The following is a 112,078-nucleotide window of genomic DNA, read 5'->3' as shown; positions in this document are numbered from 1 at the left end:
ATTCATATCTGCGAATGGCGGGGGGCGCTTAGACTTGCGCATAGCCACTACTTTTTCCGGAGCACCCGCCGCATGAGTCCTACCAGTACGTCCGTCGCCTCCACTCCCGGCATCATGTTGATACGCGTCGGCCAGGCCGGCAGCGCGTTGCGCTGGGACGCGACATGCAGCTGCTGGCGCTGGCCGGACCCGAAAGGCAGCCAGCTGTACGCCTGGCCGGCGCCGGCCGGCATGCCCAGCGGCGTGCGCCTGCAGGAAAGCGCCGGCGTCATGGCGTGCACGGCGTCCGGTCGGGTGCTGCTCGGCCTCGGCAAGCGCCTCGGCATGGTCGACTTGCCCTTGGCCGGACAGACCAGCCGTCCGCTGCAGGCCCAGGTGCTGGTCACCATCGACGCCGCCGAACCGCGCACGATCATCAGCGACGGTTGCGCGGACCGGCATGGCCATTTCGTCTTTGGTACCGCTAACACCGGCGCCGACCAGCGGCCGATCGGCAGCTTCTATCAATATTCGCAGCGCCACGGCCTGCGCCGGCTGGCGCTGCCAGTGGTGGTCACGGCGGGCAGCATCGCCTTCAGCACCGACGGCACGCGGATGTTCTTTGCCGACGCCGCCGGCGGCGACATCCTGCAATGCAGCTACGACGCCGAGCGCGCCAAGGTCGGCGACGTGCGCGCCTTTGCGCAGCTGGTCGAGCCGGGCGCCGGCGCGGCCGTCGTCGACAGCGAGGACATGCTGTGGAGCGTGCAGGGCGGCGCGCTGGTGCAGTACGACGGCGAGGGCCAGGTGCGCCAGCAGATCGCGCTGGCGCGCGAGGCGGCGGCCAGCGTGGCTTTCGGCGGTGCCGACCTGAAGCAACTGCTGTTGCTGGGCGCGCGCGGCGGCTTGTATGGCCTGCCGCCGGACCTGGCGGCGGGACTGGCGCCGGGCGTCGCCGATACGCTGTTCGACGACAGCCTCGCTTGAGTCGTCCTGCAAGGCCTGGAGTCGCCGATTCCCAACTTCCGCGCCACGGTGATTGACGCTGCACCAGCCCGCCCTTATGATGGGCGATCAAAAAAATCACCCCTATGACTGATTCCAGCTCCGACCGCTTCGTCCGCTCCCACCTGAAAACCCGCCATCTGGTCTTGCTGGTCGAGCTGGGCCGGCACGGATCGATCGCCCACGCGGCACAGGCGGCCAACCTGACCCAGCCCGGCGCGTCCAAACTGTTGGGCGAGCTGGAACACGCCCTCGGCGTGCAGCTGTTCGAGCGCCTGTCGCGCGGCGTGGCGCCGACCTGGTACGGCAAGGTGCTGATACGCCGCGCCGGCGCAGCGCTGGCGGAGATGGACGCGGCGCACCAGGAAGTGATGGAGCTGCTGTCCGGCCTGCGCGGACGCGTGGGCATCGGCACGGTGCTGGCGCCGGCCACCGGCCTGGTGCCGAAGGCGATCAACCTGCTGAAGTCGCGCCACTCGCGCGTGCACGTCTCGGTCAGCATGTCGACCAGCAAAGGGCTGGTCGAACGACTGCGCAGCGGCGACCTGGATCTGGTGGTCGGCCGCATCCTCGACACGGCCGCCGCCGACGAACTCAATTTCGAACCGCTGACCGACGAGCCGCACCTGCTGATCGCGCGCGCCGGCCATTCGCTGGCCAGCCGCACCGACCTGCGGCTGGAAGACTTGATGGAGCAGTGCTGGATATTGCCGCCGGCCGGCAGCATCCTGCGCGACCGCCTGACCGCGCTGTTCCTGTCGCACGGCCTGGAGCAGCCCGCCGAAACGGTCGAGACGCTCGACTTGCCTGTCGTGGCCAGCCTGCTGATGGGCAGCGACATGATCGTCGCGCTGCCGTACGACGCCGTGCAGTCGTATCTGGACGCGGGCCTGATGGCCGTGCTGCCGTTCGACCTCGGCGTCAGCATGGATTCGTTCGGCATTGTGACGCGCAAACGACACCAGCTCTCGCCTGGTGCGGATGCGATGCTGCTCGCCTTGCGCGACGCCGCGGCCAGCATGTACCCGCATTATCGGAAGCCTCTCCAGTCCTGATATACGATCTTGGTATGGCCCATGCGCAATAAGCTATTGGAATGCGCAAACTTGTTTCGTTAGCATCCAGTTATTCGTCCAAGAACAAAGAGACGAAGCCAAAACAAACACTGGAGATGCAATTGAAACATAAAAAAATGAGCTGGCTCATTGCCACGCTTTTCACGTCCCCCCTGCTCGTACAACAAGCGCTGGCCCAGGAAGCCGCGGCCGCCGGCGATATCCAGCAAGTCAACGTGACCGGCATCCGCGCCTCGGTGCGCAACGCGCTGGCCGCCAAGGAAGCCTCCAACTCGATGGTCGAAGTGGTGTCGTCGGAAGACATCGGCAAGCTGCCGGATACCACCATCGCCGAATCGCTGGCGCGCCTGCCAGGCCTGTCGTCCGGCCTGGATCGCGGCAACGCCAGCCAGATCGTCGCGCGCGGCATGGGCCCGCGCTTCATCGGCGCCACCTTGAACGGCCGCGAACTGGCGTCGTCGGAACCCAACCGCGCGGTGCGCTTCGAGCAGTTTCCGTCGGAGTCGCTGAGCGGCGCCACCGTCTACAAGACGCAGAACGCCGAGCTGGTGGAAGGCGGCGTCGCCACCACCATCGACCTGCAAACCGTCTCGCCGCTGAAGTACAACGGCCGCCAGGTGTCGCTGAAGGCGGACGCGCTGTACTACGCGCTGGCCAAGGACATCGGCGGCGCCGACAAGACCGCGCCGCGCCTGGGCGGGGTCTACATCGACCAGTTCAACAACAAGACCCTGGGTGTGGCGCTGGCCTTCAGCTACCAGGACCAGCCCTCGCTGCAAAAGAACGTGCGCCACTGGGGCTTCAACGAGGACCATTCCGCCGACCTGAATGGCGACGGCAAGGTCGACAAGACGCCGTGGGGCTTCCAGGACGAGGTCAAGCGCGGCAAGGACAAGCGTACCAGCCTGCTGGGCAAGGTCGAATGGAAACCGTCGAACGACGCGCTGATCACCGCCGATACGTACTACGCCAAGGCCGCGATCCGCGAGCCGGGCCTGCAGCACTGGACCGGCGACCTGGGTAACTGGGACGGCTACGAATCCGGCAACTTCAGCAAGCTCGATATCCGCAACGGCTACGTGGCGGGCGGCACGCTGTCGAACACCAGCCTGGTCACCAACGACTACCTGTGGATACAGGACACCAGCGTTGCCGCCAGCGGCGTGAACGGCAAGTTCAACGTCGGCGACTGGAAGGTGGAAACCGATCTGTCCAGTTCCCACGCGATGCGCAGCAGCCAGTGGGGCGACGTGCGCCAGTATTCGAACAACCCGACCACCATCACCTGGGACTTCACCGGCGACGAACACCAGAGCTACAACTTCGGCATGGACACCGGCAATCCGGCCAACTTCGGCGCGCCGACGCTGTATGTCAATACCGACGGCCATATCAAGGACCTGCTGAACGCGGCGAGCCTGAGCGCTTCGCGTCCTATCGAGGGCAGCATCATCAGCCGCCTGAAGGTGGGCTTGCGTGCCACCGACCGCGAGAAGAGCTATCGCCAGACCACCTGGCAGATCAACCCCACCGCAGCGATTCCGGCATCGGCCTACGAGACGGTCTACGTCAGCGGCTTCCCCTCGTTTATCGCACTGAAGGACTTTGGCGCTTCGACCGCTGCGGCCTTCGGCAAGGACGCCTTCAATCCTGACGGCCGCCCGCAGTCGCAGGAAGATCTGCTGGCCGGCTGGAAGGTCAAGGAGCGCAGCACTTCGGCTTTTGTGCAGGGTGACCTGGACGGCGAAGCCTTCGGCAAGACCTATCGCGGCAACGTCGGCGTGCGCTTCGTGCACACCTCGCAGACCGGCTATGGCATGCAGTCGCTGAACGGCGCCGCGGCAACGGCGGTGGAGGGCGGAACTTCCTACAACGAGATCCTGCCTAGCATGAATCTGATCTTCAACATGGACGAGGCACAGGAACGCCAGGTGCGCTTCAGCGTGGCGCGCGCCATGTCGCGGGCGCCGCTGGACGAGATGCGCGCATCGCGCAATCTGAACCTGGTGACCGATACGTCCCAGCCGGTCACCGGCAGCGCCGGTAATCCCGAGCTGAAGCCGATGATGGCCAACCAGGTGGACCTGGCGTACCAGTGGTACTTCGGCAAAGGTTCGCTGCTGTCGGCCGGCGCGTTCTACAAGAAGGTCTCGCGCTATATCGCCATCACCAGCGACAACAGTGCGATCCTGAATGGCCGTGCCGCCACCATCACCCGTTCGGTCAACGGCAACGGCGGCGATATCCGCGGCCTGGAGCTGGTGTACCAGCAGGCCTTCACGTCGCTACCGGCGCCGTTCGACGGCCTGGGCATCGCCAGCAACTACGCCTACACCACCAGCAACATCCATGAGCAGACGCCGGCGGTGAATCCGTATCCGATCGAAGGCCTGATGAAGAGCAACGGCGGCGTGACCTTGTGGTACGAGAAGGCTGGCTACGAAGCGCGCGTTTCGGCCAACTATCACAGCGCGTTTGTGCGCAACCCGACCTGGGGCGCCGGCCAGTTGATCATGAACGAAGCCGAAACCTACGTCACGCTGAACCTGGCCAAGCAACTGACGCCGCAGATTCAACTGCGCTTCGGCATCGACAACCTGACCAACCAGAAGGCTGTCTACACCAGCGCCAACATCCCTGTGCAGCAGGAAGTGACGGAGTTCGGCCGCCGCTTCAACCTGGGTCTTTCGTTCAAGCTGTAATCGAGTTTTATCGTGGTTTGGCGGAGCGGTGCGTGATGGCGCTGCTCCGTTTTTTTTACTTCGGGAGGTCGGATTGAAACCATTGATGCTGAATTGGCGGCGCCTGTGCGCCGCAGTGCTGTTGCTGGCGTGCGCTTGTGCCCAGGCGGCGCCGGGCCGCGAGCGTTTGTCGCTGGACCGCGGCTGGCTGTTCCATCTGGGCGACATCGTCGAACCCCCAATCAAGGGACACGGCGAATCCTACGGCAACGCCAAGGCCGGCAACGCCGGCGGCGCGGCCGGCAACGAATTCGACGACTCCGACTGGCGCCATCTCGACCTGCCGCACGACTGGGCCGTCGAAGGCCCGTTCGACCCCAACGCCAACGTGTCGCAGGGCTACCGCCCGCGCGGCATCGGCTGGTATCGCCGTTATCTGCAGGTCGATCCGAAAGATCGCGGCCGCCATTTTGAATTGCAGTTCGACGCCATCGCCACCCATGCCACGGTTTGGGTCAACGGCAATGTGGTGAACCGCAACTGGTCCGGCTACAACGCCAGCTACATCGACATCACGCCCTATCTCCGCTACGGCGGCGAGACCAACACCATCGCCATCCGCGCCGACGCCGAGGCGATGGAGGGCTGGTGGTACGAGGGCGCAGGCATGTACCGCCATGCCTGGCTGGTCAAGCGCAATCCGGTGCACGTGGTCACCGATGGCGTGCACGCCACCCCGCGCGCCGGCAAGAATGGGCAGTGGACCATTCCGGTCGAGGTCACGCTGGACAACAGCGGCAAGCAGGCCGCCGCCGTGACGGTGGAGGTGACGGTGTTCGACCCGGCAGGCAAGCAGGTGGCGCGCCGCAGCGTCGCCGCGCGTCTGGGTGTGCTGGCCAGCAGCACCGTGCAGGTGCCGCTGTCCATCGCCAACCCGGCCTTGTGGTCGCTGGAGAAAACCAATCTGTACCGGATCGCCACGCGCGTGCTGCAGGACGGCGAGGCGCTCGATGAGGTATCGCTGCATACAGGCTTCCGCACGATACGCTTCGACGCGGCGCAGGGTTTCTTCCTGAACGGCGTGCATATGAAGCTGCAGGGCGTGTGCATCCACCAGGACCATGCGGGCGTTGGTGTCGCCGTGCCGGACTCGGTGTGGGAATATCGCCTGCGCCGCCTGAAGGAACTGGGCGTGAACGCGATACGCTTCTCGCACAACGCGCCGGCGCCGGAGGTGCTGGACCTGATTGACCGCATGGGTTTCCTCGTCATGGACGAGAACCGCAATTTCAATCCGTCGCCGGATTACATGAAGCAGCTGGAATGGATGGTCAAGCGCGACCGCCATCATCCGGGCGTGATCCTGTGGTCGGTATTCAACGAGGAGCCGGTGCAGGCCACCGAAGTGGGCTATGAGATGGTGCGCCGCATGTCGGCCGCGGTGAAGGCGCTGGACGACACGCGGCCTGTCACGGCCGCGATGAACGGCGGCTTCCTGACGGAGCTGAACGTGTCGCACGCGGTGGACGTGGTCGGCGCCAACTACCAGGTGCCGGACTACGACCGCTATCACAAGGCGCATCCGGACAAGCCGTTCACCAGCTCGGAGGACACCTCCGCCTTCATGACTCGGGGCGAGTTCAAGACTGTGCGAGAGAAGAACCTGATCGCCAGCTACGACGACGACGCGGCCGAGTGGGGCAACACGCACCGCGACGCATGGGAAGCCATCGCCACGCGGCCTTATGTGGCGGGCGGTTTCGTCTGGACCGGCTTTGACTATCGTGGCGAGCCGACGCCTAACGAATGGCCGTCGGTCAGCTCGGTGTTCGGCATCATGGACCTGAACGGTTTTCCGAAGAACGCCTACTACATCCACCAGGTACAGTGGATCAAGGACCGGCCGCTGATCCACATTGCGCCGCACTGGAACTGGAGCGGCAGCGAAGGCAAGGACATCCGCGTGATGGTGATGGCCAACGTCGAGCGCGTGGAGTTGCTGCTCAATGGCCGTTCGCTGGGTGAGCAGAAGGTCGATCCGTACCGGATGAACTTCTTCAACGTCGCCTATGCGCCGGGCAAGCTGGAGGCGATCGGCTACCGGGGCGGCAAGGAAGTGGCGCGCACCTCGGTGGAAACCACCGGCGCCGCTGTCGCGCTGGAACTGGTGCCGGACCGCGCGCAACTGGCCGGCGACGGCCGCGATGCGATGCCGATCACCGTGCGCGCGCTCGATGCGCAAGGCCGCGCGGTGCCGCTGGCCGATGCGCAGGTGACGTTCGCGGTGAAGGGCGGCGGCCGTTCCATCGGCCATGGCAACGGCGATCCGAATTCGCATGAAGACGAGAAGGGCGCCACGCGGCGCCTGTTCAACGGCCTGGCGCAACTGATCGTGCAGACCGACTACGCCGGCAAGGACGCCATCGACGTCGTCGCCACCGCGCCGGGACTGGCGCCAGCGCACATCAGCATTCCGGTCAAGGCCGTGCCGGAGCAGCCGTACGTGGCGGCGGCCGAAGCGCCGCTGACCTTCGTGCGCAGCTGGCGCATCGCGCCGGACGGCGACCAGCGTCCGGATCCGAACCAGCAGCTGGCCGGCTTCGACATGAACACCTGGGGCTGGGGCTCGCCGCCGATGATCGCCGGCGCGGAGAAGCCGGGCCGATACCATCTGTATCGTGCCAGTTTCACGGCGCGCAAGAATCTGGCGGACGGCAGCGGCCAGATCCACTTTGCCGGCATACGCGGCAAGGCCGAGGTCTGGCTGAACGGCAAGCTGCTCGGCCAGAAGGACAGCTACGCGCTGGCGGCGCTGGACCTGCCGCTGCCGGCCGGACCGGGGAAGCGCGACATCAACGTCATCGTCGAGGCGGAACCGGGGCAGGCCAGCGGCATCGAGGGCGCTGTCAGTATTACGCCACGCTTGCTGGCAAAGTAGCAATATTCGCCACGACATTGGCAGCGAGGAAATAAATCGGCCGCTTGCCCGCCAAATATTCCGGGCAAGCGTGCGATTCTGTTGACGGCGTAACGCGCGCTCCCTATAGTGGCGGGATGATTTCAGAATTCCAAGAACTATCCGACAAAATCGACCAGCTGGCCGAGATGACCGTGGCACTGCGCCGGGAAAACGCGCAATTGCGCCAAGCCAATGCCGCCCTCGTGGTGGAGAACATGGGCTACCAGCGCAAGCTGGACGAAGCGTCCAGCCGCATCGAGGCTTTGCTGGAAAAAATCCCCGCGCTCGACGGCGACGCCGAAGAGGACGACCAGCCTGAAAACGAGGATGTACGATGATACAGTTGGATGTCACCATCATGGGGGCGTCGTATCGCCTGGTCTGCAAAGAGGACGAGGAACGCGCGTTGCGCGAGGCCGCCGCATTCCTGGACAAGAAGATGACCAGCATCCGCGACGCCGGCAAGGTCAAGGGCAACGACCGCATCGCCGTGATGGCGGCGCTGGGCATGGCGGCGGAGTTCCTGTCGGTGAAGGCGCCGCAAGGTCCGTTGTCGGACATGTCTATACTGGAAGTGCAGACCAAGATCGCGGCCATGCACAAAGTGCTCGATAGCGCGCTGACTCCACAAGAAACCCTGTTTTAATTCGCTAAACTTCTTCCTTTGCGGCGGACAAGAGAGTAAACTTCGTTTCACCCTGCGGTGTTCGCGATTGCCATATATTCCTTGAACCATTTATGTGCACCGGTTGCGGAATTTTGTTCGATGGGCGTGAGCGTCGCTAGTCCGATGAACCCGAAATTGAACTAACTGTGACCACCTTGAACCGTTTGGTTCGGGATGCCGGCAAAGACGGCACAGGCGGGGCCTTATCCATAAGAAGCGGTTGCAAGCATGTGAGTGCGCAGCCGCTTTTTTTCGTCTGGACGTTTTTGTTTGGAGATGCTCATGCAATATTGGTTGATGAAATCCGAGCCTGATGAAGTCAGCATCGACGACGTGATGGCGTCGCCGGACCAGACCACGCCGTGGTTCGGCGTGCGCAACTACCAGGCGCGCAACTTCATGCGCGACGGCATGAAGGACGGCGACGGTGTGCTGTTCTATCATTCCAGCTGCCCGGAACCGGGCATCGCCGGCCTGGCCAAGGTGGTGGGCGGACCGTATCCGGACGCCACGCAGTTCGACAAGGACAGCAAGTACTTCGATCCCAAGGCCACGCCGGAACAGCCGCGCTGGATCTCGGTCGACGTCAAGGGCACGCAGAAAACACGTTTGCTGCCGCTGGCCGAGATGCGCACGATAGCGGCGCTGGAGGACATGGTGGTGCTGCAAAAAGGCAGCCGCCTGTCGATCACGCCGGTGACGGCGGGGCAGTGGAACACCATCGTCAAGCTGCTGAAGAAGGGCGGCTGATGGATATCGGCCTGGTGCTGATATTGCTGCTGATGGGCGCCATCGGCGGCTTCGCGGCGGGCCTGCTGGGCATAGGCGGCGGCATGATACTGGTGCCGTTCATCACGATGATCTTCAGCGCCAAGGGTTTTCCCGAGGCGGCGATTATCCACATGGCGGTGGCGACGTCGCTGGGCGTGATCCTGTTCACGTCGATGTCGTCGGTGCGCGCGCATCACCAGCATGGCGCAGTGCTGTGGCGGGTGGCATTGCTGCTGGCCCCGGGGATCTTGCTCGGCGCGTGGTGCGGGCCGTGGATCGCCAAGCAAATGAGTTCGGCGGGACAGGCTGTATTGTTCTGCATCTTCCTGACCTTCTCCGCCACGCAGATGCTGTTGGCTAAGAAGCCCGCAGCTGTGGAAGGCATGGCGCAGCGCGGACTGCCGGGCAGCGGCGGCATGTTCGGCGCCGGCATCGTGATCGGCCTGGTGGCGGGACTTGTGGGGGCCGGCGGCGGCTTCCTGTCGATTCCGTTCTTGACCTGGTGTAATGTCCGCATCCACAACGCGGTGGCGACCAGCGCGGCGCTGGGCTTCCCGATCGCGCTGGCCGGCACGCTGTCGAATATTTATTACGGCTGGGGCGAGCCGGGTTTGCCGGTGTATTCGCTGGGCTTTGTCTACCTGCCCGCGCTGGTGGTGATCGCGGCGGCCAGCGTCACACTGGCCCCGCTGGGCGCACGCACCGCGCACAAGCTGCCGGTGCAGACCCTCAGGAAAATCTTCGCGATCGTGCTCTACTGCCTCGCCGCCTACATGCTGCGCAAGGCGCTATAAATCCGGGGTCAGATCTGACATTTGGACACGGGCCCTGCCGTAGCTGCGGCTACGGCAGGGCCCGTGTCCAAATGTCAGATCTGACCCCGGATTTTTACGGATTTTTAGACCGGCGCGCGGCCTTTCTGCCTGACCTTGTAAGCCCACCCCAGCATGGCCAGCGCGCCGACGATCATCGGCAGCGACAGCACCTGGCCGGAGGTGATCGGCATGCCGAGGATGGTGGTCTCCCAGTCCGGTGTGCGGAAGTATTCGGTGAAGAATCGCGCGCAGCCGTACAGTAGCGTGTACATCGCGCCGACCGCCAGGCGCGGGCGCTCCTTGCGCGAGAACAGCCATAGGATCACGAACACCAGCAGGCCGTCGATCAGCAACTGGTAGATCGGCGACGGATGGCGCAGGCCTTGCAGGAACACGGGATTCGGCGACAGCGGGTAGTTCGTGTCCGGCCACATCATCGCCCACGGCAGCGACTGGTCCGTCACCACGCGGCCCGGCAGTTCGGCGTTGATGAAGTTGCCCAGGCGGCCGGCGGCGTAACCCAGCGGCACCAGCGGGGCGATGAAGTCGTAGACGTCCAGCAGATTGCGGCCGCTCTTGCGCGCCCACAGCGCCATCGCGATCAGCACGCCGAGGAAGCCGCCGTGGAAGGACATGCCGCCATGCCAGACCTTGAAGATCTCGATCGGATTCGAGAAGAAGAAATCGGGACGGTAGAACAGCACCTCGCCCAAGCGACCGCCGATCACCACGCCCAGCATGCCGTAGAACAGCATGTCGTCCAGGTCCTCCTTCCGCCATCCCTGCGCGGCGATGTGCGGCTGCTTGATGCGCACGCGCCCCAGCGTGATGAACAGCGCGAAGGCGAGGACGTACATCAGGCCATACCAATGTATCGCCACCGGTCCAAGATGGACGGCGATCGGATCGGGCATCGGGTGTATCAGCATAAGGCGTTCTTTCCTATTTCTTTTCTTAGCAGTTCCAAAAAGCCGCGCAATACCGGCGAGGCGTTGTCGCGGCGCCAGGCCAGGCCGGTTTCGACCAGCGGCGTGGCGTCGCTCAGCGCCCGGTATTCTACCCCGGGCCGCATCAGGTTGGACACGGATTGCGGCACCAGCGCCATGCCCATCCCCGCCGACACCAGGCTGACGATGGTTTGCATCTGGATCGCCTGCTGGCCGATCTCCGGCGTGATGCCGGCGTCGCGGAACACCGACAGGATGGCGTCGTACAGCGGCGGCGAGATCGCGCGCGGGAAGACGATCAGCGGCAGCGGCGGCAATGCCGCCAACGCCAGCTTGCCCTTCTTTTTCAGCGCCGGCAGCCCGGCCGGCAAGGCCAGCACCAGCGGCTCGTTCAGCACCGGCAGGTAGTCGAGTTCCAGCTTCGCCTTGTCCGGCAGCGGGGGGATCAGCAGGCCGGCGTCGATGCGGTTCTGCAGCAGGTCGTCAAGCTGCAGGTCGGACGTGGCTTCCTGCAGCGTGATCTGCACCTGCGGATACGCGGCGCGGTAGGCGCGCAGGAAGGGCGGCAGCACGCTGTAGTCGGCCGACGAGACGAAGGCCAGCGTCAGCCGCCCGACCTCGCCGGCGGCGGCGCGCTGCACCAGCTGCGGCAGCTCCAGCGACTGCGCCAGCATGCGCCGCGCTTCCGGCAGCAGCGCCAGGCCGGCCGGCGTCAGCGCCACGCTGCGGCGGTTGCGCTCGAACAGCACGGCGCCCAGCAGCTCCTCCAGCGCCTGGATTGTCTGCGACAGCGGCGGCTGCGTCATGTGCAGGCGCAGCGCCGCCTTGCCGAAGTGGAGTTCCTCGGCGACGGTGACGAAATAGCGCAGCTGACGCAGTTCCAGATTCATATGGCTAACTATTCAAATTCAGACTTGTGATATTTTATACGACTCACAGGGTCGGAAATCATATATTTGACATGGGAGCGTGGTGGAGGCAATCTGTCATGCTAAGCCAGCAAGCTTAAGCTAGCCTTTATCACTGGAGAAACATCATGCCGCAATACCGTTCCCGCACCACCACCCACGGCCGCAACATGGCCGGCGCCCGCGCCCTGTGGCGCGCGACCGGCATGAAGGACGGCGACTTCGACAAGCCTATCGTCGCCGTGGTGAACTCCTTTACCCAATTCGTGCCCGGCCACGTGCACCTGAAGGACCTGGGCCAGCTGGTGGCGCGCGAGATCGAGAAAGCCGGCGGCGTCGCCAAGGAATTCAACACCATCGCCGTCGACGACGGCATCGCCATGGGCCACGGCGGCATGCTGTACTCGCTGCCGTCGCGCGACCTGATCGCCGATTCGGTCGAATACATGGTCAATGCCCACTGCGCCGATGCGATGGTCTGCATCTCCAACTGCGACAAGATCACGCCGGGCATGCTGATGGCCGCGATGCGCCTCAACATTCCGGTCGTGTTCATTTCCGGCGGTCCGATGGAAGCGGGCAAGGTGCTGAAGGTGGTCGACGGCAAGCAGAAGATCATCAAGCTCGATCTGGTCGACGCCATGATCAAGGCCGGCGACCAGAGCGTCAGCGACGCCGACGTGGCCGAGATCGAGCGTTCCGCCTGTCCTACCTGCGGTTCCTGCTCGGGCATGTTCACCGCGAACTCGATGAACTGCCTGACCGAGGCGCTGGGCCTGGCGCTGCCGGGCAACGGCACCATCGTCGCCACCCACTCCGACCGCGAGCAGCTGTTCCTGCGCGCCGGCCGCCTGATCGTCGAACTGGCCAAGCGCCATTACGAGCAGGACGACTACTCGGTGCTGCCGCGCTCCATCGCCACCAAGGCCGCGTTTGAAAACGCCATGGCGCTGGACGTGTCGATGGGCGGTTCCACCAACACCGTGCTGCACTTGCTGGCGGCGGCGCATGAAGCCGAAGTCGATTTCGACATGGGCGACATCGACCGCATCTCGCGCAAGGTGCCATGCCTGTGCAAGGTCGCGCCGATGACCGACAAATACCACATCGAGGACGTGCACCGCGCCGGCGGCATTGTCGCCATCCTGGGCGAGCTGGCACGCGCCGGCCTGCTCGACACCTCGCTGCCGACCATTCACGCGCCGACGCTGGGCGATGCCATCGAACGCAACGACGTCAAGCGCAGCGACGATGCGGCCGTGCACCAGCTGTTCCGCGCCGCGCCTGGCGGCGTGCCGACGCAGACCGCGTTCTCGCAGTCGGAGCGCTACGACGCGCTGGACCTGGACCGCAGCACCGGCTGCATCCGCGACAAGGCGCACGCCTATTCGCAGGATGGCGGCCTGGCGGTCCTGTACGGCAACCTGGCGGAGAACGGCTGCATCGTGAAAACGGCCGGCGTGGACGAAAGCATCCTGAAGTTCAGCGGCAAGGCGCGCGTGTTCGAGAGCCAGGACGCGGCGGTTGAAGGCATCCTGGGCGATACCGTGCATGAAGGCGACGTGGTCATCATCCGCTACGAAGGTCCGAAGGGCGGCCCCGGCATGCAGGAGATGCTGTATCCGACTTCGTACATCAAGTCCAAGGGCTTGGGCAAGGCGTGCGCGCTGCTGACCGATGGCCGCTTCTCGGGCGGGTCGTCGGGCCTGGTGATCGGCCATGCTTCGCCGGAAGCGGCCGAGGGTGGCGCCATCGGCCTGGTGGAAGAGGGCGACATGATCGACATCGACATCCCGAACCGCAAGATCAGCCTGCGCATCAGCGATGCCGACCTGGCGGCGCGCCGCGCGGCCATGGAAGCCAAGGGCGACGCCGCCTGGAAGCCGGTCAACCGCGAGCGCTATGTCTCGCAGGCGCTGCAGGCCTACGCGGCGTTGACCACATCGGCCGATCGCGGCGCCGTGCGCGACCTGTCGCAGCTGAAGCGCTAACTAGTCGCTTAGTCGGTCACTTCAAAAGCGGCCGGGTCGAGTTCGTCCAGCGTGACGATCGCATTGCGCCCCGGCTGCGACGCCTGCAGGCTTAACCTGGCGTTCAACTGCGCCAGGTAGTCGGCGCGGCAGCGACGCAGCACATAGTCGCGGAAATTATCCTGTTCCAGTTCGCGCCAGGCGCGCTCGCGGCCCTCGCCGGAGCGCAGGCGCGCCTGCGTCGTCAGCTCCGGCGTGATGACGGCGTCGCCGTCGGTCAGGCGCGTGTAGCCGTAGCGGTCCATGTAGTCGCCGGCCAGCGTTTCGATGACGTTGATCTCCGGCGTCGTCAGCTGCTGCTTGAACTTGTTGATGTTGGCGACGATGGGCGGATAGCAGTTGGACGACCACAGCGCCGACAATTGCGAGATCTGCTTCGCCTCCTGCGATCCGGCGACGTCGAGCATCTGCGGCAGGAAGTCTATGCCGAGGAAGCCGCATACCGCTTCCAGCGTCGCCTGCTGGCGCGACAGGAAGTCTTCATAACGTATCGTCAGCACCCGGTCCGGCCAGCGCTGGCGCACATGGTCGGCGGCGCGGTGCGCGGCCACCCAGGTCTGGGCGTTGAGCATGGTGTCGAAGTCGTGGATGATGGCGCGGTTCATCGACGCCACCTGCGCGCGCGGATCGCGCACCACGTTCACGAACAGCATGTCCGGATACAGCTGCATCAGTTCATCGGCGTAGTGCACGCTGTCGAGCGACTTGTCCATTACCACGCCGGCGTGCTGGCGTTCGCCCGCGCGCAGCAGCAGTTCCCACACCACGCGGTGCACGCTGCGCGGCTGGTGGCGTATGGCTTCGAATATCTCCACTGGATCGAACACCGTTCCCGGCCACTTGACCATGCTGACCGCCTGCAGTCCGACCACGTCGGTCACCATGCGGAAGTAGGCGCGGTCGTCGCGCAGGTCGCCGTAGTGCGGCACCAGCGGCATGAAGTCGACGATGTGCAGCGGGTAGGGCGAGTAAAACTGCGGCGACATGTTCAGGCGCAGGCGCAGCGCGTGGCTGCCGCAGCGGCGCAGCGGGATCATCATCACGGGGCGCGGGCGGGCGCCCTGGGTGTTCGTGGCATTGTTCATGGCGGTATTCGTGGCATTGTTCGTGATAGTCATTCCATTTCCCTTTTCAAAAAACCAGCCAACCTGCCAGCGCCGCGCAAGCGACGATCCAGGCGGCGTCCACACGAAAACGCACCAGCGCTACCAGCGCCAGCACGCAGATCAAAACGGATATCCATGCCGGCGCGGCCATCCGGGCGATGGAGACGGCCGCGGAAAACACCATGCCCGCCAGCGCCGCCCGCACGCCGGACAGCGCGGCCTGCACAGCCGGCGAATGGCGCACGCGCTGCATGGCGCCGCTGGCGGCGATGATCAGCACCGCGCTGGGGATGAACATGCCGGCGCTCGCGGCGGCGGCGCCGGCCACGCCGGCCACCTTCAGGCCGACGAAGGCGGAGCTGATCATCACGGGGCCGGGGCTGAGCTGGGTCAGCGCCAGGCCGTCGACGAACTGGCGCGCGTCGAGCCAGCCGTAGGTGTCGACCACGGTGTGCTGCAGCAGCGGAATGAAGACGTAGCCGCCGCCGAAAGTCATCAGGCTCATGCCGGCGAACACGGCGGCCAGCTTGAACAGCAGAGCCGATTGCGCGCCCTGCGACGACAGCCAGGCCAGCGGCGGCAGCAGCGCAGCCAGCGCGGCGCCGATGCCGCGCGCCGACGACGCGCCGCCATCGGCCGGGCGCACCGCAACGGACGGCGCCGGCGCAACCGCGGCCGGACGCCAGATGTAGCCTGTCGCTGCGGCAAGCGCCATCACGGCCAGTGTGGTCGGCAGACCGGGCACGATGGTCAGCGCCAGCGCAGCTCCGATGCCCAGCGCGGCCTGGCGGCCGTCGTGCACGGCGCCGCGCCACAGGCGGCAGCCGGCGGCCAGGATGACGGCGACGATGGCCGGTGTGATCCCTTGAAACAGCGGCCGCACGATGTCCATGCTGCCGAAGCGGAAATACAGGCTGCCCAGCGCGACGATGCAGGCGAAGGCCGGCAGCACCGCGCACAGCATGGCGACGCAGGCGCCGGCGACGCCGCGCAGCCGGTAGCCGGTGTAGGCCACGACGTTGATCGCCACCGGACCTGGCAGCACCGAGGCCATCGCCAGGCCGTCGAGCAGGTCGGCGGCGGGCAGCAGGCGGCGGCGCTCGACGATGACGTGCTGCGTCATCGACACCATTGCCATGAAGCCGCCGATGCTGGTGCAGCCGATGCGCAGGAACAGCAGCGCCAGCGTTGCCAGGCTCACTTGATGCTGGCCGGCGGCGCGCGGTTCGGCCGCTGTCAGCGGATGGCGTTCAGCATGCATGGCCGATGTCGCCAGCAGGTGCGGCCGAGAGGCCGAAATAATGGCGGAAGCGGTCCATGAAGCGGCCCAGTTCCCCCTGCGGCAGGCTGTTGATGCCGGCGGCGGCAACGCGGCCGCCGCCGCCTTCGAATTGCTGGCACAGGCCGCAGGCGCTGTACAGCGCCGGCGCGCCGGAGCGCACGCTGACCAGGTAGGAGCCGTCCGTCCGCTCGTTGAGCACGGCGAACGACGAGCCGTCGCGGCGCGCGGCGAGGCTGTTGGCCAGCACGCCGCTGATGCGGCGCGACCAGGGCGCCGCCGGCAGCACGTAGATGGCGCCCCCCGGCTCTTCCCAGTACGGGCGCAGTTCGCGCAGCAGGCCGCAGTCTGCGCGATAGCCGTCGAGCAGGCCGCGATAGGCGTCGCTGGCGGCGATGAAGTCGAACGGATCCTCGTAGCCGCTCAGCTCCCGGTACAGCGCGGCGGGCGCGATGTGCAGGTCTTCCACGCACTCGCCATAGGCGTTGTAGTTGATGGCCTGGCCCAGCTGGGCCAGCGCCGCGGTGGCCGCGTCGTCCAGCGCCAGGCTTTGCGCCAGCTGCCGCGCCTCCGGTTCCAGGTTGTCGCCGAAGGCCGCCGTCACCGCCCAGCGCCGATAGCGGCCGCCCAGGTGGCGGTCCACCAGGATGCTGGTGCAGACGTCGGGCGCGGCGTTGCAATGCAGGCGCAGCGCGGGATGAAGGAATGCCTGGTCGGCAGAATGGTGGTCGAAGTATTCGACGCGCGCGCCGGCGTCGAGCACGCGCCGCAGCTCGCCGGCGTTGGCGTCCAGCGAGATGTCGAGCACCAGCACGCTGGCGCCGGCGCAGGCATGGCTGGGCACCTTGCGCAGCAGCTCGATGTCGCGCTTGACGCCGGTCACCAGCGCCGTGTAGGCCGGGGCGTGCAGCCGCATCTGGTGCAGCGCGCAGATGCCGTCGGCGTCGCCGTTGAAGACGTCATAAGCCACCGCCGCAACGGTGCTGGAGTGATGCTGGTCCATGGCGTCAGAGGAAGCGGTGGGACAGATGCTGGAACAGCCGGTCGCAGGCCAGCTCCAGCGACAGTTCGCCGGTGTCGAGCGACATCGCCGGCTCCAGCGGCACCTCGTACGGCGCCGAGATGCCGGTGAACTCGGGTATCAGTCCGGCGCGGGCCTTCTTGTACAAGCCCTTGGGATCGCGTTCCTCGCACACCGCGCCCGGCGTGCTGACGTAGGTCTCGACGAAGTTGTCCTCGCCGATGATGTCGCGCGCCATGGCGCGGTCGCTGCGCAGCGGCGAGATGAAGGCGCAGATGACGATCAGGCCTGCGTCGTTCATCAGCCGCGCCACCTCGGCGCTGCGACGGATGTTTTCCTGTCGGTCGGTCGGCGAAAAACCGAGGTCGCGGTTCAGGTGGTGGCGCAGGTTGTCGCCGTCGAGCACATAGGCCATGCGGCCGTCGGCGATCAGCCGGCGTTCCAGCGCGCAGGCCAGCGTGGATTTGCCGGCGCCGCTCAAGCCGGTCAGCCATACGGTGGCCGCATGCTGGCCGACATGGTGCAGGCGGGTCTCCGCCGTGACCTGGCTGGCATGCCAGAAGATGTGCGGCGTCCCGGCCTCGCTGTCAGCGCCGATTTTGTCTAACTTACCCATGATGTTGGCTCCCGCTGCGGCTTAGAACTGTTCCCATTCGGCCGCCGCCGGTGCGGTCGCCCTGGGTCGCACGGCCGGCTTGCGTGCCGCGCTGTTGGTCAGGCGCGGTGCAGGTGCGGGCGCCCTCATTGTCACCAGCGGCCGCCGTGCGCCGGCCGTGGCCATCGCGTCGGTACGGAAGATGCCGACCACTTCGTTCAGGCTGTTGACCTGTTCCTGCATCGCCTGCGCGGCGGCAGCCGCTTCCTCGACCAACGCGGCGTTTTGCTGCACCACGTCGTCCATCTGGGTCACGGCGTCGTTGATCTGCTCGATGCCGGCCGATTGCTCCTGGCTGGCCGCCATGATCTCGGACATGATGTCGGTGACGCGCTTGACGCTGGTGACCACCTCGTGCATCGTCGATCCGGCCTGCTCGACCAGGCGGTTGCCCGCTTCGACCTTGTCGACCGAATCGCCGATCAGGTCCTTGATTTCCTTGGCCGCCGCCGCCGAGCGCTGCGCCAGGTTGCGCACCTCGGTCGCCACCACGGCGAAGCCGCGACCCTGTTCGCCGGCGCGGGCCGCTTCGACCGCCGCGTTCAGCGCCAGGATGTTGGTCTGGAAGGCGATGCCGTCGATGACGGCGATGATGTCGACGATCTTGCGCGCCGAGACATTGATGGCGGCCATCGTGTCGACCACCTGGGCCACCACGGCGCCGCCCTTGGCCGCGACGTCGGACGCCGATTCGGCCAGGCCGTTGGCTTGCCGCGCGTGGTCGGTGTTGATGCGCACGGTGCTGGTCAGTTCTTCCATCGACGACGCGGTTTCCTCCAGCGTGCTGGCCTGCTGCTCGGTGCGCGACGACAGGTCCAGGTTGCCGGAGGCGATCTGCCCGGCGGCGGTGGCGATGGTCTCGGTGCTGGTGTGGACTTGCTTGACGATCTGCGCCAGGCTTTCGCGCATCGATTCCATCGCGAACAGCAGGCTGGTCTTGTCGCCTTGGCGGATGTCGATGTGCACCGCCAGGTTGCCGGCGGCGATCTGGCCGGCGATTTCCGCCGCTTCGTGGGGTTCGCAGCCGAGCTGGCGCACCACGCCGCGGGTGATCAGCAGCGCAGCGATCACGCTGGTGATCAGGGCCAGCGAGCCGATGATCAGCATCACCGTGCGGGCCTGCTGGTACGCTTCGGCCGCGGCCTCGGTACCTTCGATGTTTTGTTTTTCCTCGACGGCGATCAGCTTGCGCAGCAGCTCCCACCAGGCTTTTTGCACAGGCCGGAACTCATAGCGCAACAGCTTGTACGCCTCGTCCTGCTTTTGCTCCAGCGCCAGCGCTGCGGCGCGCTGGATGAACGGGCCCGCCACCACGGCCTGCTTGCTGATCTGTTCCAGCAGGGTTCTTTCCTCGTCCGAGGTTTCCTTTTGCGTCCGGAACATTTGCCCCAGCTGCTCTTGCGCCGCCGCATATTTCTTTTCCTGCTCGGCGATGCGTTTGATCTCGATCTGGATTTCCTTGTCTTCCTTCAGCAGGATCAGGTTGCGCATCGCCAGCGCCCGTTCGGTCACCGTCAGGTCCATGGTCTGGGCCAGCTTGGTCTCGACTCCGTTGATTTTGGTTATTTCATCCATGCGGTCCTGGATCTGCCGCATGCTGGTCAGACCCAGCGCGATAACCACCAGCAGAAACACCGCCACCAGGCCAAAACCCATGCCCAGCCGTTTTGCAATTGTCAAACCTTTCATACATCCCCCCGACGATCCGACACCAAGATTCAAATAAGCAAATGCGAAGCCCGCATAAGCAAACCTATCTTAGTGACCGGAAGCGAGCAACAAACTCCCCAAAAATCACATAGGGCGCGGATGCAACAGCCAAATTAGGGATTGACGTTGACGTGTGGAAAGTTTAATTCGCTTTTCTTCATAGGGCGGCGGCGCGAAGATGGCCTGCCGGAGCGGCCGGCGGCTTGCATAGAGGTAGGCTGAAATAGATTTGTATGGAATTGTAAAAGCGCCCGCCGTGCGGCGACATCAGGGCTTTTTGTCGAAGTTTTGCTTCACCCGCGCCTTGCGGCGTTTTTCATCTTCGTCGTGGGCCTTGCGTTTGTCCAGGCCAAACATGGGTTCCAGGAATTCGAACCAGGCGAAGGCAAACACCATCAGCCCGATAATCCACCACCACGATAGCAGGGCGAACTTCCACACTTCAAAATAACGCAGTCCGCACAGGACCACGATCAACAGGATCATAGGCATGGTCATCTCCTTCAGTTACGTCATCTTACAAAGAAAATGCCTTTGCAGGGAGCAATATTCCGTTATCGGTCAACGGGGATATCCCGTATGGCGTTAAATGCGTAGGGGAAAAACACGGTAGAATTGTTGGCGGAATTGAGTAGGACTTACCATGGAGAAGACAATGAAACGTAATTTGATGATGGTTGGGATGGTTGTCGCGTCGGCGTTCGCGTCGCAGGCCGCAATGGCCGATGCCGGCATGGACCTGGCGAAAGCCAAGAACTGCCTGGCTTGCCACGCTGTGAGCACCAAGCTGGTCGGCCCGGCCTACAAGGATGTGGCCGCCAAATACGCCGGCCAGAAAGACGCCGAAGCCAAGCTGGTCACCAAAGTGATGAAAGGCGGTTCCGGCGCCTGGGGCGCGATCCCGATGCCGGCCAATCCGCAGGTGACCGATGCGGAGGCGAAGACGCTGGTGAAATGGGTGCTGGCGCAGAAATAATCCACGCCGCAGCCGCAAAAAAAAACGCGCCGGGGGACTGAACCCGGCGCGTTTTTCGTTGGTGCGAGGAGGCTTACTTGATGACCGACATCCGGGTCTTGCTGCCGTTGTCGTAGTTGTACAGCGTCAGCGCGCCGTCCTTGATGTCGCCCTTGTTGTCGAACTCGATCAGGCCGGTCACGCCCTGGTACTTGATCTTCTGCAGGAACGGCAGGTACTTGGCCGGCTCGGCCGAGTTGGCGGCCTGCATCGCGGCGGCCATCGTCATCACCGAGTCGTACACGTACGGCGCGTACAACTGGACGTCCATGTTGTACTTCTTCTTGTAGCGGGCGTGGAAGTCGTCCATATTCTTCTGCAGCTCGGGCGAGACGCCGCCCGCTTCGGCGCAGGTGACGACCTTGACCGCGCCTTCGCCGGCCAGCTTCGGCAGCGATTCGGTGCACAGGCCGTCGCCGCCCATGTACTTGGCCTGGATGCCCAGTGCCTTCATCTGGCGCAGCAGCGGGCCGCCTACCGAGTCCATGCCGCCGAAGAACACCAGGTCGGGGTTCTTGCCCTTGATGGTGGTCAGGATGGCGTTGAAGTCGGTGGCCTTGTCGGTGGTGAATTCCTTGCCGACGATTTGCACGCCGGGCAGCGCCTTCTTGGCGCCCTTGATGAACTCCTCCGCCACGCCCTGGCCGTAGGCGGTGCGGTCGTCGATGACGGCGATTTTCTTGATGCCCATCTTGCCGACGGCGTAGCTGCCCAGCGCGCTGCCCAGCTTGGCGTCGTTGGCGACCACGCGGAAGGCCGAGTTGAAGCCCTGCTGCGTGTACTTGGTCTGGGTGGTGGCCGGCGAGATTTCCGGAATGCCGGCGTCGAAGTAGATCTTCGAGGCGGGGATGGTGGTGCCCGAGTTCAGGTGGCCGATCACGCCGTTGACCTTGGCGTCGACCAGCTTCTGCGCGACCGCCGTGCCCTGTTTCGGATCGGCGCCGTCGTCTTCCAGCACCAGCACGAACTTGACCGGCTTGCCGCCGATCTTGATGCCTTTGGCATTCAACTCTTCAACCGCCATCTTGGCGCCGTTTTCATTGTCCTTGCCCAGGTGAGCGGAAGGACCGGAGACCGGAGCGACGTGGCCGATCTTGATCACTTCTTGCGCACCGGCGCTGCCAGCGAAAGCCAGGGCGATGGCGAGTGGAATGAACTTCGTCTTGAACAGCATATACATTCTCCAATGGTTGAATAACGGTGTCTCGTGAACGCCGCAGAATTTTTTCTGCAAGGCCAAAAGGTACAACAAATTATTCGCTACGCAAAGGGAGAATTGCAGGGAATTGAACTTTTGGCGGTTACCGGGGGTAACCGCCAAGGAGGGGGAAGCGGGGAAACTACTTTTTTTGCGCCTGCAGGTGCGTCAGTTCCTGCGACACGGCGCGGGCGACGATTTTTTCAATGGTGTCGTGCAGGCCGATGCGGATCTCGTTGGTCAGGTCGTGCAGCGCGTGGCTCAGCACCTCGGCCATGCTGTCCTTGATGCGCTGCTCCAGCACGAAGTCCACGCGCGACTGCAGCTGGTGCATGATGCGCTCGGACAGGCGGTGTTCCATCATCGCCCATTCCGCCTCGCTCCAGCCGTCGATGGCTTCGGCCTCCAGCTCGGCGGCCATTTCGGAACGCTTGGACAGCGTCGAGCGTGTACCGGAAGCGGCCTCGCCTGGCAGCAGGTCTTCGCCCAGCGGCTCGGCTTTCAGGACTTCCGTCAATACAGGGATACTGGCGTCAAACGATTGGGCTTGGCTCATGATTTTCCTGTGACAAAGTGGGTAAGTGGGTAGTCTTGCTGCTTGTATGCGACGTATCGCTTGCGGCCGGCAGCCGCATCATCCTCGTCGGAGGAAATCACTTCTATCATGCGCTCGAATTGCGCGACCCCGGAAGGTGCGCGGCGCGACAAATTTACCAATAATTCTTTGTGTGGTAATTCCGCCTCATCGTTGTCGGTGAGAATGATTGGAGTATGTGGCGCGAGCGCATCGCCGGCAAGCACGTGCGGCAGGAAGCCGGTCGCGGAAAATGTCCACATCGCCGCGTTAAGTTCCGCCAGTTGCACCTCATCTTCGGCCATCAGCACCACGCGGTTGTTGGCCGCGTATGCCTTGCGCACGAGGCGGCAGGCATAGGCGATCTTGTCCGGCACGTTGGTGTGGAAATCGATGCGTGTCATGGCTGTCTGGTCTGCTCTGTAGAGGGAAGTGCATGCGGCGTGGCGCCGCTTGATTCCAGTTTATTCGAAATTGATTGTTACCGCTGGCACCGATGTTGCTACCGTGCGCCGATTTTTAGAATTGGAAGCCCGGCGGCGCGTTGACCGGCGGCGGAGGCTTGACAGCGTCGATTTCTGTGCGTGTCGGCTGCTCCGGTGGAGGCGGCGGTGGCGGCGCCGCAGGGACCGGCGCGGGGTACTGGTAAGTCGCCGGCAGGGTCTTCTCGGTCGGATAGCCGGCCTCGCTCAGCAGCACGTCCCAGCTGCCCTGCTCGAAGCCGGTGAGCTTGCTGCGGCCCACCAGCAACAGCGGCAACTGGCCGTTGCTGCCGGCCTTCTTCAAGGCCGCCTGGTCGTCGGCCGTGGCGACGGTTTTTTCGCGGAACGGAATGCCGCGCGCCATCAGCATGGCGCGGCCGTTGCTGCAGCCGCCGCAGTCCGCCGTGGTGTACAGCGTGACCGGGCGATTGCGGACGGCGTCGGCCAGTTCCGGCGGCAGTTCCACCGACGCGCCGCCGGTGGCAAACGATTTCACTTCGACCCTGGTCCTGGCCGGCGTGCTCGGCGGCGGCGGCTGGTCGCTGTAGTGCGTCACGCCCTTGTCGTCCTTCCACTTGAAGACCTGCGCGCCGGCCGTGCCTGAGCACAGCAGCGCAAGGGCGAGCACGAGCACGGCCGGCCGCTTCATGCTCAGGCCGCCATGCCGCTGTGACGCAGCAGCGCGTCGATGCTCGGCTCGCGGCCGCGGAAGGCGGTGAACGATTCCAGCGCGGGGCGCGAACCGCCGACCGACAGGATCTCCCGCAGGTAGCGCTTGCCGGTTTCCGAGACGGCGTCCGGACCCAGCGCCTGCGCTTCCTCGAACGCCGCGTAGGCGTCGGCCGACAGCACCTCGGCCCACTTGTAGCTGTAGTAGCCGGCCGCGTAGCCGCCGGAGAAGATGTGGCCGAAGGAATTCTGGAAGCGGTTGAACGCGGGCGGAATGACCAGCGCGAATTTGGCGCGCACCTCGTCGATGACTTGCTGCACGGTCTTGCCGGTGCTGGCGTCGTAGTCGTAGTGCAGGTGCATGTCGAGCAGCGAGAACTCGACCTGGCGCAGGGTTTGCAGGCCGGACTGGAAATTCTTCGCGGCCAGCATCTTGTCGTACAGCGCGCGCGGCAGCGGCTCGCCGGTGACGGCGTGGGCCGTCATGTGTTCCAGCACTTCCCACTCCCAGCAGAAGTTTTCCATGAACTGAGACGGCAGCTCGACCGCGTCCCACTCGACGCCGGAGATGCCGGACACGCCCAGCTCGTCGACCTGGGTCAGCATGTGGTGCAGGCCGTGGCCGAACTCGTGGAACAGCGTGGTCACTTCATCGTGCGTGAACAGCGACGGCTGCACCTTGCCGTCGACCACGGCGGGCTCGGTGAAGTTGCAGGTCAGGTAGGCGACCGGCGTCTGCACCGCCTTGTCGTCGGCGCGGCGGCCGCGCGCGTCGTCCATCCAGGCGCCGCCGCTCTTGCCGGCGCGCGCGTACAGGTCCAGGTAGAACTGGCCGATCAGCTTGCCGTTGCGTTCGATGCGGAAGAAGCGCACGTCCTTGTGCCAGACCGGCGCGGTGTCCGGCTTGATCTCGACGGTGAACAGTTGCTGGATCAGGCGGAACAGGCCGTCGATCACTTTGTGCTCGGGGAAGTACTGCTTCACTTCCTGCGCCGAGAAGGCGTAGCGGCGCTCCTGCAGTTTCTCGGAAGCGTAGGGGATGTCCCAGGCTTTCAGTTCGGCTATGCCCAGTTCGTCCTGCGCGAATTTTTTCAGCTCGGCCAGGTCCTGCTCGGCGAACGGACGGGCGCGTTTGGCCAGGTCTTCCAGGAAGGCGATGACTTCGTCGGGCGACTTGGCCATCTTCGGCACCAGCGACACTTCGGCGAAGTTTTTATAGCCCAGCAGCTTGGCTTCCTCGTCGCGCAGCTTCAGCAGCGTGACGATGTTTTGCGTGTTGTCCCAGTCTTCCTTCTTGCTGAACACCTCGCCCTGCTCGGACGCCTTGGTGGCGTTGGCGCGGTAGATGGTCTCGCGCAGCTCGCGCTTGTCGGCGAATTGCAGGATGGGGAAGTAGGACGGGAAGTGCAGCGAGAACTCGTAGCCTTGCTTGCTTTCCTTTTCCGCCGCGGCGCGGGCTGCGGCCTTGACGTCGGTGGGCAGGCCGGCCAGGTCGGCCTCGTCGGTCACCAGCAGCTTGTAGTCGTTGGTGGCGTCGAGCACGTTTTCGGAGAAGCGCGTCGACACCGACGCATGCTCTTCCTGGATCTCGGCGAAGCGTTCCTTCTTATCCGCCGGCAGTTCGGCGCCGCCCATGCGGAAGTCGCGCACGGCGTTGTCGATGATGCGCTTGCGCGCCGGCGCCAGCGTGGCGAACTCGGCCGAGGCGCGCAGCGCCTTGTATTTGGCGAACAGCGCCTCGTTCTGGCCCAGCTCGGTCCAGAACTCGGTGACCTTGGGCTGGTTCTCGTTGTAGACGGCGCGCAGCTCAGGCGTATCGACCACATTGTTCAGATGGCTGACGATGCCCCAGGCGCGGCCCAGCAGTTCGGTGGCGTTTTCCAGCGGGGTGACGAAGCCGTCCCAGGTCACTTGCTCCGACGGCGCCTGCAACTGCTCGACCACGGCGCGGCTCTTGGCCAGCAGATCGTCGATGGCAGGGGTGACATGCTCGGGCTTGATCGCATCGAAACGCGGCAGTCCGGAAAAGTCCAGCAGGGGATTTTGGTCAGTCATCTTGAGTCCAATAGGTACGATACGGTTTATTTAAGTGCGCTCGGCCGCTTCGACGGTGTTCATCAGCAGCATGGTGATGGTCATCGGACCCACGCCACCCGGCACCGGCGTGATGTGCGAAGCCACTTCCTTGATGCCGGCGAAATCCACGTCGCCGCACAGCTTGCCCGCCTCGTCGCGGTTGATGCCGACGTCGATGACGATCGCGCCCGGCTTCACCATATCAGCGGTCAGCGTGTTGCGGCGGCCGGTTGCGGCCACAACGACGTCGGCCTGGCGGGTGTACAGGCCCAGGTCCGGCGTCGCACTGTGGCAGATGGTGACGGTGGCGTTGGCTTGCAAGAGCAGCAGCGCCATCGGCTTGCCGACGGTGTTGCTGCGGCCGATGACGACCGCGTGCTTGCCGCGCAGGCTGACGCCGGTGCTTTCGATCAGCTTCATGCAGCCGTACGGCGTGCACGGGCGGAAGCCGTCCAGGCCGGCCATCAGCTCGCCGGCGCTCAGCACCGAATAGCCGTCCACGTCCTTCTTGGTGGAGATGGCTTCGATGACCTTGTGCGGGTCGATATGCTTGGGCAGCGGCATTTGCACCAGGATGCCGTGGATGGCCGGATCGGCGTTCAGCGCGGCGATGCGCTCCAACAGGGCGGCCTCGGTCATGTCCGCAGGGTATTGTTCCTTCAACGAATAGAAACCGGCGTCCTCGCAGGCCTTGACCTTGTTGCGCACGTACACATGGCTGGCCGGGTCGTCGCCGACGATGATCACGGCCAGGCCGGGCTGCTTGCCTTGGGCGGTGAGGGCGGCAGCACGTGCAGCAATTTCCGTGCGCAGTTTTTGGGAGAGGGCGATTCCGTCGATCAGTTGTGCAGGCATGATTTAACCAGGTTGGAGAGGAAAGCAGGATTATAAAGCCGCAGCGCGCGCTGCGCCTCGTTTCCCACGGTTTAGTGATGTTGCGCCGCACAAGATTCTCATAGGTAAATTTCATAATACGAAATGGCGTATCGTAATTTGAAAAATAAGAAAACTGCTGTTAGAATCGCACACGGCATTGAAGTATTGGTAAATAATCAGCGTTACGTCAGCACTCAAACTCAGGAGACTTAATACATGTCAGCTCAACTTGACCAGGTTACGGCAAACACCGACCCTGATTCGCAGGAAACCAAAGAATGGTTGGACGCACTGGCTGCAGTGCTGGAACAAGAGGGCCCTGAACGTGCTCACTACCTGATGGAGCGCCTGATCGACCTGGCCCGCCAAAGCGGCTCGGATATCCCGTTCTCCGCCAATACCGCCTACGTCAACACCATTCCCGCCCACCTCGAAACCCACTGCCCCGGCAACCTGGAATACGAAGAGAAGCTGCGCTCGTGGATGCGCTGGAACGCCATGGCGATGGTCGTCAAGGCCAACCGCGTCGACGGCGACCTCGGTGGCCACCTGTCCTCGTTCGCCTCGCTGGCCAACATGCTGGGCATCGGCTTCAACCACTTCTGGAAAGCGCCTAGCGACAGCCATGGCGGCGACCTGCTGTACATCCAGGGCCACTCGTCGCCAGGCGTCTACGCCCGCGCGTTCCTGGAAGGCCGTTTGAGCGAAGAGCAGCTGACCCATTTCCGTCGCGAAGTCGGCGGCAAGGGCCTGTCCTCGTATCCGCACCCGAAACTGATGCCGAACTTCTGGCAGTTCCCGACCGTGTCGATGGGCCTGGGCCCGCTGATGGCGATCTACCAGGCCCGCTTCCTGAAGTACCTGCACGCGCGCTCGATCGCCGACACCACCGACCGCAAGGTCTGGGCATTCTGCGGCGACGGCGAGATGGACGAACCGGAATCGCTGGGCGCGATCGGCATGGCCGCGCGTGAAAAGCTGGACAACCTGGTCATCGTCGTCAACTGCAACCTGCAGCGCCTGGACGGCCCTGTGCGCGGCAACGGCAAGATCATTCAAGAGCTGGAAGCGGACTTCCGCGGCGCCGGCTGGAACGTCGTCAAGGTCATCTGGGGCCCGGGCTGGGACGCCCTGCTGAAGCAGGACAAGGACGGCATCCTGCGCAAGGTGATGATGGACACCATCGACGGCGAATACCAGAACTACAAGGCCAAGGACGGCGCCTACGTGCGCAAGCACTTCTTCGGCAAGCATCCGAAGCTGCTGGAAATGGTCGCCAACATGACCGACGACGACATCTGGCGCCTGACCCGCGGCGGCCACGATCCGCACAAGATCTACGCCGCCTTCAAGGTCGCGCAGGAACACAAAGGCCAACCGACCGTGCTGCTGGTGAAGACCATCAAGGGCTTCGGCATGGGCAAGCACGGCGAAGCACGCAACACCGCGCACAACACCAAGAAACTGACCGACGAAGCGATCCGTGAAATGCGCGACCGCTACTCGATCCCTATCCCGGACGACCAGCTGGCAGACATCCCGTTCTACAAGCCTGCCGACGACGCGCCGGAAATCAAGTACCTGCACGAGCGCCGCGCCGCGCTGGGCGGCTACCTGCCGGCCCGCCGCATGAAGGCCGACGAGAAGCTGACCGTACCACCGCTGACCGCGTTCCAGAACGTGCTGGACCCGACCGCCGAAGGCCGTGAAGTGTCGAGCACCCAGACCTACGTGCGTATCCTGACCACGCTGCTGAAAGACCCTAGCGTCGGTCCGCGTATCGTGCCGGTGCTGGTCGACGAGTCGCGCACCTTCGGTATGGAAGGCCTGTTCCGCCAGGTCGGCATCTTCAACCAGCAAGGCCAGTTGTACGAGCCGGTCGATAAAGACCAGGTGATGTACTACCGCGAAGACAAGGCCGGCCAGATCCTGCAAGAGGGTATCAACGAAGCCGGCGGCATGAGCTCGTGGATCGCAGCGGCGACTTCGTACTCGACCAACAACCGCGTGATGATCCCGTTCTACACGTACTACTCGATGTTCGGCATGCAGCGTATCGGCGACCTGGTCTGGGCCGCCGCCGACATGCGCGCCCGCGGCTTCCTGATGGGCGGCACCGCCGGCCGCACCACGCTGAACGGCGAAGGCCTGCAGCACGAAGACGGCCATAGCCACCTGTTCGCAGCGGCTGTACCGAACTGCATGCCTTACGATCCGACCTTCGGCCATGAAGTGGCAGTGATCATCCAGGACGGTATGCGCCGCATGGTGGAAGATCAGGAAGACGTGTTCTACTACATCACCATCATGAACGAGAACTACCCGCACCCAGGCATCAAGCCGGGCCAGGAAGAGGGCATCCTGAAGGGTATGTACCTGCTGCAGGAAGGCGACAAGAAAGCCAAGCAGCGCGTGCAGCTGATCGGCTCCGGCACCATCCTGCGCGAATCGATCTTCGCCGCCGAACTGCTGCAGAACGACTGGAACATCGCCGCCGACGTGTGGTCCGCTCCGTCGCTGACGCTGGTGGCGCGCGAAGGCCAGGACGCCGAGCGCTGGAACCTGGTCAATCCGACCAAGCCGCAACGCGTGCCTTACGTGGCGCAGCTGATGAAGGATACCTCCGGCCCTATCGTTGCGACGACCGACTACATGCGTGCGTTTGCTGAACAGATCCGCGCCTTCATTCCGAAAGACCGCACCTACCGCGTGCTGGGCACCGATGGTTTCGGCCGTTCGGATACCCGTGCCGCACTGCGCGAGTTCTTCGAAGTGAACCGTTACTACATCACGGTCGCCGCGCTGAAATCGCTGGCGGAAGAAGGCAAGATCGACGCCAAGGTGGTTGAACAGGCAGTCGTCAAGTACGGCCTCAATGCCGACAAACCAAATCCGGTGACCCAATAATCCGCTAAGAAAAAAGAAACGGAGCAAACGCTATGAGCATTGTGGAAGTTAAAGTCCCGGATATCGGTGATTTCAAGGAAGTTGAAATCATCGAGTTGATGATCAAGGTCGGCGACACCATCAAGGTGGACCAGTCGCTGATTACCGTTGAATCGGATAAGGCCAGCATGGAGATTCCTTCGTCCGCCGCTGGTGTGGTCAAGGAAATCAAGGTCAAGGTCGGCGACAAGGTGGCCGAAGGTTCGCTGCTGCTGTTGCTGGAGGCTGATGGCGCCGGCGCGGCCGCTGCTCCTGCCGCCGCCGCACCGGCCGCCGCGGCTCCCGCACCGGCGCCTGCCGCTGCCCCAGCGCCCGCGCCGGCTGCCGCCGCTTCGTCCGGCCCGGTCGAAGTCAAGGTGCCGGACATCGGCGACTTCAAGGAAGTGGAAGTCATCGAAGTGATGGTCAAGGTTGGCGACACGATCAAGGTCGACCAGTCGCTGCTGACCGTTGAATCGGACAAGGCCAGCATGGAAATCCCTTCGTCGCACGCTGGTGTGGTGAAGGAAGTGAAGATCAAGGTTGGCGACAAGGTTGCCATGGGCACGGTCGTGCTGGTGGTGGAAGCTACGGGCGGCGCTGCCGCATCTGCAGCTGCCCCTGCCGCAGCCGCCGCGCCAGCAGCTGCAGCCGCCCCGGCCGCAGCCGCTCCATCGCCGGCACCAGCCACTGCCGCCGCTGCGCCAAGCGCATCGCAAGGCTCGGTCCAAACCGGCAAGCTGGCGCACGCATCGCCGTCGATCCGCAAGTTCGCCCGCGAACTGGGCGTGGACCTGGGCAAAGTGCCAGGTTCCGGTCCTAAAGGCCGCATCACCCAGCTGGACGTGCAGAACTACGTCAAGGGCGTGATGGCCGGCACCACATCGGCGCCTGCCGGCGCAGCCGCGGGTTCGGGCGTTGGTGGCGGCGGCAACTTCAGCGTACTGCCATGGCCGTCGCTGGACTTCAGCAAATTCGGTCCGACCGAACTGCTGCCGCTGTCGCGCATCAAGAAAATCTCCGGTCCCAACCTGCACCGCAACTGGGTCCAGATTCCGCACGTCACGCAGTTCGACGATGCCGACATCACCGACCTGGAAGCGTTCCGCGTCGAGACCAACAACGCCAATGCCAAGAACAAGGACGCAGCCAAGCTGACCATGCTGGCCTTCGTCATCAAGGCATCGGTCGCCGCGCTGAAGAAATTCCCGTCGTTTAACGCGTCGCTGGATGAGAAGGGTGAAAACCTGATCCTCAAGCAGTACTACAACATCGGCTTCGCCGCCGACACGCCGAACGGCCTGGTTGTACCGGTGATCAAAAACGCCGACCAGAAATCGGTCTCGCAGATCGCCAAGGAAATGACCGACCTGTCGCTGCAGGCGCGCGAAGGCAAGCTGAAACCGACCGACATGCAAGGCGCCAGCTTCACCATCTCGTCGCTGGGCGGCATCGGCGGCACGCACTTCACGCCTATCGTCAACGCGCCGGAAGTGGCGATCCTGGGCCTGTCCAAGGCCTCGATCAAGCCGGTCTGGGACGGCAAGGCATTCCAGCCTCGCCTGATGATGGGTACCTCGCTGTCCTACGACCACCGCGTGGTCGACGGCGCGATGGGTGCTCGCTTCTCCGTGTACCTGAGCGAAGTGCTCGGCGACATGCGCAAAATTCTGCTGTAAGGAGCGACTATGAGCACAGAAGTGAAAGTGCCGAACATCGGCGACTTCGCAGAAGTTGAAGTGATCGAAGTGATGGTCAAGGTTGGCGACACGATCAAGGTCGATCAGTCGCTGATCACCGTGGAATCGGACAAGGCCAGCATGGAGGTTCCGTCCTCGCACGCCGGCGTGGTCAAGGAAGTCAAGGTCAAGGTCGGCGACAAGGTCAAGGAAGGTTCGCTGATGCTGGTGGTGGAAGCTTCCGCCGGCGCGGCCGCCGCTCCGGCAGCCGCAGCCCCTGCACCGGCTGCCGGCGCACCGGCTCCGGCCCCTGCGCCGGCACCGGCCGCACCGATCGCCGCGCCAGCCGGCAGCAGCTACGCCGGCAAGGTCGACATCGACTGCGACATGATGGTGCTGGGCGGCGGTCCTGGCGGTTACTCCGCCGCGTTCCGCGCCGCGGACCTGGGCCTGAACACCGTGATCGTCGAGCGTTACGAAACGCTGGGTGGCGTGTGCCTGAACGTGGGCTGCATCCCGTCGAAAGCGCTGCTGCACGTGGCATCGGTGATCGACGAAACCTCGCACATGTCCAACACCGGCGTCACCTTCGCCAAACCGACGATCGACATCGACCAGGTACGCAAGTACAAGGAAGGCGTCATCAAGAACATGACCGGCGGTCTGGCCGGCATGGCCAAGGCACGCAAGACGCAGGTCGTCACCGGCGTCGGCCAGTTCCTGAGCGCGAACCACATCGAAGTCACCGCCGGCGACGGCACGAAGAAAGTGGTGCAGTTCAAGCAGGCCATCATCGCTGCCGGTTCGGCCGTGGTGAAGCTGCCGTTCGTGCCTGAAGATCCGCGCATCGTCGACTCGACCGGCGCGCTGGAATTGCGTCAGATCCCGAAACGCATGCTGGTCATCGGCGGCGGCATCATCGGCCTGGAAATGGCCACCGTGTACTCGACCTTCGGCGCGCGCATCGACGTGGTCGAAATGATGGACGGCCTGATGCAAGGCGCCGACCGCGACGCGGTCAAGGTCTGGCAGAAGTTCAACGAGAAGCGCTTCGACAACATCATGACCAAGACCAAGACCGTCGGCGTTGAAGCGCTGCCGGAAGGGATCAAAGTCACCTTCGAAGCGGCGGAAGCCGGCGCCACCGCGCCTGCGCCGCAGGTCTACGACCTGGTGCTGGTCGCAGTGGGCCGCAGCCCGAACGGCAAGAAGATCGCCGCCGACAAGGCCGGCGTCGTGGTGACCGATCGCGGCTTCATCCCTGTGGACAGCCAGATGCGCACCAACGTGCCGAACATCTTCGCCATCGGCGACCTGGTGGGCCAGCCTATGCTGGCGCACAAGGCGGTGCACGAAGGCCACGTGGCGGCGGAAGCCGCAGCGGGCCAGAAGTCGCACTTCGACGTGAAGGTGATTCCATCGGTGGCCTACACCGATCCGGAAGTGGCATGGGCCGGCATCACCGAGGACGAAGCGAAAGCCAAGGGCATCAAGGTCGAGAAGGGCCACTTCCCTTGGGCAGCGAGCGGCCGCGCCGTGGCCAATGGCCGCGCCGAAGGCTTCACCAAGCTGCTGTTCGACGCTGAAACGCATCGCATCATCGGCGGCACCATCGTCGGCACGCACGCCGGCGACATGATCGGCGAGATCGCGCTGGCGATCGAGATGGGTTGCGACGGCACCGACATCGGCAAGACGATCCACCCGCACCCGACCTTGGGCGAGTCGATCGGCATGGCCGCCGAAGTGTACGAAGGCGTCTGCACCGACCTGCCTCCACCACGCAAGCGCTAAGCGTAGTATCATCACAAAACCGGGACTTGTTCCCGGTTTTTTTATAGCCGGGGTTTCAAGATGTCTTCCATACTGTCGTTTATCCCCTTGCTGCTGTCGATCGCGCTGTACACCAGCATCGTCAAGTTCGCCGCCTTCCTGTACAGGCGCGCGCTGCTGAGCTGGCGCGACGCCTGCATCTTCAGCTTGATCTTGTTGATGGTGCTGGGCGCCGGCACGCTGCTGAACCGTTTGTCGGGCAACGCGATACCGCTGGCCGTGTCGATCGCGGCCGGCATGGTGATCCAGGTCGGCATCGGCGCCTGGTACCTGGCGCCCCGCGCGCACACGGCCGGCGGCGAACCGCAGGGCAGCAAGGGCGCAGCCATGCTGGCGCTGATCGCCTATGGCTTGATCGCCGCACTCGGCCTGTTGGCCGGCGTGGCGATGGTGGCGCTGCGCGGCTGATGACTTAGCGCGTCAGACGGTAGAGCAGGATCGCGGTGCGGATGGTGGCGCGTTCGATGGAGGCGATTTCCAGGTCTTCATCCGGCGAGTGGGCGCCGTTGCCGGTGGCGCCCAGGCCGTCGAGGCTGTCGACCAGCGGCGCCACGAACTGCACGTCGCCGGCGCCGCGCTGGCCCGGCGGCAGGGCGGGGATCTCGCCCAGGCCGGCGTCGCTGCTGGCTTGCGAATAGGTTTTCAATACCGCCAGGTTGCCCGGCGTCGGCGACATCGGCGGATACGATTCGTGGAACACAATGCTGGCGCTGGTGCCCGGCAGGTTCTGCGCGACGATGGCTTTCATCTTGGCGTGCGCGCGGTCGCGCTGCTCGTAGCTGAGATAGCGCAGGTCTCCTTTCACAGTGGCCGTCTTGGCGATCACATTGCCCTTGCCGGAAGCCTGGCCGTTGGTGCCGGTGGCGTCGACGCTGATGTCGGTGCCGCCCATGATCAGGCCGGGGCTGAAGGTCAGGTCAGGCTCGATCACCTGCTGGCGGAAGCCGTCCAGTATCCGCGCCGCTTCGTACACCGCGCCATAGCCGGCGCCTTCGGTGAAGATGCCGCTGGAGTGGCCTTGCTTGCCCTTGACCTCCAGTTCCCACGACGACGAGGCGCGGCGGCCGATGGTGCCGGTGTCCTTGCCGTTCTTGTCGCGCACCGTGGCCTCGAAGGCGAGGGCGATGTCGCTGCGTTTGGCGGCGGCGATCATGTCGCCGCGAGAAATCTCGATCGGATGGCCGGCGCTTTCCTCGTCGCCGCTGAACATCACCGTGATATTGGTATTATCCAGCGCGCCCACGCGCTGCAAGGCGCGCAGGGCTTCGACGATGATAACGTCGCCGCCTTTCATGTCGTTGACGCCTTGGCCGCGCACGCGTGCGCCGTCGCGCTTCCACAGTTGTACCTTGCTGTCTTTTTCAAACACGGTGTCCAAGTGGCCGATCAGCAGCAGGCGCTTGCCTTGCTTGCCTTCACGCGTGGCGACCAGATGGCCGGCGCGTTGCAGCGCCGGCGGCATGTCGATCCAGCGCGTGACGAATCCCAATTGATCGAACTGCTCGCGGAACAGCTTTCCAACTTCGCGTACGCCTTCGTAGTTCATGGTGCCGCTGTTGATATTCACCGAGCGCTCCAGCAACTGCAAGCCCTGCTCGGAATGCGCCTTCACTTCGGCGACAATCTTCTGCTCAACCGGCGAAAGCTCGGCGGCATGCGCCACGCTCAACGTCATCATCAGTGCTGCGAACGCGTACGGTTTCAATACCATGTGGACTCCGGAAGTTGAATCTCAAGCTTGCGCCGACGCGGGCAGACCAAAGATGCGGTCGAAAGCGAGGCTGAAGAGAAAGGTATAAATCATAAAGAATACCACCAGCCCCACGTCCAGCACAAAGGCTTCCCACAGCGAGACATCCAGCCACCACGCGAACAGCGGCACCAGGATGATCACCAGGCCGCCCTCGAAACCCAGCGCGTGCGCGACGCGGCGCAGCCAGCTGCGGCCACGCTTGGCCTGGCGCGCTTCCCATGCTTCGAACATGCCGTTGTAGAGGAAATTCCACACCACCGCGACCAGCGACGAGGCCACGGCGGCGATGCCGGCATGTCCGGCGTCGTGCCCGGCCAGGAACACCAGCGCACTGCTGGTGAGACCGATGGCGATCAGTTCAAACAATGAGATATAGACGACCTTGCGTTTCAGTCCTTGCATAATGTTTCCTCCGTAATACGATGCAACCATGGTAATCGACTATTTCTGATCGAAAAAGTCGACAGCTATCAGTTTTTCTGACAGCATGAGGCATGGCCTTCTCCAGCGATAACATCACCATCTTTCTTGCCGTGCTAGATCACGGCTCGTTTTCCTCAGCGGCGCGGGCGCTGGGACGGGTGCCGTCCGCCGTCAGCATGGCGATTGCGAACCTGGAGGCGGAGCTGGACCTGCAGCTGTTCGAGCGCAGCTCGCGCGAAGTGAGGCCGACCGCATCGGCGCGCGCATTGGAGGCCGAGGCGCGGCAGATGGCCGGCCAGTTGCGCCGCCTGCAGGCGCATGCGCTGTCGCTGCACCAGGGGCTGGAGCGGCGGCTGACGCTGGCCATCGCGCCCGAGCTGTTGTCGGCGCCGTGGAGCGATCCGCTGGCGCGGCTGGCGCAGGAGTTCCCGTCGCTGGAGGTGGACGTGCTGTCGGCGCCGCAGAACGACGCGCTGCGCATGCTGCACGACGGCTCGGCGCAGTTGGCGCTGATCTACGAGCGTCCGCAGACCGACCAGCGCGAAAGCTTCCAGGAGCTGGGCAGCGAGGTGCTGGTGGCGGTGATCTCGCCGCGGCATCCGCAGGCGCGCGAGCGCAACGGCCAGTTCCGGCTGGAAGACCTGGTCGATATCCGTCAGATCGCCATCGTCAGCCGCGACGCGCGGATGGAGGACGAACGGGTGCTCATCTCGCGCAAGCTGTGGCGCACCGACAGCCATCTGGCCACGCTGCGGCTGGTGCAGGCGGGCGTCGGATGGGCCTACCTGCCGCGCAGGCTGGCGGCGCCGATGCTGGACTCGGGCGAACTGCTGGGCATCGGCTTCTCGCACATGAGCAACCAGGTGCAGTTGTGGGTGGACGTGGTTTGGCTCAACGACCAGCCGCTGGGCCTCGGTGCGCGGCGCCTGATCGCGCTGATGAAGGACATCGCCGGGCTGGAGGCGCGTCCGCCGCAGCAATAGCGAAGCTGGTATATTCGCAGTGCCGATTTTTGATAAAGGACATCCATGCTACGCTTGAAACTCGCAGTCGCCGCTGTCGCCTTGCTGGCCGGCGCCTCATTTGCATCGCCCACCGCGCCGCGCAACGGCGCCGAGTACACCACCTTGAAAACGCCGCAGCCGGTGCAGGCGCAGGGCAAGAAGGTCGAGGTGATCGAGTTCTTCATGTATCACTGCCCGGCGTGCTACGCGCTGGAGCCGGCGATGCTGGAGTGGGTCAAGAAGCAGGGCGACAACATCGTCTTCCGCCGCATCCACCTGCCGCTGACCGGCGAGAACGATCCGGAGGCGCACCTGTTCCTGACTCTGGAAGCGATGAAGCTGGAAGAGTCGCTGCACGCCAAGATACTGAGCACCTGGCACGTCGAGCGCCGCCGCCTGAAAAGCGACGCGGACAATCTCGATTGGGCGGTGAAGAACGGCATCGACAAGGACAAGTTCCTGGCGGTGTACAACTCGTTCTCGATCGTCACCAAGCTGAAAAACGCCGGCCGCGTGGCGGGCACGTATGAGGTCACGAGTACGCCGACCTTGATCGTCGGCGGCCGCTACTCGACCAATCCGTCGATGGTCGACGCCAGCAATCCTGGCATCCCGCGCCAGAAGCTGGACCAGGCGACCTTGCAGGTGCTGGACGCGCTGGTCGCGCTGGTCGCGCAGGCGCGCAAATAAGGTGGCGGCGAACAAGGAGTTTGTGAGCTGGATGCGCGAGCAGTTCGCGCCGCTGGGCGGCGCGGTCACGGATGCGGTGTTTTTCGGCGGACGCGCGTTCAGTTATCACGGCAAGCAGTTCGCGTGGGTGATGGGCAGCACGCTCTACCTGCGTGTCGGCGACGCCACCCGCGCCGGGTTCGAGGCCGAAGGCGCGCAGCCGTTTTCCTACGAGACGAAGAAGGGCACGGTGCAGGTCCGCAAATTCTACACGGCGCCCGAGTTCCTGCTGGACGATCCCGAGCAGATGCTGGTGTGGGCGCGCAAGGCGATCGATTCGGCGGAATAGACTTCCAGGTCGGATGCGGTTTGCGTTTATCCGCGAAGGGTGGCGTTCGTCGGCGCCTGGCTGCGTTTGTCGCAAGCCTGCCCCGGCGCTCGTTTCAGGATGCATAGTGATGCCATGACAATCCGTCATGACCACGGAGAATTGATATGAAATGCAAAATCCTGATTGTGATACTGCTGGCGTCCATCGGCATCGCGGCATCTGCGGCGACGGCAGGCAACTGGTTCTTGACCGGCGGGAAGCCAAAATCGTATGAAATCGGCGAGGACAGCAATGTGACGGTCAGCGGCAAGGGCGCGCGGTACATACGCTATGTCGACGGTGATGCCAACGCATTCGGCACGCTGATGCAGCAGATCTCCGCCAAGAATTATCAGGGCAAGCGCGTTCGTTTCCAGGCGATGATCAAGACCCGCGACGTCAGCAACTGGGCTGGTTTGTGGATGCGTATAGACAGCCCGGGCCCCCGCAACGCAGCGTTTTATAACAGCCAGGATAAGCCCATCGCCGGCAGTACCGACTGGCAGTTGCGCAGTGTGACCCTGGATGTCCCGGAAGACGCGGCGGCATTGAGTTTTGGCGTTATCGATGCCGGCAAGGGACAGGTTTGGATAGACCAGCTTTCACTGGAGGTGGTCGGTCCGGAGATTCCCGTGGACGTGTACCCCGGACATGGTTCATTGGCAGCGGAACCCGTACTGTAAGGTTGAACGCCATATGAAACCCCTGCACGTGATCGCCACTGTGCTGACCGCGACCTCCCTGTGGGTCGTGGCGGCGGAATCGGTCGGAAAGCTGCCCTCCCCATGGTTTGTGTCGGGTGACCGCATCAGCTCTTACCAGGCTGGCATAGACAATGTGGAAACGGCCAGCGGCAGGGGGGCCAAGTTCTTGCGCTATACCCAGGGCGACGGCAAGGGTTTCGCAGCGCTGACCCAGGTCATCTCGGCCCAGCGCTATGTCGGCCAACGGGTACGCTTCCGCGCGAAAATCAAGACCCGTGGTGTGAGTAACTGGGCCGGCTTGTGGATGCAGGTACAGGCAAAACAGCGTCCCAACGCCGCCTTCTATAACAGCAGCGATCAGCCCATCAAAGGCGACGCCGATTGGCAGCTGCGCAGCGTCACGCTGGATGTGCCGGAAGATGGCGTCAGCATCGCCTTCGGCGTGATCAATTCCGGCAGCGGCCAGGTGTGGATAGATGAGCTGTCCTTTGAGGTGGTGAGCAGCGCCGTGCCGGCGGATGTGATGCCTCCCACCCATCTGCCGGAGCAGCCCACGCTATGACCGGCCTGCGTGCGTGGATGGGCGCCGACCCTGGCGGCGCCGCGCAGGCGGTGCGGCAGCATGCCGGGTGCTCGCCGCGCCAGCTGGGACTGAGCGTGGTGTTGGTCGGATTGACGTCGGCCCTGGCTTTCCAGCTGCGGGCCTACACTTGGCTGGCCCTGTTCGCGGCTTTGCTTGTGCCGCTGGGAGGCACTGCCGGGCTGTTGCTGCTGATGCAAAGCAGCTGGCCGGCGACACGGACATGGGGCGCAGTTTGGGCCAGCCTGATGGTGTTTGTGCCTGTCAGTGCGGTGTCGGCCGGCTGGATCTACGCGGCTTGCCTGTCGCAGATCGGAATCGATGTCCTCAACGAACGCCAGGTGATGGCGGCGGAAGCGGCGCTGATCATGCTGCTGCTTTTGCTGCCGCTCTGGATGTCGCAACATCATGCGCGCGCGTTGCGCCTGGCCCAATTGTCGCAGGCTGCCCTGGCTTCAGACCTGAAGGCGCTGCAGGCGCAGATTGAGCCTCACTTCCTGTACAACACGCTCGCCAATACGCGCTACCTGGTACGTCATCAGCCGGAACGGGCGGTCGAGATGCTCGACCACCTGATCGCCTATCTGCGCAGTGTCTTGCCTGATCTGCGCAGTCCTATGTCCACCCTGGGCCGCGAGTGCGAACTGGCTGGGCATTACCTCGAATTGATGGCGATACGCTATGGCGAGCGCCTGAGTGTTCAAGTCCATTGCGACAATGATGTGCAAGGCTTGACGTTGCCGCCGCTGATGCTGATGCCTCTGGTGGAAAACGCCGTCCAGCACGGCGTGGAGCCGCATGCGGGGCCGGTGACGGTTGCGGTGTCCGCGCAGCGCACCCAGGACCGCGTGCAGGTTATGGTTCGGGACAACGGTGCAGGCGTCGGCAACGCCGTGCTGGGAAGCGGCGTGGGCCTGCGCAATGTCAGGCAACGCCTGGACGCGTTGTATGGGCCCGCCGCCAATCTGCGCCTGAGCATGGGGGCGGATGGTTGGACCACCGCGGAGTTGACACTGCCGTTTTCATTAACCAGTTCCAGTTAAAAACATGACTATCGTCTCCCCGCGCATCCTGATTGCTGACGACGAGCCGCTGTTGCACGCTGAATTGCGGGCCGCCCTGGCCTCCTTATGGCCAGAGGCGGTATTGGTAGGCGTAGCCACCGACGGCGCGCAGGCGTTGCGGCTGGCCCGCGAGCTGGAGCCCGATGTCGCCTTCCTGGACATTCGTATGCCGGGATTGAGCGGCCTCGAAGTGGCCCGCGCATTTGGTTCGCGCACGCATGTGGTTTTTGTGACGGCGTACCAGGAGCATGCGCTTGCCGCATTCGACGAGGGCGCGGTGGACTATGTGCTGAAGCCCATTGATCCGGTGCGCCTGACACGGGCGATCGAGCGCTTGCGTGCCCGGCTGGGAACGCCGCCGCCTGACCTGGCGCGCCTGGTTCAGCAACTGGCGCCGAAGAAGCCTCCGGCCTGGCTTCAGGCCAGCGTTGGCAACACGATCCACTTCATCGATCTGAACGATGTGATCTATTTTGAATCCGAGTTCAAATACACCCGGCTGGTCAGCGACCAGATGGAAGCTCACATCCGCACGCCGCTCAAGGAGTTGGCGGAGCAACTGGAGGAGGCGGGGTTCTGGCAGATACATCGCGGCTATCTGGTCGCGGTCAAGCGCATCGAGGCGGTGAACCGGGATGCCGACGGGGCGCTGTGGCTAAGCCTGCGCGGTCATGCATCCCGCCTGCCCGTGAGTCAGCGATTCCAGCATCGCTTCAAGGGGATGTAGGAGCGGATCCTCAAGGATGCGCGGCGAGGAAGGCCAGCATGCGCTGGTTGAAGATCGCCGTCTGTTCCATCTGCGGCAGGTGGCCGGACTGGTCGATCTCGACGTATTCGGCGGCGGGAATCGCGCGCCGGATGTGGGCCGATTGCGCCACCGGTATCGTCGGATCCTGCTTGCCCCAGATTAGCTGCACCGGCAGGCCTGCCTTGGCGATGGTGGCGTACATGGCGTCGAAATCGACCTGCGCCAGCTGCATCCGCGACCGGTACAGCGCGCGGCCGAAGCCGCGGAACGCCATCTGCGGCCGATAGCGGTCGGCCCAGCCGGGGAACTGCTCCGGGTGCAGGAAGTCGGTGGCCTGGTTGTCGGCCATGGTCGGCACGGCGGCGACCTGGAACAGATAGGGGCCGAGCAGCGGCACTTGCAGCTGCCACGGGATGGTCGGCCGCGCGTTCGATGGATCGACCAGGGTCAGCGTGCGGATCCGCTGCGGATGCGTGGACGCGTAGTGCGCCGTGACGAAGCCGCCGAACGAAAGGCCGAACAGGTCCACCTGCCCGCTCACTTGCAGCGCCTTGAGCAGGTCGTCGATCTGCTGGTCGTAGAAGGTGCCGTCGTAGGCGGCGTCGGGACGGTCGGACAGGCCGCGCCCATACAGGTCGTAGCGGATCACGCGGTAGCCCGCCTCGTTGAGCGCCTTGAAGGTCGGGTCCCAGATGTAGGAAGGCACCGAGAAGCCGTGCACCAGCAGCGCGACGCGGCCGTTGGCGGGACCGGCGGCTTCGTAGTGCGTGACGCCGCCGCTCAGCGCGACGAAGGCGCCGCGCGCGCCCGCGCTGTTGCGGGCCTGGTCGTCAAGCGTGAGTGTTTCGGGATTTTTATAGCGGTAATAACCGGCGGCGCCGCCTCCGGCAAGCACGATCACGATCAACAGCCAGCGTAGCAGTTTCATAGCAGTCCGACATCAAGTTGGCAGACCGCCATCGTCTCATATTTCAGCACTACGGATCAGCTCGTGTCCAAATGTCGGCACTGACCCCGGGGCTTAGTTGACGGTGAAGAGGGTGGGGATTTCGATGCCGCCACTGCGCGCGGCTTCGGCGTAGGCTTGCAGCTGCTGGATTACCGCGTCCAGCTGTTCCTGGCCCGGGTTGGCCTGAAAGTTCTTGATGCGCTCGTTCATCAGCGTTATCTGCTTGCTCCAGTCCAGTCGATTCGTTTTGCTCATGTGCGCTCCGTGTTCGAAAAATCCAGTATAGAGCAAATGGCAAACTTGCACAGCATCTAACGAAGCACGCCGCGCAGGAACAGGTCCAGCCCTTCCTTCGCCTGCGCCCGCAACTCTTCGCTCGACCGCGTTTGCTCGGTCGGGAACAGCAGCCGCGTGATGATGTCGCCCATGATGCAGTTGATCAGGAATATCGGCAGCGTGTCGACCGGCAGGTCGCTGCGCAACTGGGCGCGGATGTCGGGGCGGGCGAAGAAGCGGCCCAGCTCCTCGCGCGTGCGCTGCGGGCCGGCCTTGAAGAAGGTCTCGGCCAGCTCCGGCGTGGTGCGCGCCTCGGCCACCACCATGCGGTGCAGGCTGCAGAAGGCCGGCATCGAGATCAGCTCGAGGAAGCGCAGCGAGAAGTCGCTGAGGATGTCCTGCAGCGGCCGGGTGTCGGTTTCCATGTTGTCCATGCCTGCGAAGAAGTGCTCGCGGCCGTTGGTGATGACGGCGTTCAGCAAACCGGACTTGCCGCCGAACTTGACGTAGATCGTGCGCACCGCCACGTGCGCCTCGCGGGCGATCATCTCCAGACTGACCTTGCTGTAGCCCTTTTCCAGGAACAGCGTGGCGGCCGTGTGCAGCAATGCCTGCCGGCGGGCTTCCTTGTCGGCCGCGCGCGGGCGGCCGGCGGCCTTGCCGTAGCAGGGCGAGTCGGGGGAGTCGTTGGCGGCGCCTTCAGGACAGTCTTGCTCCTGCAGGGCGGCGGCGTTGGCGGCGGTGATCTTCATGGTTGCTTATGGTAATGGATGCTGACATCGTAGTCCAAAATAAAATGAAATGCAATCGTTTCATTTCTTGACTTTGCCGAAAAACCGGCCAATAATGCACTTCTTCCATTTCATTTCTCTTTTGGAGCCGCACATGTCCACCCAGCACAACCAAGAACAGAAAGTGCTCAGCGCCGTTCCCGCCGCCCAGACCGCTCCGGTGGCGCCGGCCGCCCCGGCAGCGCCGGCCAAGTCCAACCGCCGCGTGCTGGTGATCGCCGCGATCATCGCGCTGGCCGCACTGGCAGCCGGTGGCCGCATGTGGTATCGCAGCCATTATTTCGTCGAGACCGAGAACGCCTATGTGGCCGGCCACGTGCATCCGGTGTCGGCGCGCATCTCCGGCGTGGTCACCAAGGTGCTGATCGACGATAACCAGATCGTCAAGGAAGGCGATGTCATCGCCGAACTGGATCCATTCGACCAGCACGTCAAGGTGGAGCAGATCCAGGCGCAGATCGCCAGCGCCGAGCAGCAGGTGCTGCAGTCGGACGCGCAGATCGCCCAGGTGCAGGCCCAGGCCAGCGGCGCCGCCGCCCAGGTGGCGCAGTCGGAAGCGCAGCTGGTGCGCGCCAAACAGGACGCCGAACGTTACGGCCAGCTGTATAACAGCCAGATGAAAGCCGTGTCGAAAGCGGAACTGGACGCCGCCGTCGCCGGCCGCGCCAGCGCCGTGGCCGATCTGGCCGCGCGCAAGGACAGCGCCACCGCCGCCAAGGCCCAGATCAACGCCGCCCGTTCGGCGCGCGACGTGCTCAAGGCGCAGGTGAGCGTGCTGCGCGTGCAGCTGAAGGACGCCGAGCAGCAGCTGGCCTACAACAAGATCCTGGCGCCGGTCGGCGGCCGTATCGGCAAGCGCACCATCGAAGTGGGCCAGCGCGTGACGGCCGGCCAGCAACTGACCGCCATCGTGCAGGAAAACGTCTGGCTGACCGCCAACTTCAAGGAAACCCAGCTGGCCGGCCTGAAGCCGGGCCAGGAAGTCAAAGTCACCATCGACGCGATTCCGGGCCGTGAACTGATCGGCAACGTGGACAGCTTCGCCCCGGCCTCGGGCGCCCAGTTCGCGCTGCTGCCGGCCGATAACGCCACCGGCAACTTCACCAAGATCGTCCAGCGCGTGCCGGTCAAGATCACCTTCAAGCCGGAAGACGTGAAAGCGTTGAGCGGTCGCCTGGTGCCGGGCATGTCGGCGATCGCCGAAGTGGCGATCAACCAGCACTAAGGACGCGCCATGGCTAGCACCACAATCGATACGCCTGCCGCCGGGAAGCCTTTCGTGCCCGCCGTGCCGGGCGAGAAGGTCTCCGGCCGCACCTGGATGGCGGTGGCCGCCGGCATGCTGGGCGCCTTCATGGCGGTGCTCGACATCCAGATCACCAACTCGTCGCTGAAGGACATCCTCGGCACCCTGTCGGCCACGCAGGAAGAGGGCTCGTGGATCGCCACCGCCTACCTGGTGGCCGAGATCATCGTCATTCCGATGACCGGCCTGCTGTCGCGCGTGTTCGGCGTCCGTGCCTACATGATGGGCACCACCGCGCTGTTCCTCGGCTTCTCGACCCTGTGCGGTTTCGCCTGGAACCTGCCGAGCATGATCGCCTTCCGCATGCTGCAGGGCTTTACCGGCGGCGCGCTGATTCCGATGGCGATGACCTTGGTGATGACCCAGCTGCCGCCGTCCAAGCGCGCGGCCGGCATGGCCATCTTCGGCCTGACGGCGACGCTGGCGCCGTCGATGGGCCCGACCTTCGGCGGCTATCTGAGCGAGCTGTATGGCTGGCCGTCTATCTTCTACATCAACTGGGTGCCCGGCCTGCTGCTGATCGGCGGCATCGCCGTCGGCCTGGACAAGGAAAAGCGTCAGCTCAACCTGCTGCTCAACGCCGACTGGCTGGGCATCGCCTTCATGGCCGTGGGCCTGGGCAGCCTGACGGTGTTTCTCGAAGAGGGCAACAGCAAGGACTGGTTCGATTCATCGTTCATCATCACCTTCGCGGCGCTGGCCATCATCGGCCTGCTGGGCTGGGTGGTCACCAGCGCCATGCGCGCCCAGCCCTTCGTCAACCTGGGACTGTACGGCCGCCGCAACTTCTTCGCGGCCACCGCGCTGTCGATGGCGATGGGCATGGGCCTGTACGGCTCGGCTTTCCTGCTGCCGCTGTACCTGGGCCAGATCGCCGGCTACTCGCCGATGCAGATCGGTGAAGTGATCATGTGGGCCGGTCTGCCGCAGCTGTTCATCATGCCTTTCGTGGCCAAGCTGTCGTCGAAGATCGACAACCGCATCCTGTGCACCTTCGGCCTGCTGCTGTTCGGCGGCTCCTGCCTGATGAACGCCTACATGGACGCTTCCACCGGCTACGACCAGCTGCTGCTGTCGCAGGTGGTGCGCGCGCTGGGCCAGCCGTTCGTCATGCTGACCTTGTCGAACTTCGCGATGAACGGCATCGAGCCCAAGGACATGCCGTCGGCATCAAGCCTGATCAACATGACCCGCAACCTGGGCGGTTCGATCGGCATCGCGCTGCTGGCCACCGCGCTGACTTCGCGCGAGCACTTCCACTCGCAGCGCATCGGCGAATCGGTGACCGGCTTCGCGGCGGCCACGCAGGAACGCCTGGCGGCGCTGACGCAATCCTTCATGAGCAAGGGCTTCGATGCGACCAGCGCGTCCGACATGGCGCTGAAGGCGGTCGACGGCATCGTGCGGCGCGAGGCGTATGTGATGGCTTACAACGACGGCTTCTTCCTGGTCGCGGCGGTGCTGTTCGGCTGCATCGGCGTGCTGTGGTTCTCGGATAAAGTCAAAGCCCCTTCGTCGGGCGGTGGCGGCGGCGCGCACTAACCATAACTGCAAACCGTCATTCCCGCTTTCGCGGGAATGACGAGGGGTGATAACTAATTTTAAGTGAGGTAACACCATGTTGAATTCAGCTTTGAAGCGCCTGACGCTCGCTGTCTCCGTTACGCTGGCCATCAGCGGCTGCGCCACCGTCGGCAGCGATTTCTCCGCGCCGAAAAACGTCGCCGATGCGTCGTTCCGCCATCTGCCGCAAGCCGGCGCCAGCGAGGCACACTTGCCCGCCCAGTGGTGGACCGTATTCAACGACGATACGCTGAACCGTCTCGAACAGACCGCGCTGCGCGACAACCCGAACGTGAAGGCTGCGGCGCAGCGGCTGGTGCAGGCGCTGGAGCAGGCCGGCGTGTCGCGTGCCAACCAGCAGCCGTCGCTGAGCGTCAGCACCTCGGTGTCGAACTCGCGCACCTCGGCCGAAACGTCGCAGGGCCTGGCGCTGGGCGGGCGTTCGATCAAGGGTAACAACTACGCGGTCGGCGCCTCGATGTCGTACGAACTCGATCTGCTGGGCCGCGTGCGCCGCCTGGTCGAAGCGTCGGACGCTCAGGCGCTGGTGGCCGAAGCGGACCGTGACGGCGTGCTGTTGCTGCTGTCGTCGCAGCTGGCGACCACCTACTGGCAGCTGCGCGGCCTGGACGCCGAGATGGCGATCCTGAACGGCGCGCTCGACACCCGCCGCGAAACCGAGGAGCTGGTGACGGCGCGTTTCAACGCCGGCCTGTCGAATGAACTGGACGTGTCGCGCGCGCGCATCGAGCGCGCCAACGCGCAAGCTGACCTGCATGAAGTGCAGCGTCAGCGCAACCTGCTCGAGCACAGCCTGGCGACCCTGGTCGGCGCCTCGCCGTCGGCGATGCTGACTGCGGCCAAGGCCGATCCGGCCGTGCTGCCGCTGCCGCCGGCGATTCCTGTCGGCCTGCCGGCCAGCCTGCTGGCGCAACGCCCGGACCTGGCGGGCAGCGTGGCCAACCTGCGCGCGGCCAATGCGCAGATCGGCGTGGCCGAAGGCGCGTTTTACCCGTCGCTGACGCTGACCTCCAACTTCGGCTATGCGTCGGAGAGTTTGCGCGAGCTGGGCAAGGGCGGTTCGCGCCAGTTCAGCGTCGGCCCCTTGGCGCTGTCGCTGCCGATCTTCGACGGCGGCCGCAACAAGGCCAACCTGGCGATCTCGAAGGCGCGCTATGAAGAGGCGATCGCCAACCACGAGACCAAGCTGCTGACGGCGCTGCGTGAAGTGGAAGACGCGCTGTCGGACGTGCAGGAACGCCAGCTGCAGGGCGAGGCTCAGCAAGCCTCGCAAGCGGCGGCGGCGCGCGGCTACCTGGTGGCGCGTGCGCGCTACGAGCGCGGCGTGTCGACCTATCTCGACGTGACCGATGCGCAGCGCAGCGCGCTGGCGGCCGACCGCGCGGCGGTGCAGATCAACACCCAGCGCCTGCTGGCGGCGGTGTCGGTGGCGCGCGCGTTGGGCGCTGGCTGGCAGCCGAGCGCACAACTGGCGACGGTGGCGCAGAACGGCGCCATCAAGCCGCTGGCCAACTGACGTTACCCTTTACGCGGATGAGGCCAGCGGCAACCCTGCCGCTGGCCCGAAGCGTTCCACCACGAAGTCGATGAAGGTGGTCAGCTTGGGCGTGGCCCGCCGGTCGCGCGGGTAGACCAGGTTCATCGGACGCGCCGGTGGCAGGTGGCCGCACAGGATGGGCACCAGCCGTCCGGCGGCAATGTCCTGCGCCAGCAGCACTTCGGCCTGCATCACAATGCCAAAATCCTTGAGCGCAGCCATGCGCAAAGCCTGTCCGCTGTTGGTGCGGAAGCGGCTGGCCGGCAGTTCGCGTTTGCCGCGCACGTCATGCACCGACTGCAGGCGCCAGCGCACGCCCACCGCGCCGACCATGAAATCCAGGCATTCGTGTCCGGCCAGGTCGTCTGGCGTTTGCGGCGTACCATGCCGCGCCAGATACGCCGGCGAGGCGCAGATCGCCATCGCGTAGTTGAACAGCGGACGCGCGATCATGCCGGAGTCGTCCAGCGCGCCGATGCGCACGGCGGCGTCGTAGCCTTCCTCCACCATGTCGACCATGCGGTCGTTGAGACTGAGATCCACGCTCACTTCCGGGTGCAGGCGCAGGTAGTCGGTGATCGCCGGCGCCAGCCACTCGCTGCCGAAGGAGAAGGGCGCGGTGATGCGTATCCGTCCGCGCGGCACGCTGCGCATCGCCTCGGCGCCGGTTTCGGCGGCGGCGATCTGCGCCAGGATGGCGCGGCATTGTTCGACGTACTGGGCGCCGATCTCGGTCAGACTCTGGCGGCGCGTGGTGCGCGTCAGCAGGCGCGCGCCCAGCGTGGCCTCCAGGTGGGCGATGTGCTTGCCGATCATCACCGGCGACAGCTGGAAGGCGCTGGCGGCGGCTGTGAAATTGCCGGCGTCGACGACGGCGACGAAGATCTCCATGCTGCGCAGCTTGTTCATGTTATTGCTAAGTATGAGTTAGTAATGATCTTCATCTTAGCTCATTTATTCCTTTGGTGTTGAGGTGGATACTGACGTTCATCCCATCACTCACAAGGAGAACATCATGAAAGTAGTCGTTATTGGCGCAGCGGGCACGGTTGGCAAGGCGGTTGTGGAGCAACTGGGGCAGCGGCATGAGATCGTCACCGTCGGCTCCAGCAGTGGGCAGTATCAGGTCGACATCGCGGATATCGCGCAGGTACGGGCTTTGTTTGCGCAGATCGGCCGCGTCGATGCGGTGGTGGTGGCTGCGGGCGCTCTGCATTTCGCGCCATTGGCCGGCTTCACGCCGGAGCAGTTTTATGTGGGCCTGAACAGCAAGTTGATGGGTCAGGTCAATGTGGCGCTGGTGGCGCAGGAATACCTTAACGACGGCGGCTCGATCACGCTGACCAGCGGCATCGTGGCCGATGAGCCTATCCGCAACGGCGTCAGCGCCACCATGGTCAATTCTGCGATCGAAGGCTTTGCGCGCGGCGCGGCGATCGAGCTGCCGCGCGGCTTGCGCATCAATGTCGTCAGCCCGACGGTGCTGGAAGAATCGATGGGCAGCTATGGTCCGTTCTTCATCGGCTTCGAGCCGGTGCCGGCGCGCCGCGCGGCGCTGTCTTATGCGCGCAGCGTTGACGGTGCGCAGACTGGCCAGGTATATCGCGCGTGGGGAGCCGCGGCGTGAAGGTGGTCGTTGTCGGCGGGAGCGGGACCATCGGCCGGGCCGTTGTCGAGCAACTGGGGCAGCGGCATGAGGTCGTGACGGTCGGTGCGCGCGGCGGACAGTATCAGGTCGATATCGAGGACATCGCGCAGGTACGGGCGTTGTTTGAAAAGGTCGGCCGCGTCGATGCGGTGGTGGTGGCGGCGGGGGCTTTGCATGTGGGGCCGCTTGCCGGGCTGACGCCGGCGCATTTTCACGTGGGCCTGAACGGCAAGCTGATGGGGCAGGTCAACGTGGCGCTGGTCGCGCAGGAGTTTCTCAGCGATGGTGGCTCGATCACGCTGACCAGCGGTGTCGATACCGAGCATCCGATACGGGGCGCGGTGGCGGCTTCCACCGCCAATGCGGCGGTGCAGGGATTCGTGCGGGCGGCCGCGATCGAGCTGCCGCGCGGCTTGCGCATCAATGCCGTCAGCCCGACGGTGCTGCAGGAGTCGGCGCATCTGTTCGGCGACCTGTTCACCGGCTTCGAGCCGATCGAGGGCAGCCGCGCCGCCTTGTCCTACGCCCGCAGCGTCGATGGCGCTGAAACGGGTCGGATATACAGGGCCTGGTGAGGCACGCGGGGGCGGTGATCGTATAATGTGGGCCTCACTCTACCCGAGGATCCAATGAAAAAAATACTGCTCCCTCTGGCCCTGGCAGCCGCCTGCGCCTCCGCTTTCGCCGCGCCCGCGAGCGTGGCCGATCTGGACAAGATGACCAAGCGGTTCGCGCCGATCGCGCTGACCGCCGACACCAGCAAACTCTCCGCTGGCGACAAGAAGGCCATCGCCAAGCTGATCGAGGCGGCCAAGATCATCGACGTGCTGCAGCTGCGCCAGCGCTGGTCCGGCAACGAGGCCCTGTGGGCCGCGCTGCAAAAAGACCAGACCCCGCTGGGTAAGGCGCGCCTGAACTACTTCTGGCTCAACAAGGGCCCGTGGTCGATCCTGGACGACCATCGAAGCTTCCTGCCCGCCGAAGTGTCGGGCATCGCCGTGCCGGCCAAGAAGCCCGAAGCCGGCAATTTCTATCCTGAAGGCGTCAGCAAGCAGGCGCTGGAAACCTGGATGAACGCCTTGCCGGCAATTGACAAAGAGCAGGCGCAATGGTTCTTCACCACCATCCGCAAAAACGCCGACGGCCAGTTCAAGACCGTCAAATACTCCGACGAATACAAGCCGGAACTGGAGAAGGCCGCCGCGCTGTTGAAGCAGGCCGCCGCCGAAACCGACAACGCCTCGCTGAAGAAATTCCTGGAACTGCGCGCCGATGCCTTCCTGAGCAACGACTACCTGGCCTCCGACTTTGCCTGGATGGATCTGGACGCGCCGGTCGACATCACCATCGGCCCATACGAAACCTACAACGACGAGCTGTTCGGCTACAAGGCCGCGTTTGAAGCCTACGTCAACATCCGCGACCAGAAGGAAACGCAGAAGCTGGACTTCTTCGCCAAGCACATGCAGGAGCTGGAAGACAACCTGCCGCTGGATGCGCAATACCGCAATCCGAAAGTCGGCGCGCTGGCGCCGATGGTGGTGGTCAACCAGGTGTATGGCGCCGGCGACGGCAACATGGGCGTGCAGACGGCCGCCTACAACCTGCCGAACGACGAGCGCATCATCAGCCAGCGCGGCTCCAAGCGCGTGATGTTGAAGAATGTGCAGCAGGCCAAATTCAAGTCCACGCTGACGCCGATCTCCAAACTGGTGCTCAAGCCGGCCGATCAGAAAGACGTCGATTTCGATTCCTTCTTCACCCACATCCTGGCGCACGAAATCACGCACGGCCTGGGTCCGCACATCACCAAAAACTACGGCGCCGAATCGACGCCGCGCCAGGACCTGAAGGAAGCCTATTCGACCATCGAGGAAGCCAAGGCCGACATCACCGGCCTGTACGCGCTGGGCTACATGATGGACAAGGGGCAGCTGGCCGGCACGCTGGGGCAGGGCGCCGCCGCCGAGCGCAAGCTGTACACCACCTTCCTGGCATCGGCCTTCCGCACCCTGCACTTCGGCCTGACCGATTCGCACGCGCGCGGGATGGCGATCCAGATGAACTACATCCTCGACAAGGGAGGTTTCATCTCGCACGGCGACGGCACCTTCGCGGTGGATTTCAAGAAGATCAAGCAGGCCGTGATCGACCTGGACCGCGAGTTCCTGACCATCGAAGCCACCGGCGACTACGCCCGGGCCAAGGACATGATGGCCAGGTATGTGGTGATCCGTCCGGACGTGCAAAAAGCGCTGGATAAAATGAAAACAGTTCCGAACGACATCCGCCCGGAATTCAAGACCGCCAATACGCTGCTGGGCAAGTAAGCATACCGGGGGCCGCAGTGGCCCCCGTTTCAAAACTTCAACGATTCAACTTTTTCTACGTATTAATTTAGTGTTGTAGAACCTTCCATAAGGCAATTTTTATTGCCGTCAGCATGCTACAGTTTGATCACCATGATCAAGCGCACCTTATTCCTCCTGCTGCTCCTGTCATCCAGCCTCGCGTCGGCCGCCCAGCTGACCGAGATGGAAACCCGCTGGCTCAGCGCCGGTTCCGCCGTGCTGGCCTACGCCAAGCAGGAACTCAAGCTGCCGATCGATATCACCGTGCAACCGCAGGCGCGCGCCAACGACGTGCCGCTGGCGCTGGGCTTCCAGGACGGCCGCTGCAAGCTGGTGCTGTCGATGCGCGGCAATCCGAATGCGGAAGACATCCTGTCCTCGGTGCCTGCCGCGCAGCAGCCGCTGATGATCGAGGCGATGGTCGCCCACGAGATCGGCCATTGCTGGCGTTACGCGCAAGGCATCTGGCACGTGCTGCCGGCCGGTTTCGAGGAAAGCGCTCCCGCGGCGCCGGATGCGACGCAGGAGCAGTTGCAGGCGCTGCGCGTAACCCGCCGCGAGGAGGGCTTCGCCGACCTGGTCGCGCTGGCCTGGATCCAGCAGCGCCACCCGGCGCAGTACGGCGACGTCGCCGCGTGGATGGCCAAGGTGCGCCAGCCGTCGCCGGCCACCCGCTCGCACAGCACGCTGGCCTGGCTGCAGCTGGCGCCCACCGGCGCCGCGTTTGCCGGCGACCTGCCCCTGTTCGAACAAGCCGGAAAACTGTGGCGCCAGGGCCTGCTGCGCGACGAATAAACCACACCGCAGGCAATTGCCGAACAGTGTACGTTTGCGCACAGAGTATCCGCGCGGCCCGGCGTTTAATGTGTTCCTAGCCAACCACCACAAAAAGGGACACATCATGAACAAGTTACTCTTCTTCGTCATGGCCACCGCGGCCAGCGCCAGCTTCGCCGCCACCACCCCGAATAACGACACGGTGGCGTACAAGGCCGCGACCAAACAGGCTGAAATCGACTATAAATCCGCCAAGGCCGCTTGCGATGGACAATCGGGCAACGCCAAGGATATCTGCGTCGAACAGGCCAAGGTGACCCGCGCCAACGCCGAGGCGACCGCCGCGATGCAGTACAAGAACGATAAGAAATCCATCCAGAAAGCCCAGACCGAAGTGGCCGACGCCAACTACAGCCTGGCCAAGGCCAAGTGCTCGCCGCTAACCGGCGCCGACAAGGATAGCTGCCAGAGCACCGCCAAGTCGATGCACGTGGCCGCCATCAACGACGCCAAGGCCGGCAAGCAAATGGCCGACGTCGCCCAGACCGGCATCGATTGCAGCACGCTGACCGGCACCGACAAGGCTTCCTGCGAAACCAAGCAGAAAAGCGCCATGGCCAAGGACACCGTCGCCGATTCCGTGATCACCACCAAGGTCAAGACCGAACTGCTGGCCGAGCCGGCGCTGAAGTCGCTGGACGTGCATGTGGAAACCACCAACGGCACCGTGATGCTGAGCGGCTTCGTGCCGTCGCAGGCTGAAGTGGACAAGGCGGTCGATGTGGCCCGCAACGTCAAGGGCGTGAACAAGGTGCAAAGCTCGCTGCGCATCAAGTAAGCCGTCTTTCCGGGCCGCCTCCCAGCGGCCCATTATTTTCCTTGTATTCATGATGATCATAATGTAAAGTGGCGACATAGCGTGCCTTCCTGCACGCATCGCCATCGTGAGGACATCATGTTAGCCCTGAGCTTATCCAACTGGCTGCACAAGCGCGGCCTGCACTTTTCGTGGGTGATCGTCGCCATCACCTTCCTGACCGCCTTGACCTCGTCGGCCGCGCTGGGCCTGCCGGGCGCGCTGCTGCAACCGTTGTCGAAGGAATTCGGCTGGGACGTCGAGCAGATCTCGTCTGCGCTGGCCGTGCGCTTCGTGCTGTTCGGCCTGATGGGGCCGTTTGCCGCCATCCTGATGGAGCGCTTCGGCCTGCGCAACGTCGTCGTCACCGCGCTGACCCTGGTGGCGGCCGGCCTGGCGCTGGCCACGCAGATGACCCAGTTCTGGCACCTAGTGCTGTTCTGGGGCATCATGCTGGGCATCGGTTCCGGCATGACCGCGCTGGTGCTCAGCGCCGTCGTCTCCACCCGCTGGTTCGACACCCATCGCGGCCTGGTGGTCGGCGTGCTGACGGCCAGCTCGGCCACCGGCCAGCTGATCTTCCTGCCGGTCGGCGCCTGGCTGATCGAGCACTTCGGCTGGCGCATGGCGGTGATCCCGGTGTTCGCCGCCTGCGCCATCGTCGCCGTGCTGGTGTTCCTGCTGATGCGCAACCGTCCGAACGAGGTCGGCCTGACGCCGTATGGCGCCGCGCCCGGCACTCCGGTAGCCCCGATCGCGCCGCCGATGAAAGTGACTTTCGCCACGCCGTTCAAGGTGCTGGCCGGCGTCGCCAACAACCGCGTGTTCTGGATACTGTTCGGCACCTTCTTCATCTGCGGCCTCAGCACCAACGGCCTGATCCAGACCCACTTCATCTCGCTGTGCGGCGACGCCGGCCTGTCGGCCGTGCCGGCCGCCTCGGTGCTGGCGATGATGGGCGCGTTCGACCTGGTCGGCACCATCGCCTCGGGCTGGCTGTCGGACCGCTACGACAACCGCAAGCTGCTGTTCATGTACTACGGCCTGCGCGGCTTGTCGCTGTTCTGGCTGCCGTATTCGGAATTCACCTTGTACGGCCTGTCGCTGTTCGCCATGTTCTACGGACTGGACTGGATCGCCACCGTGCCGCCGACGGTGCGCCTGGCGGGCGCCACCTTCGGCAAGGAGAAGGCCGGCATGGTGTTTGGCTGGGTGTTCGCCGGCCACCAGCTGGGCGCCGCCGTGGCCGCGTACGGCGCCGGCCGCGTACGCACCCTGATGCTGACCTACAACCCGGCGCTGTTTGCCGCCGGCGCCGCCTGCCTGGTGGCCGCCGGCATCATCCTGCTGATACGCAAGCCGGCGGTCGCTGTGGCGACAAGCACCGCCGCCCCGGCCAAGGCGGCATAAAAGGAAACTGGAAGCGCTACCAAAATGTAATCAGGCTGTCACGTGTCGGTGCAACAATGCGCTCGACCTTAACAGCCTGATGGAGTTTTGTATGCGCTTAGCCTTCCCCGGCGGCCCGCTGATCGCGGCCGCCGCCATGACCTCGCTGCTGGCCGCCTGCGGCAGCGACGGCGTGCCGATCACCGAGACCAATCCCGGCAACGGCTACAACTCGACCGCCGTCGCCTTCATGAGCGACGTCCACTTCGAGAACATCTACGGCGACCTGAAGAACCCCAACTTCGCCGGCATCCCGACCAAGGACGGCAAGAACGCCACCATCCGCACCATGTATGCCGAGCTGACCTCGACCCGGCTGTTCAACGAAAACTACTTCGCCTTCCGCGCCGCGCTGGACGACGCCTTCAGCAAGAACATCCGCCTGGTCGCGCTGCCGGGCGACATTTCCGACGACGCCCAGCCGATCAACATCGACGGCATAGCCGACATCCTGCACGAATACCAGGGCAAGGGCATGCGCTTCTTCATCGCCCCCGGCAACCACGATCCGAACGAGCCGTTCGACGATGACGAAGCCGGCAAGAACGACTTCCTGACCCGGGACGGCAAGGAGCAGAAAATCTACGCCACCGGCGCCGCCGCCTGCAAGACCAAGGACCCGGCCGTGATCTGCACCAACCAGCTGATGGAGCAGGGCTACGAAAAGCTGCTGACCAAGCTGGGCGACTTCGGCTACACGCCGAACCAGAACGACATCTACTGGGAAACCCCGTTCACCAAATACGCCGACGGCAAGTACAGCTACAGCGCCGCCGTCGCCGCCGCCGACCTGGGCAAGCGCCAATTCGAGATCTGCGCCGAAGGCGAGGGCGGCAGCTACAAGGCCGCCGGCGAAGCCAAGCTGGGCAAGGCCTACACCCGCTGCGGCAACATCATCGACGCCAGCTACCTGGTCGAGCCGGTCAAGGGCATCTGGCTGCTGGCGCTGGACGCCAACGTCCACATTCCGAACGCCAAGTTCGATCCGTCCAATCCGACCTCCTTCAAGGGCTATGACGGCGCCGGTGACGCGGGCTGGAACAAGGTGCTGACGCACAAGATCCACCAGATGGAATGGATCAAGTCGGTGACCGAGCGCGCCAAGGCGCAGGGCAAGCAGCTGATGGCCTTCTCGCACTATCCGACGATGGACTTCTACGCCAACCAGACCAGCGCCATGAAGGCCGTCTTCAAGTCCGGCGCGTTCCAGATCACGCGCATGCCGGACGCTGCCACCACCGCCGCGCTGGCCGCCACCGGCCTGCCGCTGCACATGGGCGGCCACATGCACTTCAACGGCACCAACGACTACAAGGATGCCGCCGGCAACTACCTGGTCAACGTGCAGTCGCCGTCGCTGGCCGTGTTCGGCGCCGCCTACAAGATCGTCAGCTACCAGAGCAAGGACCAGATCGACGTGCAGACGGTGGCGTTGAACAGCGTCCCGCGCTACAACGAGCTGTTCCCGCTGTACCAGACCGAGTACGACTACCTGCAGGGCAGCGTGCTGGCAAGCGATGTCGCCAAGCGCTGGAACCGCGGCATCCTCGACACCAGGTCGTATGGCGAATTCACCCGCACCTACTTCGGCGAACTGTCGCGCCTGCGCTTCATGGGCGACTACTGGCCGTGCGAAATGAAGGAAGCGGCGATGTCGCTGGACGCGCGCCAGATGCTGATACTGTCGCAGCTGCAGACCAGGGTCACGCTGGCGCAGCTGAAGGACAATCCCGGCGTGCTGCCGATCACGGCCGCCTGCGCCGCCAAGGGCGCGGTCGCCGACGGCGGCGTCGCCGCCAGCCAGCTGACCGCCGACTGGGCCGCGGCCACCGCCAAGGCCGAGCAGCTGGCCGCCGCCGCCAACCTCAAGCTGGCCGACTTCGCCAAGATCAGCGCCTACGAGTTTTACGGCGACTTCCACCGCACGGTGTACGCCGGCGAGCTGGCGCTGCGCGACATGGGCGCCGAGCGCGTGGCGCAGTACAAGGTGTTGATGGCGGCGTTCCCTGCGTCGCCTGCCGCCATCGCCAGGATCGGCGATCAGCCGTCGGACCAGAACCCGGTGCACGTGCTGTTCCAGAACCAGTTCAAGCAGGTGTTCGCAATCCTGAAGGGCCTGGGTTCGGGCAAGCCGAGCGACCACTTCACGATCGACCTGAAAGCTAAGACGCTGAGCAACGCCAGCAGCAGCGGGCTCAGCTTCAACTAAGGGGAGGGGGCGTCAGCTCATCGCCATCAGCGCGATGCTGACGCCCACGCCGGCCAGCACCAGTTTGCGATCATCATACAGTCTCCCTTTTATTTTAAATATTTCGCCAGCCAGCCGTGCACTTCGCTGTAGAAGTAGCGGCTGTTGTCGCCCTTCAAAATCCAGTGGTTCTCGTCCGGGAACACCAGCAGCTTGGCCGGCACGTTCAGGCGGTGCTGGGTCGCGTAATTCATCAGCGCATTGTTGGCCGGCACGCGGTAGTCCAGCTCGCCGACCGAGATCAGGATGGGCGTGGTGAAGCCCGTGCCTTTTGCATGATTCCCCGCCTGCATCACCGGGCTTTGTTCGCGCCACACCGCCTGCTCGCCCCATACCGGGCCACCGCTGTTGACTTCGCGGCCGTGGATGCTGTCGCTGCTGCCCCATTGCATCACCAGGTCCATCTCGCCCGCGTGCGACACGATGGCCTTGTAGCGCGTGGTGGTGGCCTGCAGCCAGTTGGCCAGGTGGCCGCCGTAGCTGGCGCCGCCGGCCGCCAGCCTGCCGCCGTCGATGTAGCTGTATTTCCTGACTGCCTCGTCGACCGCCTCGTTGACCTCGTCCCCCGGCCCCTTCAGCGGATCGCCCTGGATCGCGCGCGCGAATTCCTCGCCGTAGCCGGTCGAGCCCTTGTAGTCGGTCAGCAGCACCACGTAGCCAGGCTGCGCCAGCAGGTGGTAGTTCCAGCGGATGACGAACTGGTCGCGCCACATATTGGCCGCGCCGCCGTGGATCACCGCGAACAGCGGATATTTTTTCGCCGGGTCGAAGCCGGCCGGCTTGACGATCATGTTGTGGATCATGCGGCCGTCCCTGGCCTTGAACCAGAAGTGCTCCGGCGCCTGCCAGTCGATGGCTGCCGCGCGCTCTGTGTTGAACGAGGTCAGCCGCTTGGGCGCGCCGTTGCCGAAGGCGTACACCTCCGGCGGATTGATCGACGACTCCCACACTCCGACCATGGCCTTGCCGCCGGACGCCAGCGAACCGATGCTGCCGGTCGGCGGCGAAGCCTCGTCGCGCAGGTCGCCGCCGGCGTAGTTGATCGAATGCAGCTGCTCCAGGCCGGCGTGCTCGAAGCTGAACACGACCCGGCCGGTGCCGTTCGGCAGCACGTAGCGCGAGATCGAGCGGTCCAGCGCGGCCGTCAATATCTTCGGCGCCGGGTTGGCCAGCGGCCAGGCAAAGCTGGCCAGGCGCGTGACGTCATAGACCTTGCCTTCTTCCTCCGCCTCGGTCAGGCTGAACAAGGTCTTGCCGTCGGCGCTGAAGCGCAGGCTGTGATAGCTGTGCTTGTCCCGGGTGAGCTGTTGCGGCTCGCCGCCGGCCGTGGCCACGCTGAAGATCTGCGTGTAGCCGGATGCGCGCGCCGCCTCGTCGCGGTTGGTCGAGGCCGAGAACAGCACCGACTTGCCGTCCGGCGCCCACAGCGCTTCCAGCGACTGCCCCTCGTCGCCCTGGCCGCCGCCGAAGCCCGGCATCGCCGCCAGTTGGCTGCCGGCCAGCAGGTCGCGCGGCTTGGCGCCGGCGTCCGCATCCATGACGAACAGCCGCACCTTCTTGTCGTCCAGCCACTTGTCGAAGAAGCGGGGCGGGAAGGTTTCGTAGGCGCGGGCCGTGTACTTGCGGTCCTTGCGCTCCTTGGCGGTTTTCTTGACGTCTTCCTCGCTGGTGTTGCCGGGGAAGATATCGCTGACGAACAGCAGCTGCTTGCCGTCCGGGCTGAAGCGCGGCGAACGCGCGCCCAGGGTCAGCGTGGTCAGGCGCTGGGCCTCGCCGCCGGCCGCCACGTCGATGCGGTAGATCTGGCCGGCATCGTCGCCATCGCGCTTGGCCACGAACACCAGTTGCCTGCTGTCCGGCGACCAGTTGGCGGCGCTTTCGCCGCCCTTGCTGAAGGTCAGGCGGCGCGGCGGGGTATCGTCGGTCAGCGACTTGATCCACAGGTCCGACCACTGCTCCTTGCTGTCGTAGGCCGGCTCGGTGACGGCGAACACCGCCCACTTGCCGTCCGGGCTGGGCAGCGGCGCGCCGACGCGCTTGGCCAGCCACACGTCTTCGTGGGTGATCGCATGTTTGGCTGGCGGAGCGTCGGCAGCGGCGGCGCCGAGGCTGGCCGACATCAGCAGGGCAAGTAGGGCGAGGCGTGGCATGGTCATGGCGAGTGTGCTTGAAAATCGGTGAAGCAACGATAGTGGCCAAAACCGACGTTGCTGTCAATCAAGCTTATTCAGTCGCCGTTGCCGTTCCACTTCTTCAGCAGCCGCGCCAGTTCGCCGGTTTTTTCCATCTGCTCCAGCGCCCGCTGCACGCGCGCCGCCACCGCCGGATCGACATGCGTCCCCATCGCCATGTAGACGTTGGTGGTGTACATCACATGCGGCAGTATCCTGACCTGGCCGGCCATGCCGGCCCGCGCCAGAAAGCCTTGCAGGTCGGGGCCGCGGTGCAGGAAGAAGCGGCCCCGTCCGGCGATCAGCTTCTGCAGGTTCATGGCCGGGTTGGTCGCGCTGGAATTGATGCGCAAGCCGCCGAACTGCTCCAGCATCTCGGCGGTGGAATAGCCGCGGTTGACCAGCACCACGCCCTGCGCGCCCAGCTTGCGCACATCGTCCCAGCCGTTGATCACCACCTTGTCGTTGATCCGCGCCAGCAACATGTACTGCAGGGGAAACAGCGGCAGGTCCAGGTACAGGTATTGGCGCTCGCGTTCGGCGGTGCGCTGTACCGCGCACAGCGCGTCGTGCTGGTGATTGGCCAGCTCCGAATGCGCGCGCACCAACGGCAGCCATTGCTGGTCGCCGACGAAGATCAGCCCGGGGTCGATGCGTTCTATGGTGCGGAACAAATCCACGCAGTAGCCGACGATGCGATCCTTGCCGGCGGCGATGAACTTGGGCTCGGTGCCTTCCTGCGCGGCCACGCGCAAGGTCACCTGCGTCGCGTGCGCCGGCGAGCCCAGCAGCGTACAAGCCAGCATGACCAGCCAGAACGGCCTCAGCAATTTCATTTCACCCCTTGCGTGTTGGTTGCCTATATACTTGTATTTTTATCATGGAAAGTATATCAGTGCGCAAACTACTCACCGTTATTCTATGTTGCGTGGTGGGCCTGAGCCAGGCCGCATCCAATTTCAGCTTTGATGTCGCCCCGGGGCAACACGGCGTCGGCCTGCGCGTGGTGGAGCAATATGATTATGCCCGCTCCTACCTCGGCAAATACGATGTCGTCACCGGCAAGCCGGTCAGTGGCGAGACCGCGCGCCCCATGCAGACGGTGATCTGGTATCCGGCCGCCAAGTCCGGCAAGCCGGTCAGCTACGGCGAGTACTTCCGCCTGGCCGCCAGCGAGGAACGCTTCGGCCGCGGCGACGCCGTCATCAACGCCGAACTGGCCACCAGGCTGAACGGCACGCCCGGCGGCAAGGAACACGCCGGCGAGGAAATGGCGCGCCGCATGTGGGCCGTGCGCGACGCCAAGCCGGCGTCCGGCAAGTTTCCGGTGGTGATCTATGCGCCCAGCTTCGGCGCCCATTCCTATGAGAACGCCGACCTGTGCGAATACCTGGCCAGCCACGGCTATGTCGTCATCGCCAGCCCCAGCATGGGCGCGCATGGCCGCTCCATGACCGACGACGTCGAAGGCATCGAAGCGCAGGCGGCCGACATCGCCTTCCTGATCGGCTATGCGCATACGCTGCCGCAGGCGGACACCGGCAATATCGCGGTGGCCGGCTACAGCTGGGGCGGTATCTCGAACGTGTTCGTGGCCGCGCGCGACAACCGCGTCAAGGCGCTGGTCAACCTCGACGGCTCGGTGCGCTACTGGCCCGAGCGGATCCAGGAGGCCAAGTACGTGCAGCCGTCGCGCCTGACGGTGCCGATGCTGTTCCTGGCCGCGCGCCCGCGTTCGCTGGAAGACCTGGCCAAGCGCGGCAAGCCGGTCACCAGCTTCCTCAACGAGATGAAGTATTCCGACGTGCGCATCGTCACGCTGCCGGCGATGGAGCACTTTGCTTTCTCCTCGGACGCGCTGCGCTTCATGCCGTCCAGCTCCTACAGCGAGTACAGCGCGGCCGAGGTGAGCCAGTCGCACAGCTGGATGGCGCGCTACGTGCTGCAATACCTGGACGCCTATTTGAAGCAGCAGCCATCGGCCAAGACCTTTCTCGACAACGAGCCGAAGAAGAACGGGGTGCCGGACCATTTGCTGACGGTGAGCAAAACGCTGTCGACCGGAGCGCCGCCGACGATGGAAATGCTGGCGCATGAATCGGCGAAGAGCGGCTTTGCCGACGTCCAGCAGGTCTACGAAGGCTTGCGCAAGGCAGACCCGAAATTCGAGCTGTCCGAATCGGATATGAACAACTGGGGCTACGGGCTGATGCGCGCCGGCGACACGCAGGGCGCGATCGCCGTCCTGAAGCTCGTGACGGTGCTGCATCCGGACAGCGGCAATGCCTACGACAGCCTGGCCGAAGCCTACGAGACGGCGCAGGACAAGGCGCAGGCGATCGAGCACTACCGGCGCTCGCTGAAGCTCGATCCGAAGAACGACAATGCGGTACAGCATCTGAAGTTGCTGAGCGCGCCGCTGTAGCACTGTCGGCGAACTTGACAGTCATCCGCGCGCCGTCCGTCCGGCGCGCGCTAATCATCTGATTTCAAAGGAAAGGCAGAGCACGGCACGATAAATGCGTTACACCGCCGGTGCCCGCCATTGCGCGGGCTGGTGTATCCACGCATGGGAAAGGAAATCGTATGCGCATTGCTCCCTCGTTGTTGCTGGCGTCGCTGTTGCTGGTCGCCAGCATTCCCGGCAAGGCCTTCTGTCCCAAGAACGGCTTTGTCTGTTTCATCACTTCCAAGTCTGCCGGCAGCCTGACCCACCAGGACATTACCCAACGCGGCATCGAGGCGCTCGACAAGCGCTACTTCGCCGTGCCCAAGCTGACCGCGTCGATGCAGAAGGCGCTGGACCAGATCATTGAAGCGGACGCCAAGGTCGACGAAGACCAGACCAGCTCGGCCAAGCACTTCGACGGCGAGAACGCGGCCGGCGCCCAACTGCGCCTGGCCACGCTCAAGCAGAACGTGCTGGACGCGCTGCGCAGCGATCCGATCAACGCCACCGGCGCGCGCGACAATCTCGGCAGCGCGCTGCACACCATCCAGGACTTCTATTCGCACAGCAACTGGGTAGAGCAGGGCAACAGCGCCGCCCATCCCGGCGTCGGCCGTCCCGGCGCGCTGCCGTTCGCCGGCCCCGCCACGCCGACCTGCTCGGGCTTCACCGACACCGGCCTGACCTGCGCCAACTCGTCCAACATCATCGGCTCGCTCTTGACCAGCGGCTATTACGGCGGCGAGGACCGGGTCAAGCCGGGCGCCTTCAAGTGCAGCCACGGCGGCCCGCTGGACAAGAGCTCGCCGTCCAGCGACCCGGTCGGCTACTTCCGCGAAGGCATCAACAAGGACACGCTGTATTGCGACATCTCGCCGCACAGCAGCTACCACGGCACGGCCGCGGCCGCCGCCATCGCCGGCACCCAGCAGTTCATCGAAGACATCAAGGCCGAGATCACGCCGGCCCAGCTGAAAGCGCTGCTGGGCGCAGGCCCGACCTTGGCCTTCGCCATCGACACCACCGGCAGCATGGGCGGCATCATCGCCGGCGTGCGCGCCTCGGCCGCCAGCATCGTCGACGCCCGCCTGGGCACCGACGAGGAACCGCTGCAATATGTGCTGGCGCCGTTCAACGACCCGTCCACCGGCCCCACCGTCGCCACCAACGACGCGGCGCTGTTCAAGAGCTTCATCGGCGGACTCGGCGCCTCGGGCGGCGGCGACTGTCCGGAACTGGCGATGACCGGCATGTACAACGGCCTGTCGCTGGCCGATCCCGGCGGCGACCTGTTCATGTACACCGACGCCACCGCCAAGGACGCGGGGCTGGCCGGCGCCGTCATCAGCCTGGCCAAGAGCAAGGACATCAAGATCTATCCGATGCTGTTCGGCAGCTGCTCGCCGCTGACGCCGGGCTACCTGCAGGCCGCCGCCGAAACCGGCGGGCAAGTGTTCTTCCTGTTCGGCAGCGAAGCCGGCACCGTCACCCAGCTGGCCGACCTGGTGGGCCGCAACAACGTGGTGCAGCTGCTGTCGACGGTCGATACCTACGCCAGCAGCAAGAGCTACACGGTGCCGGTCGACAGCAGCATGACGCGGCTGACCGTGTCGGTCAGCGGCACGCTGCAGGGCATGCAGCCGACGGTGACCCTGACCCGGCCGGACGGCGTCGTGGTCACCCTCGCCAATGCCACCAAATACCTGAGCCTGTCGAGCGGCGTCATCATCTCGATCGACAACCCGCCGCGCGGCGCCTGGACCCTGGCCGTCGGCAATTCGTCCGACCAGACCTATGTCAACGTCAACGGCATCGCCGACCTCGCGTTCAGCTCGTTCAAGCTGGCCCGCTTCGGCGCGATGCCGCCGCACCAGGGCTTGCTGGCGATCGATGGCGAGCCGGGGCCGGGCCAGGCGCTGTATGCGATCGCGGCGCTGACCGGCATTTCCAGCGCGCCGCAGTTCCAGCTGCGCCGCAAGAACTTCGAGCTGCTGTCGCCGCTGGCGCTGGAACAGGACCAGACCGACAACGGCAAGTTCTTCGGCGCGCTGACCGTGCCCAATGAAGCCTTCGTCGCCTACGCCACCGGCACCGACAGTTCCGGCTTCCCGTATCAGCGCCTGGTCAGCGTGCTGGTGCAACCGCAAACGGTGTCGGTCACGCCGCCGTCGCGGCAGGACCTGCGTCCCGGCGTCACCACCACGCTGACGTACCAGGTCCGTAACGACGGCCCCGCCGGCACCTTCGGCATCAGCGCCACCGACGACCAGCATTACATCACCTCGGTCTCGCCCACCACGCTGACCCTGGCCAGCGGCGCCACCGCCAACGTCACCGTCACGCTGGCGCCGCCGGCCGGCGCGCGCATCGGCAGCTCCGACAGCATCACGGTGACGGCGCAAAGCAGCAGCGTCATCACCGTCCACAACAGCGCATCGCTGACGGTGTTCGTCACCGGCGCCGTGCAGCTGCCGGGGCGGCCGGACTTCGTCGCCCAGATCGTCGGCCAGGAAAATGTGGCGCCTGGCGTGGTCGGTGTCGATGTGCGCCTTACCAATACCGGCGTCGGCACCGCGCGCGACATGACCTTGTCCTCGCTGTCCATGCATACCTTGTCCGGCAGCGGCGCCGTCACGCTGAACGCAGCCCTGTCGCCGGCGCTACCGTTCGTCACGCCGAATGTCGACGTGGGCAGTTTCTATACCGTGCGCCTGACCTTCAACGTGCCGTCCACCGTGAAGCGCTTCAGCGTCAGCGAAAACGGCAGTGTGAGCGACCTCGACGGCGTGATCTACGCCTACTCGCAGGCGCAATCCATCATTCCAAAATAAGGAGCAGCCGCCATGAAACTCAGAAATTTGTACGCCGTGTTCGCGTTGCTGTTTGCCGTGCTGTGCTGGTCGCCGGCCGTGCAGGCCCTGCCGTTCACGTTCACGTTTGCCGCCCAGCCGGCCGGCGGGTCGATCAGCGGCTTGCCGGGGGAGACGGTAGGCTGGGGTTACGAGCTGGTCAACACCGACACGCTGAACTGGTTCGTGCCGACCCAGCTGAGCGCATCATCGTTCAGCATCGGCTCGCCCGACGCCAGCTACTTCGACTTCCCCATCCTGGTGCCGGGCGCCGCCGCGACCGTCGCGTTCGATGCGGCCCTGCACACCGGCCTGTATGGCGTGCAGATCTTCCCGTTCGCGCTGCCGGGGCAGATCGACAGCGGCAGCTTCAGCCTGTCCGGCGAATGGTGGAGCGGCGACCCGCTGTCCGGCGGCACCTTCCTGCAGGCGGCCGACGTGGTGGTGTCGCCGTTCTCGCTGGAAGTGGCCGGCATCACCGCCGTGCCGTTGCCGGGCAGCTTGCCGCTGCTGGCGCTGGGCCTGGTGCTATTGTGGGTGTGCCAGCGCCGCCGCAAGGAAGGCGCGCAGTTCGGCCTCGGTCTGCGCTGACGGCGTGGCGGGGCGCAAGTCCATGTAACGGCCGGGGCCGGTGCGGCCCAGCAGGTCGAAGTGCTTGCCGGCATACTCGGTGGGCCGCACCTGCAGCAGCGCCAGTTGCGAACCGGCGCCACCCCGGGCCTGGACGTGGATGATGAACTGGCAACTGTACTGGCGGCCCTCGGCGTTCCAGTAGTAGTCGACGTCAGGGGTGATCAGGACGTCGTACCGGCGCTGCGCGGCGGGCAGGGCAAGCCAGGCGGCAAGTGCCGGCGCGGTGGTTGATGCGGTGGTTGATGGCGCGGCGAAATCGGCGTCGGGCGGGAACAACGGCGCGCCGAAGGGCAGGGCCATGCGGTAGCGCCGGTGTTCCTCGCGCTGGGGTGCAAGCTGCCGCACCGCCTGCAGTATCGTCCGCTGCGCCTGCTGCGGCGGCATCGTCACCACCAGTGCCGCCTGCATGTCGGCGGCGGCGCCCGCGCCCGATGCCGCCGCCAGCAGCAAGGCGGCGAGGGCGCGCGCCAGCTGCTTCAAGTTCAATCCCATTTGCGCATCATGCGTTCCAGTTCGCCGTTTTTCTCCAGCGCGTACAAGGCCTGCTCCAGCCGCGCGTTGATATCGCCGGTCAGCTTGTTACTGGTGGCGAAGTACAGCTTGGCGCTGTACATCACCTGCGGCAGGATGCGGACCTTGTCGGCGGTGCCGGTGCGCTCCAGCAGTTTATTCAAGCCGGGGCCGCGATGGAAAAACAGGCGTCCGCGCCCGGCGATCAGTTTTTGCAGATTGTGCTGCGGGCTGGTGGAGTTGGCGTCGACGACGATGCCGCCCATCGCCGCCACGATGTTGCCGGCAGCGAAGCCGCGGTTGACCAGCACGACGTTGTCCGGCGCCAGGCGGCGCACGTCGTCCCAGCTATGGATCGCCACATTGTCCTGCATGCGCGCCAGGAAGTGATACTCGATGGTGTACAGCGCCGGCCCGAGGAAATGAAAACGCGGCTCGCGGTCCGGCGTGCGCTGGACCGCGCATTGCACGTCCTGCTGGCCGCTCTCCAGTTCGGAGTAGGCGCGTATCAGAGGCTTCCAGCGCTGGTCGCCGATGAACTGCAGTTTGGGATCGAGCTGCTCGATGGCGCGCATGATATCGATGCACAGGCCGACGATGCGGTCCGGTCCGTCGGCGATGAATTTCGGCTCGGTGCCCTCCTGGGCGGCGGTGCGCAGCGTGACCGCCCGCGCAGGCAAGGCAGCGGCCAGCAGCGTGCCGCAGCATGCCGCACACAACAGCCGTTGCCATCCGACCTGCCATCCTGCCATCTGGTATCCTCAGCCATGCGCTGTGCGCTCATTGACGTTAGCTTACACCAGTAGCCGTTCCGAGGCAGAGTGTGGCGAAAACTCACCAAATATTGCAAATGCATTGGAAATTCTATACGGCAACGCTTCGATAAGTCTATGATGAAATAGCCTGCACAGGCACGACAACGAGGGGACTGGCATGGATACCTATTCAGCGCGTTCGCCCATGAAGTTATGGCACAAGTTTTTGATCCTGAGCTTGATCGCGGTGGTCATCGCTGTCATCCCAACCTATCTGTACATGCGCGAGGCGGCCAAAGGGCTTGATGCCTATCTCGATGAGCAGCAGGGCCTGCCTGCCGTCATGACGGGCCTGAGAGTGGTCCAACTGACACAGCAGCACCGCGGCCTGGCGGCGCTGGTGCTCGGCGGCGTCAGCGCCGCGCAGGACAAGCGCGAAGCCAAGCAGAAGGAGGCCGACGCGGCGTACGCCGAGGTCGACGCCATCGTCAAGAACCTGCACAACAAGGATATTGACGCCGCGTGGGAAACAGCCCGGCGCGATTGGGAGACGTTGCGAGGTAACGTCAGCGGCCAACGCATATCCGTGCCGCAAAGCTATGCCGCGCACACCGCGCTGGTACCGAAGCTGCTCAAGGTAAATGACCTGCTCGGCGACTACTACGGCCTGAGCCTCGACCCCGACCGGGATACGTACCAGCTGATCCAGGCGATGTTCTACCAGCTGCCCTACCTCAGCGAGGAGTTGGGCAAGACCCGCGCCAAAGGTGCCGGCCTGCTGACCAAGAAGGACATCACCGCCGACGACCGCCTGCAACTGTCGTCCATCGTGGCCCGCGTCAGCGACCGGCTCGACCAGACCCTGACCGCGTTCAACAAAGCCGGTTCGGCCAATCCCGAGTTCCAGGCCAAGCTGGGGCCGGCCATGCAGGAGGCGGCGCAGGCGGCCAGCAAGATTACCGCACTGGCGCTGGCGCAAATTATCCAGGCCGACACGCTGACCTACTCGCCCGAGGAATACGTGGCCCTGTCGACCCAGGCGATCGACCTGCAGTTCAAGCTGAACGCCGCGGCCAGCAAGGAGCTGGATACCATCCTGTCCGATAAAATCTCCGCGTTCTACAAGACGCGCTGGACCATGCTGGCGGCGATGGCCGGGTTGCTGGCGCTGGCCTGCTATATCTCGATGCTCATTTCGCGCTCGGTGACCGTTCCGCTGCACAATGCCATCGAAGTGGCGCAAAACGTCGCGCGCGGCAATCTGGTCAATGATTTCGATGTCGGGGTGCCCAATGAAATCGGACAAATGCTGCGCGCGCTGAAGGAAATGAACGACAGCCTGCGCGACCTGGTCAACGGGGTGCGCACAGGCATCGACAACATCAGCGCGGCCACGCGCGATATCGCCAGCGGCAACGCCGATGTCTCGGCGCGGCTCGAATCGCAGGCCTCCAACCTGGAGGAAACCGCCTCGTCGATGGAGGAGCTGACCTCCACCGTCAGGCAGAACGCGGACAACGCGCGCCAGGCCAATGCGCTGGTGATCAACGCATCCAGCGTGGCGACCAAGGGCGGCTCGGTGGTCACCCAGGTGGTGCAGACCATGGGCGAAATCAACGACAGCTCGCGCAAGATCGTCGACATTATCGGCGTCATCGACGGCATCGCTTTCCAGACCAATATCCTGGCCTTGAACGCGGCGGTGGAAGCGGCGCGCGCCGGTGAACAGGGCCGCGGCTTCGCGGTCGTCGCCAGCGAGGTGCGCAACCTGGCACAGCGCTCGGCTGGCGCGGCCAAGGAAATCAAGGAGCTGATCGGCACCAGCGTCGAAAAGGTGGAGGTGGGCAACCGCCTGGCCGACGAGGCGGGCCTGGCGATGGGGGAAATCGTCAGCAGCGTCAGGAAGATTACCGACATCATGTCGGAAATCGCGGTCGCGTCGGGCCAGCAGGGCGCCGGCATCGAGCAGGTCAACCAGGCGATTACCCAGATGGACGACATGACCCAGCAAAACGCGGCGCTGGTCGAGCAGACGGCGGCGGCCTCGGCCAGCCTTCAGGAACAGGCGCAGACGCTGCAGAATTCGATGAGCGTGTTTGTTCTTGCCGATGAGGCGGACAAGCGCAAGACTGCCGCGCGGCTGGCGTCGGCCGGCGGCAAGATCGGAGCGGACATAAAAAAAAGAGTCACGATTGCTCGTAACTCCTTGATTTAGTCCTGCGAATTCGGTGGTAGGCCGTGCGGGATTCGAACCTGCGACCAACGGATTAAAAGTCCTCGATGCCATAGGCAAATGCGTCGCTTCCACACAGGCACTTCCCAAAAAAAGTGGGGAATATTTTTTGGTATTCTCCGCGCACATTCGCCCCGGAAAAATGATTTTCATCATCGGATATTCCCCAATTCTGGTATGAAATTGCAGTGGGATCGGGGGATATTATTTTCTTGAGCTCAAGATTTTTTTGGACTTCGCGGTTGCAGTGCCAGCGATGAATTCTTCGCTCACTTCTACTGTTCCGATAAGCTCGCCTTGGGCTGCATTGAAGGCCACATGCACGGAATGACCAGCAGATTTGTCAAAGAACCCCCCGACGGCCAATTCTTGATCGTCGTATGTTACTTGTTTCATGTCCAGTGATCGGTAATTGGATTTGTAGCCCATAACTACGGTGATTTTCTTTGGCCACGCGGCCCGACCCTCTTGGTCACGAAATTCGTATTGTTCGCCAAGGTCGAATCCGACCTCTACAATCGGGTCCTTGCTCGTAGCCTCATTTTCCTTCAACTCCGCAAATGCACGTTTTCCGATTTCCGCTGAATGGAAAACGTCGCTTGCAAACTGTCCAACTTGCACTGGTAAGCGCGACGATTCGCGCAAGGGGCGAATGTCCACACGAACGCTGTCCTACGTGGTTGCGAAGATCGCCGACCATGCCCAAGTAGGCGGTGTTCACCCTCATCGCTTCCGGCATCATGTCGGATACCTCATGAACGAGCGCGGCGGCATTACGGCAGTACAGAAGCAACTCGGCCACCGGAACATTGCATACAGTGCCGGATATTGTCAGCGAACGGATGATGAGATGGCACTATATTTAGAAACGAAAACAGTTCCGAGATACGAAGCTGGGAAATGAGGTTAAGTAATTTATGGAAGCCCAGACTCCAACTGATACCTGGCGTCAGACGGCCGACGGCTTTTTGCCATACACCTTAGCGGATATGGAGTCATCAAAATTTATTCAGATAATTCATAAATTGCTCACCGGTCATTAGTACCTTGCCTTTGGGTTTCCAAAGATCCAGAAACGCCGTTCGAAGAAAGCCGAGTTCGTTTGTCACAAGAATATCGCCATGCAGAAGATGCGCCATTACGTTGAGATCAGCTTGAGCATTTAGGTCTATGGGTGCATTGGGTTTTGTCGAGGAATAAAAAGCCATGTACAGCATGCCACGAACGAATTCGGTGAAATAGGGATAGAAGTCTTTGTTGCGACTCCATCTATCAGCAATTGCCCTTGTATTTCTTGACTTTACAAGAACGTCGATGAAATCGCGGCCAGCGTTGTCAATTTCGATTTGGATGTAGCGATTGAGATTCGGCGTTCCGTGTTTTGTTGGCTGATATTGAATCGTTCTCTTCCAATCTAGGACTTCGGCACGAATCTCCTTGGATATTTGCCGCTGAGCTGCTCGCTTTTCGTCCTCAATATCCCGCTCTGCTCTTGAAGCATGCCACGCGTGCCAAGTACCGTCTAAGGGTATTTTTGGCAGTTGCTCCTTGACTCGATCATGGTTTCTCCGCGACATGAACTGGCGCGCATGCAGGCCGCGACCGCGCACAAGCTCCTCGTGGAATATGCTATTGAAGTCATTGCATATGCTATTGCAGGTAGCCATGATAAAGGGAAGCCATCTGTTCACCAGAAGCTCCCTTTTTCCATCAGCGCCATAGGCACGCATGGTTTCTTCAATGAATACGTGTCCATAGATCGGCAAAATTCTCCCGCTTGCAAACAGTCGCCTCAAAGCACTTCGTTCCAAGGCCTCGAAGCTATTGATCGCAAATATGTTCGAATCGAATACTACCCTTACTGCATTCATCTATTGCTCCAACACTCGGCATTGAAGCTCATTGTCAGCTTGAGCCCGTATCGCACTCTGCACCGCCGCATGACTGTACTCTGAGATTAGCAATTCCGCTTTGTCGGTCATTTCTATTAATGTGGAAATGGTTGCGACAGGGTAGCCGTTTATAGTAGATATACCGGCGCCAAATTGATTTTCTATTTCGACTTTCTCATCCTCCTTGAGCGCTCCATTTCTGTGGGCTACGGCGTTTCTGGCGGCTCGAAGAGCAGATATCAAAGCTGCTTCGCGACTGATTTTCTCATTCGATATGCGTAAGTGAATGAGCAAATCTTCGATTGTCATTTCAAGTTTATTGTTCCGTGGCGGATCTTTTTCAAGATAATACTTGTACTCTTCAAAAAAGAATCCCTCAAGAAGTGAGTAGGTCATGAGAATTGTCGTATCCGAAAGAGCCATTTCCAATCCACGGCGTCTAGTTGACCCAGACTCGCTTTCAATCTCGTCGAGTTTTGAGGCCAATGAGCTGCACAGATGCTCAAGGATTTCTGAAAATGCAGACACCGGTCTATGACCCGTTTGCATCGTAAACTGTGCGTAGGCGAAAGTGTCTTTGCTCATTGTCTTGCCAATCTTTGTCGTCTACTAGCGCAAATTTGCCCCGGCATTGCCAGTCGGGTCAAATTTGCGCTAGTTCATTTTTCTGCCATGGGTCAAGCCGGGAGATAGGTCTTTTTCAATGGAACGAGTCGTTTTGTTTCTGAGTCCGTCAGCTCGTAATTTTCGATTAGCGCTCGAACAAGATTATCAAGCGTCCATAGAGTTAATGGCACGCTTGCTCGCTCGGCTTCATAGTGCGCCTCTTTTGAGAAGCCGCCAGTGCTTACATACAGGCCTCGATCATCTTTATGCCGTCCGCCCAAAAAACTACGGATTTGTTGTGTGCCGATTTGTCCGCTTCGATGCTTTACCTCAACAATAATTCGAGGGTTTTCGAAACCAAATCCGTCAGGCGACGCGATAATATCCTTGCCCCGATCAGGCCCAGCCGGCGAAACTTGCGTCTTGTATCCCATGGCACGTAAGAGACCCGCAACTAGCTCCTGCATCTCTGCCCAATCAAGCGCCCCGACTAGGTCTTTGATTCGTTCGATTGCAAGGGCTTCAAGTCCTGCCAAAGGATTTGCTTCCGGTTCAGCATCTTCAATTTCGATATTCGCAGCTTTTAGCGTAACGTCGCCATTCGCGTTCGACAGCAGTTCCAGCATTGCAGCTTGAGGGATTAGAAACACCGTTAGCGTTGCACCCAGTGTATTCTTGCTCGTGGTGCCGAGGGAATCGCGCTGCACCTCATTCGGCTGCCATTGAACGGGGCGAACGAGCGGCATGTCATCCTGCGTCCACTCAGGCTTGTATTCGTATGGCCCCGTAACCTTTCCAACCAGGTACGTGCGGTTGGCTGGAGAGTACGTGACGATCCAATCGCCTACCTCGATCTCATTAATAAATCTCCATACCTGAGCTGCGCCGGAAATCGCAGTTCCACGCCGAACGTCTGGTTCAACCTCGTGATAAAGCTCGGTAAGCTGCTTCTTGCTCATTCCTGGGGTCGCAAGGGCGGCAAGCTTCGACCATCCTATAGCCGCTACGTTTCTATCTCTGAAATCGTCATATAGTCGGCCACCTTCGCCTCGTATCATCCACATGTTTGGCATTGATTTTCCTAAGGTGAAAATAAAGCTGTTGAAATTCTTTCGATGAATTTGCGGCGTGATCGCTCATCATCTAAAAATGGGCACGAGAACATTTACAGCAGTATACTATTTTGTCTCTTCTTAATCATCTCAGCAACAGCTACCTGATGAACTAGCGCGGTGGCGTCTCAGTAGTACAGAAGCAGCTCGGCCACAGAAATATCGCGTACAGCGCTGGTTATTGTCAGCGGCCGGATGATGAGATGGCCGGATATTTGGAGCGGAAACGGCAGGTATAATCAATTGCTTTGTTTCAATGCAAGGGGCACAAAAAAATCCAGTTTTAGCGGATTCACAAACCTCACTATTAAGGATTTTCGATGTTAATTTCAGAAATTCACGGCTGGCATTACTTTGTTTCTTGGGACAATCCGACCCCGGCAGATTCCAGGACGATGCTGAAAGCGCTGCGCAAACTTGGTAGAGTAACGACTCTTCAAACGAAGACAACAGTGGCACTGGCTCCGCGTTCGAGCACGCATTGGCAACACGTCAGAGACGCAATATACGACAATCTCCATTCGATAAATGGCAACGCCATCTACGTCAACGTGCGAACCGGAAAGGGCTTTCAGATAAGCGCCAATACCAACTGGCGTTGGAAGAGCGCTCCATAAGAAAAAATCCGCAGCGCCGAAGCCTGCGGAATTTTTTCGTCCTATGAATTTCTATGGAATCATGACAAAGAATGGCTCTCCGCGAACACCTTGGCCTTTGATTTCGGTTACGACTGCCATTCGCAGCAGGACGAGAAACAGAAAGGTCGCGTTGCAATTATGCCCTGCTGGCCTCGCCTCGGAATCGAATACTGAAGGCGAAAAAGCCTTCAGCTCCGACGACGACATTTCCTTGCCACGAAACGCAGCGAATGCGCTGAAGAGATCTTCGATGGAAATGGTAATAGTCGAATCGCCGCGCTTGTAGCGTACCTTGTCATTTCGGATAGACAGCACTTCAGATGTGCCGCCGCCTGGATTTTGAAAGATAGTTCCGGTCGTAACTGCCTCCAGGAGGCGCGAACTGAAGGTGTCGATATTCACGTTGGCATCCTTGACGTTATTTTTCTTGCGCGACGACGGCAAGGACAGGTGCCGGAACAGGCGTAACTGTTCCACCATTTTTCACTGCATCTTCAATTTGCACCATGAGGTCAAAAATTTCTTTGACGATTGCTTTGTCGAACTCTTCAGCTTTGTCTTCCTCGTGAGCGCCCTTGTTCAGCTGGCTCCATTCTATCGCGTGAGTCTTGTGCTTCGCGATCATCGTGTCCAGTATCGGAATAACGTTCTTATAAATTGAGACTTCGGGCTTGGATAAGAACGCTTGCAACCCGTTTGCGATGCTGCTCAAATCAGGGGCGCTTTTTGGGCCTCGCATCCCAACGCTGATGAGTGCATTAAAATTTTTGTCGCCGAGTTTTTTCCAAATTCGGTGAAGTATCTCTTCAAACGATTTTCTCAGATATCCAAGGCATTCATGCATTTTTCCATCTTTATAGCTCTGCTCAGCAATAACCAAGTAGTGACGCGGTGACTCCAGTTTCACAACAATTTTCTTGGATTCCTCCGGAGTAAGAAAGTCGATTCGTGTGATCTTGGTCTTGTATTCGTTCTTTGGAATTGCATGCTCCAGGCGTTTCATAAAGTCTTCGCCGTGAGTCGTAATAATGAGCTGGCGGTTCTTGATTTCGTCATCGCCCAAGATGAGATCCACGATTCCGCTCCTGTGCTCGTCGTCGATGGAATTCACTACATCGTCAAAGATAAGGAACGGCAGATCATCACGCACAATTTTCGAAAGCAGGATCGCCAGGCCGAGGCAGCGTATGTGGCCTTCGCTGAGGATTTGCAAGGCATCGCACTTTTGCCCCATTTCAAATTCAATGTCGATCTTCTTGTCCGGCGAAGTCGGCAATGTGAGCGACTTCAAGCGGTCTGACGGGTGGTCGTTCTTGTTGATCGCGTTGTAGAACTTCAGCGTCTTCTCGTTTAGGTCTGCGGCCAGCGCAACGGGGAGATTGCTGTTGTAGTTCAGGAGCTTTTCGCGGAAGCTCTCGTATGCCACCAGGTACTGCATATTTCGAGCAATGACGGGCTTCTCTTGCTCTACCAGCTTTATCAATTCCTCGTTCTCCGCCTTGAATTTTTCAATGGCGAGATTTGCGGCCGCCGCGCTTGTAACATTTGCCGCGACAGTAGTGCTCACTGTGACTACTTCCTCCAGATCTTTGGCCAAGAGGGCGTTTTTGTCTTCGAGCTTCTTGATCTCAGTTTTTGATTTTTCGATTTGCTGGTTGTATGTAGTGATCGCAAGCTTTAACGCATTCAATAGCTCGGCCTGTGCGATGAACTGATTCATTGCCGGTTCCAGCGTTCTTGTATTTTCGACCGCTGCGCCCGCATCGCGAAGGGTATCTATCTCTGGAGTCTGCGCGAAGGCGATGGCGACGGCGACAGGGGAGATATTGGAAATCTTTACGTTCAAAGGAACCCAGCGAGATTTAAGCAGCTCCGTAATTTCCTTGATTCGTACTTCCTTCTTTAGCGCCACTTCAAACTGCTTCAGCTTCTCTTCGGCATTCGCATAGGGATCTTTCGGCACCGCGAGTTGTCCGTCTTGATATATAGTCGATTCACATGCCGGGCAATTGTGCTCGTATTTTTCGCGGTTGTTCAGCACTGCCGTGTACAGCTCGCCAAGGGAAAGCTGGTCTTTGTAGGCCGCGAGGAACTGGCCTGCTGCTCGGCGCTCTTCAATTAGCTCAACCAGCTCTTTTGCATCGGAGAGGATTTCTGATACTCCGGGATCGACGACGAGCTTGAGATTGGTCAATCTCCCGATTTCGGTGTTGTTCGTTTTCGTCAGGCCGCCGTTCCCATCCAGCCCGGAAATATGAGCTTTGATCTCTTCCAGGGTTTTGCAGGTGCCATATTTCAAGAGAAGTGCGTCCTGCTTCGCCTTGGCGTCTTTTTCCTTCTGCGGAATCTGGAGCAGAATAGCTTTGTGCCCTTGGATTTGCTTCTCTTTGTCGGACAATTCCTTCGTCTTCTTTCCGGTGCAATCGAGGTAGTTGTCAAAGTGGTCGTTGAATTGCGTGGAGAAGGCATTGAACTCTTCCAACCCAAACAGCGATGCCAGCCTTGCCTGCTTTGTCGTGGCAGTGTTGGCGGCAACACGCGCGAATCCGTCGATGCGGTTTTTTTCGATAAAGCAAAATTCGTATGCCTTGGAGTCTGCGGTGACAGGCACGCCTAGTTTGCCATCGGCGGTCGTTCCAAGCAAGACCGGGCGGTTCGACTTGCCGGTTATGGAGTTTCTTATGTACGCGGCCACATCGATGCGCTTTGCTTCAGCTTCATTGATGGAACCCAGCAGACCGTATTCTAAGGCCTCGCAAAGGCTCGATTTTCCTGTGCCGTTCGGGCCGTACACGAATGTGTAAGGGTTCTTGAATTCAAGGGTGTGCTCTGTTGAGAACCCACGGAAGTTTTGAACTTTGATACTGGAAAGGCGAACGATCTTTCCCTGTTCGTCTTGCGCGGCGTCAGCCTCGACATTCAAGTCGCTGGAGGCTGCATCGCCCGCAGCCGCAATAAGCTGGGCGATTAGCTTTCCGCGTCTCCCTCCAGCCGTTCCCGCCACTTCCACTTTGGGGAAGTTATCCAGGATGAGCCTTGCCAGTTTTTTCTCGTGATCCGAAAGAGTCGGCAGGGATTTGCCAATGAATCTCTTAAATTCCGATAACGACTTAGACATGGAAATCCGATCAGTAATGAGTAGGCTAGTTTGGAACTTCTCATACAGCGTATTTCGTCACTCTGGCTGTGCAGCAGATGGCTAATCTTTCTTGTCTTCGCCGACCTTATCGATCCTCGCTCCCCGCGCTTTTTTGGGCGCTATATCGATCTTTCCGAGAGCAGTTCGGAAATCAAGGCCGTTATCGGCCAGCTCGCCCAACAACACGGCAATGATCGCCAAGTGCACAGGAACCAGGTCTTTCTTGCGGTAATTGCTCAATGCCGTAGGCGTCATTTGCATAAGGCTCGCGAACTCATTGAGCTTCAGGCCAGCCTTTCCGATATGTCGTTGAAATTCGTTGTAGTCCATAGAATTCCATTATAGCAACTTCTCATCAAAGTCAACTCGCAATTTTACGGTGGGACTTCATGTTTTTGCGAATTTTCTTTTGCAATTATTATCTTTGCGGATATACTTCGTAAAAATATGAATTAACGAACTGCACATGCTCACACTCACACACGAAGAACTTACCGATCTAACGGACAGAACGCAGCCGATGGCGCAGATCCGATGGCTGAAGGATCGGCGCTGGCTCTACGAGGTCGGTCGGAACTGATCGCCCAAGGTGGCACGCGCCTACTTCGAGCGAAAGATGGTGCTCGATGCCGACGAGGTGACAGGAGAGGTCTGCGGTCACGGAATCAGTCACGAATGGAGCGTCAACGCCGACGCACTCCGAAAAAAATCTATCAAGTAACTAGCTTCCCATGGGCCGACGCAGAGAAATTTTCGACAAGCATGATTTGCCGCCAAGGGTCTATCTTCACCACGGCTCGTATCGCTACCATCCGCGTGAGGGTAAGCGTATCCCGCTCGGGAAGGACTACGGCGAAGCAATGCGTATCTGGGCGTCCATTGTGAAGCCAGTAACCGATCTCGGCACCGTAAGCGCGCTGATCGACTGGTATCTCATCAACGTCGCGCCGAAAAAGGCACCGCGCACCTATGCCGACAATAAGAAGGAGGCCGAGTACCTGAAGAAGGGGCTGGGGCATATCCCGTATTCGCAGCTCAAGCCGCACCATGTTGCCACCTATCGCGACGAGCGCGGCCAGGATGCGCCAGTGCGGGCGAACCGCGAGAAGGCGTTGCTATCGCATGTGTACACGAAGGCGATGGAAAAAGGCATGGTCGATTTCAACCCGTGCAAGGGCGTAAAGCGCAACGCCGAAAAGCGCCGAGAGAGGATGATCGAGGATCGCGAATTCCAGGCGGTCTACGCATGCGCGGAACCGTCCGTGCAGCGCATGATGACGCTCATATACCGGACATGCCAGCGTCCGGAGGATCTCATCAAGGCCGGGCCTGCAAGCATCAAGCGCATCGAGCACGAGGGCCGTGAGATCCGCGTCTTGCGCATCCAGCAAGGAAAGACCGGAAAGACCGTGGACATTATTCTTGCGGGCGACCTGGAGAAGCTGGTCGATGAGCACCTGAGCGCCAAGACCGTGTGGCCGACGTTTGTGCATACGCGTGTCGGAAAGAAATATACGTATTCCGGTCTGGTCGCTATGTTCGGGCGCTATGTCCGTAAGGAGAAGCTGACCGACTTCGGCATGTACGATCTGAAGGGGAAGGGCGCAACGGATATGTTTCGCTCCGGGACGCCGATTGAGCGCATCCAGCACCTGCTTGGTCACGAGAGCGTCACGACCACGGAGATCTACATCAAGGCCCGTCTGCCGGACGTGTCCATGCCGAACATGCGCGAGATGGCCGAAAAAGACTCGTCGCCAATGCCGCTGCAATCGGCACAGCGAAAGTGAGCAGGCCTAGAGCGCTTTTCATTGGTCGGGCGGTAGACGATTTCCTCCGACCCTATCCAAGACTGAACTAGAAACTCATCAGTTCGCGCAGCAAGAAATAGCAGTGCTTCACTACGTCGTGGTTCTCGCGATTAGGTTCCATTTGCCCATGTACGAGCTGGCATCGGACTTGATAAATTATCTCAAGAAATCCATTAAATAATACCGATTTATCATCGGTAAGCCGGAGTGCATCGCCAATGACAATACCTGGAACCTGCGGTTTAACAATCAAGCTGCCGTAAGTCTTTGGATTTGATGTCAATAAACAGTTGGTGTAGGTAATCGCACTGTTGGCTTGTTCTTCATTCCAAAGTAACACCGCCGTATTCAAGGCGAAGAAAAGACCTTCAATATGATTGATGAGATCTGCGCGGCCCTTTGTTCCCTCGGCTTGCAAGACCTTATTGAATCGCGCGAAGAGCTTGTTTCTGGTGCTGTGATCTTCCCGAAGTTTATTCAGGAAATCACGATCACTTTTCGTCGAGATCTCCGAATAGTGTGAGCGATACCATGAATTCGTGGAGAGCCACAAGATCACCAATTGCGGAAAATAATCGATCTCAGCATTGGCCCGCCACTCTTTGTAAAAATCTCCGCTCATTAGCTAGCCTTGATGAATTTATTTGCTTGCGATTCGTCAGTTTCGATTGCGATTTCGATGGCTCTAGTCGCAACCTCAAGTAGCTCTGCGGAACGCATTATTGAAGTGCTGACTGATTTTTCAATTCGCTCAAATTCAACCTGTTCAGCGTTCGGAAGGATCGGAATCCAAAATTTTGCCACATCCTTTGCGTAAAGATGTAGTTGGCCGGTTGCACCAGTAATGTAGCGTTCGATTTGCATTTGTCCAGGTTTCGAACGGAAAAATGCAGCGAGGTAATAAGGATTTATTTTATTTTGTCGAATTACAGTTACTTCGCTTACCGTACCATAGCGTCCCGGTTTGTCGAATACCTGCACTTTTCCTATCGAGCCGAATCCGATACATGAAATAAGTACATCTCCACGCTGGAGTTCAAATATCGCTTCGTCCGGAGCTGCTCGAAGAAAACGGGATTCATCGTCAAGATCAGATAGGTCGCCCGAGCGAATAATCGGAACTTGCCCGCCTTCAGTGTACGGAACCGTAAATCCTTTCAGGACGGCACCTAGTTTTCCAAGCAGCTCTACGTCGAATCTAGCGGAAAGCTCCTCAAATATCGCTTGGTATTTGGGTTGTTGAAATTCCGCGTCCAATCTGGCTGAGGAAAATGCGAACGAGAGATTGCAGGCATAGGAAAGAGGTTCAGGGGCATTCCAATTCTCAAGTCCAAGTGCATTCATAAGCGTGTCAGATGATTTCTCCACGGTTGCGGCGGCGTCGAGAATACTATCTTTCGAGCGCACGACAATTGAAGAAATCGCTGACTCGAATTTTTCGCTGAGGCGAGGGACTTGAATTTGATCCATGTCAGCAAGCAAGAGTCCCATCTGCACGGCCCCTCGTGTATTGCGCCGGATTTGACTGTTACCTTGACTAGTTCGCAAAAAAGCCGCTAAGTATTCTGGTTTCACTTTGCGCGGTCGCAGTATTGCAAGTTTGCAACTGCATGTGGCATCAGCCTCTTCTGAAACGATGCTTGCTTTGCCAATTGTTCCAACAATAGAAAGCAAAACATCACCTCGCTTTAGATGCGAGCGCGTCATGTATGGACGCTTGAAACTTTCATTTGATATGAGATTGGGACTTGCTTGCTCGACAAAAAAATGCGATGCAACGTCTTGTCCTCGATAGTAAGGTATGCCTTCGTCTACGAAGTCTGCGCTGACAGAGAAGTGATTGCCATCGGAGACACCGGCGAGATCAGTAATTGGTTCTGTACTGAGTTTTGCAAGTTGTGCGGCGACGCGAACATGTTCATGCGCGAAATACTCGGCATCTAGTCGCATGGTGCGCTCCAGTGATGAGAGCGGGATTTCTAAGGCTTCCAGCCCTTTCAAAAGTGTCCTATATCGGACTTCATTGAAAGGGCTCATTGAAAAAAACTCAGTTCCTCCTTCTTCGCGAATTCGACGAAGGCTTCAGCAATGCCATCCTTAGTCATTCCATCGTGGTTGAACAGATCATGCTTGACGATCAAGTGCTGGTGCTCATCGAGCATAGGGGCGCCATCACCCGTTCGCACGTAGATCTTGTCCCCGGAATTATCCTTGCTAGGTTCCTTCATTGTGGCGAAGAAAATCGGATAATCTTTTTTTCGTGGGCACAATGGGCCAGCCGTCGCGGAATCGTTCCATTTTTGAATAAAAAGAACACTGGTTTTTGTTCCTGTGTGCGGTTTGAAGACGTTGCCATGCAAACCTACCACAGCCAGGATACGGCAATGCTCGGCCAGATATTCTCTTAGATCTTTGTCGCCTGAATTATTGAAACGACCTTGTGGTAGCACAACGGCCATGCGACCGCCTGGTCTCAAGAAGTTGAGGTTCCGTTCGATAAACAAAATGTCACGTCCGACATTATTTTGCGATTTGACTTTTACCTTTCGATAGGTTCCATCCGGCATTTTGAAGATAGTCTCGTGGCTCACGCGCAGATACTCGGGGAACGTCGGTGCACCACTACTGACATCTTCAACGTTTCGATCACTGGCATCGACATTGTTTATTTTATCCAAACTAACGGTACGAGCCAGTTCATACTTAGAAAGGATTCGCGTTTCTTTGATGTCTCCTGCGAATGGAGGATTGGCCATCAAGACATCGAAGCCAAAGTCGCGGTTGCTATTTTTGTCCAGCCGCAACTTCTTCAGCCTTTTCCATCCTTCACCGTAAATGTCAGTCCACTCTTCGTCTTTTGTTTTCTCATCCCAGCGCTCGTAGTCGAGCGTGTTGAGATGCAATACGTTGGTTTGACCATCGCCAGCAATGAGGTTGAGTGTCCGGCCCACGCGCACAGCTTTCTCGTCGAAGTCGATAGCAAAGACTTTGTTTTGGACATAGTCGATCTCGCGAGCGTGGCGCTGCTCGGTTGTAAAGTTTGGGCTTATTGGTAACCCAAGTGAATGACGGATTTGTGTCCAAACATGAAAGATCCCATGCACCGGAAACCCGCAACTCCCCGATGCTGTGTCGATCAGTGTTTCACTTTCCTGAGGGTTAAGCATTTTGACGCACATATCGATGACATATCTTGGCGTAAAATACTGACCTTTCTCCCCTTTGCTTGATTTGTTAATGAGGTATTCGAAAGCCTCATCGACCACATCAAGGTTTGAATTAAAGAGTTTTACCTTTTCCAACGATGACACGCATACCGCCAAATGGCTTGGAGTAAGTTGAATCTTGGCATCTTCGCTAAAGACACCTTCCCACTTCTTTCGCGCCTTGTCGAACAAGGTCTGTATCTTTGCTCTCAGCTCAGTTTCAGTATCACCATAGTTCTTGAATACTAGATGGCGCTTTCTATCGCGACCGCTTTCCATCTCGTCAAAGAGCTTCGTGAAAATCAGTTTGAACAACTCTTCAAACACATCAACACCAGCGTTGGCGAGTACTTCATCTTCCATTTCAAGGATCAGATCCTTTAGCGACTTTCGCTCGTTGACCAGCTTGTCTAGCCGAACAAGATCCTCGATGTACCAACGTTCACTTAGGATATCTGAAAGCTTTTCACGCGCCGAAGGGATCGCAGGAATGTCTTCAAAGTAGTTCGGATCTTTGCGATGGTAATAAGAAATCTGATCGCCATTGCTCCAAACGCCCATCGGAGCGCCAGTAGCGTTGCAGTAGCTTTTTAGCTGCTCTTTCCCGTCCTTTAATTTTGGTTTCTTGACCTCGACCAGAATGTACGCATCCGATGTGCGAGCAGCGTCGAACACGCAGATATCCGCCCGTTTTTTCTCGCGCCCGAATGTGACCTCGTACTCCAACTGAATGCGGCTGACTGGATAGCCAAGATCGTCTGTTAGCACCATTACATAGAGTTGACGCATAGCTTCCTCTGGCGTCAATTTGATGGGCTTTCCGCGAACCAGGCATTGCACATATGGTGCTGGCTTTTTTCCAGTTTCCTTAACCGTGATTCTGGACTCAAGCTGTTTGATTTGTGCCGTCGTGAATTGGGTCAGCTTGTAGTCGCTGTCTTTAAGTAGTTCAGCAAGGCTGATAGTCATCTATTTGTTCCTTGAAATGCATTGTTCTTGTACGCAAAGCAGTTTTGCTCGCTTAAATTGCCACGGCGAATCTTGCGCCAGTCATCGCGAAGAAGGGGCAGGTATCTGTATCGTGCGTCCGGTACGTCCGCGTGAGCACAGGAAATACCTGACGAGCGAGAGTATCCCCGGCGCAAGGGGCGCTGTCAAACAGCATGAATATTGTTGCTGCCCTTCTGCTCAACTAGGCGCAGACATTGGAACTCGATGATGGGATGCAGGCGAATTCAGCGAGAAATATTCCCCAATTGGGGAATATTTTTCATATAGGGCGCAAAAAAGGGTTACGCGCCGAAGCGGGTAACCCTGTTCTGTACTGGTAAATTCGTGGTAGGCCGTGCGGGATTCGAACCTGCGACCAACGGATTAAAAGTCCGCTGCTCTACCAGCTGAGCTAACGACCCCCGAAAGAGGCCGTATTATATACACCACGCCGGAAACTGCAAAGGGTTTTGTGAAAACAATTTAGCCCTTTCCCGGCGTTGTTTTTATTTCATCCCCAGCGCCGCCGTCACCTTCAGCACTTCGTCGGCCGTGGTCACGCCTTCCTGGATCTTCATCGCGCCGGCGATGCGCAGCGGCTTCATGCCGTCGGCCGTGCTTTGGCGGCGCAGCGCCTGGATGTCGGTTTCCTCGCGCACCATGTCGCTGAAGCCTTCGGTCACCGTCAGCAGCTCGTAGATGCCGGTGCGGCCGCGGTAGCCGGTCTGGCGGCACTCGGGGCAGCCCACCGCGCGGTAGATCTTGTCCGGCTTGGGCAGATTCCAGGCGCCGCCCAGGCTGTGCCAGATATCGTCGCTCAGCTCGCCGTCGTCCTTCTTGCACTCGGTGCACAAGGTGCGCACCAGCCGCTGCGCCATGATGCCGATCAGCGTGGCCTCCAGCAGGTAGTAGGGCACGCCCAGCTCCAGCAGCCGCATCACGGCCGACGGCGCGTCGTTGGTGTGCAGGGTCGACAGCACCAGGTGGCCGGTCAGCGCGGCCTGGATCGCCATCTCGGCGGTGGCCAGGTCGCGGATCTCGCCGACCATGATGATGTCCGGGTCCTGCCGCATCAGCGCGCGCACGCCGTCGGCAAACGACAGCTCGATGCCCGGCTGCACCTGCATCTGGTTGAAGGCTGGCTCCACCATCTCGATCGGGTCTTCCACCGTGCAGACGTTGACTTCCGACGTGGCCAGCGCCTTCAGCGTGGTGTACAAGGTGGTGGTCTTGCCGGAGCCGGTCGGCCCGGTCACCAGGATGATGCCGTGCGGACGGCTGGTCAGCGCGTCCCAGCGCTCGGCGTCGTCGGCGGGGAAGCCCAGCTCCGGCAGCGTCTTGACCACCACGTCCGGATCGAAGATGCGCATCACCAGCTTTTCGCCGAAGGCGGTCGGCAGGGTCGACAGGCGCAGCTCGATTTCCTGGCCGCCGGCGGTGCGGGTCTTGATGCGGCCGTCCTGCGGGCGGCGCTTCTCGATCACGTCCATGCGGCCCAAGAGCTTGATGCGCGCGGTCATCGCGATCATCACCACCGCCGGCACCTGGTACACCTGGTGCAGCACGCCGTCGATGCGGAAGCGGATCGCCGCCATGTCGCGCTTGGGTTCGAGGTGGATGTCGGAGGCGCGCTGCTCGAACGCGTACTGCCACAGCCAGTCGACGATGTTGATCACGTGCTGGTCGTTGGCGTCGACCTGCTTGTTGGTCTTGCCCATCTCGACCAGCTGCTCGAAGTTGTTGCGCAGCGCGAGGTCGTTGCTGTTGGACTTGTTGGCCTTCTTGATCGACTTGGCCAGGCTGAAGAACTGCGTGATGTATTGCGCGATGTCGAGCGGGTTGGCGATCACGCGGAGTATCGTGCGGCGCGAGATCTTGGCGATCTCCGCCTCCCATTCCACCGCGTACGGATCGGCGGTGGCCACCACCAGCGTGTCGCCGCTGATTTCCAGCGGCAGGATGTTGAAGCGCGCCGCGTAGTTGGCCGACATCACGTCGGCCACGCGGGTGAAATCGATCTTCAGCGGGTCGATGCGGGTGAAGGCCAGGCCGGAACGCGCCGCCAGCCATTCGCACAGCGCGTCCAGGGTCAGCAGCCGGTGCGGCGGCTGCGCCGACAGCAGCTTGGCATGCGCGACCGCGCACAGCGGATGCATGTGGCCCACGGTGTTCTTCAGGATGCCCTGGCTTTGCGCGTACAGCTCCTTGACTTCGGCCTTGCGTATCATGCCGTCGGCCAGCAGCCAGGTGTAGATTTGCTGCAGATCCAGCGGCGCTGGTTTCGGCGTGGGTTGTGCGGACGTTGCGGACATCGTGGAAGCCACTTTCAAAAGTCGTTACAGCGACGTGATACCCGCTGTTATACCCTTCACCCAGCTCTTGGCCGGCAGCTTGGTCTCGGCGACGATCTGCGCGGCGCGCCCGGCCAGTGCCTCCAGGTCGATCGCGCGCTTGCGCCGGAAGGCGATCGCGACCACGTTACCATCATGTACCTGCGGCAGGCAAATGACTTGCTCGAAAGCGAACTTGATGGCCTTGATGTTGCGCGCATAGCTGGGATGGTCGCCGAACAGGTTCACCGTCATGATGCCGTCGTCGGTCAGGCAGGCGTTGCAGGACTGGTAGAACTCGGCGCTGTCGAGCACCGGGCCGCGCGCGGTGGCGTCGTACAGGTCGACCTGCAGCACGTCCAGCGTGCCGGCGTTGGCTTCATCATTGACGAAATCGAGCGCGTCCATTTCCACCACGCGCAAACGGGCGTCGTTCGGCGGCAGCTTGAACATCGACTCGCAGATGGCGATCACCGACGGGTTCAGCTCCACCGCCGTCACGGCGGCCTCGGGGAAGGTGACGTAGCAGTACTTGGTCAGCGTGGCCGTGCCCAGCCCCAGCTGGGCGATGTGGGCCGGCTTTTGCCGCCACAGCATCCACGTCATCATCTGCTGCGCGTATTCCAGCTCCGGCCAGTTCGGCTTGCGGATGCGCATCGCGCCCTGCACCCACTCCGTGCCGAAATGCAGATAGCGCACGCCGTCCTGCTCCGACAACGTCACCGGCGCGTACTTGGGCTTGCGGGCCGGGCGGGAGGATTCTTCTTGTTCGATGGATTTTCGTTTGATCAGCATGGGGAAGGTAAAACAGGGGGTGAACGGTCATTATCCCGCGTTGCCTTACTCTAAGGCAAGCCGGAAAACAACAATGCCGGTCGCGGGACCGGCATTGCTGGGGGAGGGCTGAAGCGGATTAACGCTGCATCGGCTCGACGACCACGCGCAGGCGCACGCGCTCGCCCGGATCGTAGGACATCACGCTGGTGTAGTTGCGGCCGCGGTAGTCGTAGGTGACTTCATAGCCGGAGGTGCGCGATTCCCAGTGATCGACGGTGCGGCACTGCTTCACTTGCTGTTCCTGCACGCCGCCGCCGTTCGGGGTGTTGGCATTGTCGATGCGGTCGCCTGCGACCGCGCCGGCGATGGCGCCGGCAGCGGTGGCGACCGAGCGGCCGGTGCCGCCGCCGACCTGGTTACCGGCCAGGCCGCCGATCAGGCCGCCGATGATGGCGCCGCCCACGCCGCGCTGCGGCGCCGGCTGCTGGACCTGGACGACTTCGGTGCGGCACTCCTGGCGCGGACGGTTGATCTGTTCCACTTGCGGGGTGACGCGAACCACGCGGCCGAAATCTTCAAAATCGGCTGCTTGAGCGGCGAAAGGCAGGGAGCCTGCGCAAAGTACGGATGCGATCAGTTTGGCTTGCAAGTTCATTTGAGACCTCGTTTCAGTTGGATGTCTTATCAGGGATTCTGATATTGCATGCTTAGTATGGTAATCCCGCCAAGAGCCCTTAACCAGCCCTGAACAGGTATCTGTGGCAACAAATTGTAACAGCGGACACGACGACCCGTCGCCGCCTCTGCAGAGCGAACTGTGCCGATTTAGCCCCTAAAACACTTACAAAATGTTCTGTTTTTAACAAATATTGCGTGAGGCATCACATTCGTGTTGATCTGGAAGGAACAACACGTTACCCTAATATGCGTATGGGATTCGAGAAACACGTTGAATCAGCCACGGCCGACGCAGACCAGTTTGCCGTGTTAAGTGGACAGGTGCTCAAATTATTTATTCATTAATTCACAAGATAGGCACTCTCGACAGTAAAGTGGACACACCGTACATGCCAGGTCAAATTGAGGGAACCATGAGTTTGCTAATGACCGTGCCGCCCAACCTCGTGCAGTCGATCCGCGCCTTCCGCGTGGCCGAGCTGCAGGAGGAAGCGGCCCGCCTGGGGCAGCACTTCCTGTACGCGCACTGCATCGCCGGCGCGACCAAGCAGCAGGTCCTGGGCATCATTGCGGAATCGTTCCTGTTTCCCAAGGGTATAGGCAAGAATTTCGATGGGTTGCGGACAACCTTGACCGAAACCATGGCCAACGCCGGTCCCCAGGAAGGTTTCCTGGTGGTGCTCGAGCAATTGCCGAATACTCAAAAATTTGACAAGGAAGCAAGGGAAACCTTGCTGGACGTCTTCCGCGACGCTGCCGACTACTGGGCCGACAAAAAAGTTCCGTTCCGGGTGTTTTACTCCTTCGAGTAAGCCGGAGGCCTTCCCGCGTCTGCGTGGAAGCGGGTCCGGTGCGGCCCACGGCGTCCTGCTGCATTGCAACAATCCTTGTTCATTTGTAGTCCCGCCCGCATGAACAAGGTACAATGTCGGCCTATGAAAAACATCGTCATTCTTATTTCCGGTCGTGGCAGTAACATGGAAGCGGTAGTCCGCGCGGCGCAAGCCGAGCAGTGGCCGGCCCGTATTGCCGCCATCATCAGCAACCGCGCCGACGCTCCGGGCCTGGCTTTCGCTGCTGAACACGGAATCGAGACGGCTATTGTTGCCAATAAAGACTATGCCAGCCGCGCCGATTTCGACGCCGCCCTGCAAACCGTGATCGACGGCTTCCAGCCCGATCTGGTGGTGCTGGCAGGTTTCATGCGGATTTTGACGGAGCAGTTTGTCGCGCACTATGCCGGCCGCATGCTCAACATCCATCCATCGCTGCTGCCGCTGTTCCCCGGCCTGGCGACACACGCGCAGGCGCTGGCCGCCGGCGTCAAGGAGCATGGTGCGACGGTGCATTTCGTGACGGCCGAACTCGATCACGGGCCGATGGTGGTGCAAGCCGCCGTGCCCGTGCTGCCCGACGATACGGTTGAAACCTTGTCCGCCCGCGTGCTGCAGCAGGAGCACGTCATCTACCCGCGCGCGATCCGCTGGTTTGTCGAGGGCAGGTTGACGATAGCGCAGGGCGAGGTCCACGTGGACCACACACAGTAAAACTAACCAAGGATTTTCATGAGATTGCCACCAGCGATACTCGCCAACGCCGAAGAAGTGTTGCGCGAGATTTTGCGCTTTGCCGCGCCTGCCGATACCACCCTGTCGCGCTATTTTAAAGACCACCCGCGCCTGGGCGGCCGGGAACGCGGCGCCATCGCCGAGTGCATCTACAACGTATTGCGCAGCAAATCGTTTTATACCGATTTCTCCGAAGCGGGCGGCGGCGCCACCATGCGCCGCCTGACCCTGCTGGGCATGGCGGACGCGGTCGGCGTCGAGGCGCTGGGCGGCCTGACCGAGGAGGAAGTGACGTGGGTCGAGCGCATCCTGCAGATCGACCGCAAGGTGATGCACAAGTCGAGCCGCTCGAACATGCCGAAGTGGCTGTTCGACAAGCTGGTCGAGCAGATGGGCGAGGAAGAGACCCTGCTGCTGGCCGACGGCATGAACGCGCCGGCGCCGCTGGACCTGCGCGTCAACGCGATGAAGGCGACCCGCGACGAAGTGGCCGCCAAGCTGGCCGAAGCGCCTATCCGCAGCACGCCGACGCCGTTCGCGCCGCTGGGCCTGCGCGTGCTGCAAAAGCCGGCGCTGCAGAACCTGCCGCTGTTCAAGGAAGGCCATATCGAGGTGCAGGACGAGGGCAGCCAGATCCTGTCGGCCATCGTCGGCGCCAAGCGCGGCGAGATGGTGGTGGACTTCTGCGCCGGCGCCGGCGGCAAGACGCTGGCGCTGGGCGCGACCATGCGCAACACCGGCCGCCTGTACGCGTTCGACGTGTCCGAGAAGCGCCTGGCCAAGCTCAAGCCGCGGCTGGCGCGCAGCGGCCTGTCCAATGTGCATCCGGTGCAGATCGCGCACGAGCGCGACGCCAAGATCAAGCGCCTGGCCGGCAAGATCGACCGCGTGCTGGTCGACGCGCCATGCTCGGGCCTGGGTACCCTGCGCCGCAATCCGGACGTCAAGTGGCGCCAGCAGCCAAGCGCGATCGGCGAGCTGCAGGTCAAGCAGGCCGCGATCCTGGCCGGCGCCGCCCGTTTGCTGAAGGGCGGTGGCCGTCTGGTCTACGCCACCTGCAGCTTCCTGGACGACGAGAACGAATTCATCGCCAAGCAGTTCCTGGAAACCCATGCGGACTTCGAGCTGGTGCCGATGAGCAAGGTGCTGGCCGAGCAGAAGATCGAGCTGGACATGGGCGACTACCTGAAACTGCTGCCGCACAAGCACCAGACCGACGGCTTCTTCGCCGCCGTGTTCGAGCGCAAGCCGATGGCCAAGAAGGTCGTCGTCAAGGACGAGGACGAAGCCGTCGAGGAATAATCCTTCCCGGAACGCATCGCAAAGGCCGGCTGGTGTCTCCACCTACCGGCCTTTTTTACGCTAATCTACGCATCTCAGCCACTCAGCCCGTCCCTACGATGAATCAACAGCCACTGCTCAACCTGATCGACGACCTCACCGGCGATATCAACGATCCCAGCCTGCTGTGGCAGCTTGGCGCCATCGTCGCCGCCGTGGTGCTGGGTTTCGGGCTGGCGCGGCTGCTGAAGAAACGCTTCGGCCGCCAGGACACGCACGGCACCATGATGCGTTTCGGCGTCGAGAGCTTCGGCCGCGTGATGGCGCCGCTGGCCGTGGTCGGCCTGCTGGCGCTGGCGCGCGTGGTGCTGGTCAAGTACCACTTCCACGTCAACCTGATCAAGGTGGCGTTGCCCATCTTCGGCTCGCTGGCGGTGATACGCTTCACCTTCTACCTGCTGCGCCGCGTGTTCGCGCGCCATGGCCAGGTCAGCGCCACCATGCTGGCCTTCGAGAAGGTGTTCCAGCTGCTGGTGTGGCTGGCGTTCGTGCTGTACATCACCGGCTTGTGGGTCGACGTGTTCGAGTACCTCGACGGCACCATCCTCCCCATCGGTAAATACAAGGTGTCGATCGCCGACATCCTGCAGGCGACCATTTCGGTGATCGTGCTGCTGATGCTGGCGCTGTGGGCCGGCGCCGCGCTGGAAGAGCAGCTGATGAAGGTGCAGGGCATGCACACCAACCTGCGGGTGGTGGTGTCGCGCACGGCGCGCGCGGTGCTGATCCTGGTGGCCGTGCTGATGAGCCTGTCGCTGGTGGGCATCGACCTGACCGTGCTGTCGGTGTTCGGCGGCGCGCTGGGCGTCGGCCTGGGTCTGGGCTTGCAGAAAATCGCCAGCAACTACGTGTCCGGTTTCGTCATCCTGCTGGACCGCAGCCTGACCATCGGCGACATGATCACCGTCGACAAGTACAGCGGCCGTGTGACGCAGATCAATACCCGTTACACCGTGCTGCAAGGCCTGGACGGCATGGAATCGATCGTGCCGAACGAGATGCTGGTGTCGGGCGCGGTGCAGAACTCGTCGCTGTCGAGCAGCATGCTGAACATCTCGACCAAGGTGTCGGTGGCCTACGACACCGACGTCGACATGGTGCTCAAGCTGCTGGAAGAAGCCGCGCTGACGGTGGAGCGGGTGCTGAAGGAAGACAAGCTGCCGTCGGCGCAGCTGCTGAGCTTTGGCGCGGACGGGCTGGACCTGCAGGTCAATTTCTGGATCAATGATCCGCACAACGGCCGCGGCGGCGTGATCTCGGACGTCAACCGGGCGATCTGGCGTGCGCTCAAGGCCAACGACATCTCGGTGCCGTTCCCGCAGAGGGAAATGCGCATCCTCGGCCCCGTGCCGGAGCAATTGTTGCCGCAGGAAAGCACGCCCGTGCCGAAGGAATAGGCAGTTACCAGAGGAAATCCTTCCGCAAATCACCCCCAAATCAGCGTACAATAACGTCCAAAAGTAACAGCGACGGACTTCCTGCGCCTGTCAAAAGCGCAACATTGATGGAACCACCGCGACGCGAGACACGCCCTCTTTGGAGTAGTAATGACTTTTAGTTTAAATGCAGTACTGGATTTTTTGTCTAACGGCGTCACCCGACTCACCGCATGGCAAGTGTTTTTCTATACGCTGGCCGTCACCCACATCACCATCGCCAGCGTGACGATTTACCTGCACCGCCACCAGGCGCACCGTGCGCTGGAGCTGCACGCCATCCCCAGCCACTTCTTCCGCTTCTGGCTGTGGCTGACCACCGGCCAGGTGACCAAGGAATGGGCCTCGATCCACCGCAAGCACCACGCCAAGTGCGACACCGAGGAAGATCCGCACAGTCCGGTGACCCGCGGTATCAAGAAAGTGTTCTGGGAAGGCGCCGAGCTGTACCGCGCCGAGTCGAAAAACCTGGAAACCATGGAAAAATATGGACATGGCACGCCTGACGACTGGATCGAGCGCAATGTGTACACCCGCTTCAGCTGGCAGGGCGTGGCGGCGCTGCTGGTGGTCAACTTCATGCTGTTCGGCGTCATCGGCATCACCGTGTGGGCGGTGCAGATGATGTGGATCCCGGTGACGGCCGCCGGCATCATCAACGGCATCGGCCACTACTGGGGCTACCGCAACTATGACTGCGCGGACGCGGCGACCAACATCATCCCGTTCGGGCTGCTGATCGGCGGCGAAGAACTGCACAACAATCATCACACCTTTGCCACCTCGGCCAAGCTGTCGTCGAAATGGTACGAGTTCGATATCGGCTGGGGCTACATCCGCGGCCTGGAAATGCTGGGCCTGGCCAAGGTCAAGAAGCGCGCGCCGGCGCCGAAGTTCGCCAAAGACAAGGTGGAAGCCGACTTCGACACGCTGCAGTCGGTGATCGCCAACCGCTACGACGTGATGGCCAAGTACGCCAAATCGGTCAAGCATGCCTGGAAAGAAGAGCTGGAACACCTGAAGGACAAGGCCCAGCTGGAATCGCGCTTCCTGAAATCGTCGCGCAAGCTGCTGCAGCGCGAGCCGGGCAAGCTGGAAGCGCCGCAGCAACAGCAACTGGTTGAGCTGTTCCAGCACAGCAAGGCGCTGGAAACCATGCACAATATGCGCGTGGAGCTGGGCGTGATCTGGGAACGTTCGCACTTCACCCGCGACCAGCTGCTGCACAAGCTGCAGGACTGGTGCAACCGCGCGGAAGCGTCGGGCATCAAGTCGCTGCAGGACTTCTCGCTGCGCCTGCGTAGCTACGCTTAAGCAAGTATTGATACAATAAAACGGCCCCGGGGTGATGAACCTCCGGGGCCGTTTTTCATTTTCGGGAACCTTATGAAAGCTCATTTGATGGCCTTGGCGCTGGCACTGCCGTTGTGCGGTGCCCATGCCGCCGGCTGGACCGTGCGTTTCGACGGCGCCGGCCCGCTGAGGATCGGCATGCGTTTCGACACCGTCAACAAGGTGCTGGGCGAGCACATGGAGCGCACGCCGAAAGAGCTGCGCGGCAACGCCAACTGCTTTCAGCTGGAGCCAGCCCACCAGCCGGGCCTGCTGCTGATGTTTGTCGACGACGTGCTGAAGCGGGTCGACGTGATGGAAGAGGGCATCCAGTCCGAACGCGGCATCGGCCTGGGCGACCCGGTCGAGAAGATCCGGCGCGGCTACGGCGAAGCGGTAGTGACGACGCCACAAGCCTACGACGACAGCGAACAGACGCTGACCATCAAGGCAGGCGGCGGCCAGTACGCGATCCGCTTCGACACCAGCAAAGGCAAGGTCGGCGCCATCTACGCCGGCGCCTGGAAGGAAGTGCAATACATCGAAGGCTGCCTGTAAGCAAATCCGGGGTCAGATCCGACATTCGGACACGAGCTCTGCTGTAGCAGCCGCTACAGCAGAGCTCGTGTCCGAATGTCGGATCTGACCCCGGATAAAAAAAGCCGCTGAGCGTGAGCTGAGCGGCTTTTTTTGAGAACGAAGATCGGATTACTTGATCTTGGTTTCTTTGAACATGACGTGCTTGCGAGCTTTAGGATCGAACTTCATGATCTCCATTTTCGCAGGGGTCGTACGCTTGTTCTTGGTGGTGGTGTAGAAGAAACCCGTACCTGCGGTCGATTCCAGTTTGATTTTGTCGCGGCCAGTTTTTGCCATGGTAGCTCCCTAATTAGACTTTTTCGCCACGGGCGCGCATGTCGGCCAGTACGGCATCGATGCCGACTTTGTCGATTACGCGCAGACCAGCGTTGGACAGACGCAGGGAGACCCAGCGGTTTTCAGATTCAACAAAAATACGACGGTTCTGCAGGTTAGGCAGGAAACGACGTTTGGTTTTGTTGTTTGCGTGGGAAACATTGTTGCCGACCATCGGCTTCTTCCCAGTAACTTGGCAAACACGTGCCATAACGCACTCCTTAAAAGACATTCCACAATTGGAAAAACAAGAGTATATCCAAAAAACTCAGCTTTTTCAATGACTTGTGAAAAACAATTGTGTCTTAGAAATATAAATAAATTTAACAATTGTGAATTCCAGGTGTTTACACTCGGTAAACCCTTGAGCCGACAGGGGTAAACTCACAGCTGCCCATGCTCGGCAAACGAGTGGACCCGGTGCCCGGCAACCACGAAATGGTCGAGGATGCGGATGTCGACCAGTGCCAGGGCTTGCACCAGCGCCCTTGTCAGCACCAGGTCGGACTCGCTAGGATCGGGCGTGCCCGACGGGTGGTTGTGCGCCAGCATGACGCTGGCCGCGTTGCAGTCCAGCGCCGCCTTGACCACCTCGCGCGGATACACGCTGGTATGGGTCAAGGTGCCGCGAAACATTTCCCGGGACGCGATCAGGCGGTTTTTCACATCGAGGAACAGCACATAGAAGGCTTCGAAGGTCTTGCCATGGAAGATGATGCGCAGGTAATCCTTCACCGCGTGCGGCGAGCCCAGGGTTTGGCCGGACTTCATTTCCTCCAGGATCGCCCGCCGTGCCAGCTCCATCACCGCCTGCAGCTGGGCGAACTTGGCCGGGCCCAGCCCGTTGATCGCGGAAAACTCCGCCAGGCTGGCGCCGAACAGTCCCTGCAGCGAGCCAAAATGGTGCACCATGTCCTGCCCCAGCTGCACGGCGTCCTTGCCGCGCACGCCGACGCGCAGGAACACCGCCAGCAATTCGGCGTCCGACAGCGCCGGCGCGCCGTCCCGTATCAGGCGCTCGCGCGGGCGGCGCTCCAGCGGCCAGTCGTTGATGGGCATCGATCTCTCCGTATGTCGGTGTATCGCATGCTTATTATCGACGCGCCGTCGGGGGCGGTACTGATCAAAGCCTGAAGAACAGCTTTCTGCGGTAGAGCAGCAACAGCGCCGTACCCAGCACGACCACCAGGCCCGCCGAGTAGGTGACGGAGGCAACACGCGCATCCGCGATCGCGTTGCCGAGTTCTTGCGCCAGTCGGTCGTGCCAGCTCCGCGGATTGGCCGCTCCGAACGGCAGCTGGAGCACGCAATCCATCAAGCTGATGCCGATGAAGGCCAGCGTGGCGTTGGCGCCAAACGCCAGGACCGGAGTTGGCCGGGCGCGCTCGGGCAGGGACTTCAGCAGTAAAAGCGCGAGCAGGGAAAATCCGGACGACAGCAAGGCGAAGCTTGGCGTCCAGATCTTCTTGACCACTGGAAGCACCGGATCGAGCGCGAAACCCAGTGCCAGCAGCGCCGCGCCAGCCAGGCCCAGCTTGAGCCAGCGCCCGTCCGCGGCGTCGCCGTCCCGGTGCAGGACCAGACCGGCGGCCAATCCCACCAACACGTTGATCAGCGCTCCGGCTGTGGACAGCAAGCCTTCGGGCTCGTAGGTCACCCGGCCGTCCGTGGTGCCGTAAGGCCAGAAGTGCTGGACACCCAGCACCGCGCGGTCGATAACCGTCGGCAGCGAATGGACGGAGTCGAAGCAGCCGCGTCCGCACTCCGGCGCATCCCACGCCAGCAGCAGGGCCGCATAGGCGAGCCCCAGCGCCACGGCCGTGCCGATCACGCGGCCCAGCGGCAGCAGGTACCCTTGCGCCGATAGCCGGCCTAGCGCCAGCACCATCGTTCCGGCGATGAAATAGCAGATGCCGATGCGCTGCAGTATGCCGAGGAGGCGCACGTGCGCGAAGTCGAAATAGGGCAGCAGATTAAGCAGCAGGCCGAGCGCGAACAATGCCGCGGAGCGACGCGCCAGATACAGCATGACTTCGGCGGCGGGCCGCTCACCGGCCCGCTTGAGCAGGGAAAAGGGCATGGCCGCGCCGACGCAAAATAAAAACGAGGGGAAAATCATGTCGGCCAGGGCATAACCGCGCCAGTCGGCATGCGTCAGCACGCGAAAGCGATGCTCCCAGTCGCCGGCATAGGCCACCAGTATCATGCCGATCACCGCCAGTCCGCGCAGCAAATCTATCGCCGCGATGCGGCCGGTTCGGGAAACCTCTTGCATGGAACACGCTCTCCTTTTTGAGATGAGATCGTTTCCAATATGCCGTTGAAAACGTTTTCAGTCAATCGGCATATGATAAGCGGCATGCCGGCAGGGCGCGAAGGGCAAGGTGGCTTACAATAGAGCCTTTGCCAGCTTACCGAACCCCAAGTCATGTCTAACGCGCAACCTGCTGTCGTCACCAAATCGGCTTATCTCACCCTGCATTATCGTCTCGCCTCGCTGGACGGTACGGATATCGTCACTACCTTCAGCGGCAATCCGGCCACGCTGATGCTGGGCCAGGGCCAGTTGGCGCCGGTGCTGGAAGAATTGCTGATCGGCATGCCTGAAGGCACGCACAAGACCTTCGACCTGGAACCGGGCATCGGCTTCGGTCCGCGCAATCCTGAACTGGTGCGCGAAGTCACGCGCGCCACGCTGGACGAGAACTCGGTGCCGGGCGCCGACTATAAAGTAGGCGACCTGGTCGACTTCGCCGCGCCGGGCGGCGGCCGCTTTGCCGGCATCCTGCGCGAGCTGGGCGACGAAACCTGTCTGTTCGACTTCAATCACCCGCTGGCCGGCCAGCCGCTGAAATTCGAAGTCAAACTGATCTCCGTGCTGTGAGGAACTGATGAGCGATAAAGAAATCCTGTTGGCCCAGCCGCGCGGCTTTTGCGCCGGCGTCGACCGCGCCATTGAAATCGTCGAGCGCGCGCTGCAGCAGTTCGGCGCGCCGATTTATGTGCGCCATGAAATCGTCCACAACGCCTACGTGGTGGACGACCTGCGCAACAAGGGCGCCATCTTCATCGAAGAACTGGACGACGTACCGGCCGGCAATACGCTGGTGTTTTCAGCCCACGGGGTGTCCAAGGCGGTGCGCGCGGAAGCCGAGTCGCGCGGACTGAGCATTTTCGACGCTACCTGCCCGCTGGTCACCAAGGTCCACGTCGAAGTGGCCAAGATGCGCAAGCAGGGTTGTGAGATCGTCATGATCGGCCACGACGGCCATCCGGAAGTAGAAGGCACGATGGGCCAGACGGAAGAGGGCATGTACCTGGTCGAAACGGTGGCCGACGTGGCCACCCTGAACGTTGCCAAACCCGACCAGCTGGCCTACGTTTCCCAGACAACGTTGTCGGTAGACGACACCGCCGACATCATCGCGGCGCTGAAGGCGAAATATCCGGCGATTATCGAGCCGAAAAAAGGCGACATCTGCTACGCCACCACCAACCGCCAGGAAGCCGTCAAGTTCATGGCGCCGCAGGTGGAACTGGTGATCGTGGTCGGCAGCCCGAACAGTTCGAATTCCAACCGCCTGCGCGAAGTGGCGGAAAAGAAGGGCACGCCCGCCTACATGGTCGACAACGCCACGCTGATCGACCCGCTCTGGCTGGAAGGCAAGCAGCGCATCGGTGTCACCGCTGGTGCGTCGGCGCCGGAGGTGCTGGTGCAAGCCGTCATCGACCGCCTCAAAGAGCTGGGCGCGCGCAGCGTGCGCACCCTGGACGGCGTGGAAGAATCGGTCACTTTCCCGCTGCCCAAGGGATTGGACGGCCCAAAAGCTGGACCAGCCGGGGGCGTGGTTTAACGACTTTTTGAATAAACGGAATTTAATTCAGCACCTATCGCGTTATTCCGCAGTTCGTTTTCCGAAATTCTCGCTATCATTGCCTCGCTCTAAAAAAGTTGTCGTTTAGGCTTATATGTTTAGGGCGGCGCGCAGGAGATGATACCGGTTCAGGCACGATACTTGCATCATGAACGCGTAGTCAACGGCGGCACTACGGGGACAACCTCCCCGGGTGCCGTTTTTGTTACTTGATTCGTCTGTGCAGGCATAACACAAAAAGTAAAGGCTCTTAATGGATACTTTTATCCAACAAATTATTAATGGACTGGTGCTCGGCAGCATGTACGCACTGGTCGCGCTGGGCTACACCATGGTGTACGGCGTGCTGAACCTGATTAACTTCGCCCACGGCGACGTGCTGATGATAGGCGCGATGACCGGCCTGACCATTCTCAAATACCTGAACGAATACGCCCCGGACCTGCCCGGCTACGTCAAGCTGGCGATCGCCATCGGCGGCGCCATCCCGGTCTGCATGCTGGTCAACATCATCATCGAGCGGGTCGCCTACCGCCGCCTGCGCAACGCGCCGCGGCTGGCGCCGCTGATCACCGCCATCGGCGTGTCGATCCTGCTGCAAACCTTCGCCATGATGATCTGGACCCGCAACCCGCTGGCCTTCCCGCAACTACTGTCGTCCGAGCCGATCACCATCGGCGGCGCGCTGATCTCGCAAACCCAGATCCTGCTGCTGGTGCTGGCGGCGCTGTCGATGACCGGCCTGGTGCTGCTGGTGGAAAAAACCAAGATGGGCCGCGCGATGCGCGCCACGGCGGAAAATCCCCGCGTCGCCGGCCTGATGGGCGTCGACTCCAACAAGGTCATTGTCGCCACCTTCGCGCTGGGCGCGGCACTGGCCGCCGTGGCCGGCGTGATGTGGGGCGCCAACTACGCGTCGATCCAGTTCGCGATGGGCTTCGTGCCCGGCCTGAAAGCCTTCTCGGCCGCCGTGCTGGGCGGCATCGGCAACATCTACGGCGCGATGATAGGCGGTATCGTGCTCGGCATTATCGAGAGCCTGGGCGCCGGCTACATCGGCGACCTGACCGGCGGCTTCCTCGGCAGCCACTACCAGGACATCTTCGCCTTCGTCGTGCTGATCATCGTGCTGACGGTGCGCCCGTCCGGCATCATGGGCGAACGCGTCGCGGACCGTGCATAAGAGGGGAACAATATGGCACTTCTGAATTTCGACACCACCCGCAACCCGCGCAAGGCCTACAGCAGCATGGCCGTCGTGCTGATCGGCCTGATGATCTTCCCGTTCGTGGCCGCGCAGTTCGGCAACTCGTGGGTGCGCATCATCGACATGGCGCTGCTGTACATCATGCTGGCGCTGGGCCTGAACATCGTGGTCGGCTTTGCCGGCCTGCTGGATCTGGGCTACATCGCGTTCTACGCGGTGGGCGCCTACATGACCGGCCTGCTGGCGTCGCCGCAGTTCGCCACCTTGCTGGAATCGCTGATCAATGAATACCCGGCCATCGGCAACACGCTGGTGGCCATCCTCGGACCGGACATCCAGCAGAACGGCATCCACCTGTCGGTATGGGCCATCGTGCCGCTGGCGGCCGCGCTGGCCGGCCTGTTCGGCGCCCTGCTGGGCGCGCCGACCTTGAAGCTGCGCGGCGACTACCTGGCCATCGTGACCCTGGGCTTCGGCGAGATCATCCGCATCTTCATGAACAACCTCAACGAGCCGATCAACTTCACCAACGGTCCGCAGGGCATCAACCTGATCGACCCGATCCGCGTGTTCGGCGTCAACCTGGCGGGCGAGGCGGGCTCGCGCGCCAATGTGGTGATCGGCGGCTTCTCCATGCCGTCGGTGAATGCCTACTACTTCCTGTTCCTGATCTTGTGCGTGGCGATCGTGTTCATCACCTCGCGCCTGCAGCATTCGCGCCTGGGCCGCGCCTGGGTCGCGATCCGCGAAGACGAGATCGCCGCCAAGGCCATGGGCATCAACACCCGCAACGTCAAGCTGCTGGCGTTCTCGATGGGCGCCTCGTTCGGCGGCGTCGCCGGCGCCATGTTCGCGTCCTTCCAGGGCTTCGTGTCGCCGGAATCGTTCTCGCTGACCGAGTCGATCGCCGTGCTGGCGATGGTGGTGCTGGGCGGTATCGGCCACATCCCGGGCGTCATCATGGGCGGCGCGCTGCTGGCCGCGCTGCCGGAAGTGCTGCGCCACGTGGTCGAGCCTCTGCAGGAAAAATTGTTCGGCCACGTGCTGATCGAAGCCGAAGTGCTGCGCCAGCTGCTGTACGGCCTGGCGATGGTGCTGATCATGCTGAACCGTCCGGCCGGCCTGTGGCCCGCGCCCAAGCATGAAGACCGTCCCGACGGCGACTCCGATACCAAAGATCAATCGTCCGGCACCGTGGCGGCTTGAGGAAGACAGAAATGAGTGAACAGGTAATTCTCCACATCGCCGGCGTCAACAAGCGCTTCGGCGGCCTGCAGGCGCTGACCGATGTCGGCATCAAGATCATGAAGGGCCAGATCTACGGCCTGATCGGCCCCAACGGCGCCGGCAAGACCACCTTCTTCAACGTCATCACCGGCCTGTACCAGCCGGACACCGGCACTTTCGAGCTGGCCGGCAAGCCATACTCGCCGTCGGCGCCGCATGAGGTGGCCAAGGCCGGCATCGCCCGCACCTTCCAGAACATCCGCCTGTTCGGCGAGATGACCGCGCTGGAAAACGTCATGGTCGGCCGCCACGTGCGTTCGCACCAGGGCGTGTTCGGCGCCGTGTTCCGCCACAAGGCCGCGCGCGAGGAGGAAGCATCGATCCGCAAGCGCGCGCAGGAGCTGCTGGACTTCGTCGGCATCGGCCAGTTCGCCAGCCGCACGGCGCGCTTCCTGTCGTACGGCGACCAGCGCCGGCTGGAAATCGCCCGCGCGCTGGCGACCGATCCGCAACTGCTGGCGCTCGATGAACCGGCGGCCGGCATGAACGCCACCGAGAAGCTGGCGCTGCGCGAGCTGCTGGTCAAGATCAAGAACGAAGGCAAGACCGTGCTGCTGATCGAGCACGACGTCAAGATGATGATGGGCCTGTGCGACCGGCTGATGGTGCTGGAATACGGCAAGCCGATCGCCGAGGGTCTGCCGGCGGAAATACAAAGCAATCAGGCGGTTATCGACGCCTACCTGGGAGGATCGCACTAATGGGCGACAACGTTCTTAAAGTATCGGGACTGAAAGTCGCGTACGGCGGCATCAAGGCCGTCAAGGGTATCGATCTGGAAGTGAACAAGGGCGAGCTGATCGCGCTGATCGGCGCCAACGGCGCCGGCAAGACGACGACCTTGAAAGCCATCACCGGCACGCTGCCACCTTGCAAGGTCGAAGGCACGGTGACCTACCAGGGCGAGTCGCTGAAGGGCAGCAAGTCGTTCCACCTGGTCGAGAAGAAACTGGCGATGGTGCCGGAAGGGCGCGGCGTGTTCACCCGCATGTCGATCCAGGAAAACCTGATGATGGGCGCCTACACCCGCGACGACAAGGCCGGCATCGAGGCCGACATCGCCAAGTGGTTCGATGTGTTCCCGCGCCTGAAGGAACGCGCGGCGCAGATGGCGGGCACGCTGTCGGGCGGCGAGCAGCAGATGCTGGCGATGGCGCGCGCGCTGATGTCGCATCCGAATTTGCTGCTGCTGGACGAGCCGTCGATGGGCCTGTCGCCGATCATGGTCGAGAAGATCTTCGAAGTGATCCGCAACGTGTCGAAAGAAGGCATCACGATCCTGCTGGTGGAGCAGAACGCCAAGCTGGCGCTGCAGGCCGCGCACCGCGGTTACGTCATGGACTCCGGCCACATCACGATGACCGGCAACGCCAAGGACATGCTGGACGATCCCCGCGTCAAAGCCGCCTACCTCGGCGAATAAAGATCCGGGGTCAGAGCTGACATTTGGACACGGTCTCTGCTGTAGCGACCGCTACAGCAGAGACCGTGTCCAAATGTCAGCTCTGACCCCGGATTAAAAAAAGCCCCGGTGTTGCGACCGGGGCTTTTCTTTGCAGGAGCCGGCACCCTACCGTGCCGGACGTCCTTAATTACTTCTTCGCTGGAGCAGCCTTGGCGGCGGCAGCGGTGAACTGGTTCACGGCCGAGCTCAGGTTCGACTCGATCGACTCAACAGCTTGCTTGGCGGTCTTGGTGAACTGCTCGTAGCCGGCGTTGGCGTTGCCGATTGCCGATTTCAGCATGGCAACAGCGTTTTCCGAACCAGCTGGGGCGTTCTTGCTCACTTCTTCCACCAGCGAGATGACTTTGCGGTTGGTTTCAGCGATTTGCGTTTCTGCGGCTTTGCTGAATTCAGCGCCGGTGCTCGAAGCGATGGTCGCCAGGTGACGGCCGTAAGCGATGGTTTTTTCTGCGCTAGGCTGGGCTTGTGCCGAAGCCAGCGAGAAGAATTCTTGTGGATCCTTGGCCGACAGCAGTTGCTTGGTGGTGATCGACGACTCTTCCAGCGATGCCTTGGCAGCGGTCAGGTTCAGGTCGACAAACTTCTCCACGCCTTCGAACGCTTTGTTGGTCAGGGCCGAGAAGATCGCGAATTGAGCTTCGAAGTTAGCTTTGGTCGCATTGGAAAATTGCTCAGGAATCGAAAACATATAAATCTCCAGGAAAGTAGTCATTGATTAAGTACTGCCGTTTCTAACCGTCGGCGAGAAACAGAGAACCCACGTTTCAGACCGAACATATTGTGCAACGCAACAAACCCGATTTTACGGCCTTCAGAAATTAAGTCAAGCGATTTTTTGTGCGTTGCATCAAAGAATGGACTCTATCCAAAGCAAAGTGTTTTCTTGTAGAAACATCCACACTGGGGGCCGCCGCCGATGGCATTCGGGCCGCCGTGATAGACTGGCCTCATCCACAGTCGGCGCCCCAATGCGGCGCCGATTTACTTTCATTTAGCTAGTGAATATTCCTGCCGATATGCCCAACTCCACCAAGGCCGCAGCGACCGCGCAGCACGCCACCTTCCTGTCGCCGCTACCGTTGTTTTTTGTACTATTGTGGAGCAGCGGATTTATCGTCGCCAAGTTCGGACTACCGTACGCGCCGCCGCTGACTTTCCTGGTGATGCGCTTCGCCGGCGTGCTGCTGTTGCTGGTGCCGGCCGTGCTGCTGCTGAAGGCGCCCTGGCCGCATGGCCGGATCTGGCAGATCGCGCTGGCCGGCCTGCTGGTGCAGGCCGGCTACCTGATCGGCGTCTGGTGCGCGATCAAGCTCGGCATGCCGGCCGGCTTGACGGCGCTGATCGTCGGCATGCAGCCCATCCTGACCGCCTTCGCGGCGCCGCTGATCGGCGAAAAAGTGCGTCCGCGCCAGTGGCTGGGTCTGCTGTTCGGCATAGTCGGGGTGGGGCTGGTGGTGGCCGCCAAGATCAAGCTGGCCGGCCTGTCGACCGAGGCCATCCTGCTGTGCATGTTCGCGCTGCTGTCGATTACCGTCGGCACCCTGTATCAAAAACGCCATTGTCCGCAGTTCGACCTGCGCACCGGCACCGTCATCCAGTTCGCCGCCTCCCTGGTCGTCGTGCTGCCTTTGGCTATCATATTCGAAGGTCTGGGCGCGGATTTTGCTGCGGTGCAGTGGACGCCGCGCTTCATCGGCGCCTTGCTGTGGTCGGTGCTGGGTTTGTCGATCGGCGCGATTTTCCTGCTGTTCGCGCTGATACGCCGCAGCGACGCCACCCAGGTCACCAGTTTGTTGTATCTCACGCCGCCCACCACCGCCATCATGGCCTGGCTGATGTTTGGTGAAGCTTTCAACGCCCTCGGCATACTGGGAATGGTGCTGGCGGTGACAGGCGTGGTATTCGTCGTCAAAAAAACCAAATAAGCGAGGCTCCATGATTTCTACTCCCGACCAGCAAGCCGTCGATGCGGCAATCACCTCGCGCCGCTCGATCCGCGCCTACCTGCCGCAGCCGGTGGCGCGCGAGGATGTGGCGCAGATCCTGCGGGTGGCGGCGCGGGCGCCGTCCGGCACCAATACCCAGCCCTGGAAAGTCTACGTGCTCGACGGCGAGCGCAAACAACAGTTGAGTTCTGCGATTCTGGCCATACATACTGACCCAGAGCAGGCGAAACTGCACACCGAGGAATATGCGTACTACCCGCGCGAATGGGTGTCACCTTTCATCGAACGCCGGCGCAAGGTCGGCTGGGACTTGTATGCACTACTGGGGCTGACCCGCGACAACAAGGCCGGCATGGCGGCTCAGCACGGCCGCAACTATGAATTCTTCGGCGCCCCGGTCGGCTTGATTTTCACAATGGACCGCATCATGGAGCAGGGCTCCTGGCTGGACTACGGGATGTTCCTGCAGAACATCATGGTGGCGGCTCGGGCGCGCGGGCTCGATACCTGTCCGCAGGCGGCATTTACCCAGTATCATCGGGTCATCGGACAAGTGCTGGGCTTGCCGGAAAATGAAATCGTGGTGTGCGGCATGGCGCTTGGCGTGGCCGATCCGACAAAGATTGAGAATACTTTGATCACAGACCGTATGCGGGTTGAAGAATTTGTTAAATTTGTCGATTAGAACTAGCTTGTTAAAACCGTATTGCGTCATTGCAACCAATGATGCGTTCAATGTTAAATATGCTTGCGCTCGTGCAGCGTTTTGCTACACTGCAACAGGTGCTTCGCTTTCGTGGTATTGCTCTTTTCCGGGGATATGAATGTATAAATTAGCTCTTAGTGCGCTCATTTCACTGATGTTCGCTTCCACGGCGGTGACCGCAACGGCTGCGACGGCCACCGATGCCGCGCCGAAGAAACATCAGACCAAGAAGAGCAAGACCCGTCAGCCTCTGCGCATCGCCGCCGCCGATACCGGCGAGCGGGTGATCAAGCGCGTCATCAAGGTCAACGGCCATCGCAAGGTGGTGTACCAGCGCATGATGGTGGCCGCGCCCGCCGTGCCGACCATGGGCGACCTGGCCGGCCTGAACATGACCCACGATCCGCTGGACCTCAAGTCCAACGTCGCGCTGGTGCTGGACCAGGCCAATTCCGAAGTGCTGTTTGAAAAGAATTCCAACGTCGCCTTGCCGATCGCCTCGATCACCAAGATGATGACCGGCCTGGTGGTGGTGGAAGCCAAGCAGGACATGGATGAAGTGCTGACCGTGACCGACGAGGATGTCGACCGCGAGAAGTTCAGCAGTTCGCGCCTGAAGGTCGGCTCCCAGCTGACCCGCGCCAACATGCTGCACGTGGCCCTGATGAGTTCGGAGAACCGCGCAGCGTCCGCGCTGGGCCGCAACTATCCGGGCGGCAAAGCCGCGTTTGTCGAAGCGATGAACGCCAAGGCCCGCGAGCTGGGCATGGTCGACACGCACTACGTCGATTCCAACGGCCTGTCGAAAATGAATGTGGCCAGCGCGCGCGACCTGGCCAAGCTGGCGATGGCGGCGTATCAGCAGCCCATCCTGCGCCAGTACTCCACCGACGCCAAGGCCATGATCGAAACCAATGGCCGTCCGATGCAGTTCGGCACCACCAATCACCTGGTGGCCAGCCCGGACTGGACTATCGGCCTGCAGAAAACCGGATTCATCAATGAAGCCGGCCGCTGCCTGATGATGCAGGCCGTGATCGAGGGCCGCTCGGTGATCATGGTGTTCCTGGATTCCAAGGGCAAGCAGTCGCGTACGGCCGATGCCGGCCGCATGCGCAAGTGGCTGGAGGCGTTGAAGCCTGCAACCCTGGTCAGCAGCCCGTCTTATTCGACCGGGATGTAACCCAGCGTGGCGGAGATCTGGTTGGCGGTCGTGACCAGGTCGTCCAGCCACTCGTCCTGCAGACGGTCGGCCGGCGCCGAGATCGACAGCCCGGCAATCAGCTTGCCGCTGTCGTCGTGGATGCCGGCGGCCATGCAGCGCACCCCCAGCTCCAGCTCTTCATTGTCGCGCGCGTAGCCGCGCGATTTCACCAGGCTCAGCTCGCGTTCCAGCTTGGCCAGGTCGGTGATCGAATTCTTGTTGTGCCCGGCCAGTCCGGTCCGCGTGGCGTAGGCGCGGATGGCTTTCGGCTCGTCCACCGACAGGAACAGCTTGCCGGTCGAGGTCAGGTGCAGCGGGCCGCGTCCGCCGATGGCGCGCACCACCTGCATGCCCGAGCGTTCCGAGAACGCGCGGTCGATGTAGACGATCTCGTCGCCCTGGCGCACCGACAGGTTGATGGTCTGCTGGGTCTTTTTGTGCAGTGCACGCATGAAATCCAGCGCGGCCTCGCGCACCGACAGCCGGCTCTTGACCACATTGCCCAGTTCCAGCAGCCGCATGCCGAGCCGGTAGGTGCCCGGCTCGATGCGGTCGACAAAGCGGGTCAGCACCATATCGTTGAGGATGCGGTGCGCGGTCGACGGGTGTAGCCCGGAAACCTTGGATAATTCCTTCAGGCTCACGGGGTCGGGATACTTGGCCAGGGCATCGAGCAGCGCCACCATGCGCTCGATCACCTGGATAGTGGTCTTTTGCTCGGGAACGGTTTCGATTTTCATGATGTGGTTGGTGCAGTGCGGTATGCGATACTTACTTTATACCATAATGTGAAAAAAATGGGAATTAATGCATAATGATGCATTCTATTTTTTCCGGCGCATCCATGGAACCAGTGAGCGAATTCAAGAGCAAGAGCGGCCTGAAACGTATCTATTCGGCCTGTTTGTATTCCATCGACGGCTTCAAGTCGGCATGGAAGCACGAGCATGCTTTCCGCCAGGAGGTCAGTGTGTTCGTGGTGGGCACCATCATCGCGCTGGTGCTGCGCATCTCGGCGTTCGAGAAATTGATGCTGATCGGCGTGCTGATGCTGATATTGATCGTGGAACTGATCAATTCATCGATCGAGGCGGTGGTGGACCGCGTGTCGCTGGAGCGCCACCCGCTGTCCAAGAACGCCAAGGACTTCGGCAGCGCCGCCGTGCTGCTGACGTGCCTGCTGGCGGCGGCCGCCTGGGCCGTCGTGTTGTTCAACCGCTTTTACTGAATCCTTTATTCGGTTTTGGCATATTGAACTGCTAAAAGCTTAGTTCTCATTTATAAGGGACGGCATTAACCTGAAGACCTTCACTACTAGGGGAATCAGATGCTGTCCAAAAAAATAATCGCCGCCGCCGTTTTCGCCGTAACCGCTGCCGTGCCGGCATTGGCCGCCGAAATCACCTTGCTGAACGTGTCCTACGATCCGACCCGCGAGCTGTACCAGGACGTCAACGTCGCCTTCGCCAAGGAGTGGAAAGCCAAGACTGGCGATACGGTCAAGATCAAGCAATCGCACGGCGGTTCGGGCAAGCAGGCGCGCTCGGTCATCGACGGCCTGGAGGCGGACGTGGTGTCGCTGGCGCTGGCCTACGACATCGACGCCATCGCCGAGCACAAGCTGTTGGCGCCGGACTGGCAGAAGAAGCTGGCGCACAACAGCACGCCATACACCTCGACCATCGTGTTCCTGGTCCGCAAGGGCAACCCTAAAGGCATCAAGGACTGGAACGACCTGGTCAAGCCGGGCGTTGCCGTCATCACGCCGAATCCGAAGACCTCCGGCGGCGCCCGCTGGAACCACCTGGCCGCCTACGGCTACGCGCTGCGCCTGCCGGGCGGCAGCGAAGCGTCCGCCAAGGACTTCCTGACCAAGCTGTACAAGAACGTGCCGGTGCTCGACTCCGGCGCGCGCGGCGCCACCACCACCTTTGTCGAGCGCGGCATCGGCGACGTGCTGATCGCTTGGGAAAACGAAGCGCTGCTGGCGATCAAGGAACTGGGTCCGACCAAGTTCGACATCGTCGCGCCGTCGGTCTCCATTCTGGCCGAACCGCCGGTGGCCGTGGTCGACAAAGTGGCCGACAAGCGCGGCACCCGCAAGGTGGCCGAGGCTTACCTGAACTTCCTGTACACCGACGAGGCGCAGGAAATCATCGCCAAGAACTACTACCGTCCGGCCGTGGAAAAGGAGGCGAAGAAATACGCCGGCCAATTCCCTAACGTCAAGCTGTTCAAGCTGTCGGATGTGGCCGGCGACTGGACCAAGGCGCAGAAGACCCACTTCGCCGACGGCGGCCTGTTCGACCAGATCTACCAGCCGAAGTAATCATGGACGGTGTGCTGAGCCAGTTTCGCGTGTTGATTGCTCCCGGTCTGCATGGCAGCGGACCGGAGCACTGGCAAAGCCGCTGGCAGCGCCTGTTCCCGGCCTTCGAGCGAATCGAGCAGGACGACTGGGATGTGCCGGACCTGCCGCGCTGGTCGGCGCGCGTGGACCGCCAGCGCCGCGCCGTTGTCAACACTGGCGACGATCCGCGCCCGCTGCTGATCGTCGCCCACAGCTTCGGCAGCCTGGCCGCCGTGCACAGCGTGGCGCGCGATCCGGCCGGTGTGGCCGGACTGCTGCTGGTGGCGCCGGCCGATCCCGACAAATTCAATGTGGCGGCGCTGCTGCCGAAGCAGGCGCTGCCGGTGCCATCCGTCATGGTCGGCAGCACCGACGATCCGTGGATGGCCGCGCCGCGCGCCGAACTGTGGGCGCGGCACTGGCACAGCCGCTTCATCAACGGTGGTCCGCTGGGCCACATCAATGCCGAGTCGGGGCTGGGCGATTGGCCGGAAGGGCTCGAAATATTGTATTTTTTAGCAGAAAAGGCGCAAAATAACGCGCTGACGGCCCACTGACTCACAATTACTCTGGAGATGACCATGACCCTGCGTTTGGGCGACACCGCCCCTGATTTCGAACAAGACTCTTCCATCGGCAAGCTGCACTTCCACGAGTGGGCTGGCAATTCGTGGGTGGTGTTGTTTTCGCACCCGGCGGACTTCACGCCCGTCTGCACCACCGAGCTGGGCCTGACCGCCAAGCTGAAACCTGAATTCGACAAGCGCAACGTCAAGGCGATCGCGCTGTCGGTCGATCCGGCCGAATCGCACAAGGCCTGGATCAGCGACATCGAGCAGACCCAGGACACCGTGGTCGGCTTCCCCATCATCGCCGACGAAGACCGCAAGGTCGCCACGCTGTACGACATGATCCATCCGAACGCCTCGGCCACGGCCACCGTGCGCACGCTGTTCGTCATCGACCCGAACAAGAAGGTGCGCCTGAGCATCACCTATCCGATGAGCACCGGCCGCAACTTCGACGAAGTGCTGCGCGTGATCGATGCGCTGCAGCTGACGGACGGCTACACCGTGGCCACCCCGGGCAACTGGAAAGACGGCGACGACGTCATCATTCCGCTGACCGTGCAAGACCCGGAAGTGCTGAAGCAAAAGTATCCGAAAGGCTATACCGCCGCCCGTCCATACTTGCGCGTCACGCCACAACCCAATAAATAACGCATAAGCAAATAAGCATTCCGTTGTTTGGAAGTTTCCCTAGAGTAGTTTACTCTGCGAGCTACTCTTGGGGAATTGCATGGATTTGTCCTTTGTCGCATCTGGTTTCGCGGTCGGCCTGCTGGTCGGCATGACGGGCGTGGGCGGCGGCTCGCTGATGACGCCGCTGTTGACGCTGTTGTTCGGCGTGTCGCCGGCGGTCGCGGTCGGCACCGACCTGGCGTTCGCCTCGCTGACCAAGGGCGTCGGCACCTTCACCCACCGCATGCGCGGCACGGTGCACTGGGAAATCGTGCGCCGGCTGTGCATCGGCGCCTTGCCGGCCGCCTTGCTGGCCAGCTTTGCGCTCAAGCATTTCGGCACCCTCAACCAGGAAATCGGCCAGGTGATCCGCTACATGATCGCCGGCTCGGTGATGTTGACCGTGGTCGCCTTACTATTCAAACGCAAGATGCTGGCCTGGATCACGGCCCGTCCCGAACGGCAGCTGCAGGGCAGCGCGCTGACCACCGCCACCATCGTTGCCGGCGCCGTGCTGGGCACGCTGGTGACGATCTCGTCGATCGGTGCTGGCGCCATCGGCGCGACCCTGCTGGTGATGCTGTATCCGCGCCTGAGCGCGGCCGAAGTGGCCGGCACCGACATCGCCTACGCCGTGCCGCTGACCGCGATTGCCGCCGTCGGCCACTGGTGGCTGGGCTCGATCAACTGGTCCTTGCTGCTGACCTTGCTGGTCGGCTCGCTGCCGGGCATCACCATCGGCGCCTACGCCGCGCGCGCCGTGCCGGAACGCCTGCTGCGCGGGCTGCTGGCCTTCACTCTGGTGGCGGTTGCCGCCAAGCTCGTATCTTGAACGGATTTCCGGATCGATATACCGGAATCGTCTAATCAAATGAAAAAAGCTTCGTTTGTATTATGAAGCGTAGATGAGATTATGCAGCCCTTATAGAAGAATTTGTAATAAGGGAGCATACATGTCCGCAGTTCTCGCAGCGCCCGCCACGGCCCCCGTTGCGTCCAGGGGAGCGCCGTACCGCGTGATGCCGGGTTTCCGGCTCTCGCTGGGATTTACCATTTTCTACCTGACGCTGATCGTCCTGATCCCGCTGTCGGCCGTGTTCCTGAAGACGTTCACGCTGACCTGGGAAGCGTTCTGGCACGCCGTGACGTCGGACCGGGTGATGGCCTCGTACCGCCTGACCTTCGGCGCCTCGCTGATCGGCGCCTTCATCAACGTCATCTTCGGCGGCATCGTCGCCTGGGTGTTGGTGCGTTATGAATTCCCCGGCAAGCGTATCGTCGACGCGCTGGTCGACCTGCCGTTCGCGCTGCCCACCGCCGTGGCCGGCATCACGCTGACGGCGCTGTACTCGGCCAACGGCTGGTTCGGCCGCATTCTCGAAGGCATGCTGGGCCTGAAGGTGGCGTTCACGCCGATCGGCGTGGTCATCGCGCTGACCTTCATCGGCCTGCCGTTCGTGGTGCGCACCGTGCAGCCGGTGCTGGAGGACGCCGAGCGCGAACTGGAGGAGGCCGCCGCCAGCCTGGGCGCCAACGCCTTCCAGACCTTCTTCCGCGTGGTGTTCCCGACCATCCTGCCGTCGCTGATGACCGGCTTCGCGCTGGCCTTCGCCCGCGCCACCGGCGAATACGGCTCGGTGATCTTCATCGCCGGCAACATGCCGATGGTGTCCGAGATCACGCCGCTGTTCATCATCACCAAGCTGGAGCAGTACGACTACGCCGGCGCCACCGCGATCGCCGTGGTGATGCTGATCGTCTCCTTCCTCATGCTGTTGACCATCAACCTGTTGCAAGCCTGGGCTCGCGGAAAGTCGGGGAATAAATAATGAGCGGCGTTCCTGTTGTTCCTGCTACTGCAGTGCGGCGCGGCGAACTGCCGTCGGCCCCGCAAATCCTCGAACCGCTGTGGGTGCGCGGCGCGCTGATCGCCATCGCGCTGACCTTCCTGACCTTGTTCCTGTTCGTGCCGCTGGTGGCTGTGTTCGTCGAAGCCTTCCGCAAGGGCTGGGAAGCCTACGTGTCCGCCATCGTCGAGGAAGACGCGATCTCGGCCATCAAGCTGACCCTGATCACCGCCGTCATCGCCGTGCCGCTGAACCTGGTGTTCGGCGTGGCGGCGTCGTGGTGCATCGCCAAGTTCGAGTTCCGCGGCAAGAGCATCCTGCTGACCCTGATCGACCTGCCGTTCTCGGTATCGCCGGTGATCTCCGGCCTGATCTACGTGCTGCTGTTCGGCGCGCAGGGCTGGTTCGGCCCATGGCTGCAGGAGCACGACATCAAGATCCTGTTCGCGGTGCCGGGCATCGTGCTGGCGACCATCTTCGTCACCTTCCCATTCGTCGCACGCGAACTGATCCCGCTGATGCAGGCGCAGGGCAGCGAGGAAGAGGAGGCCGCCATCGTGCTGGGCGCCTCCGGCTGGGACACCTTCCGCCGCGTCACGCTGCCCAACATCAAGTGGGGCCTGCTGTACGGCGTGATCCTGTGTAACGCCCGCGCGATGGGCGAGTTCGGCGCGGTGTCGGTGGTGTCCGGCCACATCCGCGGCGAGACCAACACCGTGCCGCTGCAGGTCGAGATTCTGTACAACGAATACAACTTTGCCGCAGCTTTCGCCGTGGCGTCCCTGCTGGCCCTGCTGGCGCTGGTGACGCTGGCCCTGAAATCCTTTATCGCCTGGCGCTTGAACGAATCCATCGCCGACGACGTGCGCCCTACGGAGTAATACCATGACGATCGAAGTTAAAAACATCAATAAACGGTTCGGCGATTTCGTCGCCCTGAACAATGTGTCGCTGGACTTTCCGCAAGGCGAGCTGACCGCGCTGCTGGGGCCGTCCGGCTGCGGCAAGACCACGCTGCTGCGCATCATCGCCGGCCTCGAGCATCCTGACTCGGGCCAGGTGCTGCTGGACGCCAACGACGCTTCCCACCGCCACGTGCGCGAGCGTCAGGTCGGCTTCGTGTTCCAGCATTACGCGCTGTTCAAGCACATGACCGTGTTTGAAAACGTCGCCTTCGGCCTGCGCGTCAAGCCGCGCGCCGAACGGCCGTCGGAAGACCAGATCCGCTGCAAGGTCAAGGAGCTGCTGGAGCTGGTGCAGCTGGACTGGCTGGCCGACCGCTATCCGCCGCAACTGTCGGGCGGGCAGCGCCAGCGCATCGCCCTGGCGCGGGCCTTGGCGGTGGAGCCTCGCGTGTTACTGCTGGACGAACCGTTCGGTGCGCTGGACGCCAAGGTGCGCAAGGAACTGCGCCGCTGGCTGCGGCGCCTGCACGACGACCTGCACGTGACGTCGATCTTCGTCACCCACGACCAGGAAGAGGCGCTGGAAGTGGCCGACCAGGTGGTGCTGATGAACAAGGGTAACGTCGAACAGATAGGCGCGCCGAGCGAGGTCTACAACCATCCGGCCTCGCCGTTCGTCTACGGCTTCCTCGGCAACGTGAACATGTTCCACGGCCGCGTGCAGGACGGCGTGCTCGCCAGCGGCGACGCCTCGTTCACCGTGCCGGGCCAGCCTTCGGCCGACGGCAACGGCACCGCCTATGTGCGTCCGCACGACCTGGAGATCGACCGCTACACGCCGGGCGCGGAAGGCATCGTGGTCAAGCTGCGCCGCGCCCATGCAATCGGCCCGCTGGCGCAACTGGATCTGGAGCGCGGCGATACCGCCGAGCTGATCGAAGCGGTGATGTCCAACGAGCGTTTCAGCCATCTGCAACTGAAAGAAGGCGAAACCCTGGTGGTGCGTCCCAAACGCCTGCATGTGTTCGTTGACGGAGGAGCCGCCATATGAATTTTCAACAATTGCGCTCCATCCGCGAAGCCGCGCGACGCGGCTACAACCTGACCGAAGTGGCGAACGCCTTGTTCACCTCGCAGCCTGGCGTCAGCCGCCAGATCCGCGAACTGGAAGACGAACTGGGCGTGGTGATTTTCGAACGCAACGGCAAGCGCCTGACCGGCATGACCGAGCCGGGCAAGGGCATCCTGAAGATCATCGACCGCCTGCTGATCGAGGCGGAAAACCTGCAGCAGGCCAGCCTGGAATACACCGGCCAGCAAAGCGGCACGCTGAGCGTGGCGGCCACCCACACGCAGGCGCGCTACGCGCTGCCGAAAGTGGTGCAGAGCTTCCGCACCGCCTATCCCGACGTGCGCATCGCCCTGCAGCAGAGCGCGCCCGAGCACATCGCCGAATGGATTTTGTCCGGCAAGACCGACATCGGCATCGCCACCGAGGGCCTGTCGCAGTTCCCCGACCTGGTGTCCTTCCCTTGCTACCGCTGGAGTCATTTGATCGTGGTGCCGGACGGCCATCCGTTGCTGTCGCGCTCGCCGATCAGGCTGGAAGACCTGGCCGAGTTCCCGCTGATCACCTATGACGTGGGCTTCACCGGCCGCGGCCATATCGACGCGGCGTTTGCGGCGGCCGGCGTCAAGCCCGACATCGTGCTGACGGCGATGGATTCGGACGTCATCAAGCAGTACGTCGCGCTTGGCCTGGGCGTGGGCATCGTGGCGTCGATGGCCTTCGACCACGGCCGCGACAAGGGCATGCGCGCGGTGGAAGCGTCGCACCTGTTTGCGCAAAACACCACCCGGCTGGCGGTGCGCCGCGGCGCCTACCTGCGCTCGTACGCCTACCATTTCATCCAGCAATTCGCGCCGGACCTGACCCGCGCCGATATCGACGCCGCCTTGAACGGCGGGGATCCGTCCTGATCCGGAGGCCGCCGCCACCGGTGTGGCGGCGGTCTGACAGTTGCAGAAAATTTCCGTCAGAGATGTCTGATTGACCATATACTGAAACCACAAAACTAAAACGCGGCAACCAAGAATTCAAGCCTTTGGTCTTACTCTGGGGAGCATGTGATGGGTATTGGAAACTGGAAGATAGGGGCCCGGCTCGCCGCCGGCCTGGGCGTGTCGATCATCTTTATGGTCGGCATTTCGGTGATCGGTATCGGCAATCTTGGCAAGTTGAATAACAACACCCAGGATCTCGCCGCCGACAAAATTCCCAAGGTGATACTGGCTTACGAAACGATAGGCGGTCTCAACGACATTGCCCGCGCCATGCGCAACGCCATGTTGTCCAAAGACACCGCCGTGGTCAAGGCCGAGCTGGAGCGGGTCGACAAGCGCAAGGTGGAAATCGCCGGCCGGCTGGACAAGCTGTCCGCGCTGATCGCCGACGACGAAGATCCTCAAAGCAAAGCCAAGCTGCAAGCGGTGCTGGACGCGCGCGACAAGTATGCGGCGGTGCAGACCGCCTTCGTGCAGATGTCGCACGACGAAAGCAAGCGCGAAGAGTCGGTCAATTACCTGTTGACGACGGTGCGCAAGGAGCAGACCGCCTACCTGAACGCCTTGTCCGAGCTGGTCAAGTTCCA

At 62.0% G+C, this 112,078-nt stretch carries 106 protein-coding genes, 1 tRNA gene and 1 other RNA gene (1 of these 108 running past the window's edge); 64 read left to right on the top strand and 44 right to left on the bottom strand.

All coding sequences use genetic code 11. From position 1 onward, the window contains the following. Nucleotides 1–72 precede the first annotated feature (72 nt). The 9 genes from ACSQ3S_RS27800 (at nt 73) to ACSQ3S_RS27760 (ending at nt 9,932) form a co-directional block, all read left to right on the top strand. Entirely contained in the window at nt 73–966 is an 894-nt protein-coding gene (locus ACSQ3S_RS27800) for an SMP-30/gluconolactonase/LRE family protein (protein WP_413448581.1), read from the top strand. Between the two features lie 104 nt (nt 967–1,070). Further along, nucleotides 1,071–2,039, top strand: coding sequence for a LysR substrate-binding domain-containing protein (locus ACSQ3S_RS27795; RefSeq protein ID WP_436144387.1), 969 nt, complete (start codon nt 1,071–1,073; stop codon nt 2,037–2,039). 137 nt (nt 2,040–2,176) lie between these two features. Then, on the top strand, nt 2,177–4,762 hold the full coding sequence (locus tag ACSQ3S_RS27790) for a TonB-dependent receptor (protein ID WP_436144386.1): 2,586 nt from the start codon (nt 2,177–2,179) through the stop codon (nt 4,760–4,762). 73 nt (nt 4,763–4,835) lie between these two features. Beyond that, nucleotides 4,836–7,679, top strand: coding sequence for a beta-galactosidase GalA (galA, locus tag ACSQ3S_RS27785; protein ID WP_436144385.1), 2,844 nt, complete (start codon nt 4,836–4,838; stop codon nt 7,677–7,679). 116 nt (nt 7,680–7,795) lie between these two features. Then, the gene (locus ACSQ3S_RS27780; protein WP_176652903.1) at nt 7,796–8,038 is read left to right on the top strand and encodes a hypothetical protein; all 243 of its coding nucleotides are present in this window, start codon (nt 7,796–7,798) and stop codon (nt 8,036–8,038) included. Further along, nucleotides 8,035–8,346 (top strand): cell division protein ZapA, encoded by a 312-nt coding sequence (locus tag ACSQ3S_RS27775; protein ID WP_413448584.1) that lies wholly within the window; start codon nt 8,035–8,037, stop codon nt 8,344–8,346. Before ACSQ3S_RS27780 ends, ACSQ3S_RS27775 begins: the two co-directional genes overlap by 4 nt. A gap of 46 nt (nt 8,347–8,392) precedes the next feature. After that, nucleotides 8,393–8,573, top strand: a non-coding RNA gene (gene ssrS, locus ACSQ3S_RS27770) — 6S RNA. A 76-nt stretch (nt 8,574–8,649) separates the two neighbouring features. Beyond that, nucleotides 8,650–9,117: an EVE domain-containing protein gene (locus ACSQ3S_RS27765; protein WP_413448585.1), complete on the top strand. Its 468-nt coding sequence runs from the start codon at nt 8,650–8,652 to the stop codon at nt 9,115–9,117. Continuing rightward, on the top strand, nt 9,117–9,932 hold the full coding sequence (locus ACSQ3S_RS27760) for a sulfite exporter TauE/SafE family protein (protein ID WP_436145085.1): 816 nt from the start codon (nt 9,117–9,119) through the stop codon (nt 9,930–9,932). The genes ACSQ3S_RS27765 and ACSQ3S_RS27760 overlap by 1 nt, the downstream gene beginning before the upstream one ends. A 104-nt stretch (nt 9,933–10,036) precedes the next feature. Here ACSQ3S_RS27760 and lgt read toward each other — a convergent pair whose 3' ends face one another. Then, complete coding sequence (gene lgt / locus ACSQ3S_RS27755; protein WP_436144384.1) at nt 10,037–10,882, bottom strand: prolipoprotein diacylglyceryl transferase; 846 nt, start codon at nt 10,880–10,882, stop codon at nt 10,037–10,039. Next, nucleotides 10,876–11,790, bottom strand: a complete 915-nt coding sequence (locus ACSQ3S_RS27750; protein ID WP_353403314.1) for a LysR family transcriptional regulator — start codon at nt 11,788–11,790, stop codon at nt 10,876–10,878. The genes lgt and ACSQ3S_RS27750 overlap by 7 nt, the downstream gene beginning before the upstream one ends. 146 nt (nt 11,791–11,936) lie before the next feature. Between ACSQ3S_RS27750 and ilvD the strand changes: the two genes are divergently transcribed. After that, nucleotides 11,937–13,799, top strand: a complete 1,863-nt coding sequence (ilvD, locus tag ACSQ3S_RS27745; RefSeq protein WP_176652784.1) for a dihydroxy-acid dehydratase — start codon at nt 11,937–11,939, stop codon at nt 13,797–13,799. 8 nt (nt 13,800–13,807) lie between these two features. Here the strand turns inward: ilvD and ACSQ3S_RS27740 are convergent, their stop codons facing one another. The 6 genes from ACSQ3S_RS27740 to ACSQ3S_RS27715 form a co-directional block, all read right to left on the bottom strand. Continuing rightward, nucleotides 13,808–14,950, bottom strand: a complete 1,143-nt coding sequence (locus ACSQ3S_RS27740; protein WP_413448593.1) for a sulfotransferase family protein — start codon at nt 14,948–14,950, stop codon at nt 13,808–13,810. Nucleotides 14,951–14,969: 19 nt separating this feature from the next. Further along, a complete protein-coding gene (gene chrA, locus ACSQ3S_RS27735; protein WP_436144383.1) occupies nt 14,970–16,205 on the bottom strand; it encodes a chromate efflux transporter in 1,236 nt (411 codons plus the stop codon). Continuing rightward, nucleotides 16,195–17,226: a hypothetical protein gene (locus ACSQ3S_RS27730; protein WP_436144382.1), complete on the bottom strand. Its 1,032-nt coding sequence runs from the start codon at nt 17,224–17,226 to the stop codon at nt 16,195–16,197. Before ACSQ3S_RS27730 ends, chrA begins: the two co-directional genes overlap by 11 nt. A gap of 4 nt (nt 17,227–17,230) precedes the next feature. Further along, nucleotides 17,231–17,860, bottom strand: coding sequence for an adenylyl-sulfate kinase (gene cysC / locus ACSQ3S_RS27725; RefSeq protein WP_436144381.1), 630 nt, complete (start codon nt 17,858–17,860; stop codon nt 17,231–17,233). A 21-nt stretch (nt 17,861–17,881) separates the two neighbouring features. Continuing rightward, nucleotides 17,882–19,588: a methyl-accepting chemotaxis protein gene (locus tag ACSQ3S_RS27720; RefSeq protein ID WP_176652788.1), complete on the bottom strand. Its 1,707-nt coding sequence runs from the start codon at nt 19,586–19,588 to the stop codon at nt 17,882–17,884. 288 nt (nt 19,589–19,876) lie between these two features. Continuing rightward, nucleotides 19,877–20,101, bottom strand: a complete 225-nt coding sequence (locus ACSQ3S_RS27715; protein ID WP_176652789.1) for a TIGR04438 family Trp-rich protein — start codon at nt 20,099–20,101, stop codon at nt 19,877–19,879. Between the two features lie 163 nt (nt 20,102–20,264). Here ACSQ3S_RS27715 and ACSQ3S_RS27710 point away from each other — a divergent pair, with 163 nt between their 5' ends. After that, on the top strand, nt 20,265–20,585 hold the full coding sequence (locus tag ACSQ3S_RS27710) for a c-type cytochrome (RefSeq protein WP_217942150.1): 321 nt from the start codon (nt 20,265–20,267) through the stop codon (nt 20,583–20,585). Between the two features lie 73 nt (nt 20,586–20,658). On the opposite strand, the gene ACSQ3S_RS27705 is transcribed toward ACSQ3S_RS27710, so the two are convergent. The 6 genes from ACSQ3S_RS27705 to folD form a co-directional block, all read right to left on the bottom strand. After that, a complete protein-coding gene (locus tag ACSQ3S_RS27705) occupies nt 20,659–21,798 on the bottom strand; it encodes a branched-chain amino acid ABC transporter substrate-binding protein (protein ID WP_176652790.1) in 1,140 nt (379 codons plus the stop codon). Between the two features lie 166 nt (nt 21,799–21,964). Continuing rightward, the gene (locus tag ACSQ3S_RS27700) at nt 21,965–22,378 is read right to left on the bottom strand and encodes a hypothetical protein (RefSeq protein WP_176652791.1); all 414 of its coding nucleotides are present in this window, start codon (nt 22,376–22,378) and stop codon (nt 21,965–21,967) included. Further along, nucleotides 22,375–22,800, bottom strand: coding sequence for a DNA polymerase III subunit chi (locus tag ACSQ3S_RS27695; RefSeq protein ID WP_436144380.1), 426 nt, complete (start codon nt 22,798–22,800; stop codon nt 22,375–22,377). Before ACSQ3S_RS27695 ends, ACSQ3S_RS27700 begins: the two co-directional genes overlap by 4 nt. Nucleotides 22,801–22,915: 115 nt before the next feature. After that, a complete protein-coding gene (locus ACSQ3S_RS27690; RefSeq protein ID WP_436144379.1) occupies nt 22,916–23,527 on the bottom strand; it encodes a glutaredoxin family protein in 612 nt (203 codons plus the stop codon). Between the two features lie 2 nt (nt 23,528–23,529). Next, nucleotides 23,530–25,602 carry a M3 family metallopeptidase gene (locus ACSQ3S_RS27685; RefSeq protein WP_436144378.1) on the bottom strand — a complete coding sequence of 691 codons (2,073 nt, stop codon included), beginning with the start codon at nt 25,600–25,602 and terminating at the stop codon, nt 23,530–23,532. A 30-nt stretch (nt 25,603–25,632) separates the two neighbouring features. Next, a complete protein-coding gene (gene folD, locus ACSQ3S_RS27680) occupies nt 25,633–26,478 on the bottom strand; it encodes a bifunctional methylenetetrahydrofolate dehydrogenase/methenyltetrahydrofolate cyclohydrolase FolD (protein ID WP_436144377.1) in 846 nt (281 codons plus the stop codon). Between the two features lie 237 nt (nt 26,479–26,715). Here folD and aceE point away from each other — a divergent pair, with 237 nt between their 5' ends. Genes aceE through ACSQ3S_RS27660 form a run of 4 tightly spaced genes read left to right on the top strand, consistent with a single transcriptional unit; the run spans nt 26,716 to nt 33,344 of the window. Next, the gene (gene aceE, locus ACSQ3S_RS27675; protein ID WP_436144376.1) at nt 26,716–29,406 is read left to right on the top strand and encodes a pyruvate dehydrogenase (acetyl-transferring), homodimeric type; all 2,691 of its coding nucleotides are present in this window, start codon (nt 26,716–26,718) and stop codon (nt 29,404–29,406) included. A gap of 32 nt (nt 29,407–29,438) precedes the next feature. Further along, the gene (gene aceF, locus ACSQ3S_RS27670) at nt 29,439–31,103 is read left to right on the top strand and encodes a dihydrolipoyllysine-residue acetyltransferase (protein WP_436144375.1); all 1,665 of its coding nucleotides are present in this window, start codon (nt 29,439–29,441) and stop codon (nt 31,101–31,103) included. A gap of 9 nt (nt 31,104–31,112) precedes the next feature. Next, complete coding sequence (lpdA, locus tag ACSQ3S_RS27665; RefSeq protein ID WP_436144374.1) at nt 31,113–32,897, top strand: dihydrolipoyl dehydrogenase; 1,785 nt, start codon at nt 31,113–31,115, stop codon at nt 32,895–32,897. A 60-nt stretch (nt 32,898–32,957) separates the two neighbouring features. Further along, the gene (locus tag ACSQ3S_RS27660) at nt 32,958–33,344 is read left to right on the top strand and encodes a hypothetical protein (protein ID WP_436144373.1); all 387 of its coding nucleotides are present in this window, start codon (nt 32,958–32,960) and stop codon (nt 33,342–33,344) included. Between the two features lie 4 nt (nt 33,345–33,348). Here ACSQ3S_RS27660 and ACSQ3S_RS27655 read toward each other — a convergent pair whose 3' ends face one another. Both ACSQ3S_RS27655 and ACSQ3S_RS27650 read right to left on the bottom strand, forming a co-directional pair. Next, complete coding sequence (locus ACSQ3S_RS27655; RefSeq protein WP_436144372.1) at nt 33,349–34,647, bottom strand: M20/M25/M40 family metallo-hydrolase; 1,299 nt, start codon at nt 34,645–34,647, stop codon at nt 33,349–33,351. Nucleotides 34,648–34,668: 21 nt separating this feature from the next. Beyond that, nucleotides 34,669–35,091, bottom strand: coding sequence for a PACE efflux transporter (locus ACSQ3S_RS27650; RefSeq protein ID WP_436144371.1), 423 nt, complete (start codon nt 35,089–35,091; stop codon nt 34,669–34,671). Nucleotides 35,092–35,183: 92 nt separating this feature from the next. Here ACSQ3S_RS27650 and ACSQ3S_RS27645 point away from each other — a divergent pair, with 92 nt between their 5' ends. The 7 genes from ACSQ3S_RS27645 to ACSQ3S_RS27615 all read left to right on the top strand — a co-directional run bounded on the left by ACSQ3S_RS27645 (nt 35,184) and on the right by ACSQ3S_RS27615 (nt 40,230). Beyond that, nucleotides 35,184–36,095 carry a LysR family transcriptional regulator gene (locus ACSQ3S_RS27645; protein ID WP_436144370.1) on the top strand — a complete coding sequence of 304 codons (912 nt, stop codon included), beginning with the start codon at nt 35,184–35,186 and terminating at the stop codon, nt 36,093–36,095. Between the two features lie 45 nt (nt 36,096–36,140). Further along, a complete protein-coding gene (locus tag ACSQ3S_RS27640; RefSeq protein WP_436144369.1) occupies nt 36,141–36,806 on the top strand; it encodes a thiol:disulfide interchange protein DsbA/DsbL in 666 nt (221 codons plus the stop codon). Nucleotides 36,807–36,837: 31 nt separating this feature from the next. Continuing rightward, the gene (locus ACSQ3S_RS27635; RefSeq protein WP_436145084.1) at nt 36,838–37,134 is read left to right on the top strand and encodes a TfoX/Sxy family protein; all 297 of its coding nucleotides are present in this window, start codon (nt 36,838–36,840) and stop codon (nt 37,132–37,134) included. Between the two features lie 146 nt (nt 37,135–37,280). Then, nucleotides 37,281–37,838 carry a transcriptional regulator gene (locus ACSQ3S_RS27630; protein WP_436144368.1) on the top strand — a complete coding sequence of 186 codons (558 nt, stop codon included), beginning with the start codon at nt 37,281–37,283 and terminating at the stop codon, nt 37,836–37,838. A gap of 13 nt (nt 37,839–37,851) precedes the next feature. Further along, the gene (locus ACSQ3S_RS27625; protein WP_176652810.1) at nt 37,852–38,421 is read left to right on the top strand and encodes a transcriptional regulator; all 570 of its coding nucleotides are present in this window, start codon (nt 37,852–37,854) and stop codon (nt 38,419–38,421) included. After that, nucleotides 38,418–39,482 (top strand): sensor histidine kinase, encoded by a 1,065-nt coding sequence (locus ACSQ3S_RS27620; RefSeq protein ID WP_436144367.1) that lies wholly within the window; start codon nt 38,418–38,420, stop codon nt 39,480–39,482. Before ACSQ3S_RS27625 ends, ACSQ3S_RS27620 begins: the two co-directional genes overlap by 4 nt. A gap of 4 nt (nt 39,483–39,486) precedes the next feature. Next, nucleotides 39,487–40,230: a LytR/AlgR family response regulator transcription factor gene (locus ACSQ3S_RS27615; protein ID WP_176652812.1), complete on the top strand. Its 744-nt coding sequence runs from the start codon at nt 39,487–39,489 to the stop codon at nt 40,228–40,230. Between the two features lie 10 nt (nt 40,231–40,240). Here ACSQ3S_RS27615 and ACSQ3S_RS27610 read toward each other — a convergent pair whose 3' ends face one another. The 3 genes from ACSQ3S_RS27610 to ACSQ3S_RS27600 form a co-directional block, all read right to left on the bottom strand. Beyond that, nucleotides 40,241–41,179, bottom strand: coding sequence for an alpha/beta fold hydrolase (locus ACSQ3S_RS27610; RefSeq protein ID WP_436144366.1), 939 nt, complete (start codon nt 41,177–41,179; stop codon nt 40,241–40,243). Between the two features lie 93 nt (nt 41,180–41,272). Further along, complete coding sequence (locus tag ACSQ3S_RS27605) at nt 41,273–41,455, bottom strand: hypothetical protein (RefSeq protein ID WP_176652162.1); 183 nt, start codon at nt 41,453–41,455, stop codon at nt 41,273–41,275. 56 nt (nt 41,456–41,511) lie between these two features. Next, the gene (locus tag ACSQ3S_RS27600; protein WP_436144365.1) at nt 41,512–42,228 is read right to left on the bottom strand and encodes a TetR/AcrR family transcriptional regulator; all 717 of its coding nucleotides are present in this window, start codon (nt 42,226–42,228) and stop codon (nt 41,512–41,514) included. Between the two features lie 133 nt (nt 42,229–42,361). Here ACSQ3S_RS27600 and ACSQ3S_RS27595 point away from each other — a divergent pair, with 133 nt between their 5' ends. The 3 genes from ACSQ3S_RS27595 (at nt 42,362) to ACSQ3S_RS27585 (ending at nt 46,673) form a co-directional block, all read left to right on the top strand. Continuing rightward, on the top strand, nt 42,362–43,492 hold the full coding sequence (locus tag ACSQ3S_RS27595) for an HlyD family secretion protein (RefSeq protein WP_436144364.1): 1,131 nt from the start codon (nt 42,362–42,364) through the stop codon (nt 43,490–43,492). Nucleotides 43,493–43,501: 9 nt separating this feature from the next. Then, nucleotides 43,502–45,115 carry a DHA2 family efflux MFS transporter permease subunit gene (locus tag ACSQ3S_RS27590; protein ID WP_436144363.1) on the top strand — a complete coding sequence of 538 codons (1,614 nt, stop codon included), beginning with the start codon at nt 43,502–43,504 and terminating at the stop codon, nt 45,113–45,115. Nucleotides 45,116–45,191: 76 nt separating this feature from the next. Beyond that, on the top strand, nt 45,192–46,673 hold the full coding sequence (locus ACSQ3S_RS27585; protein ID WP_436144362.1) for an efflux transporter outer membrane subunit: 1,482 nt from the start codon (nt 45,192–45,194) through the stop codon (nt 46,671–46,673). Nucleotides 46,674–46,682: 9 nt separating this feature from the next. On the opposite strand, the gene ACSQ3S_RS27580 is transcribed toward ACSQ3S_RS27585, so the two are convergent. Continuing rightward, nucleotides 46,683–47,603 carry a LysR family transcriptional regulator gene (locus tag ACSQ3S_RS27580; protein WP_436144361.1) on the bottom strand — a complete coding sequence of 307 codons (921 nt, stop codon included), beginning with the start codon at nt 47,601–47,603 and terminating at the stop codon, nt 46,683–46,685. Between the two features lie 106 nt (nt 47,604–47,709). Here ACSQ3S_RS27580 and ACSQ3S_RS27575 point away from each other — a divergent pair, with 106 nt between their 5' ends. From ACSQ3S_RS27575 to ACSQ3S_RS27545, 7 genes are all read left to right on the top strand, one after another. After that, nucleotides 47,710–48,321 carry a short chain dehydrogenase gene (locus ACSQ3S_RS27575; protein ID WP_436144360.1) on the top strand — a complete coding sequence of 204 codons (612 nt, stop codon included), beginning with the start codon at nt 47,710–47,712 and terminating at the stop codon, nt 48,319–48,321. Further along, complete coding sequence (locus ACSQ3S_RS27570; RefSeq protein ID WP_436144359.1) at nt 48,318–48,917, top strand: short chain dehydrogenase; 600 nt, start codon at nt 48,318–48,320, stop codon at nt 48,915–48,917. The genes ACSQ3S_RS27575 and ACSQ3S_RS27570 overlap by 4 nt, the downstream gene beginning before the upstream one ends. Nucleotides 48,918–48,971: 54 nt before the next feature. Continuing rightward, nucleotides 48,972–50,672 (top strand): dipeptidyl-peptidase 3 family protein, encoded by a 1,701-nt coding sequence (locus ACSQ3S_RS27565; RefSeq protein WP_436144358.1) that lies wholly within the window; start codon nt 48,972–48,974, stop codon nt 50,670–50,672. 132 nt (nt 50,673–50,804) lie between these two features. Beyond that, nucleotides 50,805–51,488, top strand: a complete 684-nt coding sequence (locus tag ACSQ3S_RS27560; RefSeq protein WP_353403286.1) for a hypothetical protein — start codon at nt 50,805–50,807, stop codon at nt 51,486–51,488. 106 nt (nt 51,489–51,594) lie between these two features. Beyond that, on the top strand, nt 51,595–52,308 hold the full coding sequence (locus ACSQ3S_RS27555; protein WP_176652823.1) for a BON domain-containing protein: 714 nt from the start codon (nt 51,595–51,597) through the stop codon (nt 52,306–52,308). 117 nt (nt 52,309–52,425) lie between these two features. Then, nucleotides 52,426–53,736: an MFS transporter gene (locus ACSQ3S_RS27550; RefSeq protein ID WP_436144357.1), complete on the top strand. Its 1,311-nt coding sequence runs from the start codon at nt 52,426–52,428 to the stop codon at nt 53,734–53,736. 91 nt (nt 53,737–53,827) lie between these two features. Further along, nucleotides 53,828–55,984: a metallophosphoesterase gene (locus ACSQ3S_RS27545; protein ID WP_436144356.1), complete on the top strand. Its 2,157-nt coding sequence runs from the start codon at nt 53,828–53,830 to the stop codon at nt 55,982–55,984. Between the two features lie 89 nt (nt 55,985–56,073). Here ACSQ3S_RS27545 and ACSQ3S_RS27540 read toward each other — a convergent pair whose 3' ends face one another. Beyond that, nucleotides 56,074–58,179, bottom strand: a complete 2,106-nt coding sequence (locus ACSQ3S_RS27540) for a prolyl oligopeptidase family serine peptidase (RefSeq protein WP_436144355.1) — start codon at nt 58,177–58,179, stop codon at nt 56,074–56,076. Nucleotides 58,180–58,250: 71 nt separating this feature from the next. Then, a complete protein-coding gene (locus ACSQ3S_RS27535; protein WP_353403281.1) occupies nt 58,251–59,030 on the bottom strand; it encodes a substrate-binding periplasmic protein in 780 nt (259 codons plus the stop codon). A 59-nt stretch (nt 59,031–59,089) separates the two neighbouring features. Here ACSQ3S_RS27535 and ACSQ3S_RS27530 point away from each other — a divergent pair, with 59 nt between their 5' ends. The 3 genes from ACSQ3S_RS27530 (at nt 59,090) to ACSQ3S_RS27520 (ending at nt 64,083) form a co-directional block, all read left to right on the top strand. Next, nucleotides 59,090–60,619: a tetratricopeptide repeat protein gene (locus ACSQ3S_RS27530; RefSeq protein ID WP_436144354.1), complete on the top strand. Its 1,530-nt coding sequence runs from the start codon at nt 59,090–59,092 to the stop codon at nt 60,617–60,619. Nucleotides 60,620–60,780: 161 nt separating this feature from the next. Beyond that, nucleotides 60,781–63,474 carry a hypothetical protein gene (locus ACSQ3S_RS27525; RefSeq protein ID WP_436144353.1) on the top strand — a complete coding sequence of 898 codons (2,694 nt, stop codon included), beginning with the start codon at nt 60,781–60,783 and terminating at the stop codon, nt 63,472–63,474. A gap of 12 nt (nt 63,475–63,486) precedes the next feature. Then, nucleotides 63,487–64,083 (top strand): hypothetical protein, encoded by a 597-nt coding sequence (locus tag ACSQ3S_RS27520; RefSeq protein ID WP_436144352.1) that lies wholly within the window; start codon nt 63,487–63,489, stop codon nt 64,081–64,083. Here the strand turns inward: ACSQ3S_RS27520 and ACSQ3S_RS27515 are convergent. Next, the gene (locus tag ACSQ3S_RS27515) at nt 64,021–64,617 is read right to left on the bottom strand and encodes a hypothetical protein (protein WP_436144351.1); all 597 of its coding nucleotides are present in this window, start codon (nt 64,615–64,617) and stop codon (nt 64,021–64,023) included. The two genes, ACSQ3S_RS27520 and ACSQ3S_RS27515, sit on opposite strands and share 63 nt — an antisense overlap. Continuing rightward, on the bottom strand, nt 64,608–65,387 hold the full coding sequence (locus ACSQ3S_RS27510) for a substrate-binding periplasmic protein (protein ID WP_436144350.1): 780 nt from the start codon (nt 65,385–65,387) through the stop codon (nt 64,608–64,610). Before ACSQ3S_RS27510 ends, ACSQ3S_RS27515 begins: the two co-directional genes overlap by 10 nt. Nucleotides 65,388–65,568: 181 nt before the next feature. On the opposite strand from ACSQ3S_RS27510, the gene ACSQ3S_RS27505 reads away from it, so the two are divergent. Then, entirely contained in the window at nt 65,569–67,605 is a 2,037-nt protein-coding gene (locus tag ACSQ3S_RS27505) for a methyl-accepting chemotaxis protein (protein WP_436144349.1), read from the top strand. Between the two features lie 222 nt (nt 67,606–67,827). Here ACSQ3S_RS27505 and ACSQ3S_RS27500 read toward each other — a convergent pair whose 3' ends face one another. Beyond that, on the bottom strand, nt 67,828–68,283 hold the full coding sequence (locus tag ACSQ3S_RS27500; protein WP_436144348.1) for a hypothetical protein: 456 nt from the start codon (nt 68,281–68,283) through the stop codon (nt 67,828–67,830). Here ACSQ3S_RS27500 and ACSQ3S_RS27495 point away from each other — a divergent pair. Beyond that, nucleotides 68,276–68,527, top strand: coding sequence for a tyrosine-type recombinase/integrase (locus tag ACSQ3S_RS27495; protein WP_436144347.1), 252 nt, complete (start codon nt 68,276–68,278; stop codon nt 68,525–68,527). The two genes, ACSQ3S_RS27500 and ACSQ3S_RS27495, sit on opposite strands and share 8 nt — an antisense overlap. Nucleotides 68,528–68,621: 94 nt before the next feature. Here ACSQ3S_RS27495 and ACSQ3S_RS27490 read toward each other — a convergent pair whose 3' ends face one another. The 6 genes from ACSQ3S_RS27490 to ACSQ3S_RS27465 form a co-directional block, all read right to left on the bottom strand. Then, entirely contained in the window at nt 68,622–69,494 is an 873-nt protein-coding gene (locus ACSQ3S_RS27490) for a hypothetical protein (RefSeq protein ID WP_436144346.1), read from the bottom strand. Beyond that, the gene (locus ACSQ3S_RS27485) at nt 69,495–70,100 is read right to left on the bottom strand and encodes a hypothetical protein (RefSeq protein ID WP_436144345.1); all 606 of its coding nucleotides are present in this window, start codon (nt 70,098–70,100) and stop codon (nt 69,495–69,497) included. Nucleotides 70,101–70,192: 92 nt separating this feature from the next. Next, the gene (locus ACSQ3S_RS27480) at nt 70,193–71,080 is read right to left on the bottom strand and encodes a restriction endonuclease (protein WP_436144344.1); all 888 of its coding nucleotides are present in this window, start codon (nt 71,078–71,080) and stop codon (nt 70,193–70,195) included. 821 nt (nt 71,081–71,901) lie between these two features. Continuing rightward, a complete protein-coding gene (locus ACSQ3S_RS27475) occupies nt 71,902–72,273 on the bottom strand; it encodes a hypothetical protein (protein ID WP_436144343.1) in 372 nt (123 codons plus the stop codon). Between the two features lie 16 nt (nt 72,274–72,289). Next, nucleotides 72,290–74,989 carry an AAA family ATPase gene (locus ACSQ3S_RS27470; RefSeq protein WP_436144342.1) on the bottom strand — a complete coding sequence of 900 codons (2,700 nt, stop codon included), beginning with the start codon at nt 74,987–74,989 and terminating at the stop codon, nt 72,290–72,292. A gap of 81 nt (nt 74,990–75,070) precedes the next feature. Further along, nucleotides 75,071–75,340 carry an XRE family transcriptional regulator gene (locus ACSQ3S_RS27465; RefSeq protein ID WP_436144341.1) on the bottom strand — a complete coding sequence of 90 codons (270 nt, stop codon included), beginning with the start codon at nt 75,338–75,340 and terminating at the stop codon, nt 75,071–75,073. 136 nt (nt 75,341–75,476) lie between these two features. On the opposite strand from ACSQ3S_RS27465, the gene ACSQ3S_RS27460 reads away from it, so the two are divergent. Both ACSQ3S_RS27460 and ACSQ3S_RS27455 read left to right on the top strand, forming a co-directional pair. Beyond that, nucleotides 75,477–75,590, top strand: a complete 114-nt coding sequence (locus ACSQ3S_RS27460; protein WP_436144340.1) for a DUF4224 domain-containing protein — start codon at nt 75,477–75,479, stop codon at nt 75,588–75,590. A gap of 151 nt (nt 75,591–75,741) precedes the next feature. After that, nucleotides 75,742–76,800: a tyrosine-type recombinase/integrase gene (locus tag ACSQ3S_RS27455; RefSeq protein WP_436144339.1), complete on the top strand. Its 1,059-nt coding sequence runs from the start codon at nt 75,742–75,744 to the stop codon at nt 76,798–76,800. A gap of 67 nt (nt 76,801–76,867) precedes the next feature. Here ACSQ3S_RS27455 and ACSQ3S_RS27450 read toward each other — a convergent pair whose 3' ends face one another. The 7 genes from ACSQ3S_RS27450 to ACSQ3S_RS27420 all read right to left on the bottom strand — a co-directional run bounded on the left by ACSQ3S_RS27450 (nt 76,868) and on the right by ACSQ3S_RS27420 (nt 84,779). Next, entirely contained in the window at nt 76,868–77,443 is a 576-nt protein-coding gene (locus tag ACSQ3S_RS27450; RefSeq protein ID WP_436144338.1) for a hypothetical protein, read from the bottom strand. Further along, complete coding sequence (locus ACSQ3S_RS27445) at nt 77,443–78,822, bottom strand: restriction endonuclease subunit S (RefSeq protein ID WP_436144337.1); 1,380 nt, start codon at nt 78,820–78,822, stop codon at nt 77,443–77,445. Before ACSQ3S_RS27445 ends, ACSQ3S_RS27450 begins: the two co-directional genes overlap by 1 nt. A 32-nt stretch (nt 78,823–78,854) precedes the next feature. After that, nucleotides 78,855–80,996: a type I restriction enzyme HsdR N-terminal domain-containing protein gene (locus ACSQ3S_RS27440; protein ID WP_436144336.1), complete on the bottom strand. Its 2,142-nt coding sequence runs from the start codon at nt 80,994–80,996 to the stop codon at nt 78,855–78,857. 367 nt (nt 80,997–81,363) lie between these two features. Then, nucleotides 81,364–81,439: transfer RNA gene (locus ACSQ3S_RS27435), tRNA-Lys, on the bottom strand. An 84-nt stretch (nt 81,440–81,523) separates the two neighbouring features. Then, complete coding sequence (locus tag ACSQ3S_RS27430) at nt 81,524–83,329, bottom strand: GspE/PulE family protein (protein WP_436144335.1); 1,806 nt, start codon at nt 83,327–83,329, stop codon at nt 81,524–81,526. A 24-nt stretch (nt 83,330–83,353) separates the two neighbouring features. Further along, complete coding sequence (locus ACSQ3S_RS27425) at nt 83,354–84,142, bottom strand: spermidine synthase (protein WP_176652833.1); 789 nt, start codon at nt 84,140–84,142, stop codon at nt 83,354–83,356. Between the two features lie 118 nt (nt 84,143–84,260). Then, nucleotides 84,261–84,779 carry a glycine zipper 2TM domain-containing protein gene (locus tag ACSQ3S_RS27420; protein ID WP_176652834.1) on the bottom strand — a complete coding sequence of 173 codons (519 nt, stop codon included), beginning with the start codon at nt 84,777–84,779 and terminating at the stop codon, nt 84,261–84,263. A 436-nt stretch (nt 84,780–85,215) separates the two neighbouring features. Between ACSQ3S_RS27420 and ACSQ3S_RS27415 the strand changes: the two genes are divergently transcribed. From ACSQ3S_RS27415 to ACSQ3S_RS27390, 6 genes are all read left to right on the top strand, one after another. Beyond that, nucleotides 85,216–85,614 carry a barstar family protein gene (locus tag ACSQ3S_RS27415; RefSeq protein ID WP_176652835.1) on the top strand — a complete coding sequence of 133 codons (399 nt, stop codon included), beginning with the start codon at nt 85,216–85,218 and terminating at the stop codon, nt 85,612–85,614. 123 nt (nt 85,615–85,737) lie between these two features. Next, complete coding sequence (gene purN / locus ACSQ3S_RS27410; protein WP_176652836.1) at nt 85,738–86,349, top strand: phosphoribosylglycinamide formyltransferase; 612 nt, start codon at nt 85,738–85,740, stop codon at nt 86,347–86,349. An 18-nt stretch (nt 86,350–86,367) separates the two neighbouring features. Beyond that, entirely contained in the window at nt 86,368–87,672 is a 1,305-nt protein-coding gene (locus ACSQ3S_RS27405) for an RsmB/NOP family class I SAM-dependent RNA methyltransferase (RefSeq protein WP_436144334.1), read from the top strand. Nucleotides 87,673–87,770: 98 nt separating this feature from the next. Beyond that, the gene (locus tag ACSQ3S_RS27400) at nt 87,771–89,108 is read left to right on the top strand and encodes a mechanosensitive ion channel domain-containing protein (protein ID WP_176652838.1); all 1,338 of its coding nucleotides are present in this window, start codon (nt 87,771–87,773) and stop codon (nt 89,106–89,108) included. Nucleotides 89,109–89,258: 150 nt separating this feature from the next. Then, a complete protein-coding gene (locus ACSQ3S_RS27395; RefSeq protein ID WP_176652839.1) occupies nt 89,259–90,461 on the top strand; it encodes a DesA family fatty acid desaturase in 1,203 nt (400 codons plus the stop codon). A 72-nt stretch (nt 90,462–90,533) separates the two neighbouring features. Beyond that, nucleotides 90,534–91,037 (top strand): hypothetical protein, encoded by a 504-nt coding sequence (locus tag ACSQ3S_RS27390; RefSeq protein WP_353403270.1) that lies wholly within the window; start codon nt 90,534–90,536, stop codon nt 91,035–91,037. Between the two features lie 150 nt (nt 91,038–91,187). Here ACSQ3S_RS27390 and rpmG read toward each other — a convergent pair whose 3' ends face one another. The 4 genes from rpmG to ACSQ3S_RS27370 form a co-directional block, all read right to left on the bottom strand. Further along, nucleotides 91,188–91,355, bottom strand: coding sequence for a 50S ribosomal protein L33 (rpmG, locus tag ACSQ3S_RS27385; protein WP_008451489.1), 168 nt, complete (start codon nt 91,353–91,355; stop codon nt 91,188–91,190). A gap of 13 nt (nt 91,356–91,368) precedes the next feature. Continuing rightward, nucleotides 91,369–91,605: a 50S ribosomal protein L28 gene (gene rpmB, locus ACSQ3S_RS27380; RefSeq protein WP_008451488.1), complete on the bottom strand. Its 237-nt coding sequence runs from the start codon at nt 91,603–91,605 to the stop codon at nt 91,369–91,371. Between the two features lie 173 nt (nt 91,606–91,778). Beyond that, on the bottom strand, nt 91,779–92,453 hold the full coding sequence (radC, locus tag ACSQ3S_RS27375) for a RadC family protein (protein ID WP_413448444.1): 675 nt from the start codon (nt 92,451–92,453) through the stop codon (nt 91,779–91,781). Between the two features lie 64 nt (nt 92,454–92,517). Beyond that, nucleotides 92,518–93,669, bottom strand: coding sequence for a heparan-alpha-glucosaminide N-acetyltransferase domain-containing protein (locus tag ACSQ3S_RS27370; RefSeq protein WP_436144333.1), 1,152 nt, complete (start codon nt 93,667–93,669; stop codon nt 92,518–92,520). Between the two features lie 153 nt (nt 93,670–93,822). Here ACSQ3S_RS27370 and ACSQ3S_RS27365 point away from each other — a divergent pair, with 153 nt between their 5' ends. The 6 genes from ACSQ3S_RS27365 (at nt 93,823) to ACSQ3S_RS27340 (ending at nt 99,186) form a co-directional block, all read left to right on the top strand. After that, nucleotides 93,823–94,278 carry an FKBP-type peptidyl-prolyl cis-trans isomerase gene (locus ACSQ3S_RS27365; protein ID WP_176654100.1) on the top strand — a complete coding sequence of 152 codons (456 nt, stop codon included), beginning with the start codon at nt 93,823–93,825 and terminating at the stop codon, nt 94,276–94,278. A gap of 7 nt (nt 94,279–94,285) precedes the next feature. Then, nucleotides 94,286–95,248 (top strand): 4-hydroxy-3-methylbut-2-enyl diphosphate reductase, encoded by a 963-nt coding sequence (gene ispH / locus ACSQ3S_RS27360; RefSeq protein ID WP_176654101.1) that lies wholly within the window; start codon nt 94,286–94,288, stop codon nt 95,246–95,248. A 274-nt stretch (nt 95,249–95,522) separates the two neighbouring features. Further along, a complete protein-coding gene (locus tag ACSQ3S_RS27355) occupies nt 95,523–96,452 on the top strand; it encodes a branched-chain amino acid ABC transporter permease (protein ID WP_176654102.1) in 930 nt (309 codons plus the stop codon). Nucleotides 96,453–96,464: 12 nt separating this feature from the next. Then, nucleotides 96,465–97,682 (top strand): ABC transporter permease subunit, encoded by a 1,218-nt coding sequence (locus ACSQ3S_RS27350; RefSeq protein WP_436144332.1) that lies wholly within the window; start codon nt 96,465–96,467, stop codon nt 97,680–97,682. Nucleotides 97,683–97,693: 11 nt separating this feature from the next. After that, on the top strand, nt 97,694–98,464 hold the full coding sequence (locus tag ACSQ3S_RS27345) for an ABC transporter ATP-binding protein (protein ID WP_176654104.1): 771 nt from the start codon (nt 97,694–97,696) through the stop codon (nt 98,462–98,464). Further along, entirely contained in the window at nt 98,464–99,186 is a 723-nt protein-coding gene (locus ACSQ3S_RS27340; RefSeq protein ID WP_176654105.1) for an ABC transporter ATP-binding protein, read from the top strand. Before ACSQ3S_RS27345 ends, ACSQ3S_RS27340 begins: the two co-directional genes overlap by 1 nt. A gap of 169 nt (nt 99,187–99,355) precedes the next feature. Here the strand turns inward: ACSQ3S_RS27340 and ACSQ3S_RS27335 are convergent, their stop codons facing one another. Beyond that, nucleotides 99,356–99,916 (bottom strand): phasin family protein, encoded by a 561-nt coding sequence (locus tag ACSQ3S_RS27335; protein WP_176654108.1) that lies wholly within the window; start codon nt 99,914–99,916, stop codon nt 99,356–99,358. Between the two features lie 328 nt (nt 99,917–100,244). Between ACSQ3S_RS27335 and ACSQ3S_RS27330 the strand changes: the two genes are divergently transcribed. The 3 genes from ACSQ3S_RS27330 to pbpG all read left to right on the top strand — a co-directional run bounded on the left by ACSQ3S_RS27330 (nt 100,245) and on the right by pbpG (nt 103,063). Continuing rightward, entirely contained in the window at nt 100,245–101,153 is a 909-nt protein-coding gene (locus ACSQ3S_RS27330) for a DMT family transporter (protein ID WP_436144331.1), read from the top strand. Nucleotides 101,154–101,163: 10 nt separating this feature from the next. Then, nucleotides 101,164–101,859 carry a nitroreductase gene (locus ACSQ3S_RS27325; RefSeq protein ID WP_436144330.1) on the top strand — a complete coding sequence of 232 codons (696 nt, stop codon included), beginning with the start codon at nt 101,164–101,166 and terminating at the stop codon, nt 101,857–101,859. Nucleotides 101,860–101,998: 139 nt separating this feature from the next. Continuing rightward, nucleotides 101,999–103,063, top strand: a complete 1,065-nt coding sequence (gene pbpG, locus ACSQ3S_RS27320) for a D-alanyl-D-alanine endopeptidase (protein WP_436144329.1) — start codon at nt 101,999–102,001, stop codon at nt 103,061–103,063. Here pbpG and ACSQ3S_RS27315 read toward each other — a convergent pair. Further along, the gene (locus tag ACSQ3S_RS27315; protein WP_176654112.1) at nt 103,045–103,824 is read right to left on the bottom strand and encodes an IclR family transcriptional regulator; all 780 of its coding nucleotides are present in this window, start codon (nt 103,822–103,824) and stop codon (nt 103,045–103,047) included. The two genes, pbpG and ACSQ3S_RS27315, sit on opposite strands and share 19 nt — an antisense overlap. Before the next feature lie 104 nt (nt 103,825–103,928). On the opposite strand from ACSQ3S_RS27315, the gene ACSQ3S_RS27310 reads away from it, so the two are divergent. The 10 genes from ACSQ3S_RS27310 to ACSQ3S_RS27265 form a co-directional block, all read left to right on the top strand. Further along, nucleotides 103,929–104,312 (top strand): diacylglycerol kinase, encoded by a 384-nt coding sequence (locus ACSQ3S_RS27310; RefSeq protein ID WP_436144328.1) that lies wholly within the window; start codon nt 103,929–103,931, stop codon nt 104,310–104,312. Between the two features lie 99 nt (nt 104,313–104,411). Next, on the top strand, nt 104,412–105,413 hold the full coding sequence (locus ACSQ3S_RS27305; RefSeq protein WP_413448449.1) for a sulfate ABC transporter substrate-binding protein: 1,002 nt from the start codon (nt 104,412–104,414) through the stop codon (nt 105,411–105,413). A gap of 2 nt (nt 105,414–105,415) precedes the next feature. After that, complete coding sequence (locus ACSQ3S_RS27300) at nt 105,416–105,991, top strand: RBBP9/YdeN family alpha/beta hydrolase (protein ID WP_353403260.1); 576 nt, start codon at nt 105,416–105,418, stop codon at nt 105,989–105,991. Between the two features lie 24 nt (nt 105,992–106,015). Further along, nucleotides 106,016–106,654 carry a peroxiredoxin gene (locus tag ACSQ3S_RS27295; protein WP_176654116.1) on the top strand — a complete coding sequence of 213 codons (639 nt, stop codon included), beginning with the start codon at nt 106,016–106,018 and terminating at the stop codon, nt 106,652–106,654. A gap of 79 nt (nt 106,655–106,733) precedes the next feature. Next, nucleotides 106,734–107,507, top strand: a complete 774-nt coding sequence (locus ACSQ3S_RS27290; protein ID WP_176654117.1) for a sulfite exporter TauE/SafE family protein — start codon at nt 106,734–106,736, stop codon at nt 107,505–107,507. A 187-nt stretch (nt 107,508–107,694) separates the two neighbouring features. After that, nucleotides 107,695–108,504, top strand: a complete 810-nt coding sequence (gene cysT / locus ACSQ3S_RS27285) for a sulfate ABC transporter permease subunit CysT (RefSeq protein WP_413448453.1) — start codon at nt 107,695–107,697, stop codon at nt 108,502–108,504. Further along, complete coding sequence (gene cysW / locus ACSQ3S_RS27280) at nt 108,504–109,403, top strand: sulfate ABC transporter permease subunit CysW (protein WP_176654119.1); 900 nt, start codon at nt 108,504–108,506, stop codon at nt 109,401–109,403. The genes cysT and cysW overlap by 1 nt, the downstream gene beginning before the upstream one ends. A 4-nt stretch (nt 109,404–109,407) precedes the next feature. Then, nucleotides 109,408–110,478: a sulfate/molybdate ABC transporter ATP-binding protein gene (locus ACSQ3S_RS27275; RefSeq protein ID WP_436144327.1), complete on the top strand. Its 1,071-nt coding sequence runs from the start codon at nt 109,408–109,410 to the stop codon at nt 110,476–110,478. After that, the gene (locus ACSQ3S_RS27270) at nt 110,475–111,407 is read left to right on the top strand and encodes a CysB family HTH-type transcriptional regulator (RefSeq protein ID WP_176654121.1); all 933 of its coding nucleotides are present in this window, start codon (nt 110,475–110,477) and stop codon (nt 111,405–111,407) included. Before ACSQ3S_RS27275 ends, ACSQ3S_RS27270 begins: the two co-directional genes overlap by 4 nt. A gap of 150 nt (nt 111,408–111,557) precedes the next feature. Continuing rightward, nucleotides 111,558–112,078: the 5' portion of a methyl-accepting chemotaxis protein gene (locus ACSQ3S_RS27265; RefSeq protein ID WP_436144326.1), read on the top strand. Its footprint extends 1,099 nt past the window's final position; the window shows 521 of its 1,620 coding nt (coding positions 1–521); its start codon is at nt 111,558–111,560; the stop codon falls past the right edge of the window.

The organism is Duganella sp. LjRoot269, from assembly GCF_964254095.1.
Classification (GTDB): domain Bacteria; phylum Pseudomonadota; class Gammaproteobacteria; order Burkholderiales; family Burkholderiaceae_D; genus Rugamonas; species Rugamonas hordei.
This window is presented reverse-complemented; position numbering and strand designations above follow the sequence as displayed.

Bases quoted from the DNA above. Each gene is read 5' to 3' on its own strand.
- ACSQ3S_RS27800 (WP_413448581.1), top strand. From the start codon at position 73: ATGAGTCCTACCAGTACGTCCGTCGCCTCCACTCCCGGCATCATGTTG.
- ACSQ3S_RS27795 (WP_436144387.1), top strand. From the start codon at position 1,071: ATGACTGATTCCAGCTCCGACCGCTTCGTCCGCTCCCACCTGAAAACC.
- ACSQ3S_RS27790 (WP_436144386.1), top strand. From the start codon at position 2,177: ATGAGCTGGCTCATTGCCACGCTTTTCACGTCCCCCCTGCTCGTACAA.
- ACSQ3S_RS27780 (WP_176652903.1), top strand. From the start codon at position 7,796: ATGATTTCAGAATTCCAAGAACTATCCGACAAAATCGACCAGCTGGCC.
- ACSQ3S_RS27775 (WP_413448584.1), top strand. From the start codon at position 8,035: ATGATACAGTTGGATGTCACCATCATGGGGGCGTCGTATCGCCTGGTC.
- ACSQ3S_RS27765 (WP_413448585.1), top strand. From the start codon at position 8,650: ATGCAATATTGGTTGATGAAATCCGAGCCTGATGAAGTCAGCATCGAC.
- ACSQ3S_RS27760 (WP_436145085.1), top strand. From the start codon at position 9,117: ATGGATATCGGCCTGGTGCTGATATTGCTGCTGATGGGCGCCATCGGC.
- lgt (WP_436144384.1), bottom strand. From the start codon at position 10,882: ATGCTGATACACCCGATGCCCGATCCGATCGCCGTCCATCTTGGACCG.
- ACSQ3S_RS27750 (WP_353403314.1), bottom strand. From the start codon at position 11,790: ATGAATCTGGAACTGCGTCAGCTGCGCTATTTCGTCACCGTCGCCGAG.
- ilvD (WP_176652784.1), top strand. From the start codon at position 11,937: ATGCCGCAATACCGTTCCCGCACCACCACCCACGGCCGCAACATGGCC.
- chrA (WP_436144383.1), bottom strand. From the start codon at position 16,205: ATGCATGCTGAACGCCATCCGCTGACAGCGGCCGAACCGCGCGCCGCC.
- ACSQ3S_RS27730 (WP_436144382.1), bottom strand. From the start codon at position 17,226: ATGGACCAGCATCACTCCAGCACCGTTGCGGCGGTGGCTTATGACGTC.
- cysC (WP_436144381.1), bottom strand. From the start codon at position 17,860: ATGGGTAAGTTAGACAAAATCGGCGCTGACAGCGAGGCCGGGACGCCG.
- ACSQ3S_RS27720 (WP_176652788.1), bottom strand. From the start codon at position 19,588: ATGAAAGGTTTGACAATTGCAAAACGGCTGGGCATGGGTTTTGGCCTG.
- ACSQ3S_RS27715 (WP_176652789.1), bottom strand. From the start codon at position 20,101: ATGCCTATGATCCTGTTGATCGTGGTCCTGTGCGGACTGCGTTATTTT.
- ACSQ3S_RS27710 (WP_217942150.1), top strand. From the start codon at position 20,265: ATGAAACGTAATTTGATGATGGTTGGGATGGTTGTCGCGTCGGCGTTC.
- ACSQ3S_RS27705 (WP_176652790.1), bottom strand. From the start codon at position 21,798: ATGCTGTTCAAGACGAAGTTCATTCCACTCGCCATCGCCCTGGCTTTC.
- ACSQ3S_RS27700 (WP_176652791.1), bottom strand. From the start codon at position 22,378: ATGAGCCAAGCCCAATCGTTTGACGCCAGTATCCCTGTATTGACGGAA.
- ACSQ3S_RS27695 (WP_436144380.1), bottom strand. From the start codon at position 22,800: ATGACACGCATCGATTTCCACACCAACGTGCCGGACAAGATCGCCTAT.
- ACSQ3S_RS27690 (WP_436144379.1), bottom strand. From the start codon at position 23,527: ATGAAGCGGCCGGCCGTGCTCGTGCTCGCCCTTGCGCTGCTGTGCTCA.
- ACSQ3S_RS27685 (WP_436144378.1), bottom strand. From the start codon at position 25,602: ATGACTGACCAAAATCCCCTGCTGGACTTTTCCGGACTGCCGCGTTTC.
- folD (WP_436144377.1), bottom strand. From the start codon at position 26,478: ATGCCTGCACAACTGATCGACGGAATCGCCCTCTCCCAAAAACTGCGC.
- aceE (WP_436144376.1), top strand. From the start codon at position 26,716: ATGTCAGCTCAACTTGACCAGGTTACGGCAAACACCGACCCTGATTCG.
- aceF (WP_436144375.1), top strand. From the start codon at position 29,439: ATGAGCATTGTGGAAGTTAAAGTCCCGGATATCGGTGATTTCAAGGAA.
- lpdA (WP_436144374.1), top strand. From the start codon at position 31,113: ATGAGCACAGAAGTGAAAGTGCCGAACATCGGCGACTTCGCAGAAGTT.
- ACSQ3S_RS27660 (WP_436144373.1), top strand. From the start codon at position 32,958: ATGTCTTCCATACTGTCGTTTATCCCCTTGCTGCTGTCGATCGCGCTG.
- ACSQ3S_RS27655 (WP_436144372.1), bottom strand. From the start codon at position 34,647: ATGGTATTGAAACCGTACGCGTTCGCAGCACTGATGATGACGTTGAGC.
- ACSQ3S_RS27650 (WP_436144371.1), bottom strand. From the start codon at position 35,091: ATGCAAGGACTGAAACGCAAGGTCGTCTATATCTCATTGTTTGAACTG.
- ACSQ3S_RS27645 (WP_436144370.1), top strand. From the start codon at position 35,184: ATGGCCTTCTCCAGCGATAACATCACCATCTTTCTTGCCGTGCTAGAT.
- ACSQ3S_RS27640 (WP_436144369.1), top strand. From the start codon at position 36,141: ATGCTACGCTTGAAACTCGCAGTCGCCGCTGTCGCCTTGCTGGCCGGC.
- ACSQ3S_RS27635 (WP_436145084.1), top strand. From the start codon at position 36,838: ATGCGCGAGCAGTTCGCGCCGCTGGGCGGCGCGGTCACGGATGCGGTG.
- ACSQ3S_RS27630 (WP_436144368.1), top strand. From the start codon at position 37,281: ATGAAATGCAAAATCCTGATTGTGATACTGCTGGCGTCCATCGGCATC.
- ACSQ3S_RS27625 (WP_176652810.1), top strand. From the start codon at position 37,852: ATGAAACCCCTGCACGTGATCGCCACTGTGCTGACCGCGACCTCCCTG.
- ACSQ3S_RS27620 (WP_436144367.1), top strand. From the start codon at position 38,418: ATGACCGGCCTGCGTGCGTGGATGGGCGCCGACCCTGGCGGCGCCGCG.
- ACSQ3S_RS27615 (WP_176652812.1), top strand. From the start codon at position 39,487: ATGACTATCGTCTCCCCGCGCATCCTGATTGCTGACGACGAGCCGCTG.
- ACSQ3S_RS27610 (WP_436144366.1), bottom strand. From the start codon at position 41,179: ATGAAACTGCTACGCTGGCTGTTGATCGTGATCGTGCTTGCCGGAGGC.
- ACSQ3S_RS27605 (WP_176652162.1), bottom strand. From the start codon at position 41,455: ATGAGCAAAACGAATCGACTGGACTGGAGCAAGCAGATAACGCTGATG.
- ACSQ3S_RS27600 (WP_436144365.1), bottom strand. From the start codon at position 42,228: ATGAAGATCACCGCCGCCAACGCCGCCGCCCTGCAGGAGCAAGACTGT.
- ACSQ3S_RS27595 (WP_436144364.1), top strand. From the start codon at position 42,362: ATGTCCACCCAGCACAACCAAGAACAGAAAGTGCTCAGCGCCGTTCCC.
- ACSQ3S_RS27590 (WP_436144363.1), top strand. From the start codon at position 43,502: ATGGCTAGCACCACAATCGATACGCCTGCCGCCGGGAAGCCTTTCGTG.
- ACSQ3S_RS27585 (WP_436144362.1), top strand. From the start codon at position 45,192: ATGTTGAATTCAGCTTTGAAGCGCCTGACGCTCGCTGTCTCCGTTACG.
- ACSQ3S_RS27580 (WP_436144361.1), bottom strand. From the start codon at position 47,603: ATGAACAAGCTGCGCAGCATGGAGATCTTCGTCGCCGTCGTCGACGCC.
- ACSQ3S_RS27575 (WP_436144360.1), top strand. From the start codon at position 47,710: ATGAAAGTAGTCGTTATTGGCGCAGCGGGCACGGTTGGCAAGGCGGTT.
- ACSQ3S_RS27565 (WP_436144358.1), top strand. From the start codon at position 48,972: ATGAAAAAAATACTGCTCCCTCTGGCCCTGGCAGCCGCCTGCGCCTCC.
- ACSQ3S_RS27560 (WP_353403286.1), top strand. From the start codon at position 50,805: ATGATCAAGCGCACCTTATTCCTCCTGCTGCTCCTGTCATCCAGCCTC.
- ACSQ3S_RS27555 (WP_176652823.1), top strand. From the start codon at position 51,595: ATGAACAAGTTACTCTTCTTCGTCATGGCCACCGCGGCCAGCGCCAGC.
- ACSQ3S_RS27550 (WP_436144357.1), top strand. From the start codon at position 52,426: ATGTTAGCCCTGAGCTTATCCAACTGGCTGCACAAGCGCGGCCTGCAC.
- ACSQ3S_RS27545 (WP_436144356.1), top strand. From the start codon at position 53,828: ATGCGCTTAGCCTTCCCCGGCGGCCCGCTGATCGCGGCCGCCGCCATG.
- ACSQ3S_RS27540 (WP_436144355.1), bottom strand. From the start codon at position 58,179: ATGACCATGCCACGCCTCGCCCTACTTGCCCTGCTGATGTCGGCCAGC.
- ACSQ3S_RS27535 (WP_353403281.1), bottom strand. From the start codon at position 59,030: ATGAAATTGCTGAGGCCGTTCTGGCTGGTCATGCTGGCTTGTACGCTG.
- ACSQ3S_RS27525 (WP_436144353.1), top strand. From the start codon at position 60,781: ATGCGCATTGCTCCCTCGTTGTTGCTGGCGTCGCTGTTGCTGGTCGCC.
- ACSQ3S_RS27520 (WP_436144352.1), top strand. From the start codon at position 63,487: ATGAAACTCAGAAATTTGTACGCCGTGTTCGCGTTGCTGTTTGCCGTG.
- ACSQ3S_RS27515 (WP_436144351.1), bottom strand. From the start codon at position 64,617: ATGGGATTGAACTTGAAGCAGCTGGCGCGCGCCCTCGCCGCCTTGCTG.
- ACSQ3S_RS27510 (WP_436144350.1), bottom strand. From the start codon at position 65,387: ATGGCAGGATGGCAGGTCGGATGGCAACGGCTGTTGTGTGCGGCATGC.
- ACSQ3S_RS27505 (WP_436144349.1), top strand. From the start codon at position 65,569: ATGGATACCTATTCAGCGCGTTCGCCCATGAAGTTATGGCACAAGTTT.
- ACSQ3S_RS27495 (WP_436144347.1), top strand. From the start codon at position 68,276: ATGTCCACACGAACGCTGTCCTACGTGGTTGCGAAGATCGCCGACCAT.
- ACSQ3S_RS27490 (WP_436144346.1), bottom strand. From the start codon at position 69,494: ATGAATGCAGTAAGGGTAGTATTCGATTCGAACATATTTGCGATCAAT.
- ACSQ3S_RS27485 (WP_436144345.1), bottom strand. From the start codon at position 70,100: ATGAGCAAAGACACTTTCGCCTACGCACAGTTTACGATGCAAACGGGT.
- ACSQ3S_RS27480 (WP_436144344.1), bottom strand. From the start codon at position 71,080: ATGAGCAAGAAGCAGCTTACCGAGCTTTATCACGAGGTTGAACCAGAC.
- ACSQ3S_RS27470 (WP_436144342.1), bottom strand. From the start codon at position 74,989: ATGTCTAAGTCGTTATCGGAATTTAAGAGATTCATTGGCAAATCCCTG.
- ACSQ3S_RS27465 (WP_436144341.1), bottom strand. From the start codon at position 75,340: ATGGACTACAACGAATTTCAACGACATATCGGAAAGGCTGGCCTGAAG.
- ACSQ3S_RS27460 (WP_436144340.1), top strand. From the start codon at position 75,477: ATGCTCACACTCACACACGAAGAACTTACCGATCTAACGGACAGAACG.
- ACSQ3S_RS27455 (WP_436144339.1), top strand. From the start codon at position 75,742: ATGGGCCGACGCAGAGAAATTTTCGACAAGCATGATTTGCCGCCAAGG.
- ACSQ3S_RS27450 (WP_436144338.1), bottom strand. From the start codon at position 77,443: ATGAGCGGAGATTTTTACAAAGAGTGGCGGGCCAATGCTGAGATCGAT.
- ACSQ3S_RS27440 (WP_436144336.1), bottom strand. From the start codon at position 80,996: ATGACTATCAGCCTTGCTGAACTACTTAAAGACAGCGACTACAAGCTG.
- ACSQ3S_RS27430 (WP_436144335.1), bottom strand. From the start codon at position 83,329: ATGTCCGCAACGTCCGCACAACCCACGCCGAAACCAGCGCCGCTGGAT.
- ACSQ3S_RS27425 (WP_176652833.1), bottom strand. From the start codon at position 84,142: ATGCTGATCAAACGAAAATCCATCGAACAAGAAGAATCCTCCCGCCCG.
- ACSQ3S_RS27420 (WP_176652834.1), bottom strand. From the start codon at position 84,779: ATGAACTTGCAAGCCAAACTGATCGCATCCGTACTTTGCGCAGGCTCC.
- ACSQ3S_RS27415 (WP_176652835.1), top strand. From the start codon at position 85,216: ATGAGTTTGCTAATGACCGTGCCGCCCAACCTCGTGCAGTCGATCCGC.
- purN (WP_176652836.1), top strand. From the start codon at position 85,738: ATGAAAAACATCGTCATTCTTATTTCCGGTCGTGGCAGTAACATGGAA.
- ACSQ3S_RS27405 (WP_436144334.1), top strand. From the start codon at position 86,368: ATGAGATTGCCACCAGCGATACTCGCCAACGCCGAAGAAGTGTTGCGC.
- ACSQ3S_RS27400 (WP_176652838.1), top strand. From the start codon at position 87,771: ATGAATCAACAGCCACTGCTCAACCTGATCGACGACCTCACCGGCGAT.
- ACSQ3S_RS27395 (WP_176652839.1), top strand. From the start codon at position 89,259: ATGACTTTTAGTTTAAATGCAGTACTGGATTTTTTGTCTAACGGCGTC.
- ACSQ3S_RS27390 (WP_353403270.1), top strand. From the start codon at position 90,534: ATGAAAGCTCATTTGATGGCCTTGGCGCTGGCACTGCCGTTGTGCGGT.
- rpmG (WP_008451489.1), bottom strand. From the start codon at position 91,355: ATGGCAAAAACTGGCCGCGACAAAATCAAACTGGAATCGACCGCAGGT.
- rpmB (WP_008451488.1), bottom strand. From the start codon at position 91,605: ATGGCACGTGTTTGCCAAGTTACTGGGAAGAAGCCGATGGTCGGCAAC.
- radC (WP_413448444.1), bottom strand. From the start codon at position 92,453: ATGCCCATCAACGACTGGCCGCTGGAGCGCCGCCCGCGCGAGCGCCTG.
- ACSQ3S_RS27370 (WP_436144333.1), bottom strand. From the start codon at position 93,669: ATGCAAGAGGTTTCCCGAACCGGCCGCATCGCGGCGATAGATTTGCTG.
- ACSQ3S_RS27365 (WP_176654100.1), top strand. From the start codon at position 93,823: ATGTCTAACGCGCAACCTGCTGTCGTCACCAAATCGGCTTATCTCACC.
- ispH (WP_176654101.1), top strand. From the start codon at position 94,286: ATGAGCGATAAAGAAATCCTGTTGGCCCAGCCGCGCGGCTTTTGCGCC.
- ACSQ3S_RS27355 (WP_176654102.1), top strand. From the start codon at position 95,523: ATGGATACTTTTATCCAACAAATTATTAATGGACTGGTGCTCGGCAGC.
- ACSQ3S_RS27350 (WP_436144332.1), top strand. From the start codon at position 96,465: ATGGCACTTCTGAATTTCGACACCACCCGCAACCCGCGCAAGGCCTAC.
- ACSQ3S_RS27345 (WP_176654104.1), top strand. From the start codon at position 97,694: ATGAGTGAACAGGTAATTCTCCACATCGCCGGCGTCAACAAGCGCTTC.
- ACSQ3S_RS27340 (WP_176654105.1), top strand. From the start codon at position 98,464: ATGGGCGACAACGTTCTTAAAGTATCGGGACTGAAAGTCGCGTACGGC.
- ACSQ3S_RS27335 (WP_176654108.1), bottom strand. From the start codon at position 99,916: ATGTTTTCGATTCCTGAGCAATTTTCCAATGCGACCAAAGCTAACTTC.
- ACSQ3S_RS27330 (WP_436144331.1), top strand. From the start codon at position 100,245: ATGCCCAACTCCACCAAGGCCGCAGCGACCGCGCAGCACGCCACCTTC.
- ACSQ3S_RS27325 (WP_436144330.1), top strand. From the start codon at position 101,164: ATGATTTCTACTCCCGACCAGCAAGCCGTCGATGCGGCAATCACCTCG.
- pbpG (WP_436144329.1), top strand. From the start codon at position 101,999: ATGTATAAATTAGCTCTTAGTGCGCTCATTTCACTGATGTTCGCTTCC.
- ACSQ3S_RS27315 (WP_176654112.1), bottom strand. From the start codon at position 103,824: ATGAAAATCGAAACCGTTCCCGAGCAAAAGACCACTATCCAGGTGATC.
- ACSQ3S_RS27310 (WP_436144328.1), top strand. From the start codon at position 103,929: ATGGAACCAGTGAGCGAATTCAAGAGCAAGAGCGGCCTGAAACGTATC.
- ACSQ3S_RS27305 (WP_413448449.1), top strand. From the start codon at position 104,412: ATGCTGTCCAAAAAAATAATCGCCGCCGCCGTTTTCGCCGTAACCGCT.
- ACSQ3S_RS27300 (WP_353403260.1), top strand. From the start codon at position 105,416: ATGGACGGTGTGCTGAGCCAGTTTCGCGTGTTGATTGCTCCCGGTCTG.
- ACSQ3S_RS27295 (WP_176654116.1), top strand. From the start codon at position 106,016: ATGACCCTGCGTTTGGGCGACACCGCCCCTGATTTCGAACAAGACTCT.
- ACSQ3S_RS27290 (WP_176654117.1), top strand. From the start codon at position 106,734: ATGGATTTGTCCTTTGTCGCATCTGGTTTCGCGGTCGGCCTGCTGGTC.
- cysT (WP_413448453.1), top strand. From the start codon at position 107,695: ATGCCGGGTTTCCGGCTCTCGCTGGGATTTACCATTTTCTACCTGACG.
- cysW (WP_176654119.1), top strand. From the start codon at position 108,504: ATGAGCGGCGTTCCTGTTGTTCCTGCTACTGCAGTGCGGCGCGGCGAA.
- ACSQ3S_RS27275 (WP_436144327.1), top strand. From the start codon at position 109,408: ATGACGATCGAAGTTAAAAACATCAATAAACGGTTCGGCGATTTCGTC.
- ACSQ3S_RS27270 (WP_176654121.1), top strand. From the start codon at position 110,475: ATGAATTTTCAACAATTGCGCTCCATCCGCGAAGCCGCGCGACGCGGC.